Origin of the sequence: Leucobacter celer subsp. astrifaciens, assembly GCF_001273835.1 — a bacterium.
In the GTDB taxonomy this organism is placed as follows: domain Bacteria; phylum Actinomycetota; class Actinomycetes; order Actinomycetales; family Microbacteriaceae; genus Leucobacter; species Leucobacter celer.
The window spans coordinates 1-113,961 of record NZ_JHEI01000138.1; the positions used below are offsets into that span (position 1 = coordinate 1).

The 113,961-nt window shown below is 70.1% G+C and carries 100 protein-coding genes and 1 riboswitch (1 of these 101 only partly in view); of the genes, 50 read left to right on the forward strand and 50 right to left on the reverse strand.

Annotated elements, in window-relative coordinates; genetic code table 11:
• Positions 1–133: 133 nt before the first annotated feature.
• From rplL to AMS65_RS11470, 3 genes are all read right to left on the reverse strand, one after another.
• On the reverse strand, positions 134–517 hold the full coding sequence (gene rplL / locus AMS65_RS11460) for a 50S ribosomal protein L7/L12 (protein WP_053384312.1): 384 nt from the start codon (positions 515–517) through the stop codon (positions 134–136).
• An 81-nt stretch (positions 518–598) separates the two neighbouring features.
• A complete protein-coding gene (rplJ, locus tag AMS65_RS11465; RefSeq protein ID WP_053384313.1) occupies positions 599–1,108 on the reverse strand; it encodes a 50S ribosomal protein L10 in 510 nt (169 codons plus the stop codon).
• Positions 1,109–1,551: 443 nt separating this feature from the next.
• Positions 1,552–2,274, reverse strand: a complete 723-nt coding sequence (locus AMS65_RS11470; protein ID WP_053384314.1) for a response regulator transcription factor — start codon at positions 2,272–2,274, stop codon at positions 1,552–1,554.
• A gap of 559 nt (positions 2,275–2,833) precedes the next feature.
• Here AMS65_RS11470 and AMS65_RS11475 point away from each other — a divergent pair.
• Positions 2,834–3,364, forward strand: a complete 531-nt coding sequence (locus AMS65_RS11475) for a YqaJ viral recombinase family protein (RefSeq protein ID WP_083451671.1) — start codon at positions 2,834–2,836, stop codon at positions 3,362–3,364.
• A gap of 208 nt (positions 3,365–3,572) precedes the next feature.
• On the opposite strand, the gene AMS65_RS11480 is transcribed toward AMS65_RS11475, so the two are convergent.
• From AMS65_RS11480 to AMS65_RS11510, 7 genes are all read right to left on the reverse strand, one after another.
• Positions 3,573–4,208: a PH domain-containing protein gene (locus AMS65_RS11480; protein WP_075200968.1), complete on the reverse strand. Its 636-nt coding sequence runs from the start codon at positions 4,206–4,208 to the stop codon at positions 3,573–3,575.
• Positions 4,209–4,212: 4 nt separating this feature from the next.
• On the reverse strand, positions 4,213–5,904 hold the full coding sequence (locus tag AMS65_RS11485) for a flotillin family protein (RefSeq protein ID WP_053384316.1): 1,692 nt from the start codon (positions 5,902–5,904) through the stop codon (positions 4,213–4,215).
• Positions 5,905–5,915: 11 nt separating this feature from the next.
• Positions 5,916–6,554, reverse strand: coding sequence for an NfeD family protein (locus AMS65_RS11490; RefSeq protein ID WP_053384317.1), 639 nt, complete (start codon positions 6,552–6,554; stop codon positions 5,916–5,918).
• A 71-nt stretch (positions 6,555–6,625) separates the two neighbouring features.
• Positions 6,626–9,244, reverse strand: coding sequence for an ABC transporter ATP-binding protein/permease (locus AMS65_RS11495; RefSeq protein WP_053384318.1), 2,619 nt, complete (start codon positions 9,242–9,244; stop codon positions 6,626–6,628).
• Positions 9,241–10,356: an ABC transporter permease gene (locus tag AMS65_RS11500; RefSeq protein ID WP_241489424.1), complete on the reverse strand. Its 1,116-nt coding sequence runs from the start codon at positions 10,354–10,356 to the stop codon at positions 9,241–9,243. Before AMS65_RS11500 ends, AMS65_RS11495 begins: the two co-directional genes overlap by 4 nt.
• Before the next feature lie 152 nt (positions 10,357–10,508).
• Positions 10,509–12,089, reverse strand: a complete 1,581-nt coding sequence (locus AMS65_RS11505; RefSeq protein ID WP_053384319.1) for an ABC transporter substrate-binding protein — start codon at positions 12,087–12,089, stop codon at positions 10,509–10,511.
• 185 nt (positions 12,090–12,274) lie between these two features.
• Entirely contained in the window at positions 12,275–13,474 is a 1,200-nt protein-coding gene (locus tag AMS65_RS11510) for an amidohydrolase family protein (RefSeq protein ID WP_053384320.1), read from the reverse strand.
• A 233-nt stretch (positions 13,475–13,707) separates the two neighbouring features.
• Here AMS65_RS11510 and AMS65_RS11515 point away from each other — a divergent pair, with 233 nt between their 5' ends.
• Both AMS65_RS11515 and AMS65_RS19100 read left to right on the forward strand, forming a co-directional pair.
• A complete protein-coding gene (locus AMS65_RS11515) occupies positions 13,708–14,073 on the forward strand; it encodes a DUF2568 domain-containing protein (protein WP_053384321.1) in 366 nt (121 codons plus the stop codon).
• 120 nt (positions 14,074–14,193) lie between these two features.
• Entirely contained in the window at positions 14,194–15,126 is a 933-nt protein-coding gene (locus AMS65_RS19100; RefSeq protein WP_053384322.1) for an AraC family transcriptional regulator, read from the forward strand.
• Positions 15,127–15,205: 79 nt separating this feature from the next.
• Here the strand turns inward: AMS65_RS19100 and AMS65_RS11525 are convergent, their stop codons facing one another.
• A complete protein-coding gene (locus AMS65_RS11525; RefSeq protein WP_053384323.1) occupies positions 15,206–16,441 on the reverse strand; it encodes an MFS transporter in 1,236 nt (411 codons plus the stop codon).
• Positions 16,442–16,640: 199 nt separating this feature from the next.
• Complete coding sequence (locus tag AMS65_RS11530) at positions 16,641–17,603, reverse strand: DMT family transporter (protein ID WP_053384324.1); 963 nt, start codon at positions 17,601–17,603, stop codon at positions 16,641–16,643.
• Positions 17,604–17,685: 82 nt separating this feature from the next.
• Here AMS65_RS11530 and AMS65_RS11535 point away from each other — a divergent pair, with 82 nt between their 5' ends.
• Positions 17,686–18,600 (forward strand): LysR family transcriptional regulator, encoded by a 915-nt coding sequence (locus AMS65_RS11535; RefSeq protein WP_053384325.1) that lies wholly within the window; start codon positions 17,686–17,688, stop codon positions 18,598–18,600.
• 231 nt (positions 18,601–18,831) lie between these two features.
• Here the strand turns inward: AMS65_RS11535 and AMS65_RS11540 are convergent, their stop codons facing one another.
• Both AMS65_RS11540 and nagB read right to left on the reverse strand, forming a co-directional pair.
• Positions 18,832–20,046, reverse strand: coding sequence for an NADP-dependent isocitrate dehydrogenase (locus tag AMS65_RS11540; RefSeq protein WP_053384326.1), 1,215 nt, complete (start codon positions 20,044–20,046; stop codon positions 18,832–18,834).
• 260 nt (positions 20,047–20,306) lie between these two features.
• The gene (gene nagB, locus AMS65_RS11545; protein WP_053384327.1) at positions 20,307–21,092 is read right to left on the reverse strand and encodes a glucosamine-6-phosphate deaminase; all 786 of its coding nucleotides are present in this window, start codon (positions 21,090–21,092) and stop codon (positions 20,307–20,309) included.
• 260 nt (positions 21,093–21,352) lie between these two features.
• Between nagB and AMS65_RS11550 the strand changes: the two genes are divergently transcribed.
• The 12 genes from AMS65_RS11550 to AMS65_RS11605 all read left to right on the forward strand — a co-directional run bounded on the left by AMS65_RS11550 (position 21,353) and on the right by AMS65_RS11605 (position 33,861).
• Positions 21,353–22,420, forward strand: coding sequence for an ABC transporter ATP-binding protein (locus AMS65_RS11550; protein ID WP_053384328.1), 1,068 nt, complete (start codon positions 21,353–21,355; stop codon positions 22,418–22,420).
• 286 nt (positions 22,421–22,706) lie between these two features.
• The gene (locus AMS65_RS11555; protein ID WP_193787025.1) at positions 22,707–23,888 is read left to right on the forward strand and encodes an ROK family transcriptional regulator; all 1,182 of its coding nucleotides are present in this window, start codon (positions 22,707–22,709) and stop codon (positions 23,886–23,888) included.
• Between the two features lie 101 nt (positions 23,889–23,989).
• Positions 23,990–25,330 carry an extracellular solute-binding protein gene (locus AMS65_RS11560; protein ID WP_053384329.1) on the forward strand — a complete coding sequence of 447 codons (1,341 nt, stop codon included), beginning with the start codon at positions 23,990–23,992 and terminating at the stop codon, positions 25,328–25,330.
• A 133-nt stretch (positions 25,331–25,463) separates the two neighbouring features.
• Positions 25,464–26,408 carry a carbohydrate ABC transporter permease gene (locus tag AMS65_RS11565; RefSeq protein ID WP_053384435.1) on the forward strand — a complete coding sequence of 315 codons (945 nt, stop codon included), beginning with the start codon at positions 25,464–25,466 and terminating at the stop codon, positions 26,406–26,408.
• Positions 26,405–27,304, forward strand: a complete 900-nt coding sequence (locus tag AMS65_RS11570) for a carbohydrate ABC transporter permease (protein ID WP_053384330.1) — start codon at positions 26,405–26,407, stop codon at positions 27,302–27,304. The genes AMS65_RS11565 and AMS65_RS11570 overlap by 4 nt, the downstream gene beginning before the upstream one ends.
• Positions 27,301–28,812 (forward strand): glycoside hydrolase family 3 protein, encoded by a 1,512-nt coding sequence (locus tag AMS65_RS11575; RefSeq protein ID WP_053384331.1) that lies wholly within the window; start codon positions 27,301–27,303, stop codon positions 28,810–28,812. The genes AMS65_RS11570 and AMS65_RS11575 overlap by 4 nt, the downstream gene beginning before the upstream one ends.
• Complete coding sequence (locus AMS65_RS11580; protein ID WP_241489426.1) at positions 28,809–29,780, forward strand: ROK family protein; 972 nt, start codon at positions 28,809–28,811, stop codon at positions 29,778–29,780. Before AMS65_RS11575 ends, AMS65_RS11580 begins: the two co-directional genes overlap by 4 nt.
• 285 nt (positions 29,781–30,065) lie before the next feature.
• On the forward strand, positions 30,066–30,518 hold the full coding sequence (locus AMS65_RS11585; RefSeq protein WP_053384332.1) for a GNAT family N-acetyltransferase: 453 nt from the start codon (positions 30,066–30,068) through the stop codon (positions 30,516–30,518).
• Between the two features lie 2 nt (positions 30,519–30,520).
• On the forward strand, positions 30,521–31,444 hold the full coding sequence (gene rarD / locus AMS65_RS11590; protein ID WP_053384333.1) for an EamA family transporter RarD: 924 nt from the start codon (positions 30,521–30,523) through the stop codon (positions 31,442–31,444).
• 9 nt (positions 31,445–31,453) lie between these two features.
• Positions 31,454–31,768 (forward strand): metal-sensitive transcriptional regulator, encoded by a 315-nt coding sequence (locus AMS65_RS11595; RefSeq protein WP_053384334.1) that lies wholly within the window; start codon positions 31,454–31,456, stop codon positions 31,766–31,768.
• A 34-nt stretch (positions 31,769–31,802) separates the two neighbouring features.
• Complete coding sequence (gene ppk2 / locus AMS65_RS11600; protein WP_053384335.1) at positions 31,803–32,771, forward strand: polyphosphate kinase 2; 969 nt, start codon at positions 31,803–31,805, stop codon at positions 32,769–32,771.
• 28 nt (positions 32,772–32,799) lie between these two features.
• A complete protein-coding gene (locus AMS65_RS11605) occupies positions 32,800–33,861 on the forward strand; it encodes an LCP family protein (protein WP_053384336.1) in 1,062 nt (353 codons plus the stop codon).
• Between the two features lie 140 nt (positions 33,862–34,001).
• Here the strand turns inward: AMS65_RS11605 and AMS65_RS19450 are convergent, their stop codons facing one another.
• The 5 genes from AMS65_RS19450 to AMS65_RS11620 form a co-directional block, all read right to left on the reverse strand.
• The gene (locus AMS65_RS19450; RefSeq protein WP_157502237.1) at positions 34,002–34,619 is read right to left on the reverse strand and encodes a hypothetical protein; all 618 of its coding nucleotides are present in this window, start codon (positions 34,617–34,619) and stop codon (positions 34,002–34,004) included.
• Positions 34,616–35,014: a hypothetical protein gene (locus tag AMS65_RS19455; protein WP_157502239.1), complete on the reverse strand. Its 399-nt coding sequence runs from the start codon at positions 35,012–35,014 to the stop codon at positions 34,616–34,618. Before AMS65_RS19455 ends, AMS65_RS19450 begins: the two co-directional genes overlap by 4 nt.
• Before the next feature lie 318 nt (positions 35,015–35,332).
• Positions 35,333–35,785 (reverse strand): adenylyltransferase/cytidyltransferase family protein, encoded by a 453-nt coding sequence (locus AMS65_RS11610; protein ID WP_053384337.1) that lies wholly within the window; start codon positions 35,783–35,785, stop codon positions 35,333–35,335.
• Positions 35,786–36,099: 314 nt separating this feature from the next.
• Positions 36,100–37,575: a sugar transferase gene (locus AMS65_RS11615; protein WP_053384338.1), complete on the reverse strand. Its 1,476-nt coding sequence runs from the start codon at positions 37,573–37,575 to the stop codon at positions 36,100–36,102.
• 181 nt (positions 37,576–37,756) lie between these two features.
• On the reverse strand, positions 37,757–40,336 hold the full coding sequence (locus AMS65_RS11620; RefSeq protein ID WP_053384339.1) for a helix-turn-helix domain-containing protein: 2,580 nt from the start codon (positions 40,334–40,336) through the stop codon (positions 37,757–37,759).
• A 315-nt stretch (positions 40,337–40,651) separates the two neighbouring features.
• On the opposite strand from AMS65_RS11620, the gene hemQ reads away from it, so the two are divergent.
• The gene (hemQ, locus tag AMS65_RS11625; protein WP_053384340.1) at positions 40,652–41,398 is read left to right on the forward strand and encodes a hydrogen peroxide-dependent heme synthase; all 747 of its coding nucleotides are present in this window, start codon (positions 40,652–40,654) and stop codon (positions 41,396–41,398) included.
• A 144-nt stretch (positions 41,399–41,542) separates the two neighbouring features.
• Here the strand turns inward: hemQ and ccsB are convergent, their stop codons facing one another.
• Together ccsB and AMS65_RS11635 are read right to left on the reverse strand one after the other, a co-directional pair.
• Entirely contained in the window at positions 41,543–42,520 is a 978-nt protein-coding gene (gene ccsB / locus AMS65_RS11630; RefSeq protein WP_053384436.1) for a c-type cytochrome biogenesis protein CcsB, read from the reverse strand.
• 152 nt (positions 42,521–42,672) lie between these two features.
• Positions 42,673–43,068 carry a hypothetical protein gene (locus tag AMS65_RS11635; RefSeq protein ID WP_053384341.1) on the reverse strand — a complete coding sequence of 132 codons (396 nt, stop codon included), beginning with the start codon at positions 43,066–43,068 and terminating at the stop codon, positions 42,673–42,675.
• 293 nt (positions 43,069–43,361) lie between these two features.
• Between AMS65_RS11635 and AMS65_RS11640 the strand changes: the two genes are divergently transcribed.
• From AMS65_RS11640 to AMS65_RS11655, 4 genes are all read left to right on the forward strand, one after another.
• On the forward strand, positions 43,362–44,909 hold the full coding sequence (locus AMS65_RS11640; RefSeq protein ID WP_241489427.1) for an HNH endonuclease signature motif containing protein: 1,548 nt from the start codon (positions 43,362–43,364) through the stop codon (positions 44,907–44,909).
• A gap of 315 nt (positions 44,910–45,224) precedes the next feature.
• A complete protein-coding gene (locus AMS65_RS11645) occupies positions 45,225–46,427 on the forward strand; it encodes a cation:proton antiporter (protein ID WP_053384343.1) in 1,203 nt (400 codons plus the stop codon).
• A 125-nt stretch (positions 46,428–46,552) separates the two neighbouring features.
• Positions 46,553–47,506: an oxygenase MpaB family protein gene (locus tag AMS65_RS11650; protein ID WP_083451656.1), complete on the forward strand. Its 954-nt coding sequence runs from the start codon at positions 46,553–46,555 to the stop codon at positions 47,504–47,506.
• Positions 47,507–47,580: 74 nt separating this feature from the next.
• Positions 47,581–49,446: a glycerophosphoryl diester phosphodiesterase membrane domain-containing protein gene (locus AMS65_RS11655; RefSeq protein WP_053384344.1), complete on the forward strand. Its 1,866-nt coding sequence runs from the start codon at positions 47,581–47,583 to the stop codon at positions 49,444–49,446.
• A 40-nt stretch (positions 49,447–49,486) separates the two neighbouring features.
• Here AMS65_RS11655 and AMS65_RS11660 read toward each other — a convergent pair whose 3' ends face one another.
• The 4 genes from AMS65_RS11660 to AMS65_RS11675 form a co-directional block, all read right to left on the reverse strand.
• On the reverse strand, positions 49,487–50,431 hold the full coding sequence (locus AMS65_RS11660; protein WP_053384345.1) for a ribokinase: 945 nt from the start codon (positions 50,429–50,431) through the stop codon (positions 49,487–49,489).
• Positions 50,432–50,440: 9 nt separating this feature from the next.
• Positions 50,441–51,415 (reverse strand): nucleoside hydrolase, encoded by a 975-nt coding sequence (locus tag AMS65_RS11665; protein WP_053384346.1) that lies wholly within the window; start codon positions 51,413–51,415, stop codon positions 50,441–50,443.
• 159 nt (positions 51,416–51,574) lie between these two features.
• Positions 51,575–52,567: an SRPBCC family protein gene (locus tag AMS65_RS11670; protein WP_053384347.1), complete on the reverse strand. Its 993-nt coding sequence runs from the start codon at positions 52,565–52,567 to the stop codon at positions 51,575–51,577.
• 12 nt (positions 52,568–52,579) lie between these two features.
• Positions 52,580–52,927, reverse strand: coding sequence for an ArsR/SmtB family transcription factor (locus tag AMS65_RS11675; RefSeq protein WP_053384348.1), 348 nt, complete (start codon positions 52,925–52,927; stop codon positions 52,580–52,582).
• 192 nt (positions 52,928–53,119) lie between these two features.
• Between AMS65_RS11675 and nagA the strand changes: the two genes are divergently transcribed.
• Complete coding sequence (gene nagA / locus AMS65_RS11680) at positions 53,120–54,274, forward strand: N-acetylglucosamine-6-phosphate deacetylase (protein WP_053384349.1); 1,155 nt, start codon at positions 53,120–53,122, stop codon at positions 54,272–54,274.
• 43 nt (positions 54,275–54,317) lie between these two features.
• On the opposite strand, the gene AMS65_RS11685 is transcribed toward nagA, so the two are convergent.
• A complete protein-coding gene (locus tag AMS65_RS11685) occupies positions 54,318–54,998 on the reverse strand; it encodes a DedA family protein (protein ID WP_053384350.1) in 681 nt (226 codons plus the stop codon).
• A gap of 304 nt (positions 54,999–55,302) precedes the next feature.
• Between AMS65_RS11685 and AMS65_RS11690 the strand changes: the two genes are divergently transcribed.
• Positions 55,303–57,987, forward strand: coding sequence for a hypothetical protein (locus tag AMS65_RS11690; RefSeq protein ID WP_157502241.1), 2,685 nt, complete (start codon positions 55,303–55,305; stop codon positions 57,985–57,987).
• Between the two features lie 125 nt (positions 57,988–58,112).
• Here the strand turns inward: AMS65_RS11690 and AMS65_RS11695 are convergent, their stop codons facing one another.
• Positions 58,113–59,006, reverse strand: coding sequence for a bifunctional methylenetetrahydrofolate dehydrogenase/methenyltetrahydrofolate cyclohydrolase (locus tag AMS65_RS11695; RefSeq protein WP_053384352.1), 894 nt, complete (start codon positions 59,004–59,006; stop codon positions 58,113–58,115).
• 173 nt (positions 59,007–59,179) lie between these two features.
• Complete coding sequence (gene glyA / locus AMS65_RS11700; RefSeq protein ID WP_053384353.1) at positions 59,180–60,463, reverse strand: serine hydroxymethyltransferase; 1,284 nt, start codon at positions 60,461–60,463, stop codon at positions 59,180–59,182.
• Positions 60,464–60,512: 49 nt separating this feature from the next.
• Positions 60,513–60,597, reverse strand: a riboswitch (ZMP/ZTP riboswitch).
• 144 nt (positions 60,598–60,741) lie between these two features.
• Between glyA and purU the strand changes: the two genes are divergently transcribed.
• Positions 60,742–61,623, forward strand: coding sequence for a formyltetrahydrofolate deformylase (gene purU, locus AMS65_RS11705; protein WP_394324728.1), 882 nt, complete (start codon positions 60,742–60,744; stop codon positions 61,621–61,623).
• Positions 61,624–61,801: 178 nt separating this feature from the next.
• Here the strand turns inward: purU and AMS65_RS11710 are convergent, their stop codons facing one another.
• On the reverse strand, positions 61,802–62,530 hold the full coding sequence (locus AMS65_RS11710) for a TetR/AcrR family transcriptional regulator (RefSeq protein WP_053384354.1): 729 nt from the start codon (positions 62,528–62,530) through the stop codon (positions 61,802–61,804).
• 174 nt (positions 62,531–62,704) lie between these two features.
• On the opposite strand from AMS65_RS11710, the gene AMS65_RS11715 reads away from it, so the two are divergent.
• Both AMS65_RS11715 and AMS65_RS11720 read left to right on the forward strand, forming a co-directional pair.
• A complete protein-coding gene (locus tag AMS65_RS11715; RefSeq protein WP_053384355.1) occupies positions 62,705–64,330 on the forward strand; it encodes an amidohydrolase in 1,626 nt (541 codons plus the stop codon).
• Between the two features lie 45 nt (positions 64,331–64,375).
• Positions 64,376–65,791: an APC family permease gene (locus AMS65_RS11720; protein WP_053384356.1), complete on the forward strand. Its 1,416-nt coding sequence runs from the start codon at positions 64,376–64,378 to the stop codon at positions 65,789–65,791.
• A gap of 165 nt (positions 65,792–65,956) precedes the next feature.
• Here the strand turns inward: AMS65_RS11720 and AMS65_RS11725 are convergent, their stop codons facing one another.
• Entirely contained in the window at positions 65,957–66,904 is a 948-nt protein-coding gene (locus tag AMS65_RS11725; protein ID WP_053384357.1) for a biotin--[acetyl-CoA-carboxylase] ligase, read from the reverse strand.
• A 126-nt stretch (positions 66,905–67,030) separates the two neighbouring features.
• Between AMS65_RS11725 and AMS65_RS11730 the strand changes: the two genes are divergently transcribed.
• The 3 genes from AMS65_RS11730 (at position 67,031) to AMS65_RS11740 (ending at position 70,013) form a co-directional block, all read left to right on the forward strand.
• Complete coding sequence (locus AMS65_RS11730; RefSeq protein ID WP_053384358.1) at positions 67,031–68,641, forward strand: acyl-CoA carboxylase subunit beta; 1,611 nt, start codon at positions 67,031–67,033, stop codon at positions 68,639–68,641.
• An 83-nt stretch (positions 68,642–68,724) separates the two neighbouring features.
• A complete protein-coding gene (locus AMS65_RS11735; RefSeq protein ID WP_083451658.1) occupies positions 68,725–69,006 on the forward strand; it encodes a hypothetical protein in 282 nt (93 codons plus the stop codon).
• Between the two features lie 326 nt (positions 69,007–69,332).
• Positions 69,333–70,013 (forward strand): NUDIX hydrolase, encoded by a 681-nt coding sequence (locus tag AMS65_RS11740; RefSeq protein ID WP_053384440.1) that lies wholly within the window; start codon positions 69,333–69,335, stop codon positions 70,011–70,013.
• Between the two features lie 138 nt (positions 70,014–70,151).
• On the opposite strand, the gene AMS65_RS11745 is transcribed toward AMS65_RS11740, so the two are convergent.
• Complete coding sequence (locus tag AMS65_RS11745) at positions 70,152–70,799, reverse strand: class II aldolase/adducin family protein (protein ID WP_241489428.1); 648 nt, start codon at positions 70,797–70,799, stop codon at positions 70,152–70,154.
• A gap of 100 nt (positions 70,800–70,899) precedes the next feature.
• Positions 70,900–72,540: a deoxyguanosinetriphosphate triphosphohydrolase family protein gene (locus AMS65_RS11750; protein WP_053384359.1), complete on the reverse strand. Its 1,641-nt coding sequence runs from the start codon at positions 72,538–72,540 to the stop codon at positions 70,900–70,902.
• A gap of 80 nt (positions 72,541–72,620) precedes the next feature.
• Here AMS65_RS11750 and AMS65_RS11755 point away from each other — a divergent pair, with 80 nt between their 5' ends.
• The 3 genes from AMS65_RS11755 (at position 72,621) to AMS65_RS11765 (ending at position 75,325) form a co-directional block, all read left to right on the forward strand.
• The gene (locus tag AMS65_RS11755) at positions 72,621–73,232 is read left to right on the forward strand and encodes a hypothetical protein (protein ID WP_241489429.1); all 612 of its coding nucleotides are present in this window, start codon (positions 72,621–72,623) and stop codon (positions 73,230–73,232) included.
• A 115-nt stretch (positions 73,233–73,347) separates the two neighbouring features.
• Positions 73,348–74,331 (forward strand): diacylglycerol/lipid kinase family protein, encoded by a 984-nt coding sequence (locus AMS65_RS11760; protein ID WP_053384360.1) that lies wholly within the window; start codon positions 73,348–73,350, stop codon positions 74,329–74,331.
• Positions 74,332–74,608: 277 nt separating this feature from the next.
• Positions 74,609–75,325, forward strand: coding sequence for a YceI family protein (locus AMS65_RS11765; protein ID WP_053384361.1), 717 nt, complete (start codon positions 74,609–74,611; stop codon positions 75,323–75,325).
• A gap of 38 nt (positions 75,326–75,363) precedes the next feature.
• Here AMS65_RS11765 and AMS65_RS11770 read toward each other — a convergent pair whose 3' ends face one another.
• Positions 75,364–76,368, reverse strand: a complete 1,005-nt coding sequence (locus AMS65_RS11770; protein WP_053384362.1) for an SDR family NAD(P)-dependent oxidoreductase — start codon at positions 76,366–76,368, stop codon at positions 75,364–75,366.
• A 153-nt stretch (positions 76,369–76,521) separates the two neighbouring features.
• On the opposite strand from AMS65_RS11770, the gene AMS65_RS11775 reads away from it, so the two are divergent.
• A complete protein-coding gene (locus AMS65_RS11775) occupies positions 76,522–77,115 on the forward strand; it encodes a TetR/AcrR family transcriptional regulator (protein WP_053384363.1) in 594 nt (197 codons plus the stop codon).
• Here AMS65_RS11775 and AMS65_RS11780 read toward each other — a convergent pair.
• A complete protein-coding gene (locus AMS65_RS11780) occupies positions 77,051–78,328 on the reverse strand; it encodes an MFS transporter (RefSeq protein WP_162231766.1) in 1,278 nt (425 codons plus the stop codon). The genes AMS65_RS11775 and AMS65_RS11780 overlap by 65 nt on opposite strands.
• Before the next feature lie 91 nt (positions 78,329–78,419).
• Between AMS65_RS11780 and AMS65_RS11785 the strand changes: the two genes are divergently transcribed.
• Positions 78,420–78,797, forward strand: a complete 378-nt coding sequence (locus tag AMS65_RS11785; protein ID WP_053384365.1) for a MerR family transcriptional regulator — start codon at positions 78,420–78,422, stop codon at positions 78,795–78,797.
• On the opposite strand, the gene AMS65_RS11790 is transcribed toward AMS65_RS11785, so the two are convergent.
• Complete coding sequence (locus tag AMS65_RS11790) at positions 78,794–79,993, reverse strand: RimK family alpha-L-glutamate ligase (protein ID WP_053384366.1); 1,200 nt, start codon at positions 79,991–79,993, stop codon at positions 78,794–78,796. The genes AMS65_RS11785 and AMS65_RS11790 overlap by 4 nt on opposite strands.
• 25 nt (positions 79,994–80,018) lie before the next feature.
• Here AMS65_RS11790 and AMS65_RS11795 point away from each other — a divergent pair, with 25 nt between their 5' ends.
• Positions 80,019–80,498, forward strand: a complete 480-nt coding sequence (locus AMS65_RS11795) for an ATP-dependent zinc protease family protein (protein WP_075200969.1) — start codon at positions 80,019–80,021, stop codon at positions 80,496–80,498.
• A 67-nt stretch (positions 80,499–80,565) separates the two neighbouring features.
• Positions 80,566–81,663 (forward strand): N-formylglutamate amidohydrolase, encoded by a 1,098-nt coding sequence (locus AMS65_RS11800; protein WP_053384443.1) that lies wholly within the window; start codon positions 80,566–80,568, stop codon positions 81,661–81,663.
• A gap of 42 nt (positions 81,664–81,705) precedes the next feature.
• Here AMS65_RS11800 and AMS65_RS11805 read toward each other — a convergent pair whose 3' ends face one another.
• Positions 81,706–83,049, reverse strand: coding sequence for an anaerobic C4-dicarboxylate transporter (locus tag AMS65_RS11805; protein ID WP_053384368.1), 1,344 nt, complete (start codon positions 83,047–83,049; stop codon positions 81,706–81,708).
• 146 nt (positions 83,050–83,195) lie between these two features.
• Here AMS65_RS11805 and AMS65_RS11810 point away from each other — a divergent pair, with 146 nt between their 5' ends.
• The 5 genes from AMS65_RS11810 to AMS65_RS11830 all read left to right on the forward strand — a co-directional run bounded on the left by AMS65_RS11810 (position 83,196) and on the right by AMS65_RS11830 (position 89,627).
• Positions 83,196–83,579: an ArsR/SmtB family transcription factor gene (locus AMS65_RS11810; RefSeq protein WP_053384369.1), complete on the forward strand. Its 384-nt coding sequence runs from the start codon at positions 83,196–83,198 to the stop codon at positions 83,577–83,579.
• A complete protein-coding gene (locus AMS65_RS11815) occupies positions 83,576–85,228 on the forward strand; it encodes a SulP family inorganic anion transporter (protein ID WP_053384370.1) in 1,653 nt (550 codons plus the stop codon). Before AMS65_RS11810 ends, AMS65_RS11815 begins: the two co-directional genes overlap by 4 nt.
• A gap of 268 nt (positions 85,229–85,496) precedes the next feature.
• A complete protein-coding gene (locus AMS65_RS11820) occupies positions 85,497–86,825 on the forward strand; it encodes a heparan-alpha-glucosaminide N-acetyltransferase domain-containing protein (protein ID WP_053384371.1) in 1,329 nt (442 codons plus the stop codon).
• Between the two features lie 88 nt (positions 86,826–86,913).
• On the forward strand, positions 86,914–88,155 hold the full coding sequence (locus AMS65_RS11825) for a MalY/PatB family protein (protein ID WP_083451661.1): 1,242 nt from the start codon (positions 86,914–86,916) through the stop codon (positions 88,153–88,155).
• Entirely contained in the window at positions 88,152–89,627 is a 1,476-nt protein-coding gene (locus AMS65_RS11830) for an O-acetylhomoserine aminocarboxypropyltransferase/cysteine synthase family protein (RefSeq protein ID WP_053384372.1), read from the forward strand. The genes AMS65_RS11825 and AMS65_RS11830 overlap by 4 nt, the downstream gene beginning before the upstream one ends.
• 212 nt (positions 89,628–89,839) lie before the next feature.
• On the opposite strand, the gene panB is transcribed toward AMS65_RS11830, so the two are convergent.
• The 7 genes from panB to AMS65_RS11865 all read right to left on the reverse strand — a co-directional run bounded on the left by panB (position 89,840) and on the right by AMS65_RS11865 (position 95,201).
• Complete coding sequence (gene panB / locus AMS65_RS11835) at positions 89,840–90,685, reverse strand: 3-methyl-2-oxobutanoate hydroxymethyltransferase (protein WP_053384373.1); 846 nt, start codon at positions 90,683–90,685, stop codon at positions 89,840–89,842.
• Between the two features lie 11 nt (positions 90,686–90,696).
• Positions 90,697–91,596, reverse strand: a complete 900-nt coding sequence (panC, locus tag AMS65_RS11840) for a pantoate--beta-alanine ligase (RefSeq protein ID WP_053384374.1) — start codon at positions 91,594–91,596, stop codon at positions 90,697–90,699.
• Positions 91,593–92,465 (reverse strand): DUF2520 domain-containing protein, encoded by an 873-nt coding sequence (locus tag AMS65_RS11845; protein WP_053384375.1) that lies wholly within the window; start codon positions 92,463–92,465, stop codon positions 91,593–91,595. The genes panC and AMS65_RS11845 overlap by 4 nt, the downstream gene beginning before the upstream one ends.
• 5 nt (positions 92,466–92,470) lie before the next feature.
• Positions 92,471–93,592 carry a UDP-N-acetylmuramate dehydrogenase gene (locus AMS65_RS11850; protein ID WP_241489433.1) on the reverse strand — a complete coding sequence of 374 codons (1,122 nt, stop codon included), beginning with the start codon at positions 93,590–93,592 and terminating at the stop codon, positions 92,471–92,473.
• Between the two features lie 62 nt (positions 93,593–93,654).
• Entirely contained in the window at positions 93,655–94,080 is a 426-nt protein-coding gene (locus AMS65_RS11855; protein ID WP_053384376.1) for a MaoC/PaaZ C-terminal domain-containing protein, read from the reverse strand.
• Between the two features lie 3 nt (positions 94,081–94,083).
• The gene (locus AMS65_RS11860) at positions 94,084–94,527 is read right to left on the reverse strand and encodes an FAS1-like dehydratase domain-containing protein (RefSeq protein ID WP_053384377.1); all 444 of its coding nucleotides are present in this window, start codon (positions 94,525–94,527) and stop codon (positions 94,084–94,086) included.
• Between the two features lie 83 nt (positions 94,528–94,610).
• Positions 94,611–95,201, reverse strand: coding sequence for a TetR/AcrR family transcriptional regulator (locus AMS65_RS11865; RefSeq protein WP_053384378.1), 591 nt, complete (start codon positions 95,199–95,201; stop codon positions 94,611–94,613).
• A gap of 109 nt (positions 95,202–95,310) precedes the next feature.
• On the opposite strand from AMS65_RS11865, the gene AMS65_RS11870 reads away from it, so the two are divergent.
• Positions 95,311–96,171 (forward strand): SDR family NAD(P)-dependent oxidoreductase, encoded by an 861-nt coding sequence (locus AMS65_RS11870; protein ID WP_053384379.1) that lies wholly within the window; start codon positions 95,311–95,313, stop codon positions 96,169–96,171.
• Between the two features lie 156 nt (positions 96,172–96,327).
• On the opposite strand, the gene AMS65_RS11875 is transcribed toward AMS65_RS11870, so the two are convergent.
• Positions 96,328–96,987, reverse strand: coding sequence for a DUF937 domain-containing protein (locus tag AMS65_RS11875; protein WP_075200970.1), 660 nt, complete (start codon positions 96,985–96,987; stop codon positions 96,328–96,330).
• Between the two features lie 190 nt (positions 96,988–97,177).
• Here AMS65_RS11875 and AMS65_RS11880 point away from each other — a divergent pair, with 190 nt between their 5' ends.
• Positions 97,178–98,944, forward strand: a complete 1,767-nt coding sequence (locus AMS65_RS11880) for an acetyl/propionyl/methylcrotonyl-CoA carboxylase subunit alpha (protein WP_053384380.1) — start codon at positions 97,178–97,180, stop codon at positions 98,942–98,944.
• Between the two features lie 92 nt (positions 98,945–99,036).
• On the opposite strand, the gene AMS65_RS11885 is transcribed toward AMS65_RS11880, so the two are convergent.
• Complete coding sequence (locus AMS65_RS11885; RefSeq protein ID WP_053384381.1) at positions 99,037–100,317, reverse strand: GNAT family N-acetyltransferase; 1,281 nt, start codon at positions 100,315–100,317, stop codon at positions 99,037–99,039.
• Between the two features lie 136 nt (positions 100,318–100,453).
• Between AMS65_RS11885 and AMS65_RS11890 the strand changes: the two genes are divergently transcribed.
• The gene (locus AMS65_RS11890; RefSeq protein WP_053384382.1) at positions 100,454–101,821 is read left to right on the forward strand and encodes an MFS transporter; all 1,368 of its coding nucleotides are present in this window, start codon (positions 100,454–100,456) and stop codon (positions 101,819–101,821) included.
• Positions 101,822–102,010: 189 nt separating this feature from the next.
• Here the strand turns inward: AMS65_RS11890 and AMS65_RS11895 are convergent, their stop codons facing one another.
• The 3 genes from AMS65_RS11895 to AMS65_RS11905 form a co-directional block, all read right to left on the reverse strand.
• Entirely contained in the window at positions 102,011–102,706 is a 696-nt protein-coding gene (locus tag AMS65_RS11895) for a TrmH family RNA methyltransferase (protein WP_053384383.1), read from the reverse strand.
• A gap of 109 nt (positions 102,707–102,815) precedes the next feature.
• Positions 102,816–103,886, reverse strand: coding sequence for a methionine ABC transporter ATP-binding protein (locus AMS65_RS19105; protein WP_083451663.1), 1,071 nt, complete (start codon positions 103,884–103,886; stop codon positions 102,816–102,818).
• Complete coding sequence (locus AMS65_RS11905) at positions 103,873–104,769, reverse strand: MetQ/NlpA family ABC transporter substrate-binding protein (RefSeq protein ID WP_083451664.1); 897 nt, start codon at positions 104,767–104,769, stop codon at positions 103,873–103,875. The genes AMS65_RS19105 and AMS65_RS11905 overlap by 14 nt, the downstream gene beginning before the upstream one ends.
• A gap of 186 nt (positions 104,770–104,955) precedes the next feature.
• On the opposite strand from AMS65_RS11905, the gene AMS65_RS11910 reads away from it, so the two are divergent.
• Positions 104,956–105,630, forward strand: coding sequence for a methionine ABC transporter permease (locus AMS65_RS11910; protein WP_053384448.1), 675 nt, complete (start codon positions 104,956–104,958; stop codon positions 105,628–105,630).
• 111 nt (positions 105,631–105,741) lie between these two features.
• On the opposite strand, the gene AMS65_RS11915 is transcribed toward AMS65_RS11910, so the two are convergent.
• Together AMS65_RS11915 and AMS65_RS11920 are read right to left on the reverse strand one after the other, a co-directional pair.
• Positions 105,742–107,139 (reverse strand): LLM class flavin-dependent oxidoreductase, encoded by a 1,398-nt coding sequence (locus tag AMS65_RS11915; protein WP_053384384.1) that lies wholly within the window; start codon positions 107,137–107,139, stop codon positions 105,742–105,744.
• A gap of 55 nt (positions 107,140–107,194) precedes the next feature.
• Entirely contained in the window at positions 107,195–108,379 is a 1,185-nt protein-coding gene (locus AMS65_RS11920; RefSeq protein ID WP_053384385.1) for an SfnB family sulfur acquisition oxidoreductase, read from the reverse strand.
• A 304-nt stretch (positions 108,380–108,683) separates the two neighbouring features.
• Between AMS65_RS11920 and aspS the strand changes: the two genes are divergently transcribed.
• From aspS to AMS65_RS11945, 5 genes are all read left to right on the forward strand, one after another.
• Positions 108,684–110,027, forward strand: a complete 1,344-nt coding sequence (gene aspS / locus AMS65_RS11925) for an aspartate--tRNA(Asn) ligase (protein ID WP_241489431.1) — start codon at positions 108,684–108,686, stop codon at positions 110,025–110,027.
• A 310-nt stretch (positions 110,028–110,337) separates the two neighbouring features.
• Positions 110,338–111,024, forward strand: a complete 687-nt coding sequence (locus tag AMS65_RS11930) for a hypothetical protein (protein ID WP_075200971.1) — start codon at positions 110,338–110,340, stop codon at positions 111,022–111,024.
• Between the two features lie 144 nt (positions 111,025–111,168).
• A complete protein-coding gene (locus AMS65_RS11935) occupies positions 111,169–111,804 on the forward strand; it encodes a S24/S26 family peptidase (protein WP_053384387.1) in 636 nt (211 codons plus the stop codon).
• Positions 111,801–112,574, forward strand: coding sequence for a hypothetical protein (locus AMS65_RS11940; RefSeq protein ID WP_053384388.1), 774 nt, complete (start codon positions 111,801–111,803; stop codon positions 112,572–112,574). Before AMS65_RS11935 ends, AMS65_RS11940 begins: the two co-directional genes overlap by 4 nt.
• Positions 112,571–113,961: the 5' portion of a choice-of-anchor G family protein gene (locus AMS65_RS11945; RefSeq protein ID WP_053384389.1), read on the forward strand. It continues 526 nt past the right edge of the window; the window shows 1,391 of its 1,917 coding nt (coding positions 1–1,391); its start codon is at positions 112,571–112,573; its stop codon lies off the right edge, out of view. Before AMS65_RS11940 ends, AMS65_RS11945 begins: the two co-directional genes overlap by 4 nt.

Sequence of the window (113,961 nt, forward strand, 5' to 3'; positions counted from 1 at the left end):
TTTAATGAACCGGCGACCCACGAGAACTACACTAGATCCGCCTGCGGCAGCGTAGAATGGTTAAAAGAGACAGCCCGAAAACGAAAAAAGGCGGGACCCCCCGAAGGTAAACCCGCCTCTTCAGCGAAGAACCTTAGACGAGCTTGACGCCCGCGCCGGCCTCCTCGAGCTTGGTCTTGGCCTCCTCGGCGGCCTCCTTCTTCGCACCCTCGAGCACGTTCTTGGGAGCCTCCTCGACGAGAGCCTTCGCCTCGCCCAGGCCCAGGCCGGTCAGCTCGCGCACGACCTTGATGACCTGGATCTTCTTGTCGCCGGCCGACTCGAGGACGACGTCGAACTCGTCCTTCTCCTCGACGGCCTCAGCGGCGCCACCGGCGGCCGGGGCAGCAGCGACGGCCACGGGAGCGGCAGCCGAAACGTCGAAGGTCTCCTCGAAGGCCTTCACGAACTCGGAGAGCTCGATGAGGGTGAGCTCCTTGAACTGCTCGAGCAGCTCTTCGGTCGAAAGCTTAGCCATTGTGTTTCTCCTTGATGTCTGCCCGCGCGCATGCGCACGACAGGCGGGTCTTATTGATACCGAACCGGCGAGAGCCGATCCTTACGCGTCCTGCTTCTCCTGCAGCGCGCCGAAGCCGCGTGCGGCCTTGGCGGGCAGAGCGTTGAACAGCTGCGCAGCGCCGACCAGAGCGGCCTGCATGGCGCCTGCGGCCTTGGCCAGCAGCACCTCGCGGCTCTCCAGATCGGCAAGCTTGCCTACCTCAGCAGCGGTCAGGGCGTTGCCATCGAAGTAGCCCGCCTTCACCACCAGAAGAGGGTTTGCCTTGGCGAAGTCACGCAGAGCCTTGGCGACCGCGACGGTGTCACCGTGCACGAAGGCGAGTGCCGAAGGACCGGCGAGCTCGTCATCGAAAGCAGTGATCCCGGCGTTGTTGGCCGCAATCTTGGTCAGCGTGTTCTTCGACACGGCGTACGTCGCGTGCTCGCGGATGCTGTTGCGGAGATCCCGCAGCTGAGCAACCGTGAGACCGCGGTACTCAGTCAGCAGAACGGCAGTCGACTCTTCAAACTTCTGCTGAAGATCGGCAACCGTAGCGTCCTTCGTAGCCATGGCGCTCCCTAGCTTGTCGTACCCGCGCGGCGGATGCCGCTCGGGGGCCGCGCCGCTCGAAACTCTCTCGAAACGAGAAAAAGCTCCGGCGCGCACGCACGGAGCTTCAGTGAGTTCGAGATCGGGATCCACCCCTCAAGGAGTTCTGCACCTGCGCTGGTCTCTGCTTTCGCAGACGTTCCGGGATCCTCGCGGATCCGTACCGGCGGTCTTTGGCCGAGGGAAACTCTACCACACTTTCGCGCGGCACGTCCCCGGCGAGCGGGAAGTGGATCGGCACGCCTTGCGATCCGGCGACTGCGGCTTCGCCGCGGTCGCTGCCAGACCCAGCCACGCAAGGCTTAGCCGATCCACTCCCCACTCGCCTCATACTGAAAGTCCCGCGCGAGCTCTCATAGAGGATTTCCTGAGAGGGAACGGGGGCAGGTCTCTCGAAGAAGCTTCTAGTTGGCGGGCTTGAGCATGTAGCCCGCGCCGCGCACGGTGTGGAGCATGGGTTCGCGGCCGCTGTCGATCTTCTTGCGCAGGTACGAGATGTAGAGCTCGACCACCGTGGACTTGCCGCTGAAGTCGTACGCCCAGACGCGATCGAGGATCTGCGCCTTCGACAGCACCCGGTTCGGGTTGCGCATGAGATAGCGCAGCAGCTCGAACTCGGTATTGGTCACCGTGATCGGCTCGCCGCCGCGCTCCACGTCGTAGCTGTCCTCGTTGAGGGTGAGATCGCCCACCCGCAGCACCGGGTCGGGCTGCTGCGCGAGCGTCAGCTGCGAACGGCGCACCAGTCCACGGAGGCGCGCGATCAGCTCCTCGAGGCTGAAGGGCTTGACCACGTAGTCGTCACCACCGGCGGTGAGTCCGTTGACCCGATCCTCGACGGAATCGAGCGCCGTGAGGAACAGCACCGGGAACATCTCCCCCGCGCTGCGCAGCCGCGCCAGCAGCTGCATGCCGTCGAAATCGGGAAGCATGATGTCGAGCACCGCGACATCGGGTTCGAACGACTTGATCTTGTCGAGCGCCTCCTGGCCGGTCGACGCGGTGTCGACCTCCCACCCCTCGTACCGGAGTGCCATTGCGACCAACTGCGTGATCGACTCCTCGTCATCGACCACCAGTGCGCGGATCTTGCCGCCGTCTACGCGCTTCAAAGCCTGCGAATCCATAACCGGATGCTCCTTCTCCGGGCTCAGTCCGTGCACGAGAAGTCAACCGTGCCCGGGCCCCCCTAGCCCATTGGGTCCTCTCCGCAAGATCGTTCCTGCGGAAACGATGCGGATTTCTCTCGCCGCCGAGCCTATCGCCTCGTTTCGGTGCGCCCCACCGCAGTTTTCACCTATCTCAGAGCCCATCCTGTGAACCAAACCGGAGCACCCACACACTATTCATGGCAGATCCGCGGAACCATGCGGTTCACACATCCTCACTCGCTCGAATCACACCGGGAATCTCTTCATCGACTCCCAGGAAACTCACTGTTCGATTCCTTTGAGAAGGATCCGCCACCCGTCGGACACCATGCAGATTTCCGCTCCATCCAGGACATTTCTCATCAGGTGTCGCCTCAATCCAGCGTGCGCGAAACCCCGACGGCGACGCGCGGGACCTCCGTCGACGACGCGCGCGCCGCAGTCGTCGAGGCGCCCGTGAGCATGGGAGACTGATGGGGTGTCCGACCCGATCCCGAGCTATCTGAGCCGCGTGGTGACCGACGGTACCGACCGCATGGCGTGGATGCGCGCCCGCGCGCGCGGGATCACCGCCACCGACGTCGCCAAGCTCTCGACATCGCGCTCCATCGAATCCGCTGCTCACGAGAAGCTGCACGGCAGCCGCTTCACGGGCAACGCGTACACGGAGCACGGCAAGGCGCGCGAGCCCGAGATCGCGGCGTGGGTGATGCGGGAGCACGGGATCGCCCCCAGCCAGGCGCTCTTCCACGCCGAGTCCGATCTGCGGCACCTCGCCACCCCCGACGGCCTCGCCCAGCGCACCGGCGGCACGATAGAACTCGCCGAGATCAAGACCACCAACAAAGAGTGGCGCTCGATCCCCCGCAACTATCTGCGGCAGGTCTGGTGGCAGCAGTACGTGCTCGGTGCCGAGCGCACGCTCATGGTGTGGGAGCGGCACGAGAACTTCGTGCCGGTCGGGGAGCCCGAGTACCGCTGGGTGGATCGCGACGAGAACGAGATCGAGCGTCTCGTGAAGCTCGCGAGCCAGCTCATCGACGTGCTCATCGCCCGCACCAGCTGAGGTACTCACCAGCCGAAGCCCGTGGGCGCCGAGGCACCCGGATGAGCGGCGACTCGCACGCTCCGCCTGCGCTCGGCAGCAGACGCTCCGAGAACCCGCGTCTCTCGGCCGTCTGCTGTCAAACCGAGCCTGGCAGTGGAACGCGGCAGGGCAACTTCGGCTGTGAGACCGGCCCACGGTCACGACCTCTGACGAAGCCGCAATCCGGCTAGAAGAAGCCGCGTTCCGGCTCGGGGTCCCGCCCATCGTTCAGCCCGCCCGGGTCGGGCGGCGCGCCCTGCGCTGCCCCGGGCATCGCCCCCGAGAGGTGCTGCTGCACCCGCGTCGCGTGCTCGTAGTTGCGCTCCATGAGCTCGTGCAGCGCGTCGGCCACCACCGCCACGCCGGGCACGTCTTCGAGACGCAGGCTCTCGGCGCCGTGCAGCACGTCGATGTCTCCGGCGCCCCGCAGGCGCTGCAGCACGCTGCGCCTGGTCTTCACCTCGCGCACCCTGCCGAGCGCGACCTCCGAGCGCTGATGCACGAACAGTCCGCGGCGCACGATCACGCGGCGCGTGGTGACCGTGGTGCGGTGCGCCAGCCAGGCGAGCACCGGCAGCACTCCGAGCACCAGGCCCACCAGCGCGGCGGCCACGCCCGCGAGCAGGTTCATCCAGAACTCCGGCAGGGCGCCCACCCAGTATCCGGCCACGGCGGCCAGAGCGATCAGCACGCACACCGGCAGCACGAGCCTTCGCCCGTGCCGCCGGAATCGGAGCACCACCGCCTCAGGCTGCGTGTAGCTCGCCGGCGCGGGACCGAGGATCGAGTCGACCTCGGCTGTCACCGATCGGGGTTTGGACATGCCCCTATTCTGCCTGGTTCGGCCGCGACGACTCGCCGATGCCGTTCAGTCCCTCGGCAGCCCGCGATGCGGCGCGCTGTGCGGCTTCGCTCGCCGCGTTCGCGGCGGTTCCCGCAGCATCCGCCGCATCGCTCGCCGCGCGCGAGGCGGTCTCGGCCAGATCCTGAGCGGCGCCGGAGGCCTCTTCCGCGGAGTACCGCGCCGCCTCGGCACGACTCTCCGCACCGCGGCTCTCCACCCCACGACTCTCAGCATCGCGGCTCTCCGCACCGCGGACCCGGCTCTGCGCGCTGGACGCCGCGCGCCCCGCGGCCGCACCCGTCACGCCACCGGTCACGGCGCCGTTCAGCATGCCGACCAGGTCGACGCCCACCGTGTCCTTGGCCATCTCGAGCAGGCCCTTGATGTTGCCCATCGCCTCGCCCGCGACCTTCGAGGTACCGTCGGCCGACACGACCGTCATGTTGTCGATCGCGCCGATCGCCTGCGCGTACTCGCTCGCGATCTCGGGCAGCAGGTGGATGAGCTCCTGCGCGAGCACCGCCTGCGACTGGGTTTCGAGCGCGCGGGCACGGGCGTCGATCGCGGTCGCCTCGGCGCGGCCCTTCGCCTCGAGGGCGGCGGCCTCGGCGCGACCCTCGGCCTCGAGCGCCTCGGACGCGGCGATACGAGCGGCGCGGTTCGCGACGCCCTCGCGCTCGACCGCCTTCGCACGGCCCTCCGCGGCCGATACCGCAGCAGCGGCCTCGGCCTTGGCGAGCGCCTCGACCCGGTAGGCCTCGGCTTCGGCGACCGCGCGCACATCGGCGTTGAGCTTCTCGGTGCGCAGCGCGACTTCCTTCTGCGCGGTGATCTGCTGCTGCTCGACGATCGCCTGCTGCTGGATCGCCTGCTCGAGCGGTTCGGCGGCCGTGGCCTGCGCGGTGGCCTTGTCGGTCTCCACCTGCACGGCGGCCTGACGCAGCTTCAGCTCGCGATTGCGGTCGACGAGCACCTGCTCGGCGGCGATCTTCGCCTCCTGCGAGGCCTGGTAGGCGTTGGTCTCGGCGATGTCGGCCTGCTGGCGCACCTTCGCCGCCTCCGGGCGGCCGATGTTCGCGATGTAGTCTGCGCCGTCGCGGATCTCCTGGATCTGCAGCGTATCGACCACGAGGCCCTGCTTGGTGAGCGCCTCTTCGGCCGCCTCGAGCACGCTCTGCGCGACGACGGCACGATCCCGGATGATCTGCAGCACCGTCAGGCCGCCGATGATGGAGCGCAGCGAGCCCGACAGCACCTCCTGCGTCGACTCGTCGATCTCGTCGGAGTTCGAGAGGAATCGCTGGGCGGCCGCGCGGATCATCTCCTGGGTGCCGCCGACCTTGACCACGGCGACCGCCTGCGCCTGGATCGTGATGCCGTCGGTGGTCTGCGCCTCGGTGGTGATGGTGAGTCGGCGCGAACGGAGCGAGATGGTGAACGACTTCTGCACGAAGGGCAACACGAAGACGCCGCCTCCCGTGACGACCTTCTGGCCCGAGAGGTCGCGCGACCTCTGACCCGAGGCGTCGACCACCTCTTTGCCCTTGCCACCCGTGACGATGATCGCCTCGTCGGGCTTGGCGATGCGGTAGCGCTTGATGATGACGAGCGCGACGAGCACCAGCGCGATGACCGCGCCGAAGATCCCGACGATCGCCGGACTTGCGAACAACATTCAGTCTCCGTTCATTCGGATGTTGGGTCGTGGTCGGATCGCTCCGCGGGATCCGATGGTTCTGACGGCTGCTGCGGCTCCGGGGCTGCAGCGGGCGCGATCGGTTCAGCGGGCTCGAGCGGTTCGACGCGCACCGAGGTCGAGGTGACGATCTGGATCACGCGCACCGCGGTGCCGCGCGGAATGGGCTCCGCGGCGGTCGCGGAGAGCGAGATGCGCTCGCCGTGGCGGGTGAGCGCGACCTCGCCGAGACCGCCCTGCGGGATCGCGAGAACCACCGACCCCTGAGAACCCACGAGGTCGTCACCGCTGACGGCCGTGGTCGACTCCGCGTTGCGGATGAGCCGCGAGAGCCACCACGCGGCGGCCCCGCCCACGACTCCCGCGAGCGCGCCCACGATCGCCGCGACCGGCGTCGACATCCCAGCGCCCACGCTCGCGAACGAGGTGAAGCCGAAGATCGCGGTGAACGCGGCGATCGTGGTGAGGCTGAGCGGCCCGTCGCCGAAGTCGAACGCGTCGAAGATGCCGTCGAGCAGCAGCGAGATGAGCAGCAGCACCCCGCCGACGATGCCGATGATCAGGAAGATCCCGCCGGCGAAGAGCGAACCGTCGAGCAGACGCTCGATCCAGGTGAAGATGCCGTCCATCGGTTTCCCCCTCTCGGTTCGATCGTGTACTGCTGAGGGTATCAAGCACGCCCGACGCGCACGCAACCGTTCTATAGCCGGGGCACCGCTCCGAGCAGCTCGCGTCCGTAGTTCGTGCGCGGAGCGGTGAAGAAGGCGGGGCCGCCGGCCTCGACCACGCCGCCTTCTCGCATCACGAGTACGGCGTCGCACACCTCGTGCACCACCGCGAGATCGTGCGACACGAACACGAGCGTCACCCCCGGATCCCGCCGCAGCCCCTGCAGCAGTTCGATGACGCTGGCCTGCACCGAGACGTCGAGCGCGCTCGTCGGCTCGTCCGCCACGATCACGCGCGGCTCCACCGCGAGCGCCCGCGCGAGCGCGATCCGCTGCCGCTGCCCGCCCGACAGCTGGTGGGGATACGCGCGGGCGAGGGCGGGATCGAGCCGCACCAGTTCGAGCAGCTCGGCGATCCGCGCGCGCACCCGATCCCGCGGCACGATGCGATGCACCCGCAGCAGCTCTCCGAGCGTCTGCTCGACGGTCATGCGGGGATCGAGCGAGGAGTAGGGATCCTGCGGCACGAGCTGGATCGCGCGCGCCTGCGCCGGCGAGCGGCGGGCCGGAAGCGGCGAGCCGTCGAGCCGGATCTCGCCCGCGGCGGCCCGCACCTGTCCCACGACGGCACGGGCGAGTGTGGTCTTGCCCGACCCCGACTCCCCCACGATGCCGAGGGAACCGCCGCGCGCCACCGCGAACGACACCCCCGTCACCGCCGTGAAGCCGCCGTAGCGCACCTCGGCCTCGCGCACCTCGAGCACGGGCGGCTCGGGATCCGGCACCGCTGCGGATCGCGCGTCCGCAGCGGCGAGTGAGCGCGAATGGTCCGCCGGAGCCCCCAGGTCGAACCATTCGCGCTCACTCGGCGCGCTGGGTGCCGCAGCAGAAGCAGAAGCAGAATCCGGAGCAGAATCGGGATCCGGAGCAGGATCCGGCAGCCTCGGAACAGCCTCCAGCAGGGAGCGGGTGTAGGCGTCGCGCGGATCCCGGATCACCTGCTGGGTCCGCCCCGATTCCACCTCGCGCCCCTCGCGCATCACCAGCACCCGATCGCACATCGAGGCGACCACCGCGAGGTCGTGGCTCACGAACACGAGCGTGAGCCCGCGCTTGCGCCGCAACCCGTCGAGCAGTCGGAGCACCTGGCGCTGCACGGTCACGTCGAGCGCCGTGGTGGGCTCGTCGCACAGCAGCACAGCGGGATCCCCGGCGAGCGCCATCGCGATCACCACCCGCTGCCGCTGCCCGCCCGACAGCTGATGGGGGTACGACCGCGCGATGCGCTCGGGATCGGGCAGTTCGACCTGCTCCAGCAGCTCCCGCACCCGTGCACTCGCGCGACCGCGCGATCCGGATCCCGCGGCGCCTCCCGCCTCGACGGCCTCGCGCAGCTGCACCCCCACGCGCGTGAGCGGGTCGAGCGCCGTGAGCGGGTCCTGGAACACCATGCCGACCGACCCGCCGACCGCGATCGCGCCGTCGACCACGCGGGTGCCCACTGGCATCATGCCGAGCAGAGCTCGCAGGGTGAGGCTCTTGCCGGAGCCCGACTCCCCCACGATGCCGAGCGCCGCGCCCGGCGCCACCTCGAAGCCGAGGCCGTCGACGAGCGGGGCCCCCGAGCCCGCGCCCCCACCCGGACGACCACCGTCAGCGGCACCCGCATCCACGCGCAGCCCGCGCACCCGCACCTCGCCGCGCGCGAGTCCGTCCCGATCCCGGCGCCCCGAAGCGGGAGTCGCGAATTGCCGCATCGAGCGCGGCGATGCGGCAATTCGCGACTCCCGCTTCGCGGATGATGGGCCCCGGATCGCGGATCCTCGTGCGGCATTCCCCACCCGCAGCGCGTCGCCGACGCCGTCGCCCAGCAGCGAGAGCGCGATCCCGGTCAGCACCACCGCGAACCCCGGGAACGCCGCCAGCCACCACTGCGTCGTGACGAACTGCTGCGCGTCGGCGATCATGGTGCCCCAGTCGGGCGTGGGCGGCTGGATACCGAGCCCCAGATACCCGAGCGTGACGATCGCCACCATGATGAGCACGATCTCGGTGGCGAGCAGCACGACCGCCTGCGGCAGCACGTTGGGCAGCAGGTGCCGCAGCAGCACCCGCGCGTGCGACAGCCCGCCGCCGCGCGCCGCCTGCACCCAGCCGGCCTCGCGCAGCGAGGCGGTCATCGCCCGCAGCACCCGCGCGTATCCGACCCAGCCGACCAGCGCGAAGGCGAGGATGATGCCGGTCTCGCCGGCGCCGACCGCGAACACGATGGCGATCACGATCACGTAGAAGGGGAACGCGATGACGGTGTCGGTGATGCGCGACGCCGCCCGGTCGACCACGCCGCCGAAGTAGCCCGAGACGAGGCCGACGGTCACGCCGATCACGAACGGGGCGAGGGAGGCGAGGATCGCGATGCGCAGATCGGTCCGCGCCGCGAAGAGCAGGCGCGAGAGCACGTCGCGTCCCAGCTGGTCGGTGCCGAGCCAGTGCTCGGGAGACGGCGGCAGCAGGCCGCCCGTGAGGTTCTGCGCGCTCGGCGAGTACGGCGCGAGCACGGGGGCGAGGATCGCGGCCGCGAGGATCAGGGAGAACAGGATCGCTCCGCCGACGAAGGCGGGCGAACGGAGGGCGCGGCGCCAGAAGCTCATCGGGCGCTCCCGCCGCCGGCCCGCCGCGCCTGCCGATCGCGCGCCGTCGCGGGCGCGGGTGGTGTCGACTCCGCGCCGCTCCGCAGGGCCGGCGAGCCGAGCGCGGAGTCCGGGGAGAGCGGCCGACGGGGATCCGAGGCCACGGGCTCGTCCCCCACCCGCAGCCGCGGGTCGAGCGCCGCCGCCAGCACCCCGGCCAGCGTCGTGACGATCACCACGAGCACGGCGCAGTACAGCGCCACGCCCTGCACCACCGGGAAGTCGCGGCTGCCGATCGACTGGAAGAGCAGCGTGCCCAGACCTCCGATCCCGAACACCTTCTCGACCACCAGCGTTCCGCCGATGAGATAGGCGGTGTTCACGCTCAGCAGCGTGAGCGCCGGCAGCGCCGCTCCCCGCACCACGTGCCGCCACAGGATGCGCCGCTCGGGGATGCGCGCGGCGCGCAGGGTCGTCACGAAGTCGGCCGACAGCACCTCGATCAGCTGGGCGCGCAGCGAGCGGATCAGCGGCGGCGCCATGCCGAGCGCCACGGCCAGCGAGGGCAGGAAGAGACTGCGCAGCGGCTCGCCCGGACCCGATCCCACGCCCCCGACCGGGAACCAGCGCAGCTGCACCGCGAACACGATGATGAGCAGCAGACCGATCCAGAACAGCGGCATGCCCATGCCGACGGTGGGCAGGATCCGCACGACGTGGTCAGCCCAGCCGTCCTTGCGCAGCGCCGCGGCGAGCGCGAGCGGCACCGCGATGCACACCGCGAGCAGCACGGCGAACACGACGATGCCGAGGCTCACCGGGGCCTTGGCCAGGATCAGCTCGCGCGTCGACTGGCCCGTGACGAGCGAATCGCCCGTGTCGAGGCGGGTGACGAGCTGCACGAGGAAGTCGGTGAACTGCCGCCACAGCGGCTGATCGAGCCCGAGCTGCTTGCGGAGCGCCGCGATGGATTCGGGGGTGGCGCGCTCGCCGAGGATCATGGCCGCCGGATCGCCCGGCACCATGCGCAGCAGGAAGAACACGGCGATCACCACGCCGAGCATCACGGGGACCACGCGGGCGAGGATCCGCCCCGTGGCCCTCGCCGCTCGCCGCACCGCTCTACCCGTCACGAGTTCACCCTACTTGCGCCCCTCAAGGACGGGGAGAGACGGGGAGCGGGCGACCGAATCGTGTCGCCTTTGCAGCTGAGCGATATGCGATTCATGCATATCGCGAAGATGCAACGAGCGATGGGATTCGGTCGCCCGCTTCCCGTCGAGGACTACTCCGCCGCCAACCAGGTGTCCTGGAAGCGCACGCTCGAGTTCGGCAGCACCGTGAAGCCGTGCACGCGGTCGGTGGTGGCCTTGAGGTTCGCCGGGAAGAACAGCGGGATGTAGGGCACCTCGTCGGCGAGGATCTGCTGGATCTCGTGGTAGACGGCCTCGCGGTCGTCGCCGTTCGGGGTGGTGCGACCCTGGTGCATCAGCTCGGTGACGCGGTCGTCGGTGAAGTGCGTCCAGTACGACTTGCTGAAGCCTTCCGGGTCGGCCTGGAAGGTGATGAAGCCGTTGGGGTCCGGAGCATCTGACTGCCCGCTGTTGAGCATGAAGTCGAAGTCGTAGGCGAAGAAGCGCTCGCGGAACACGGCGATGTCGAGGGACTCGATCTCCACCTCGATGTCGATCTGCGCGAGGGACTCCTGGAGGATCTGGGCGATCTGCGCGCGCTGGGCGTTGCCGCTCGCGACGAGCAGGGTAACCGCGAACCCGTCGGGGTGCTCCGACTGCGCGAGCTCGGCCTTCGCGGCCTCGACGTCGAAGTCGAGCGCCTCGACCTCGTCGTTCGCCGAGTAGGTGATGCTCGGCGGGAGCAGCGCGTTCGCGACCTCAGCGGTGTCGAACGTGGTGGCCGCGGCGATCCCCTCGCGATCGAGTGCGTGCGCGATGGCGCGGCGCACGTGGCGATCGGCGAACTGCTCTCGCTGCGTGTTGAAGAACACCTGCTCGGTCGACCATCCCTCGGTCCGCGACAGCACGGTGCTCGCGTCCGCGTCGACCTCGGCGGCGTTGGCCGCGGGGACGGTGTCGATCGCATCGAGCTGACCGGCGGCGAGCTGCTGCCGCAGCTGGGTGTCGTCGGCGACGAACTTGTAGACGAGGCCGTCGAGGTAGGGCTTACCCTCCTGCCAGTAGTGCTCGTTCTTCACGAAGGAGATGTCGCCGTTCGGGTCCCACTCGTCGACGACGAAGGGCCCGGTGCCGACGGGGTTCTGGAAGAACTCCTCCTCGTCGACGCCCCCGAAGTCGGCGGGGAAGATGCCGTTCGAGAAGCCGGACAGCTCGGAGAGGAAGGGGGTGTACGGCGCGTCGAGGGTGATCGTGACCTCTCGCTCGCCCGTCGCCTCGAGGCTCGCGATGGGCGCGGTGAGCGGCAGCGGGCCGCCGACCTCGATGTGACGGTTGAGGGAGAACACCACGTCGTCGGGGGCCACCTCGGTGCCGTCGGAGAACTGCAGCCCCTCGCGCAGTGTGAAGGTGTAGACGAGGCCGTCGTCGCTCTCGTCGTGCTCGGCGAGCCAGGGCCCGATCTCGCCGTTCTCGTCGAAGGCGACGAGCGGTTCGAAGATCTTGTCGATCGCGAAGGCGTTGTTGGCGGTGATCTGCTGATTGAGGTCGAGGTTGTTCACCGCCGCGACGCGGCCGAAGGCGAGGGTGCCTCCGACGACCGGTTCGCCGGAGGTGGCGCCCGGATCCGCGTCGTCCCCGCTCCCGCCCGCGCAGGCGCTGAGGACGAGGGCTGCGGAGAGCGCGGCGGCGGCGAGGGCGAGGCGGCGCGGCCTCGATGCGATCGACTTTCTCACGGTGTTCTTCCTTGCGTCGCGGGTGTCTCGGCGCGTGGCACCCCGCACGCCAAGTGGTCTACCTCTCTACGGTAACTGCACCTCGATCACTGGACCACTTTGCTGCGCCGCCGTGGAACCACGACGGCGGCGTCCCCGCCGGGGGACCCCGGAGCATGGCCCGGTGGGCACGCCGCCCGTCGAGATCAGCGCACGGGATCGATCCAACGCCCGCCGAGGAGCACCGCGAGGACGGATTCCGGATCGCTCAGCGCACCCGGCTCCCGGGGGTCGCGCCGCAGGATCACGGCGTCGGCGAGCGCGCCCTCCGCGATCGCGCCGGCGGGCGATTCTCCGGGGTCCTCCGAGCCCGCGACTCGCGCGAGCAGCTCTGCGCCCGTGCGCGTCGCGGCGAGCAGCGCCTCCTGCGGCGTGAGGCCGGCCTCGACCAGCGCGTCGAACTCGAGCCGGCCCGTGCCGTGCTGCTCCGCGGTGCCGTAGTCCGTGCCGAGCGCGATCGCGAGCCCCGCGTCACGGGCGCGCTGCACCGCGAGCGGGTGCACTGCCACAGCCTCTTCCACGCGAGCCCGGAAGGCCGCGGGCAGCGATCCCGCATCGATCATGCGCCGCACGAGCCGGTAGATGCGCAGCGTCGGCACGAGCGTCATGCCCCGCACTGCGGCGCTGCGCGCCTGCGCATCGGTGAGGAAGATCCCGTGCTCCAGGCTCAGCGCTCCGGCCTCGATCGCGTGGTCGACGGCCCTGCCGCCCCAGGCGTGCACCATCACCCCGGCGCCGACCCGCTCGGCCCGCCGCACGGCGTCGCGCTGCTCGGCCGCCGAGAACAGGGGGTCCAGCCCCGTCCCGGCCGGCGCCGCCACCCCGGCGGTCGCGACCAGCTTCACCCACCGGGCCCCCGCCTCGAGCACCCGCTCCACCGCGCGGTCCAGGCCGCCGGCCGCGTCGGCCGCCGACCGGTCGATCAGACGCACCGCGAGCTGGGCGCGGGGGCGCTCCGCGGGCGGGATCGCCGCGAACTGCTCGGCGTCGAGCCCGCCCGCATCGCGCACGCTCGTGAAGCCGGAGGCCAGCGTGCGGCGCAGCGCGGCCGCGACGAGCCCCCGGGTGCGATCCGCGCCGAGACGCGCGCGGTCCTCGGCCTCGAAGGCCTGCCAGCCCGCGTGCAGGTGCGCGTCGACGAGCCCGGGGATCATCCAGAGACCCGAACCGTCCAGCTCGCCGGCGCGATCCCCGGCGCGAGCGCCGCGGCGATCCCCGCCGCGATCACCGCCGCCGAGCGCGAAGCGCCCGTCCGCCCAGCTCACCCGAGCGGGCGATCCGAAGTCGCCGCGCGCGTCGAGGATCCGGATCCCGCGCGCCGCCGTCGGGTGCTGCTCACCGGTCATACCCACACCCTATGCCCGACCGACTCCGAGGCGATCCTCCGGGACGGTCCTTCCCGAGGAAGCGCCGCCGACGTCGAACGCGGAGTCCCGAATGGCTGCCTCACGCCGAGCGAGGCAGCCATTCGGGACTCCGCATTGCGTCATCAGCGAGGCGAGGGACGGGCACGGGCATGGGCATGGGCATGGGCGGGACGGAGGGACGGGGCCCTCGGCAGTGCCGGTAGAATGATCCGGTGACCAGCTCCTCCGAGAACCAGCCCACCCGCGCCGCCACGATCCTGCAGTTGGCGCGCAGCGTCTTCCACCTCGTCTCCGTCATCGCGGTGACCGTGTGGGGCTTCGTCTCGTGGCCGCTGCCGTTCCCGGGTGTGCTGACGGGCCTCGGTCTCCTCGTGCTCTCGGTGCTGCTCTGGGCGCTGTTCCTCTCGCCGCGCCCGGTGCTGCGCGTCGACCGCTTCGCGCAGACCCTCTTCGAGCTGCTGCTGCTCGCCGCTGCGGTGGCCGCGCTGCTCGCACTCGGCGTGTTCTGGCTGTGGCCCGTGCTGCTCGGGATCGGCGGCGCGGTGGCCGGCTACCTCGCTCTGGCCCGCGCCCGCTGAATTCTCGCGCGAGACCTGCCCCGTCGCGTCGAGACAGTCCGTCACTCGTGAAGCGGCAGCGGGGCGGCTGCAGACCATTTCGCCCGGAATAGCCCGCCCGCTCGGCGCGTTCTTCTTCCCATGAGTCCGACCACCCTCCCGACCCGCGCGGAATCGCCGCTCACCGCAGAGCCCGCGGCGCGCGATGGCCTCGACGGACGCGACGCCGCGATCGACCGGGTGCTCGCCGGCTTCGACGCCCGGGTGCACCGCCAGCACCGCGTGACGTTGCGCAGCTGCGACGTCGTCGCGATCCCCCGCAGCAGCATCGCGCTCGTCTACGTGATCGACGGGGCGCTCCGAGTCGACGGACCCGGCGGCGCCTCGGAGGAGCTCGTCGCGGGGGACGCGCGGATGATCACCGACCGCCGGGCGCACTCCCTGCGGGCGGCGCAGCACGCGTTCGCGCTCGTGAGTTCGCTCGACCTCACCGAGAGCGCCGCCCACCTGCTGGAACTGCTGCCGGGCGCCATCACCGTTCGCGAGCTGTCCGGAAGCGATCCGGCCGTCGCCGCGCTCGCCGCTCAGCTCGGCCCGGAACTGGACGGCGACGACGCTCCGTGCTCGAGCCGGGCCGGCGACGCGGTTGTCTGCCGGATGATGGCGAACACGGTCCTCGTATCCGTGATCCGCGCCTGGGTCGTGCGCGGGTGCGCGCCCGACGGCTGGCCGTCGCGCACGAACGACCGCTTCCTGGACCGCGTCGTCGAGGCGATCCACGCCGATCCCGGACGGGACTGGACGCTGGAGGATCTCGCGCGGACGGGCGCGATGTCCCGCTCCGTCTTCGCCGCGCGCTTCCGATCCGCGACGGGGATCTCGCCTGCGAACTACGTCACGGACGTGCGGATCCGATCCGCACAGGATCTGCTGGCCCGGGGCTGGGGTGTCTCGGAGGTGTCGCGGGCGATCGGATACGGATCCGACGAGGGGTTCAGCCGCGCCTTCCGGCGACGGATCGGGGTCACCCCCTCCGCTTGGCGCTCCTGCGCGATCCGAGGGGCCGAGGCCTAGGTCTAGTCGGGTCGGGTCGGCTCCGCCTCAGCCGCCCCGCATCAGCCGAGGCCCCGGCCCCGGCCGCGAAGCGACCCCCTCAAGCCCCTCGTCGACCGGAGGCGAGCCGGTCCGAGAGCCCGAACTGAGCGGCCCCCAGCAGCAGGAGTCCGGCGCCGACCGCGTACACCGGCGCGATCCCGATTATGTCGACCAGAGCGCCGCCCATCGCGGCCGCGATCATGATCCCGGCCTGGAAACCGACGACGATCAGGCTGCCCCCGGCTTCCAGCTGATCCGGCATCCGGTTGCCGACCCACGTATTCGCGATGAGCAGCCAGGAGGCGAAGAAGAAGCCCCAGATGAAGACTGCCGCGCCGGTCGCCCATACCGACCCGGAGACGGCGATGACGAGCATCAGCAGTCCCGCGATGACGGTCGGAGTGAGCACGGCCAGCACTCGATAACCGCGATCCACGACCACTCCGATGACGACGTTTCCGATCAAACCGCCCACTCCGAAGAGCGCCAGAAGGATCACGATCGTATCGGCGCCGACGGCGACCCCGCCCTCGCTCACACGTTCGAGCGCCACTCGGACGTAGGTATAGGCGAGGAAGTGCCCGGTGACGACGCAGATGTTGGCGAGCACGCCGATCCCGATTCCGGGGCGACGGATCGCGCCGACGAGCGTCGACAGCCGCGCAGAGCGTGCTGCGGGAACCGCCGGCAGCAGAGTCCTCAGCGGGACGACGAGGGCCGCGCTCAGCACCGCCGCAACTCCGAACACTCCGCGCCAATCGATCAGCTCGCTCAGCATCACTCCGAGCGGCACTCCCGCGACGGTGGCGAGCGACACCCCCGCGGAGTTGAACATCACCGCGCGACCCAGTCGCTCCGGACCCGCGATGCGAGCCGCCACCGTGATCGACATCGCCCAGAAACCCGAGATCGCGACCCCCAGCAGGAAACGCGCGAGCATCACCAGAGGCAGGCTCGGTGCGATGGCGACCAGGGCGTTCGAGACCGCCGCCAGGATCGCCATCCACACCAGCAGGGATCGGCGGTCGAGCCGCGGGAGCAGCAGCCCGACGGTCGGCGCTGCGAGCAGGCCCGCGAACGCGGTGACGGACACCATCTGGCCGGCCTGACCAGTCGTCACGCCGAGTCCCTCGGCGATGCCGGTGAGCATTCCGCTCGGCAGGAACTCGGCCGTCACCAGGAAGAAGCTCATGAGCATCATGGTGACGAGCGCGCTGTAGCGCATCCGATGCCGGCGCGCGGGGCCCTGCTCGGGATCGGTCGGAATCGTGGGTACCGGGGCGGTTGCGGTCATGATTCCATGATTCGCCGGTGCCGGCTCGTTCGCCCGACGCCGCGTCCGGTGCATCCGACGGATCGTCCGCACGCGTGCGGACGATCCGGAGTCGTGGCCCCATCGCGGCGCTGGACGATCTCTATGCCGCCAGCGGCATATGCCCCTCAGTGATGGACAACCGCCCGGGCCTCACCCGCGCGCGTCACACACGCGCGCGTCACACCCGCGCGCGATCGCGATCCCGCATCTCGGCGGCGGATCCCGCACCCGTCCCCCGCTTCACGAACGTCGCGACGGCCACCCCGGCGAGGCACACCGCACCGCCGACGAGCGAGAGGATCGCGGGCGATTCGGCGAGCAGCAGCCACGACATCAGCACCACGAGCGGCGGCACCACGTAGGTCGAGGCGGCGAGACGTCCCGCGCTCATCCGCGACAGCGCGTATCCCCAGGTCACGAACGCGATCGCGGTGGGGAAGACGCCGAGGTAGACGACGCCGAGCACGGACGATGCGGGAGCGCTTCCGACGGCCGCGATCAGCTCGGGCGCGAAGGGCGCGCACACGACCGCCCCGACGAGACAGCCCAGCCAGGTGACCGTCAGCGCATCGATCTTGATGAGCAGGCGCTTCTGCACGATCACGCTGCCCGCGTACAGCAGCGCGGCGAGCAGGGCCAGCAGCACTCCGATCGCGTCCCCCTGCCCCGTCCAGGTGGCCGACGCGATGGCGACGACGCCCAGCAGCGCCACCGACATCCCGACCATCAGCCGGGCCGGGAACCCCTCGCCGAGCAGGAGACCGGCGAACAGGCCCACCAGCAGCGGGGACACGTTCACGAGCAGCGCCGTGGTTCCCGCGTCCAGACGCAGCTCCGCCGCATTCAGCGCGAGGTTGTAGCCGCCGAACCACGCGGCGCCCCACAGCACCAGGATCCCGAGTGTTCGCCCGCCGGGCAGCCGCGGTGCGGCACCCGCCCGCACCGCCCGGAAGGCCACGAACACGGTCAGCGCGATGGCGCCCACGAGCAACCGCCCCAGCGCGAGCGCCCCGGGCGCGAAGTCTTCGCCCACGGCGCGGATCACGACGAAGGCCGACGCCCACAGCACCACCGTGATGGCCACCATGAGCACCGGAACCGTGCGCGCGGTGAGTGAGGAGGAGGGTGAGAGGTTCGTCATGCCTCCATGCTGCACCCGATCGAATCGTTAGCACCAGTTCACAAGTCTTCCCCATGATTAAGCTCAGCTGTATTATCGAGGCATGCTGGATCTGCATCGCCTCCGTGTCTTCCGCTCCGTGGTCGCGAGCGGGTCCGTGCAGGCCGCGGCCGCCAACCTCGGATACACCCCCTCGGCGGTCAGCCAGCACATCACGGCCCTGCAGAAGGAGGTCGGCCTGACGCTGCTCGAGCGCGCGGGCCGGGGACTGCGCCCCACCGCGGCGGGTTTCGCTCTCGCGGCGGAGGCCGACGGCGTGCTGGCCAGGATCGGCGAGGCCGAGACCCTCGTATCGGATCTGCGTACCGGCCGCACCGGCCGCCTGTCGATCGCCTATTTCGCCTCGGTCGGCAGCGTCTGGCTGCCATCGGTCGTGCACCGGCTCTCCGAGGAGTTCCCCGGCGTGCGCCTGGACCTCCGGCTGAGCGACAACGCGCCGGACCGCCCCGACGATCGCGCCGACATCCACCTCATCGTCGCGCGCCACGACTTCGTGACCGGACGGGGCTTCACGACGCACCACCTGCTCGACGACCCCTACATCGTCGCGCTTCCCGAAACGCACCCGCTCGCCGCGAGCGGCACCGTCGAGCTCTCCGACCTCAAGCACGAGCGCTGGATCGACAACGACTTCGCCGCGGGGTGGTGCCGCCAGAATCTGCTCGACTCCTGCGCCGCGGCGGGGTTCCGGCCGGCGTTCCACGTCGAGACCCACGACTATCACGCCGCGCTGGCGTTCGTCGCGGCCGGCATCGGGATCACCGTGCTGCCGACGCTCGGGGCGACGGATCCGCCGGCCGGCGTGGCCCTGCGCCACCTGGCGAACCCCACCCCGGTGCGCTCGATCCACGCGGTGGTGCGCGACGCGGTCGCGATCACCCCGCCCGCGCGTGCGGCATTGGAGCTCCTCCGCGCCGAAGCCGCCCTCGGCGCCCCCGAAACCGCCCTGGCCGGTTGAGCGCAGCGCAGTCGCCGGAGGAAACGCGGCAGCATCGAGGTCGCCCTTGCCGCTGATTGAGCGGAGCGGAGTCGAAATCAAGGCCTGCTGTCCGGGTTTCGACTCGCTCCGCTCGCTCAACCGGCGGTCGGGGCGAGCGACGCGCGTATATGCCCACGCACGCAGCAGGGCGGCGGTGCCGAAGCACCGCCGCCCTGGATCCTGCGTATCGCGCGCAGGATGGCGAAGAGGCTAGGCCAAACGCTGCTGCAGGTTCTCGTCGATCGTCGCGAGGAACTCCTCGGTGGTCTGGTAGGCCTGATCCGGGCCGACCAGCAGCGCGAGGTCCTTGGTCATCTTGCCCGACTCGACGGACTTGATGACGACGTCCTCGAGCGTGAGCGCGAACTCGATCAGGTCCTGGTTGCCGTCGAGCTTGCCGCGATGGGCGAGACCGCGGGTCCACGCGAAGATCGAGGCGATCGGATTGGTGGAGGTGGGCTTGCCCTGCTGGTGCTGGCGGTAGTGACGAGTCACGGTGCCGTGGGCGGCCTCGGCCTCGACGACCTTGCCGTCGGGCGTCGCGAGCACGGAGGTCATGAGGCCCAGCGATCCGAAGCCCTGCGCGACGGTGTCCGACTGCACGTCGCCGTCGTAGTTCTTGCAGGCCCAGACGTAGCCGCCCTCCCACTTCATGGCCGAGGCGACCATGTCGTCGATGAGGCGGTGCTCGTAGGTGAGCCCCGCGGCCTCGAACTGCTCCTTGAACTCGGTGTCGTAGATCTCCTGGAACAGATCCTTGAAGCGGCCGTCGTAGGCCTTGAGGATCGTGTTCTTGGTGGAGAGGTACACCGGGTAGTTGCGGGAGAGGCCGTAGTTGAGCGAGGCGCGCGCGAAGTCGCGGATCGAGGCGTCGAGGTTGTACTGCACCTGGGCGATGCCGTCGCCCGGCGACTGGAAGACCTCGAACTTCTGGGGCTCCGAGCCGTCGTTCGGGGTGAACTCGACCGTGAGGGTGCCCTCGCCCTGGAAGCGGAAGTCGGTGGCGCGGTACTGGTCGCCGAAGGCGTGGCGGCCGATGATGATCGGCTTGTTCCAGCCGGGCACGAGGCGGGGGATGTTCGAGATGATGATCGGCTCGCGGAAGATCACGCCGCCGAGGATGTTGCGGATCGTGCCGTTGGGGCTGCGCCACATCTTCTTGAGGCCGAACTCCTCGACGCGGGCCTCGTCGGGGGTGATGGTCGCGCACTTGACGCCGACGCCGTGCTTCTTGATGGCGTTGGCGGCGTCGATGGTCACCTGATCGTCGGTGGCGTCGCGGTGCTCGATGCCGAGATCGTAGTACTCGAGCGTGACGTCGAGGTACGGGTGGATGAGACGGTCCTTGATGAACTGCCAGATGATGCGAGTCATCTCGTCGCCGTCGAGTTCGACGACCGTACCTTCAACCTTGATCTTCGCCAACGCTTCTCCCAGTGTCGTGATGTGTGAGCTCGGGGGCGCGCAGCACGGTAGACGCCGCGCGCTGCTTCCGCGGGATCGAGGCCGTAACGCCGTTCCCGATGCAGGGCTCGATAGAGCCGCCAAACAGTCTAGCCGAGAATTCCAAGTCTCTCGACATCGAGATAAATCAGACCCTCGCTGCCGTTCTGGGCGCTCGAGCCCACCCGCTCTCTCCGTAGCCTCGGCTCGAGGCGATCCCGAGGCGCGTCCGGGCCGAGGCCCTAGGCCGAGACCTTGACCTTGGGCCGGTGCTCCTGCACGTACTCGTAGTACGCCGTGAGGCTCAAGCGGGAGGCGGCTGCGCGATCGATCACCACGGTCGCGCGTCGGTGCAGCTGCAGCGCGCTCGCGGGGCACATGCTGGCGAGCGGTCCCTCGACCATCGCGGCGACGGCCTCGGCCTTCTCCTCGCCCTGCGCCACGAGCAGCAGCTCGCGCGCGTCGAGGATCGTGCCGAGCCCCTGCGTGACGCAGTGGATCGGCACCTCGTCCTCGGAGGCGAAGAAGCGCGCGTTGTCCGCCCGGGTGCGGGGCGCGAGCGTCTTGATCCGGGTGCGGGACGCGAACGACGAGGTCGGCTCGTTGAAGCCGATGTGGCCGTTGGCGCCGATGCCCAGCAGCTGCAGGTCCACACCGCCGGCGTCGGCGATGCGCCGCTCGTAGTCCACGCAGGCGGCCTCGAGATCGGGGGCGACGCCATCGGGCACGTGCACGCGCTCGGGATCGAGGCCGAGCGGCTCGGTGACGGTGCGCCGGATCACGGAGCGGTAGCTCTCGGGGTGGCGCGGATCGAGGCCCACGTACTCGTCGAGGGCGAAGGCGCTGACGCCGGTGAGATCGAGGCCGCCGCCGCGAACGCGCTCGGCCAGCGCGGCATAGGTTCCGAGCGGCGAGGATCCCGTCGCGACGCCCAGCACCGCGCCCCGCCGGGAGCGCACGACATCGGCGATCGTCTCGGCGGCGTGCTCGGCGACGGCAGCCGCGTCGGGAACGATGACGACGTCCACGGGACCTCCAGGGTGACGGTGCTGCGCGGAAAGCGCGAGAGTGCGGTGCAGACCGGCTCCAGATAAGCAGCCCGTCGAGCGGCTGTCAACCCGAGCCACCCGAGGCGCCGCGGCGATCCCGCGCTGCTCCTCTACCGGGTCTCGACCCGAGTCCGACCCGGATGTTAGGCTGAGCACGCCCAACGACGGGCATCGGCGGCCGAGCAGGCCGCCGGCTCTACAACGGATCGTCCGGCACGTACCTGCCGGTGGAGGAAATCATGGCAACTGTCACGTTCGAAAACGTCTCCCGCGTCTATCCGGGGACGGAGCGCCCCTCGGTCGACCAGCTCGACCTGGAGATCGGCGACGGAGAATTCCTGGTACTCGTCGGCCCTTCGGGCTGCGGCAAGTCCACGACGCTGCGCATGCTCGCGGGCCTCGAGGAGATCGACGGGGGCCGCGTGCTCATCGGCGATCGCGATGTCACCGATATGCCGCCGAAGGATCGCGACATCGCGATGGTGTTCCAGAACTACGCCCTCTACCCGCACATGACCGTGGCGGAGAACATGGGCTTCGCGCTGAAGATCGCGGGCGCCTCCAAGGAGGAGCGCTCGGCACGGGTGCTCGAAGCCGCGAAGATGCTGGATCTCGAGCAGTACCTCGACCGCAAGCCCAAGGCGCTCTCCGGCGGGCAGCGCCAGCGCGTCGCGATGGGCCGCGCGATCGTGCGTCAGCCGCAGGTCTTCCTGATGGACGAGCCGCTGTCGAACCTGGACGCGAAGCTGCGCGTGCAGACCCGCACCCAGATCGCATCGCTGCAGCGCAGGCTCGGCGTCACCACCGTCTACGTGACCCACGATCAGACCGAGGCGCTCACCATGGGCGACCGCATCGCGGTGCTCAAGGACGGCGTGCTGCAGCAGGTGGGCAGCCCGCGCGATCTCTACGAGACGCCCAACAACGAGTTCGTCGCGGGCTTCATCGGATCGCCCGCGATGAATCTGCTCTCCTCGCCGGTGTCGGAGGCCGGCGTCGCATTCGGCTCCGCGACGGTGCCGGCGCCGGTGCGGGTGCAGTCGCCCACCGTGACGGTGGGCGTGCGCCCCGAGGACCTGGTGCTCGTCGGCGCGGGGGATCCCGGGCTCTCCGTGGTGGTCGACCTCGTGGAGGAGCTCGGCGCCGACGGCTACCTCTACGGGCACACCGTCGAAGGCGACCGCGTCGACATCGTGGCTCGGGTCGACGGCCGCGTGCACCCCGGCCCCGGAGACACCGTCACCCTGGCCCCGGTTCCCGAGCGCCTGCACCTGTTCGACGCCGAGAACGGCGCCCGCCTGGTCTGACCCGGCGCTTCCGCGCTGCAGGGCGCGGCCCTGCTCTGCGCAGCGCTGCTCTGCGCAGCGCTGCTCGAGGCCGGTCCCCGTTCCCGGGGGCCGGCCTCTGCGGCGCAACGATCCGCGCGCCAGTAGACGTCGCCTCGCGGGCCGGGAAGCAGCAACTACTGACGCGCTTCACCCGATCCGGCGGCCCGCGGGCGCACCATCCCCGTGGATCACAGTTCGGTCACGACAGGCCGATCCCGCACATCCGGACTTGCGAATATTTAGTTCGTTAGCTTTACTAACTCACATGATGGTCGCAACGCCGCGTCCCGAGGAACCCTCCGGACCGCTCTCCCACGCCCCCGCAGCGTTCGCCTCCCGCGCGCCGCGCCGCGCCCTCAAGGCGACCCCGGGCGACGCGAAGCTGCACAACCGCACGCTCGTGCTGCAGACCCTCTACGTCTCCGGCCCCATGAGCCGCGCCGACCTGGCCCGGGCGACCGGACTCACCAAGGTGACCGTCTCGGTGCTCGTCGCCGAGCTCATCTCCGAGCACCTGCTGCGCGAGCTCGGCCAGCAGGAGGCGCAGCGCCCCGGCAAGCCCGCGATCCTCGTGGATCTGGCCCGCGACGCGTTCTCCGTCGTCGCCCTCGACCTCAGCGACCACCTCCTCGTGCGCGGCGCTCTCCTGGATCTCGACGGCCGCATCGTCACCCGCGTCGAGATGCCGCGCGACGGCGCGATGGGCGAGGCCGTCTGCGAACTCGCGATCGGACTGGTGCACGAGCTGCAGTCGCGCGCCGAGGTGCCGATCCTCGGGATCGGGATCGGCACCCCCGGTGTCGTCGACGACACCGGGACCGTGCGCACGGCGCCCAACCTCGGCTGGGAGGACCTGCCGCTGCGCAGCATCTTCGAGGAGCGCACCGGGATCCGCACCGTGGTCGAGAACGACGCCAACGTCGCCGCGCTCGCCGAGTACAGCTTCGGCGATTCGACCGACAACTTCATCCTGATCGCGATCGGTCACGGTGTCGGCTCGGGTCTCATCGTCTCGGGACACCCGGTGCCGGGCTACCGCTTCGCCTCCGGTGAGATCGGCCAGGTGATGGTGGGAACCGACCTCGGCCTCGAGGCCCCCTACTCCCGCGAGCACGTGCTCGAGCACTGGCTGTCGGTGCCCTCGCTGACGCGCGAGCTCGAGTCCCGCCCGCAGGAGCGGGAGCAGGTGCTGCGCGAGGCGGGCCAGCGTCTCGGCATCGCGCTCGCCCCGGTGGTCGGCGTGCTCAACCTGGCCGAGGTGGTGCTGGCGGGCCCCGTCGACCTGATCGACGGCACGCTGGCCGAGGCCACGCTCGAGATCCTCCGCAGGCGCACCATGCCCGACTCCCACGACGACCTCGTGCTGCGCACGAGCCAGCAGGGCGAGGACCTCATTCTGCGCGGCGCCACCGCGATCGTGCTGAAGGATCGCCTCGGCGTCACCTGAGCACCCCCCAGAACTCCACACCGGACCGCGTTCGGCACCCGCCGGAACGCACACCCCGCATCGCGCGACACCCGCGCGACACGCATCGAAAGGAAGACACCATGAAGAGGAAGTTCACTGGCCTCGCCGCCGCGGCCGTGGCCTCGGCACTGCTGTTCACCGGCTGCGGCCAGAGCGCGCCGACCGGCGGAGGCTCGGGCGACGGCGCTTCGAACGGGGACGCATCGATCACGCTCTGGCTGATCGGCGGCGATACGCCCGACGCGCTGCGCGACTACCTGACGGCCGAGTTCGCCGAGCAGACCGGGGCCACCCTCAAGATCGAGGAGCAGACCTGGGGCGACATCATCACCAACCTCACCACCAAGCTCCCCGACCCGAAGAACACCCCCGACGTGACGGAGATCGGCAACACCCAGTCTCCGACCTTCACCAACGCGGGCGCGTTCCTCGACATCAGCGACCTGTACGACGAGCTCGGCGGCGACCAGCTGCTGCAGTCCTTCGTCGAGGTCGGCGCGGTCGATGACAAGAACTACACCCTCCCCTACTACTTCGGCTCGCGCTACGTCTTCGCCCGCAGCGACGTCTTCGCCGAGGCGGGCGTCGATCAGCCCGAGACCCTCGACGAGTTCAACGCCGCTGTGAAGACGATCGCCGAGCAGAACCCGCGCGACATCGAGAACTTCTCCGGCTTCTGGCTGGGCGGGCAGGACTGGCGCAACGGCATCTCCTGGATCTTCGCGAACGGCGGCGACATCGCCCAATACCGCGACGGCCAGTGGGTGGCCACCCTCGACTCCCCCGAATCGCTCAAGGGTCTCGAGCAGCTGCAGGATCTGTACCGCAACGCCTCGAAGGCGCCGAACGACGCCAAGGACGAGTCGATCTGGACCTACGTCAACGACTCCGACACCCGTGACGAGGCCGAGACCTCCCTGGGAGCAGCGAGCATCCTCGCGCCGGGCTGGGCCCACTGGTCGATCGGAGACCTGGTCGAGGGCGACGACGGCGAGCAGGTGCGCGAGTGGAACGACGACAAGTTCGCGGCCTACCCGCTGCCGGGCAACGACGGCAACCCCGCCCCGGTCTTCGCCGGGGGCTCGAACATCGGCATCTCGGCTCAGACGCAGAACCCCGAGCTCGCGAAGGATCTGATGCGGATCATCTTCTCCGAGGAGTACCAGACCCTTCTGGGCGAGAACGGACTCGGCCCCGCCAACTCCGAGTACACCTCATCGCTCGGCGACGACCAGTTCGCCACGGCGCTGATCGATTCGGCCTCCAACTCGAAGCTCACCCCGGCCGCGCCGGGCTGGGCCGCGATCGAGGCGAAGAACATCATGGAGGAGTTCTTCGCGCAGATCCGCGACGCCGATGATCTCGAGCAGCTGGCGAAGGACACCAACGCCCAGCTCGACGCCCTGCTCAACCAGCAGTAGCCCCGCGGGCGTAGAGTCGCGGGATCCGGGTCGAACCCCCGGACCGGGTCCCGCGACTCCGCGCCGAACAGCCCCAGAACCCCGAGAAAGGCCCGCGATGAGCACCGCCCCCGCAGCGCCCACGGCGCCGCCGATGCAGACGGAGCCCGCCTCCGCCGCACCGACCGAGCAGCCGCGACCGCCGCGGCGCCGCAAGCTGCGCATCACCCCGTACGCGCTGCTGCTGCCCGCGACGCTCATCGTGCTGCTGGCGCTCGGGTACCCGATCGTCTGGCAGCTGATCACCTCGATGCAGCACTTCGGACTCGCACAGCAGTTCGGCCAGCCGCCCGAGTGGATCTGGTTCGAGAACTACATCGAGCTCTTCGGATCCACCACCACCTGGCTCGTGGTCGCCCGCTCCGTGGTCTTCTGCCTCGTGACCGCCGCGGTGACGATGATCGTGGGGGTCGGCTTCGCGCTGCTCATGCAGGCGGTCCCGACGGTGATCCGCGTCATCCTGCAGATCTCGCTGCTGCTGGCGTGGGCCACCCCGGTCGTCGCCGCGATGACCATCTGGAACTGGATGTTCGACTGGAACCGCGGCCTGGTGAACTGGACGCTCACCGGCCTCGGTCTCCCCTTCAACGGCTTCAACTGGCTGCAGAACCCGCTGACCTTCTTCTTCGTCGCCCTCATCATCGTGGTCTGGATGAGCGTGCCCTTCGTGGCGTTCTCGGTCTACGCGGGGCTGACCCAGGTACCCGGAGAGGTGCTCGAAGCGGCGCAGATGGACGGCGCCGGCCCGTGGCAGCGCTTCCGGCTGATCATCCTGCCGATCGTCAAACCGGTGCTCGGCATCGTGATGCTGCTGCAGATCATCTGGGATCTGCGGGTCTTCACCCAGATCAGGCTGCTGCAGGATCGCGGTTCGATCGCCAGCCAGACCGATGTGCTCGGCACCTACATCTACCAGCTCGGCGTCGGCTCGAGCAACTTCGCGATGGCGAGCGCGATGTCCATCTTCGTGCTGCTGCTCACGATCGCGCTGAGCTGGGCCTACGTCCGCAACCTGCTGAAGGAGGATGAGCAGCGATGAGCCGTTCCGACACCGCGAGCATGACCGCTCCTCTGAAGCTGGTGCGCCAGCGCGGCCGCGTGCGCCCCAAGCGCGTCACCCGTGCGCTGCTCGGCGTGCTCGGCCTGGTGTTCGCCCTGATCTGGGTGTTCCCGGTCTACTGGATGGTGAACTCCTCCCTGCTGCCGAACGTGGTGCTGGAGCGGCGCACGCCCACGCTGCTGCCCTTCGGCGGATCCTTCAAGAACTTCGAGGCGGTGTTCTCCGACGGCAGCTTCCTGCGAGCGCTCGGAATGAGCCTCACCATCGCCGTCATCACCGTGTTCGTCTGCATCGTGTTCGCCTTCTTCGCCGCGCTCGCGCTCAGCCGCTTCCGCTTCAAGGGCCGCCGCAGCTTCGTGCTCGCGGTGCTCTTCATCCAGATGCTCCCCGCCGAGGGCATGTTCATCGCGCAGTACAAGCTCATGGGATCGCTCGGGCTGCTCAACACCGTCATCGGCGTGAGCATCGTCTACATCGCGGCCGTCGTGCCGTTCACGATCTGGATGCTGCGCGGCTTCGTCGCCGGCGTGCCCGCCGATCTGGAGGAGGCCGCGATGGTCGACGGGCTCAGCCGTACGCAGGCGTTCATGCGCATCACGTTCCCCCTGCTCGCGCCCGGCCTCATCGCGAGCGGCGTCTACGCGTTCCTCCAGGCCTGGAACGAGTTCACCGTCGCTCTGGTGCTGCTCGATGCAGACGGCCAGACGCTGCCGCTCTGGCTGCGCGGCTTCATCCAGCAGTCGGCGAACCGCGCGATCGACTGGGGACAGGTGATGGCGGCGTCGACGCTCGTCGCGATCCCCGTGATCATCTTCTTCGTGTTCGTGCAGGGCCGCATGACGAGCGGCATGGTCAGCGGAGCGGTGAAGGGATGAGCGAGCGCTCCCTCGCCCGCGACGTGCGCGCGACCCTCATGCCCGGTTTCACCGGGTACACCGCTCCCGCGTGGCTGCTCGAAGCCCTGGGCGACGGGCTCCTCGCGGTCTGCGTCTACGGCGGCAACGTGCGGGATCGCGCGCAGCTCGCGGCGCTCGGAGCCGAGCTGCGCGCCGCGGCGCCCCGCGCGCTCGTGGCGATCGACGAGGAGGGGGGCGAGGTCACCCGGCTGCACTACCTCGAGGGCGCCCCGTACCCCGGCGCCGCCGTGCTGGGCCGCATCGACGACCTTATATATACGGAGGAGATCGGCCACCGCGTGGGGCGCGACATCCTCGCCAGCGGTTTCAACCTCGCGCTCGCCCCCGACGCCGACGTCAACAGCGACCCGCGCAACCCGGTCATCGGCACGCGGAGCTTCGGCGCGGATCCCGGGCTCGCCGCGCGGCACGTCGCCGCGTGGGTGCGCGGCCTGCAGCGCGCGGGAGCCATCGCCTGCCCCAAGCACTTCCCGGGACACGGGGCGACCGCGCAGGATTCGCACCTCGCGCTCCCCGTCGTCGACGCCTCCCCCGATCTCATCGCACGCCGAGATCTCCCGCCCTTCCGCGCGGCCGTCGAGGCCGGTGCGCGCGCGGTGATGAGCTCGCACATCCTGCTGCCGCAGGTCGATCCGACGGGCCCGGCCACCTTCAGCAGCCGGATCCTGCAGGGCATGCTGCGGGAGGAGCTCGGGTTCAGGGGCGCCATCATCAGCGATGCGCTCGACATGCAGGGCGCGAGCGGCGGGATCGGGATCCCCGAGGCCGCGGTGCGGGCGCTGACGGCCGGCTGCGATCTGCTGTGCATCGGCACCGACACCACCCCCGAGCAGCTGCGCGGGATCGAGGATCACCTGCTCGCGGCGGTGCGCGAGGGCCGGCTCTCCGAGGATCGGCTGCGCGAGGCCGCGGATCGCGTGCGCGCGCTCGCGGCCGCCGATCCCGCGCCCACCGCCACGACCGATCACGATGCGGCGCCGCTTCCCACCGCTGACGAGGTGGCGCGCATCGCCGCCAGCTTCGCGGGCGTCGACGCGGCGCGCGCCTGGCTGCGCGAGCACCCCGGGGCGTGCGTGATCCGGGTCGAGACCGAGGCCAATATGGCCGTGGGCGTCGCCCCGTGGGGACCCTTCGCAGCGGCGGAGCACCCCCTGCCCGACCAGCGGACCATCGCGGAGGCGTTCGCGCGACGGTTGCACCGCACCGTCGACGACGACAGCACCATGCCCTGGCACGTCGCACCCGCTCGCGGCGCCATCGTCATCGGCAGGGATCTGCACCGTCACGAGTTCGCGCGCGACGGCATCGACGCGCTGCGCGAAGCGGGGCAGGCGGTACTGGCCGTCGAGACGGGCTGGCCCGGCGCCGATCCCGTTGCCGCCCGCTACGCCGATCTCGTCTGCTACGGCTCCTCGGCGCTCGCCGGGGCCGCGCTGCTCGGTCTGATCGAGGAGGGCTCCCGATGAGCGCTCCGCTCCACGTCGGAATGGATATCGGCGGTTCCAAGACCGAGGCCGTCGCGCTCGACGACGCGGGCACCGTCGTGGCGAGCACTCGCCTGCCATCGGAACAGGGCGCCGAGGGCGTGCTGCGCACGGCCGAGCAGGCCGTCGTGGAACTGGCGCGCCGCACCGGCCGCAGAGTGGACGAGTTCGTGTCGGTGGGCGTGGGCATTCCGGGCCAGGTCGACCGGGATCGCGGCGAGGTGCGATACGCCTACAACCTCGGTATCGAACTCCTGCCGCTCACCGAGCGGCTGAGCGAGCGCACCGGCCTTCCGGTGGGCATCGACAACGACGTCACGGCCGCGGCGATCGGGGCCGCGCACCTCATGGGGCTCTCGGGAACCGTCGCGTACCTCAACCTCGGCACGGGACTCGCAGCCGGATACGTGGTCGACGGCCGCCCGCTGCGCGGTGCGCACGGGGTCGCCGGCGAGATCGGGCACCTCCCCGTCGACCCGCTCGCGCGCCCCTGCCCCTGCGGACAGCGCGGTTGTCTGGAGACCGTGGCCAGCGGATCGGCCCTCAAGGCCTACTGGCCGGCCGGCGGCGACCACCCGGGACGCATACTGCTCGCGGCCGCCGACGCGGGAGACGAGGCCGCCCGCACCGCTCTCGACAATCTCGTGCGCGGCGCCTCGGCCAGTGTGCGCATGCTCGTGCTCACCCTCGACCCGGACACCGTGGTGATCGGCGGCGGGCTGCGCCTGCTCGGTGCGCGCCTCTTCGACGGGCTGCGCGACACCCTCGAGAACTGGTCTGCGGAATCGCCCTTCCTCGCCCGCCTCGAGCTGAGCGGCCGCGTGCAGGTGCTTCCGGAGGATTCGAGCGCAGCCGCGGTCGGTGCCGCCCTGGCGGGCGCCGGTGACGGACCCGCGGCTCCCCGACCCGTGCCGAGCGGAATCGATCGGGCACGGGTCCCGCTGAGGTAGGTGCCGCAGCCTGCCGCGGGGACGGGATCCGGGGGAGATCCGGGACGGCAGGCTGCGCACCGGTTTCGGGAATGAACTCAGCGTAAAGAGGCCGGATCCCGCTGCGACCCGTTTTACGTAACCACTACGCACGCTCCGGCGCACCTCGCGCGCGACCGCGGTTCCTCCTCCGCGGTGCCGTTCCGGGTCCCTTCCGAGTACGGCTCGGACTCCTCGGTGTCGCTTATCAGGATCTCCCGCAAGACGTCTCTTTGCCCGCCCGGGTTCTCACGCTAGCCTGGTGACATGAGCGCTCTGAGACTCGAAGAACTTTCCGCCGCGACCATCGTCGCCGTGAACACTCTCGGCCTGAAGCCCGGCCAGGAGCAGTTCATCACCCCGGTCTCGTACGCCGCCGCAGCCGCCGTCATCCGGCCGCACACCGCCTGGCAGCGCGTGGTGCTCGACGAGGACCGCGTGGTCGGCTTCATCCACGGCAACTTCGATCCCGAGGCCCCGCAGGAGGAGTTCCGTGCGGCGCTGTGGCGCATCAACGTCGACGCCGACGCCCAGGGCAAGGGCGTCGGCACCTTCGCGGTCAACGCCCTCATCGAGGAGGCCCGCCAGCGCGGCCTCGACCGCCTCACCGTGCTCTGGGAACGCGGCGAGGACGGGCCGGAGGAGTTCTTCCTGTACATCGGATTCAAGCCGATCGGCGAGACGCCCTACGGTGAGGTCATCGGCGCGATCGACCTCTGAGATTGGCCCGGCCGCTCAGCCCCGGGGCGAGCGGCCTCCTCGCCTCCGTCGGGTCATCGCTCGCCTTCGGGGGCGTCTATTTCATCACGCCCCTGCTGGCGCCCGCCTCGGCGGAGTCGATCTGGGGCATCCGCAATCTCGTCACGATCCCGATCATCGCCCTCGCGCTGATCGGGCTGCGGCAGTGGTACGTCGTGCCCGAGATCGCGAGGCGCATCCGGCGCCGGCCGCTTCTGCTGCTCGGGATCTTCGTCTGCGGGCTGCTGATCGCCGCGCAGCTGTGGGTGTTCAGCTGGGCTCCGCTGCACGGCCGCGGACTGCAGGTCGCACTCGGCTACTTCATGCTGCCGCTCGTGCTCGTGGTGCTCGGCCGCTTCCTCTACCGGGACCGCCTGGTGTGGTGGCAGTGGCTGGCCGCGGGGATCACCGCCGCCGGAGTGATCTTCGAGCTGGTGCGCGTCGGGGGCGTCTCGTGGGAGACGCTGCTCGTCGCGCTCGGGTACCCCGCCTACTTCGTGCTGCGGCGCTCGCTCGGCACCGGCCACCTCGGCGGCATGTTCTGGGAGTTCCTCGTGCTCGCCCCGGTCGCCGCCGTGCTGTTCGCGCTCGAGCTCGGACGAGGGTCGTCGCTCGCCGCGAACCCCTCGCTGTGGTGGCTGGGCCCGCTGTTCGCGCTGTGCTCCGGCTTCGCGCTCGTGCTCTACCTGGCCGCGTCGAGGCTGCTCACGATGAGCCTGTTCGGGCTGTTGAGCTATCTGGAGCCCGCCCTGCTGATGGTCGCATCAATGCTCAACGGCGAGCGGATCGGCTCGGATGAGCTCGTCATCTACAGCGCCATCTGGCTGGCGGTGCTGGTGCTGGTGGCCGGCGGCGTCGCCCTGCTGCTGCGGGATCGCCGATCCGGAACTCCCCGAGATCCCGTGTAAGGTGCTGCCATGAGCGAAGCGATGAGCGAGGCCTGCGAGCCGCGGACGCACGGCTACATCGAGCACAAGGACGAGCTCCTGAAGCGGCTGCGCCGCGCCGAGGGCCAGGTGCGCGGTGTGCACCGCATGGTCGAGAACGACGTCTACTGCATCGACATCCTCACCCAGGTCTCCGCCGCGACGAAGGCGCTGGAGCGGGTGGCGCTCGCGCTGCTCGACGACCACCTGCGGCACTGCGTCGCCTCGGCAGCGGCCGACGGCGGCGAGGTCGCCGCCGAGAAACTGCACGAGGCCTCCGCCGCGATCGCCCGCCTCGTACGCTGAGCCCACCCCGCAGAACTCCGAACGAAGGAATCGCATGGCCAGTTCCGCAGACGACACCGGCACCGCCGATACCGCCGAATTCGAGCTGGCCGGCCCGGGCCAGATCGATGTCACGCCCGAGATCGACGAGATCGCCGAGCTGCGCCGCAAAGGCAGGAAGCTGCCGAAGGACGACGATCCCGACGCGCCCTGGCGACAGGGGCATCCGTACGACACCAAGATCTCGCGCACGGCCTACGAACGCGACAAGCGCAGGCTGCAGATCGAGCTGCTCAAGCTGCAGGCCTGGGTCAAGGAGACCGGCCAGAAGATCGTGATCCTCTTCGAGGGACGCGATGCCGCCGGCAAGGGCGGCGCGATCAAGCGCTTCACCGAGCACATGAATCCGCGCGGCGCCCGCGTGGTGGCGCTCGAGATCCCCACCGAGCGCGAACGCTCCCAGTGGTACTTCCAGCGCTACGCGGCGCACCTGCCCAGCGCCGGCGAGATCGTGCTCTTCGACCGCTCCTGGTACAACCGGGCCGGCGTGGAGCGCGTCATGGGCTACTGCACGCCCCAGCAGTACCTGGAGTTCACCCGCTCGGCTCCCGAGTTCGAACGCATGCTGGTCAACTCCGGCGTGCACCTCATCAAGTTCTGGTTCTCCGTCGGCAAGGCCGAGCAGCACTCCCGCTTCGTCGCCCGATCCCACGACGAGGTGAAGCAGTGGAAGCTCTCGCCCACGGATCTCGCCTCGCTCGACAAGTGGAACGCCTACACCGACGCGAAGGAGGCCATGTTCTTCTATACGGACACGCCTCACGCCCCCTGGACCGTCGTGAAGTCGAACGACAAAAAGCGCGCCCGGCTCGAGGCGATGCGATGGGTGCTGTCGCGCTTCGACTATCCCGACAAGGACCGGAAGCTGGTCGGCACGCCCGACGCGAAGATCATCGGATCGCCCGCCACCGTCTACGACGAGGGGGAGACGCCGACGGGCAGCTTTCCCGTCGTCGGCGGATGAGCCCGTGGAACGCGCCTAGGAGCCCGTCATGAACGATCATCGCACCTCGACGCAGCAGCTCACCGCTGCGCCCCCGAAGCGCAAGCGCAGAGGACTCCGCAACACGCTGATCGTGCTCGGATCCCTCATCGTGCTGCTCGGCATCGCCGCGGGCATCGGCTACGCGATCCTCGCGAACTCCTTCAACGAGATCCAGCGGGTCAGCGTCGAGCAGGATCCGTCGCTGCAGCGCCCCGACCCGGTGGCACCGCAGCCGGGCGTCGGCGCCCCCGTCAACATCCTGCTGCTCGGCTCCGACTCGCGCGAGGCGACCGACACCTCGCTCGACGCCGCCGACATGACCGGCTATCGCAGCGACTCCATCATGGTCGTGCAGGTCTCTCCCGACGGCGGGAGCGTCACGGTGATGTCGATCATGCGCGACAACTGGGTGGAGGTGCAGGGGCACGGGGAGGCGAAGATCAACGCCGCCATGTCGTACGGCGGCCTTCCGCTGGCGGTGAACACCGTCGAGAACTTCATCGGCGCCCGCATCGACCACGTGGCCCTGGTCGACTTCGAGTCGTTCAAGGGCCTCACCGACGCCGTCGGCGGAGTCACCATCACCAACGACCATGCGTTCACCTCGACCCACGGCGGCTTCACCTTCGAGCAGGGCGAGATCACGCTCAGCGGCGACGAGGCGCTCGGCTTCGTGCGCGAGAGGTACGCGTTCGTCGACGGCGACTACCAGCGCGCCCGCAACCAGCAGACCTACATGAAGGGGCTCGCGAAGACGATCCTCAGCCGGGAGACCCTGAGCGACCCCGGCAAGGTGGTCAACACCTTCGAGGCGCTGAAGCCCTACCTGATCCTCGACGATCGGTTCGACCTCGGATCGGTCACGAGCCTCGGCCTCGGCATGCGCAACATGCGCAGCGACAACATCCTCTTCTTCACGAGCCCGACCCTCGGCACGGGCACGTCGGCCGACGGTCAGTCCATCGTCATCCCGAACTGGGAGGAGATGGCAAGGGTGCAGGAGGCGTTCCGCGCCGGGACCCTGCACGAGTATGCGGCCACGCTCTCACCCGGCTCGGAGGTGCCCTGACGTCTCTGACGAGAGAACCGATCCGGTCCACCAACTATCTGGTAGACCGGTCTACTCCTGATCCTCTCGATGCTCGCCGAGGAGATTCATACGGACAGCGAGGAAGGAGAGGCGACCCTGCTGCTCGTATCGGTGCTGAATCAGTTCAACACTTGTCCGATACGCCGTGGAGTATATGAAGAAGAGTATGTCGTCGCGCCGTCGTAGCGAGGGGACATGGCGCCTACCACTCCGTTGTTGGAGGGGAGAAAGGCTGAATCCACCCACGACGGACACTTCAAGGCTCGATTCGGATTGATGCAGTATGTGGTGAGAACACCCGGAGCGTTGTTCAATTTCACCTTGAAATAGCTTGATACGTGTTTGAACTCGACCACCGTCTTGACGGGAATTTCCTCCACCACGATCCATTTGCCATTGTTCTTCCTCACCTTGTCCGCATAGGCGGTGTACTCTGCTTTCGTCTGAGGACGGCCCTTCCAGATCTCGCCATAGGGGGACTTCGTCGGGTGCTTGACCGTGCTGTACTTCTTGATTCCGTGCCGGGTCTTGATCTTGGCCCATCCGAAGCCTTTCCCGGATGTTTTGCTATAGGTCCCTTTGCGGAGGAGAATCTTGGTTTTGTTCGCGTTCTTCCAGCTCGCAACGACCGCGGACTTCGGGGCGGCCTCCTCTGCTGCCGACACGGGCAGGAAAACAAAGAGCAGTGCCATCAATGCCGCGAAGGTCGTCAAGCCGAGCTTTGAGCCACTGGTCAATTGACGTTCTCCGGAGAGGAAAAGATCAGAGTCGGATGGAGCGACATCAGATCTCCCGTTACGTCACACCAATGCACGGGCTGTCCACCGAGTCCGAGGCTGGCCTCCCAAGCGAGACCGAGAATGATACCCGCTCCTGGGGGCGGCTCGAAGTCATGAGTAACGACCTCCTGCGCATACTCTTCAGCTGTGGTTGCGTCATCGGAGAAGATTTCATATAGGTCTTGTTGGCGGTAGATTCTGCCGAAGAGCATGTCGGGCGCGCCCCATCGGTAGACGATCAGGGCAGTGTCGGGTGCACTGAGAGCAGCGCGAACAACGGTGTACCTGCCATGCTCAGCGCCTTCTTCAACAATCGCTTCAATGAACCGTCGAAGCAAGGTCCCTTCATTCATAGGATTAGCATACATTTACCACTCTCTATTTTTATATTTCATCTAAGAACGGCAATGAACTCCATGTCCCAGTTGCAATAGTCTCGAGGAGACAGCGCAAGGCCCTCTTCGGAAGTGGCAATAGCAGCCTCTTGGGAGCAGGGGCCTCGCGCACCCGATGGCTCTCGGGCGTCAGCGAATGAAGCGGTGCGACGGTTTCGAGTGACGCCGAGGCGGTCGCGCAACGGGCCAGGCTTTTGGGCCTGGTGATTGCGTGGGCGCCGAAGCGAGATAGAGTCGGGCGATGACAGCGGACCCCTCGCTCCGCTCTCCGATCGCTTAGACCACGGCCTGCGCGCTCCGCCGCTGAGCCGCGGGATCGAGCAGTTCGAGCGCGCGCCGCAGCGCGGTGCTCGAGGTGTGCGCGGTGTAGGGGAAGTAGACGATCTCCACGCCGACACGGGCGAAGCGGCGCTCGAGCAGCCGCCCCCTCTCGGTGCCCCGCCAGTCGTCGCCCTTGAAGAAGTGCGTGAAGCGCACCTCCTCCCACACCTCGAGCTTGTCGGGCACTCGCTCGATATGGACCTCGTCGACGAAATCGATGTGGCGCACGATCTCCGCGCGCTCGGCGGTCGGGATCACCGTCTCGCTTCCCTTCACCGCCCGCAGCATCTCGTCGCTCACCACCCCCGCGATGAGGTAGTCGCACTCCTGCCGGGCGTGACGCAGCAGGTTGAGGTGCCCGACGTGGAACAGGTCGAAGGCCCCCGCCGCGTAGCCGATGCGCCTCATGCCTCTCCCCTTCGTCGACGGTGACCGCGAAACGATGCTCGTGTCGTCAGCGTAGGTTCGTCGGGCGGGCGGTCGCATCGGCGGGAACTACGTAACCTCCGCGAAGCCGATCCGGAACCGCGTCCGCACCGGGGCTTGGGCCCGTACCCCCCGACCCGCCCGCAGTTTCAGGGGAGTTCGGCGAATCAGAGGATACGGGGGCCTGTGGACGGCTCAGGGGTCGCCGCACGTTTACGCGCAGCGGGCCTCGGCCGCCGGATTCATCGGGTCGTGCCGCCGTGAACTGCGGTGCTTCGGCTTCGGCTGGGACACGGCTAGTACGCTCCTTCGCGCTGCACCATGACACGGGCGGTTCGCCACATGATCTGCAGATCGCTCATGAGCGACCAGTTCTCGACGTAGCTGAGATCGAGTCGCACGCTCTCGTCCCAGGAGAGATCGCTGCGCCCGCTCACCTGCCACGGACCGGTGATCCCGGGCTTCACGTAGAGCCTGCGCACGATCCTGCCGTCGTACGCGGTCACCTCGTCCGGCAACGGGGGCCGCGGGCCGACGACGCTCATCTCGCCGCGCAGCACGTTCCAGAACTGCGGCAACTCGTCGATCGAGAGCTTGCGCAGCACCGCTCCCACCCGGGTGACCCGGGGATCCTGTCGCATCTTGAACAGCAGTCCCGCGCCCTCGTTCTGCTGCTGCAGTTCGGTGAGCCGCTGCTCCGCGTCGACGACCATCGTGCGGAACTTATACATCGTGAACAGCCGACCGTCGCGCCCCACCCGCTGCTGCGCGAAGAAGACGGGGCCGGGAGAATCCAGTTTGATGACCAGCGCGAGGAGGGGTGTGATCACCCCGATGAATGCCAGCGCCAGCGCCGCGACGCTGATGTCCAGCCCGCGCTTCAGGAGGTAGTACCCGCCCTCGTACGACGGGATGCGGATCTGCAGCATCGGCAGCCCCTCCACCGGGCGGAACGAGATGCGGGGCCCGACCACGTCGGTGAGCTGGTTCGAGAGCACCAGATTCGCCGCGGTGCCCTCGAGCTGCCAGCTGAGTTCGCGAACGAACGACGAGTCGTTCTCCGGCCGGCTGGCGACGACGATCGTGTCGGCCCCGATCCGCGAAGCGATGTCGGCCACTCGCTCGACCGACCCGCGCACCGGATACCGCCGATCGCCGACGACGACCGGGGTGCGATCGGTTCCGAACAGCGCCACACCGACCACGTGGAACCCGTACTCCCGCGCCTGCAGAGTGCGGATCACGTACTCGACATCGGCGCGGTCTCCCGCCACCAGGGTGCGGGAGGCGTAGTGGCCGGAGGCCCGGCGGTCGCACAACCACCGGCGCCAGCGCCAGCGCGAGACCAGCAGACCGACGAGTCCGATCGGAAGCGCCGCGAAGATGAGCACGCGGTCGCCGCTCCAGTCGAGCACCAGCACCCAGATCGCGATCGCGCCGAACGCCAGCCCCGTGGCGTTGGCCACGCGCTGGTACTCGGCGGTGCCGGATCCGAGGCACTGCATATCCCGGCTGCGCATGCCCGACAGCAGCAGGTACCACAGCACCGCCAGCATCGCACCGGCCAGGAGAGTGGTGCTTCCCACCCCGGTGACGATCTGCTGCAGCAGCGCAGCGGCGCCCACCGCGACGAGGATCACCGTCGTGTCCGAGAGCCTCAGGCACCAGCGGAATCGCCGCTCCCAGCGGCGCCGGCGTTCGAGCGTCGGAGTGCATCGCGGCGACACCGCGATCGGTCCCGTGAACGTGTCGGACCCAACCTCCACCAGCATGCCAACTCCCCTGAGCAGTCGTACCTCATCTGTGCTTTTGTCGTCATGCTAGGAAGCGCGGGCGAGCGCCCGGGCAAGGATACGCAAGCGCTACGCAGGGCATTGGAGCACCATTGAGAAACGAAAGCGCACCCGTCGTTCGACGGGTGCGCCCGGCTGCTCCGCTACGTATTCGGCGGAGTCACCTCACTCCGTGCTCGCGCCGGAACCACTGGCGGAGCTCATCGCGCCCGCTCACGTGCAGCTTGGTGAAGACGTGGCGCAGGTGGGTGTCGACGGTGCGCACGGAGAGGTGGAACTGCTCGGCGATCCATCGGCTCGAGTAGCCGAGGGCCGCGAACAGCGCGATCTCGCGTTCCCGCGCCGACAGGGCCTCTGTCAACGGCAGCGGCATCCAGATGCCGAACTCGGTCAGCGTGCGCGCGGGGGGCGTGTCCCACGCCGGCTTCCCGTCGAACAGCTCCTCGCAGTGGGCGAGCAGCACTGCCGAGATGGGAGGCTCGACACCATCGGCGAGCGTCTGGATGCGCGCCCGATAGCTCATCGCCTCGTCTGGGGCCTCGATCGCCAGGAGGTGCAGCGCTTGCAGTTCGACGGCATCGAGGCGCTCGGCCCTCGCCCAGGACGCGAGCTGCATGCTGAGGGCGGCCACACCGCGCTCGGCGTTCCACTGCCGGGCCCGCACGGTCATCAGACGGACGTAACCGGTGAGCGCCTGCGAGATGCCGAACTGCCGGGTCTCGGCCGATCGGATCGCGCGCCGGCTGGCCTCCTTCTCCCCCAGTGCGGCGAGCCCCAGCCCGAGTGTCGCGCTCGCAAGACCGCTGAGGCCGTAGCGATCGTAGTCCGACAGCCGAGCTCTGAGCCGCTCCGCCCGTTGCACGGCGAGACGCCATTTGCCGTCGGCGAGGCCGATCAGCACGGCGCAGGCCTCGACGAGGCCCGAGTAGTGGATATCCGAGAACGACGCCTCGGCGAACTCCTCGTAGGTGTGACGGGCCTCCTCGATGGAGCCGCACGCCCAGGAGCCGATGAAGCTGCAGAAGCGGAGCAGTCCCGTGCTGTCGAGTCGCTGATCGCCGATCGAGGCGAATGAGGCGGCGTGGTCCGCGAGGCGGATCGCCGATTCGAACCTCCCCTGCTGGCCCAGGATCAACGACGACACGGCGCGGGCTCGCGTGCGCTCCCACTCGATCGGCATGCTGTCGAGCTCATCGGGGTCGGGCGCCTGCTCCATCGCCTCGCGCAGGCGGCCGGTCCTCGCGAGCAGCAGCACCCGGGCGCTGCGGATCGACTCGCGCACGGCCCCTTCGGCCTCGGCGAACTCGCGGTCGAGCTCGTCGAGGATCGCCGAAGCCGCTGCGGCATCCTCCTGGTCCAGGGTGCAGTGGTCCACCAGGGCGAGCTGCAGCCGCACCCGCTCCTGCACCGGCGCGGTGGCCGACCTGCGGAGCCGCCCGATGCCCTCGCGCACGTGCCCCAGAGCCTCGTCGAGCCGCGGGCGATCCCCCATCAGCCGCGCGATCTGCACGGCCTGCAGCGACGCCTTCGCCAGCTGCGAGGTGGAGGCATCGGGGTGGGAGGCGACGGCCAGCGCGATACGCAGTCGGAGCCGCGGATCGCAGTCGTTCCGCAGGTTGTCGAGCGCCTCGGAGAGCCAGGCGATCGGGAGGTTCCGGTGCGCGTCGAGCCCCATCTCCACCATGCGGAACAGCATCCGCGGTGCACGGTAGGGGGTCTCCGCGTCCAGTTCCCGCTGCAGCGCGTTGAACATCTGGTCGCTCACCTCGACGACTCGCGCCGGGGACATCTGCTCGCGCACGGCAGCGGTCAGCATCTGGTGCCTGAGGCTGAGCGTGAACCTGCCGCTCGGGGCTGCCCCCACGGCCAGGATGCCGCGATCCTGCAGTGTCGCGACGTGCTCGGGATCCAGCATCTCGATGAATGCGTTCTCGAACATCGGCTCCACATGCGCGACCAGTTCGAGCGTGCGCAGTTCCTCGGGCGAGCACGTGTCGCGCAGGATCTCGCCGAACTCGGACGGCACCGTCTCCGCTCCCGCCAGTTCGTAGATCACACCGCGGTGCCTGCCGATCAGCCCCTGCCGGTCGAGCGCGAGCGCGAGCAGCATGATCGACAGGGAGTTGCCCTCGGTGACCCGGTACCAGCGCCTGAGCGTCTGGAGTTCGATGTGCTCGGCCCCGAGCAGGCGCTCGAGGAACCTGCGGCTCTCCTCGACCGTCAACGGCGGCACGGTGATCTTGTGCACCCTCGGGTCGCGTGCGACGTGGGCGGCCGCGCCGGTCAATCGGCGTGCAGTGCCGACGATCCGGCTGCGACGGGAGCGCACCAGCTTGTCGAGCATCAGCGTCGCCGCCGGCGAGTACTGGTCGAGGCCCTGCGCGACGAGCAGCGGTGTGCCGTGTGCGGACTCCCGCTCGATGGCCTCCATGAGACGCGTGCCGAGCGCGGCCGGTTCATCGAGCGAGAAGCCGCTGCCGTCGTCTGGCGAACGGTGCTCGGCGACGACTCCCGGGAAGCGGGATCCGAAGTGAGCCGCGACACCGGTGATCGGGTTCGAGGGCGGTATCAGCGAGATCATCGCCACCCGCTCGCCCAGCCGCTCCGACAGCGCGGTCGCGGCCTCCTGCACGAGACGGTTCTTCCCGGCGCCGGCTTCGCCGATGAGCAGCGAGACGCTGCCCGGGGCGATGAGCGTCTCGAGTACCGCCTCCAGCCGTTCGGGAGTGCTGCTGTCCATGGCCGGGACGGCCGCCGAATCCGGAGACGCCGTCGTTGCGCCGCACTCTTCCATATGTAACTTGAATAACTCCATCACTGACTCCCTCAGGGACGTCAGCCAGCTCCCCTACTGCCTGAAAGTCCATTCAGAGTAGGTCTCGAACCCCGTCGTCGGCGGCAACGATACGCGATTCGCACTTACGCAAGTCTGCGCTTCAAATCGCGACACGTCAATACGGATCACTGGATTCGCATATGCGCATGATATGCGCGAGGAGTGCCGAGATGCTCGACACGCCTTGCGCGAGCGGGTGAGACGGAGCACCATGAGAGCATGAGCACTCTCGATCCCGCCGATGCCCGACTCGAGTCCGCACAGCTCGATACCGACACGGAGACCGCAGCCGCCACGGAGGCGTTCACGCTGTTCGCGGTCTTCCGCCTCAGCTCATCGCATCCCCTGGTCATCGACGGCCCGGATGTGCCGGGATCGGTGCGGGAGCTCGAGGACGTGACCGAGTTGATCGACAACGAGGGCGTCACCCTGCGCGGCTGGTACGACGTGAGCGGCATGCGATCCGACGCCGACCTGATGGTCTGGCTGCACGGCTCCGCGGCGGAGGATCTGCAGTGGGCCCTGCGCGAGCTGCGCCGATCCAGCCTGCTGAAGCCCCTGATCCGCACCTGGAGCGCCATGGGCGTGCACCGCGACGCCGAGTTCAACCGCAGCCACGTGCCGGGCTTCATGCGGGGCGAGTCCGCCAGGCAGTGGCTGGCCGTCTACCCGTTCGTGCGGTCCACCGACTGGTACCTCATCGACCCGGCCGAGCGGAGCCGCATGCTCGCGGAGCACGGTCGGGCGGGCGCGGCCCACACCGGAGTCGTGGCCAACACCGTGGCCGCGTTCGCGCTCGGCGACTACGAGTGGCTGCTGCCCATGGAAGCCGACGAGCTCACCGAGCTGGTCGACATGATGCGGGATCTGCGCGCGGTCGACGCCCGCCGTTACGTCAGCGCCGAGACCCCGTTCTACACCGGTCGTCTCATCGAACCGGCCGAGATCGTCGAGGTGCTGCAGTAGCCGCCGGGCTGCGGCGGCCGGACTGAGCGGCGGCGGGGCCGCGGGAGCCGCTGGGCTGCAGTGGCGGCTGCGAGGCGGCAGGAGCCGCTGCCGCTGCGAGCGCGGCGTTCCACGTGGAACGAAGACCGCCGCCCGCGGCGGCGATCACAGCCCGGAGTACGCGTGCAGGCCCTTGAAGAAGACGTTGACGATGGTGAAGTTGAAGATGACCGCGGCGTACGCGATGACGTTGAGCCAGGCCGAACGGGTACCGCGCCAGCCGCGCGTCGCGCGCGCGTGGATGAAGCCGGCGTAGAGCACCCAGATCACGAAGGTCCAGACCTCCTTGGTGTCCCAGCCCCAGTAGCGGCTCCACGCGCGCTCCGCCCAGATCGATCCCGCGATCAGGGTGAACGTCCAGAACACGAAGCCGATGATAGCCAGTCGGTAGGCGAGATCCTCCAGTCGCACCGCGCGCGGGAAGCTCGCCAGGAAGTCCATCCCGCCCGGCTCGCCCGCCGCGATCCTCACCTCGCGCCTCGTCTGCATCAGCTGCAGCACCGAGAGGCCGAACGACAGCGTGAGGAATCCGACCGCGAGCACCGCGACGAGGATGTGGATGACCAGCCAGTACGAGTCGAGCGCGGGCTGCAGCGGCACGATCTCGACGTAGAAGTTGATCTTGGTGAGGCCCAGGAACAGCACCGAGAGACCGGTGATCAGCGCACCCAGGAAACGCAGGTCGACGAAGAACTGCACGAGCAGGAAGATCAGCACGATCGCGCAGGTGGCGGTGAGCGCGAACTCGTACATGTTGGCCCAGGGCACGCGCTCGGCGCCGATGCCGCGCAGTACGGTGGCCGCGAGGTGCATCGCGAAGGCCAGCACGGTGAGCGAGAATCCGATGCGCAGGGCTCGGGATCGCGGCTGCTTCGCACCCGCACGATCCGACGTCCCCGTCGCCGCGCGCAGCAGCGTCGCGGTGCCGCCCGATGCGTCGCCGCCGGTGGCAGCCGCCGCGCTCGCGGCATCCGCCCCGGCGCGGACGCCGCCTTCCGACCGCTGCTTCGCGACGGACGCGTCACCGCTGCGGTTCGCGAGATCCACCACGTAGAAGACGAACGCGATCGCGTACACGATCATCGCCGAGTAGAGGGCGATCGTCGAGAAATATTCCAGCTCGCTCACAGTTGCTCAGAGTATCCCTGCAGCCTGAGAAGTCTCCCGGCCGCGCGTGCGTCCGGTATGCGTCCGGCGCGGCGCGTGTGCCGGCGTTCGCCCGCGCGCGGCGCCGGCTACTCCCGCTCGGAGACCTCGACCGTGAAGACGAGCGGCTGGATCCCGCCCTGCTCGTTGGTCATGGTGACCAGGGTACTGCCGGGTGCGAGCGCCGTCACACCCGGATTGAACTCGGCTCCTCCGTCGCTGCGGCCCTGCACGAACTCGGCGACGGAGGGATCAGCCACCTCTCCCGAGTAGCTGTCGACCGCCAGACTGTCGGTGTCGATGTTGAGCACCTGGCCCGCGACCAGTTCGACGGTCGCGCCCTGCAGGTCGTTGACGCGCATCGTCACCGGCGCGACGATGTCCCCGCCGATGGGCTCATCGGCGGCCTGACCCCCGCACCCCGCAAGAGCCAGCACCAGTGCGACGACGGCCGCTCCCGCGGCGGTTCGAGCTGCGATCCCCATGCGCCCAGTCTGGCAGCGAAGGTGCCGAATCCCAAGCGTCTCCTTCCGCGCCCCCTCTCCCTTCTCCTCGCCCTGCTCGCCCGGTCTTGCTCTGCCGCTCAGGCCCTGCTGCGTCCTCGGATCTCTGTCCTCCCCCAAACGGCGTCCCTCCGGCCCCTCCCCTTCCCTCCCCTTCCGCCCGTCGCCGCTTCGCTGGCTCGCTTCTCCGGTCGCGCGACCCGCAACGCCTCGCCCACAAGCACTCGAAATCAGCAGAACTCGTGGAGTTATCCCTAGGTTTTTTCCCTGCTCACATGGGAAAATTGAGCATGTCCTTCTTCTCCGATATCACCGCCGGGGTCGCGGCCATCCGCGCCCTCACCGGCGAGGTATCGGATGCCGCGCTGCTGCCAGAAGCGGCGGCTCGCCTGGATGACGCCGGCGCCATGCAACTGCTCGAACTGGCATCCGCCGTAGGGCAGATGGCCGAGCGGCTGCGGGTCGCCGCCGCAGGAGTCGTCGCCGTCCGCTCGTCTCGCGCGGCGGGGCACGCCGGGCTCGCGCAGTCGCAGGGGCATCGGAACGCCGTCTCCTTGGTGCAGCGAGTCTCCGGTATGAGCCGGGGCGAGGCCGCGAAACAGGTGCGGGTCGGAGAATCGCTCTACGACACCGCGGCTGCAGACGCACGCACCTCGAGTGCACGCGGCGGCGAGGGACCGATGCCTGCCGCGGGAAACGCAGCGGGCGCGGGAGATCCGGGCGCGGCTCCGACCGCGGCAGGCCCCTGTCATGCACCTCTCGGGTTCGCCCTGCTCGATGGAACGATCACCGCCGCACAGCACGACGCGATCCTGCACGGCCTCGGGCAACCGCCGCAGCGCGACTGTCCGAGAGAGACCTCGGAGTTCGCGGCGGCCTGGTCCGTGGCGGCCGAACAACTGATCGAGGAGACGCCCCGGCGCACGGTCGAGGAGCTGGGGAAGGCCGCGCGATTCCTCCGCGACCAGCTCGACCCCGAGGGAGCCGAAGAACGCCACCTGGCGCGATACGAAGCGCGGTCGCTCCGCATGTGGACCGACGCAGACGGCCGTCTCCGCGCGAGCGTCGCCTTCGACGATCTCTCGGGCGCGTGGGTGCGGTCGGCGTTCGACGCCGCGCTGCGGCCTCGCCGCGGCGGCCCCCGATTCGTGGATCCCGCCGCGCAGGCGAAAGCGGCCGCGCTCACCGCGGATCCGCGCTCGAACGAGCAGCTCGCCTTCGACCTCCTGGTCGATCTGCTGCGAGCGGGCAGTCTCGCCGAAGCCGAGACGGTCTACGGGACCAGACAGGCCGGAGTGCGCCTGGTGCAGGTGGTGCAGCACGCCGACAACGACGGGACGCCCGCGCCCGCAGGGCCCGCATACACCGAGGATGGAGTGCAGGCGCTCCCGGCCTGGGTGGCGCAGCAGCAGGCCTGCACCGTCGGCACCGTGTCGGCATCGGTGGATCGCGGCGGCAACCCGCTCGATCTGGGCCGCACCGTCCGGCTGTTCACCCCGGCGCAGCGCATGGCGCTCGCGATCAGAGACGGCGGGTGCCGATGGAGAGCATGCGATCGCCCCGCGTCGTACTGCGAAGCCCATCACATCGATTCGTGGGCGGGCCAGGGCGGTCGCACCGACATCGACAGAGGAATTCTGCTGTGCGCGTTCCACCACATGCAGCTCCACAACGGCGGGTGGCGCATCACCCGCGTCGGGGTCGGCGACTTCGTCCTCCACGATCCCGGCGGTGGCAGCATCGCCCTGCCACCGCGCATCGAGCTCAAATATGCCTGGGCCGGCATAGACCCTCCGCCACGAAGATTCACGCTCGCCGCTTGAGGTGAGCATTGCGTCCGGTTGAGAGGAGCAGTGCGTCCGGCTGCGGACGTGGTGCGTCCGGTCAGCTCGGCAAAGCGCGTCACCACCCCCGAGGTCGCAGAACCTCACCGCAGCCTCTCACCCCCTGGCCCGTGCCTTCACCCGCTCATCGCTCCCAGGCGTCTCTCCCCCGCCACAGCTGCGCATCACCGCATCGTCTTCCTCCATGCCCGGGCAGAGGGCCCTCGTGCATATCTCCGCACCGGCGCAACACGGCACGGCTAGCATGGTGCAACGCGGATCCTGCGCCGTTCCCGTCCCGAGAGGAACCCGACCGTGACCGAAGCCGAGCTCACCGTTCTGCTGGTACCCCTCGTGGCCGTCGTGGCCCCGCTGCTCGCGGCGCTCGTGCGCCGAGCACTCGTGATCCCGCTCGTCGTCTTCGAGATCGCGCTCGGCATGCTCATCGGCCCCGCGGGGCTCGGCTGGGTGCAGGACGGCGCGGTGCTCGACGCACTGTCGCAGTTCGGCCTGGCGGCCCTGTTCTTCATGGCGGGCAACGAGATCGATCCGGGCTCGCTGCGCGGAGCGCCGGGCCGGCGAGCACTCGGGTGGTGGGGGATCTCGGCGGTGCTCGCGCTCGCGGCGGGCCTGCTGCTGGGCGACGACCCCGCAGCGTCGATCATCATCGCGGTCGCCCTCACGGGCACCGCACTCGGCACGATCATGCCGATGCTGCGCGACGCGGGCCTCACCCGCACGCCGCTCGGCCGCACCATCGGCAGAGCCGGGGCGATCGGCGAGTTCGCGCCCCTCGTGGCGATCTCGGTCTTCCTCAGCGGCAAGCAGCCGCTCGCCGGCACGATCGTACTGCTGCTGTTCATCGCCATCGCGGCCGCGGCGTTCTGGCTCGCGAATCACGGCCCGCACCACTGGCTGCGGCGCATGGTCACGCTGACGCTGCACACGAGCGGCCAGTTCGCGGTGCGATTCGTACTGCTGCTGCTCGCGGCGCTCGTCTCGCTCGCGGTGGCGCTGGGCGTCGACTTCCTGCTCGGGGCCTTCACCGCCGGCATGCTCGCCCGCGTGGTGCTGCGGGGCGGGGACCCCGAGGAGATGCGAATCATCGAGGCCAAGCTCGACTCGGTGTCCTTCGGACTGCTCGTGCCGATCTTCTTCGTCGCGACCGGCGTCGGCTTCCCCCTGGCGGCGCTGATCGAGAACCCGGCGTCACTCGCGCTGGTGCCGGTGTTCACCGGAGTGATGCTGCTGGTGCGGGGGATCCCCGGCTGGTGCTCGGCGGGCCCCGGATCATCGCTCGGCGACCGCCGCACGGTCGCACTGTTCACCGCCACCACGCTGCCGCTCGTCATCGCCGTGACGGGGATCGGCACCGATGCGGGTGTGCTCGACGAGACGACCGCCGCCGCGATGATCGGGGCGGCGATGCTCACGGTGCTGCTGTTCCCCATGCTCGCACTGGTGGGGCGGCGGACTCAGCCGGCTCGGGACGAGCCGCTGGCCGAGGCCCACGAGTAGTCGATGTTGCGGGTGGAGACCCGACGCCGGATAACCCAACTTGCCGAACCGCAACCAGTATTGGACATCATCCATATTTCCTGGCAGGATCAGGAGCAACAGGGCGGCGGGGAACGGGGAAACGCATGAGCACCACCGAGATCGAAGACGGCACCGCGGCTCCGGATGTCGCCGCCGTACCTCGCCCGACCGGCTGCCCCGTGGCGCGCAGCGGATCCGGAGCGCCGTCTGTCGCGAGCGCCACCGACCCGGCACGCGCCGACGACGGCTACTTCGGCCCAGACAGCGTGAGCTGGCGGCTGTTCGCCGACCCGAGTTCCAAGCTCGGCGGCGTCGCCGCGATCCTGCTGCAGTCGCTCAACCCGATGATGATGCGGGTCTTCGACGGTACCAGCGGCTACGCCACGGACATCGAGGGTCGCGGCGAGCGCACCGGCCGCTACATCGACACCACGATCTACGGCGACCGGGCTCACGCCGACGCCGCGGGCACCGCCGTGCAGCGCCTGCATGCGGCCAGCATCTGGACCGACCCGCGTACGGGCGAGGAACTGCGCGCCGACACCGAGGAGTGGCTCGCCTGGACGCACAACAGCATCGTCTACGGGGTGCTGCGCGCTGCGGATGCATTCGGTCCGCTGCTCACGGTGGCCGAGCAGGACCGCTTTGTCGTCGAGCAGCACGAGGCCGCCCGCATCGTCGGCATCACCGACCGCGCACTGCTGCCGGCCACCCGCGCCGAGCTCGACCGCTACGTCGACGACAACAAGGACTGGATGGCGCTCACCCTGCCGGCGGCCGAGATCTCCCGCAATCTGCGCAAGCCCGCGCTCCTCGGCAATCCGCTCAAGGTGTGGGCGGGTGTCACCATCCAGGACGGGATCATCTCGCTGCTGCCGGACTGGGCGCTGCTGCTGTTCGGGATCGACGGCCGCCCCATGAATCTGCGCGCGGCGGCCCGCGTCACCCGCCGTTTCGTGGAGCAGGCGCGCTCAGGGCGCAGTTCGGAGGACCTGATCGCCGAGGTCGCCGAGCGCGTGCAGACCCACCCCTACCGCCGGGTCCGGCGCGCACGCTGAGCGCGACATCGCGGCCTTCCGACGCCGAGGAGCCGCGACGTCGCAGTACCGGAGGCCGACCGTACACTGTGACCATGCCGACTGACACCGCAGCCGCGTCGAAGCCCGGCGTCTGGAGCGAGTACCGATTGCTGCTGGCGCGCGGCTGGGGCCTCGTCCGGGCCGGCGGGGCGCGGCTCGCCGCGCTGATCCTCATCACGCACCTCGTGGTCCTCGGCGTCGCGCTGCCCGTGCTCGGGTGGCTGTTCCGCGAGGCGCTGCGGGCGAACGGCATGTCCGGGCTCGATCTCGGGCAGTTGCGGGCGGGCGGGGGCATCCCGCTGACGATCGCGCTGATCCTCGTGATCGTCGCGCTGGCGTTCTGGCTGATCTCACTGCAGTTCGCGGCGTTCGTCACGCTGCTGCACCGGCCCGGGATCTCCGGGCGCGAGCTGCTCGGCGAGTTCGGCCGGGTCACCCGCAAGCTGCTGCGCCCCTCGTCGTTCCCCCTGGTGCTCTACCTCTTCCTGCTGCTGCCGCTCACGGGCTTCGGCTTCACCTCGGCGTTCACCCGCGGCATCGCGATCCCGTCCTTCATCTCGGGCGAGCTGCTCAAGAGCGCATCGAGCGGAGTCGCCCTGGTCGCGCTCCTTCTGCTGCTCGCCCTGCTCAACATCCGTCTCGCGCTCACGGTGCCGGTCTTCGTGCTCACCTCCGGCGGCAGGTCCGCGCGGGCGAGCTGGCGACTCACACGAGGCCTGCGCGCCGCCGTGCCGCTTGTGCTCGCGATCGCCACGGCGATGGTGCTCGGGGCGATCGCCGCGGTCGCCGTGATCGCCGCCGCCATCATTCCGACCGCGCTCACCGATCTGCTCGCTCCCGACGCCTCGCCGTTCGTGGCCGCGTACTCGCTGGGCGCCGCGCAGGTCGTCGGCCTGCTGCTGAGCGGGTCGGTCACGGCGTTCATCGCGGCGGTGCTCATCGTGCGCGTACGGCGCGGCGAGGATCGGCTGCCCGCCGGGGTCGAGCTGCTTCCGGGCGAGGGATCCGCGCTCGACGCCGCCGCCGCGCGGCATCCTCGGCCGCGCGGCTCACGTCGCCCCGCGGCGATCGTCACGGCGGCAGCGGTGGTCGTGGCGCTCGGCTTCGGAACCGCGGGCATCGGCACGCTGCAGCGCCTCTCCGACGCACCCGAGACCCTGGTGCTCGCGCACCGCGGCTTCTCTGACGGCGGTGTCGAGAACACGCTGAGCGGGCTCGAGGCGGCGGCGAGCGCGGGGGCCGACCTCGTCGAGATGGACGTGATGCAGACGGCGGACGGGGGTTTCGTCGCGATGCACGATGCGACGCTCGAGCGCTTGGCCGGTCGCCCCGACGCGGTGAAGAACCTGACGGTCGCCGAACTCACCGCGGTCACCGTGCGAGACCTCAAGGGGCACGAGGATCGCATCCCCGCCTTCGCCGACTACGTGAGCCGCGCGGGCGAGCTCGGCATGCCTCTGCTCATCGAGATCAAGCTGGGCGGGGCCGACACCCCCGACCACGTCGAGCGGCTCATCGCCGAGCTCGAGCGGCTCGACGCGCTCGAGAGCAACATCTACCACTCGCTCGACGCCGCCAGCGTGGCGCGCCTCAAGCAACTGCGCCCCGACCTCACCGTCGGCTACACGATGGCGTTCGCGGGAGCCGGGGTGCCCGATACCCCCGCGGACTTCATCGTGGTCGAGGAGTGGACCGCCACCGACCGGATGCAGGACGCCACCTGGAACGCCGGCCTCGGATTCCTGGTCTGGACCGTCAACGACGACGCCGGCATGCACGAGCACCTGCGACGCAACTCCGACGGCATCATCACCGATCGGCCCGATCGGGCGCTCGGCATCCGAGATGAGATGCAGCAGGAGACCGGGCTCTCCGGGGTGCTCATCGACGCGCTGACCCGCTTCGTCACCGTCGTGTAGCACTGAGCACCTCCGGCTCGCTCGATCAGCGGGCCGACGCCTACGCCGGGCCTGCCGCGATGAAGGCCTCGACCTCGGCGCGATCCGCGTACGAGGTCTGGGCCCCGATGCGCTGCACCGACACGGCCGACACGGCGGTCGCGAACCGCACGGCATCGACCAGCCCGGCGCCGCGCGACAGCTCGCAGGCCACCGCTCCGACGAACGCGTCACCGGCGCCGGTCGTGTCGGTCACCCGCACCCGGTGGGCGGCCACGTGCGTCGGCGTCGCGGCGCCCCCGTCGGCCACGATCGCACCCTCCGCCCCCAGGGTGATCACGACGGATCGGGCTCCCGCCGCACGCAGGCTCGTGGCGAGCCGCGCGTAGTCCTCGGTCGAGAATCCGTCGGGATCCTGCACGTCGTCGCCCAGCGCCGCGAGCGCCTCGTGCTCGTTCACGACGAGCGGATCGCAGAGCCGCAGCGTCTCGGGCGCGATCCGGGTGGCCGGTGCCGCGTTGAGCACCACTCTCGTGCCGCCCGCCGCCGCGCGGGCGGCGACGTGGAGCACCGTCCGCTCCGGGATCTCGAGGCTCAGCACGAGCACACCCGCCCCGCTCCAGGCGTCGGCGTGCCGCTCGGCGAGCTCGACGTCGAGCTCCCGGTTGGCGCCGGGCGAGACCACGATCGAGTTCTCGCCGTCGGGGGTGAGGAGGATGATGGCGGTGCCGGTGGGCCGGTCGACCTCGATCAGGCTGCTCGTATCGACCCCCGCGTCGGAGAGGCGACCCCGGAGGAAGGCGCCGTTGGAGTCGTCCCCGACGCAGGCGAGGAAGCCCGTGTCGGCGCCGCACCGCGCAGCGGCCGCGGCCTGGTTCGCCCCCTTGCCCCCGGGCAGCAGCCGCAGATCCCCGCCCAGCAGGGTCTCGCCGCCTGCGGGTCGCCGGGGCACCTCCACCACGAGGTCGGCGTTCGCGCTGCCGACCACCACCACCTCACGGCTCACGGCGCCCCCTCACCGCGCCGATCGCTCGCGCGTCCCGTGCGCGGCGATGAGGTCGACCGCCTCGTCCGCGATACGCGCGTCGACGTCGAGCAGCACGGTGCAGTGCGCGCCCTCCTGCGGAGGAAACCCCCGGTAGACGCCGCGCAGGTCCGCGACGGTCTGGCCGCGACCGGGGCCGTCCGTCGTATCCACCTCCACGTTCACCACGGGTGCCAGTCGCACGTCGAGCGCGCCGACCGCGGCGGCAACCGCGAGGGTGTCGTGCATGCAGCACTGCCACTCCCCGAACACCTCATCGCGGTAGAACTCGCCGTAGCTCTGCATGATGCGTGCGAGGTAGCGGCCGGCCTCGCCGCCGCCGGCCAGGCGATCTCGGTGCTCTGGGGTGAGGATCACGTCCATGGTGACGTCGAGCCCGGCCATGACGATGGGCCACGGCGCTCGGAACACGGCGGCGGCCGACTCGGGATCCTTGTGGATGTTCGCCTCGGCCACGGGCGTGACGTTGCCCGGGCGGCGCGCGGAACCGCCCATGACGGCGACCCCGGCGACGAGGCTCGGCAGCTCGGGATCGAGCACGAGCGCGGTCGCGATGTTGGTGAGCGGCCCGACCGGCACGAGCCACACCTCACCCGGATGGGACCGCACCAGGTCGACGATCTGCTGCGCCGCGGTCGTGCGGGCCGCCGCTCGCACGGGAACGTCATCGCCCGCGCCGCCCTGCCCGTCCGCCCCGTGCACGTGGGTGGCGAACTCGACGTCGCCCCCGAGCAGCGGACCGGCGGCGCCCTGCGCCACCGGCACATCGCCCCGGTCCACGAGGTCGAGCACCCGTAGCGTGTTGCGCGTCGCCAGCGCCACGTCGACGTTGCCCCACACCGCGCCCACACCGAGCAGCTCGATCCCGGGATGCAACGCGGCGTACATGATCGCCATCGCGTCGTCCACGCCCGTGTCGCAGTCGAGGATCATCTTCGTCGCCATGATCCCCATTCTGCTGCACCGGACGCCCCGGGAGTGAGCGCAAAGGGTTCGGGATCCGCGATCCGCGAACCATCTGCGCTCACCCGTCGTCGCGGAGTGCGCAGATGGTTCGCGCATGGAAGCGCTCCTCGGCGGAGGGGCGCCGCGAGCGGCGAACGCCTACGCCGCGAGCACCTCGGCCTCGAGCCGCGCGTAGCCCGTCTCCATGCCGTCGACCATGCCGGTCGCGAGCACCATCTCGCGAATCTCGGCATCGGGATAGGTGATCAGGTAGGCCAGCAGCGTGCCGCCCTCGACGGGGGTGAGCGTCATCTCGTTGAGCGTCTCGGCGCTCCCCGCCCCGTCCGGATCCTGCGGCGAGACCATGCGCTCGGTCGTCACGAGGCGGTGCGGAGGCGCGGCCTCGACGACGACCCCGGCGAAGCCGAAGCGGTCTCCGGTCTCGTCGTTCTGCCACTCGGTGCGCAGCGACTGCCCGGGCTCGGCGCCGAACTCGCACACGGGCATGCTCCACCCGTCGGGCCCCAGCTGCCAGCGGCGCAGCAGCTCGGGATCCGTGTGGGCGCGCCACACCTGATCGACGGTGCCGCGGATCACCCGCGACACCCTGGCCCGCGTCTCCCCGATCAGCTGCAGCTCGGTTCCGCGCCCGGCGGCGAACGACTCGAGATCCTCGAGCACCGCGTCGATCTGGCCCATGGCGGCGCTCATGCCCTCCATCATGCCCATCGCCTGCAGCTGCTCGAGTTCCTCGAGCGTGTTGAAGTGGGTCGTGGTAGTGAGTCGCGAACCGAGCGCGGTCTCGGTGAATTCGAAGACCATGCGCATGTCGGGCAGTTCGGTGTTGGGCGTCCCGTCGTCGTGCGCGAAGCCGTCGGCCACCTCGAAGCTGCGCCCCTCGTCGACGGCCACCCACTTCCAGTACCCGCAGCTGCGGTCGCCCTCGGGTCCGGTCATGTAGTAGTTGCTGAGGCCGCCGGGGAAGACGTCGTGGCGCAGGAAGGTGGCGGGGTACTCCGGCGGCCCCCAGAAGCGCTCGATCTGGCGGGGGTCGGTGTAAGCGTCCCAGAGCCGGCGCACGGGAACGGTGAAGTCGGCGGTCACCCGCAGCGTGAGCGCTTCGGGGTCGGTGGTGATGTCGGTGACGGGCATGATGCGTCCTTTTCAGTAGTCGTCTTCGCTGGCGAACATGGCGTCGAGTCGATCGACGCGGCCGCGCCAGATCTGCTCGAAGTAGCCCAGCAGCTGCTGGGCGCGTCGGATGGTGTCTGGGTTGCCTCGGATGATCCGCTCCCTTCCGCGCGGGATCCGCGCTACCAGATCGGCGGCCTCGAGCACGGCGACGTGCTTCTGCACGGCCGCGAACGACATGTCGTAGTCGGCCGCGAGCTCGGAGATCGAGGCCTCCGCGGTGAGCGTGCGACGCACGATGTCGCGTCGCGTCGCATCGGCCAGGGCGCGGAAGATCCGATTCACCTGCTCGTCTGAGAGTTCGAGTTTTTGTGAAACCATTTGGTTGTACGTTACGCGGCGGGCGCTGCCCTGTCAACCCCTTCGGCACGCCTCGTTCGCATCTCCCCCGCGCCGGCCCGAACGGGTGCGCACGCGACGGGATCCGGTAACCTGACCCCAGCGCCGGATGGGCCACACGGGTCAGAGGTGAGAGGAAGCAGAGACGATGGATCGCGACGAACGGCGGGCACGATGACCGCCACGCTCATCCACTCCGTCGAGCTCGTGTCCGACGGTCGCCGATCCTCGGACGCCTGGGTGCTGTTCGACGGCGGCACCGTGCGCGAGATCGGTACCGGCGGGAGCTGGCGACGGACGGCGGATCCCGGCGGCACCGAAGTGCTCGACGGCACCGGCCTGATCCTCACCCCCGGATTCATCGACCTGCACATGCACGGCGGCGGAGGCCGCTCGAACGAGGACGGCGCCGCCGCGATCCGCGCCTCACTCGCCGCGCACCGGGCGCACGGCACCACCCGCGCGGTGCTGTCGTTCGTGAGCGACCGTCCCGCGGCCCTGCTCCCCCGCCTCGCAGAGGTCGCCGAGCTGGTCGGCACAGATCCGTCGGTGCTCGGCAGCCACCTCGAGGGGCCGTTCCTCTCCGAGCAGTATCGCGGCGCGCACGATCCCGCGCTGCTGACGCACCCGGCCGCGCACGACCTCGACGCGCTGCTCGAGGCCGCGCAGGGCACGCTGCGGCAGGTCACACTGGCACCCGAGCTGCCCGGCTCGGCCGCGGCGATCCCGCGCCTCGTCGACGCGGGCACGGCCGTGGCGGTGGGACACACGAGCGCCGACTACGAGACCGCGCGCGACGCGTTCGCCGCGGGAGCCAGCATCCTCACGCACACCTTCAACGCCATGCCGCCGCTGCACCACCGCGAGCCGGGACCCATCGGCGCCGCCTTCGCCGTCCCGCACGTGACCCTCGAACTCATCAACGACGGGCTGCACGTGCACCCCGCGCTCGCGAGGCTGCTGTTCACGCAGGCTCCGGGGCGGGTCGCCCTCATCACCGACGCGATGGCCGCGGCATGCTCGCACGACGGAGACTACGTGCTCGGTTCGCTCGCGGTGACCGTGCGCGACGGGGTGGCGCGGCTGCGGGCAGCGGGCACGATCGCCGGCTCCACACTCACCCTCGACGCGGCGCTGCGGCAGTCGGTCGCGGCGTGCGGAGTCGAGCTGGCCGACGCCGTGCTCGCGCTCACCGCGACGCCGGCCGCGGCGATCGGACGAAGCGGGGATCTCGGCAGCCTGCGCCCCGGCTTCGCCGCCGACGCCGTGCTGCTCGATCGCGACCTGACCGTGCGGCGGGTATGGCTCGCCGGTCGCTCGTCCGGCTGAACAACCCCGATCCTGCGCGGCGCAGCGTCGCCCCGCGATCCGTCTAGGACGCTTCGGGGTCGATCGCCTCTGGATCCCGGCCCGCCCGCCTACGACGCGCGTTGCGCACGAGCCGCGCGATCACGAACCACAACAGGAGCAGCAGGACCACGACCACGATGAGATCGGAGAGCAGGCCGCTCCACTGCTCGAGTATCGGCTTGATGGCCGGCCCGAAGACGAAACCGAGTCCGATCCAGATGCCGTTCCAGACTCCGGAACCGAGAAGCGTATACAGGCTGAACTTCACGAGAGACATGCGCTCGATGCCAGCCGGAATCGAGATGAAGGATCGCACGAGCGGCACGCAGCGGCCGACGAGCACCGCAGTGCCTCCCCAGCGAGTGAAGAAGGCCTCCGCCCGGTCGAAGTCGTCGTGGTCCATGAGCGGGATCTTGCCCACCACCCACCGTGTGCGTTCTCGCCCGAACACAGCGCCGATCGCGTACCATACCCAAGCACCGACGAGCGCACCGAGCGTCGCCATGAACCAGGCCAGCCAGAAGTTCAACCGCCCGTCATAGGCGAGAAATCCGGCCCCTGGCAGGAGCGCCTCCGACGGGATTGGTGGGATGAACGTCTCGAGGAACACCGCGATGCCCACTCCGAACTCACCGATCGTCTCCATCAGGGTGAGGATCCAGCCGACGAGGCCTTCGTACTCTGCGCCGGGGTGAGTCTCCATCCGAAGCACACTAGCATCCGGACCACTTGCGAAACGGTGAAGTCCCCGGGCAGCCGCCGGCCCCTCGGGCGCAGGGGCGGTCGGCCGGTGCGATATGTCCCACTGTTGCGCATCAAATGAGATCCGAGGCCCATGATGTAGTGTTCATTGAAAGTCCTGGCGATGAAGTCAGTCCGTTCGCACTGAGCCGCCCGAGTCCAGAGTTGAGCCACGTCCCACCGCATATGCACTCTCCACATGCCCCCAGCAGCGCCCCGAGCGCTTCGGATGCTGGCACGCGCAAGAAAACCATGCGCTGAGGATCGTGGCAGTGCTCATTCTGGACCGGACCGACCTGCTCGCGCAGATCACCGAGAGCGTCGAACGCTCACGGGTGACCCTGCTGTGCGCCCCGGCCGGGTACGGCAAGACGACCGCCATCACTCGGTGGTCGAGTGGACGCGACGAGCGGTCCCTCTGGATCGGCTGTGCCGCGGCGAACGCGGAGACGCTGTGGAAGTACGTCGCCCAGCGCCTCTCCAAGACGCTCGACGCCGAGATCCCGACTCCGGACTTCCCGCTCAGCTCCGTGCGCGAGCTCATCACCGCGATCGACCGGCCCCTCACCCTGGTGTTCGACGACTACCACCACGTCACCACTCCCCAGAACGATCAGCTGATCGCCGAACTCGCCGAGGGCAACCCGCTGATCACCCTCATCGTTCTCGCCCGGCGCGTGCGCGTGCTCAACGGCCCGCTCGTGACCAGCCGCACTCCGGTGCGCGTCTTCGATGCCCACGATCTCGCCTTCAGCCCGGAGGAGGCCCGCGAACTCGCCTCGATGTACCGGCTCCGCGACGACGGCCGCTTGCGCTCAGCGCTGCGCGACGCCGCCGGCTGGCCGCTCGCCACGCGCGCGGCGCTGGGGCCGGCGCATGCGCTCGACGGAGCGGAGGTGGAGCCGGGATCCGCCACCGCCGACCGTATCGAGAGCATCGACCCGCGCGTCGAGCTGAGCCGCTTCGCGCTGAACCACCTCGAGATCGTCAGCGACACCGGTCGCCGTATCCTGCTGGCCGCCTCGCTGCTCGATGGGATCTCCTTCCGCCTGCTCGAGCAGTTCACCGGGGTGGTCGGCCCACGACTCCGGGAGACCGTGCACCAGCTCCTGGAACTCGGTGTGCTCACCTCCGCGAGCGACGGATCCGGCACCGAGTTCCACTGCCACCCCGCGGTACGGCCCACGTTCGCCCTGCGCTCCGAGCGATCGCTCTCGCCCGAGGAGCGGGCCGGGCTGCTGCGCGGCCGCGCTGCGGAACTCGACCACGTCGCCCCCTTCTCGGCGTTCAAGCTCTACTGCGCCGTCGCGGATCACGACCGGGCCGAATCGCTGCTCATCCGCAGCTTCGTGATCCTGACCGACGAGGCCGAGGAGATCCTCCCGTACCTGCGCGGCCTCCCCGAGACGGTGCTGGCCGCCCACCCCGCGTACGTCTCGGCGAGGCTGTTCCTCGAAACCGGGGACCCGAGCGTGCCGTCGAGCACCCTCGCCCGCCTGTTCGAGCTGATGCGAATCGGCGTGCAGGCGCGTCTCGCCGCCGCGGACGGCGACGCAGCGAACCTTCCGATCGAGCAGCACCTGGCCACCATCGCCCAGCACATGGCGCTCTCCCGGCTGGCGGGCGACCTCGATGCGGCATACGACAGCGCCCGCGCCCTCGAGGATCGCATCGCGTCGACGACCTCGCTGGAGGTCTCCGAGACGGTCAAGCTCACCGAGACCGCGAACACCGCACCGGCACCGGGGGCGGCGCCGATCTACTACCGGGAGATCGCGCTCACCGCCCTGGGCGTCGGCGACCTCGAGGGGGCCCGCCGCAACTGGGACCGACTGCTCGCGCACGCGGACGCGGCGCTCGAGAAGCCTCTCGACGACCACCTGCGGGACGCGGCGCGCACCGTCAGCGGAAAGCTCTCCGGCCAGCGCTGGCGGCTTGCGGCGCTGAACGGCCTGGCGTTCACCGCGATGATGGACGGCCGTATGGCGCTGTGCGCGGAACTGCTCTCCGAGTGCGACGCGTTCAGCGAGGCGACCGGCGCTACCGCGCCCGCCTCCACCTGGGTGGTCGGCGAGATCGCCCGCGCGCACCTCGCCTACGAGCTCAACGACGACTCGCTCCTCAGGCGCGCGCTCGAGCGCTTGACCCCGCTGCGGGATCGCATCGAGGCATGGCCGATGCTGCTGATCGGCGAGGCCGAGGTGGTGAGAGCCCAGCGCGGCGTCGAGTGGGCGATGGTGCAGGTCCAGGCGATGTTCGATCGTGACGGGCGGAACCCGCGGCACGAGACGCGGATGTGGCGCCAGTGCGTCGGGAGCTACCGGGCGATGCTCAGCACCGCGCGCGGAGATCTCGCCGGCGCCGCCGAACTGCTCGCCGCGCTCGACCCCGATGCGGCGAGCACCGGGCTCGAACGCGCGCGCCTCGCCCACTTCGCGCTCGATGACATGCAGGCGCTGCTCCTGGTGCAGCAGATCAGCGGCACCATCACCGTGCGGCAGCAGACGGACCGCGCCCTCATCACGGCTGTCGCCGCGTGGGGCTGCGGGCGAACCCGGGAAGCGGTCGACGCGTTCGCCGCGGCCGCCGAGCTCATGCGGGAGCACCGGCTGACCTCGCTGCTGCGGGGCCTGCCGCACGAAAGCCTCCGCGCCCTCGCCGAGGCGGCGCGCGATGCGGGCGTCTGCGATCTCCTCCCGGAGCTCGAGGCCGTACCGACGGCTGCGCGCTGCCGCCGGTACGAGCGGCTCACCGAAATGGAGCTGCGCACGCTCGAGGCGGTCGCCGTGCACAGGTCCATCGGCAGCACCGCCGAGGCGCTCTTCGTCACCTCCGCGACCGTGAAGAAGCACCTCAACGCCGTCTACCGCAAACTGCAGTCGCGGGGCAGAGAAGAGGCGATCCTCCAGGCGACCCGCATGGGCCTCCTCTCCGCCGCACCGGCCGAGTGACCGCCAAACGCTACGCGTTTGCCGACCGCTCGAAAACTCCGGCAGTAGCCGGAGGCCGAGTGCTCACGAACGCTTCGCGTCCGTTTCGCGCTCGAAAAATCCGCCTGTGGGCGGAGGCCGAGTGCTCACGAACGCTTCGCGTCCGTTTCGCGCTCGGCCATCTCAACCACGTTCTTGAGCAGCAGGGCGCGCGTCATCGGCCCGACCCCGCCCGGGTTCGGCGAGATCCAACCCGCGACCTCGGCCACCGCCGGATCCACGTCCCCCACGACCCGGCTCTTGCCGGTCTCGGGATCCGTCTTGCGCGAGACGCCCACGTCGAGCACGATCGCGCCCGGCTGCACGTCCTCGGCCCTGACGATGCCCTCGACGCCGGCCGCGGCCACGATCACATCGGCGCGCCGCAGTTCGGCGCTCAGGTCCCGCGTACCCGTGTGGGTGAGGATCACGGTCGCGTTGTACTCACGGCGCGTGAGCAGCGGACCGATGGGGCGCCCCACGGTCACACCGCGACCCACGACCACCACGCGCTTGCCGGCCCACGAGAGGCCGTTGCGCTCCACCAGCTCGATCACACCGCGCGGCGTGCACGGCAGCGGGCTGGTGATCTCGGAGTTGGCGTTGAGCACGAGGCGTCCGAGGTTGGTGGGGTGCAGCCCGTCGGCGTCCTTGTCCGGATCGATGCGCTCGAGGATGCGATCAGTGTCGATGTGCTTCGGCAGCGGCAGCTGCACGATGTACCCGGTGCACTCGGGGTCGGCGTTGAGCTCGTCGAGCACCGCCTCGAGCTCCTCCTGCGACACCGTCTCGGGCAGCTCCCGCTTGATCGACGCGATCCCCACCTCGGCGCAGTCGCGGTGCTTGCCCGCGACGTACCACTGCGATCCGGGATCCTCGCCCACCAGCACGGTCGCGAGGCCCGGCACGACACCGCGCTCGGCCAGGGCCGCGACCCGCTGCGCGAGTTCCTGCTTGATCGCCGCAGCAGCGGCCTTTCCGTCGAGTTTCTGTGCAGTCATCTCTAGCTCCTTCACACGTCATCCTGCGGGAGCGCAGGGAGTCGCAGGATCCCACTCGAGTAGAGAGCGAGATCCTGCGACTCCCCGGCCCAGTAGGGCCGCCGCGAAATGCGAGAAACGCTGACGCGTTTCTCCTCCAGCATTATCACGCGCACAGGATGACGACGGGTGATTTACCAGGTCTCGAGGCCGGGGTAGAGCGGGAACGCCTCGGCGAGGGCGGTGGCCCGCGCCTTGAGCGCCTCGACGTCGCCGGCCTGCTGCAGCGTCAGCGCGATGATGTCGGCCACCTCGGCGAATTCCGCGTCGCCGAAGCCGCGGGTCGCGAGCGCGGGCGTGCCGATGCGCAGGCCGCTGGTGATCATCGGGGGCCGCGGGTCGAAGGGCACCGCATTGCGGTTGACCGTGATGTTGACCGCGTGCAGCGCGTCCTCGGCCTGCTGGCCGTCGAGCTCGCTGTGGCGCAGGTCGGCGAGCACCAGGTGCACGTCGGTGCCGCCCGTGAGCACGTCGACGCCCGCGGCCTTCGACGCCTCGGTGGTGAGCGCCTCGGCCACGAGCTTCGCGCCCGAGAGGGTGCGCGTCTGGCGATCCTTGAACTCGTCGGTGGCCGCGAGCTTGAAGGCGGTGGCCTTCGCCGCGATCACGTGCATGAGGGGGCCGCCCTGCTGCCCGGGGAACACGTTGGAGTTGAGCTTCTTGTAGAGCTCGAGATCGTTCGTGAGGATGAAGCCGGAGCGGGGGCCGCCGATGGTCTTGTGCACGGTCGACGAGACCACGTGGGCGTGGGGTACCGGGTTCGGGTAGAGACCCGCGGCGACGAGCCCGGCGAAGTGCGCCATGTCGACCCACAGGGTCGCGCCGACCTCGTCGGCGATCTCGCGGAACTTCGCGAAGTCGAGCGTGCGCGGGTACGCCGACCAGCCCGCGATGATCACCTTGGGCTTGTGCTCGAGCGCCTGCTGCCGCACCACGTCCATGTCGACGAGGAAGGTCTCGGGATCGACGCCGTAGGAGGCGACCTTGTAGAGCTTGCCCGAGAAGTTGAGCTTCATGCCGTGGGTGAGGTGGCCGCCGTGGGCCAGCTCGAGGCCGAGGATCGTGTCGCCCGGCTCGGCGATGGCGCTCAGCACGGCGGCGTTGGCGCTCGCGCCGGAGTGGGGCTGCACGTTCGCGTACTTCGCGCCGAAGAGGCTCTTCGCGCGCTCACGCGCGAGATCCTCGGCGATATCGACGAACTCGCAGCCGCCGTAGTAGCGGCGGCCGGGGTAGCCCTCGGCGTACTTGTTCGTGAGCACCGATCCCTGCGCCTCGAGCACCGCGCGGGGCACGAAGTTCTCGCTGGCGATCATCTCGAGGGTGCCGCGCTGGCGGCCGAGCTCGTTCTTGAGCACCTCGGCGATCTCGGGGTCGACGGTCTCGAGCGGCTCGTTGAAGAATGCGGACTGGGTGGACATGCTTGTGCTCCTAAAGTTCCTTCATCCGCGCGCACGCGGAACATCCAGAAAATACGACCCAGGCGAGCGGCCAATTCGTTTGAGGTGTCGTTCCCCGATGGTGTCCCATCTGCACGCCAGTCACGACGAGACGAGTTTACCAACTCGAAGCCGATGAGGGGAATGGCGGGTGTAATACGGGGTACTCATGAGCACGGCGCGTGGCGAATCCCACGAGGGGCAGAGCCCGCAGGGCCCCACAGCGGCCCGTAGACCCCGATCGACTACCCTTGTACTCCGTGAACACGATCGCGAACGAAACCCCCGCAACCCAGTGGGTGCTCACCCTCTCCTGCATCGACGGACCCGGGATCGTGCACGCGATCAGCGGCGCGATCGTCGCGGCCGGCGGCAACATCGCCGAGAGCCAGCAGTTCGCGAGCCACGACACGGGCCGCTTCTTCATGCGCCTGCAGGTGGAGGCCGTCGCCCAGCCCGACACCTTCGAGGGGCGCTTCGAGCAGGCCCTCGCCCCCGTCACCGAGCGCTACCACATGACCTGGCGCCTCGACACGGTGGGCCGACCGGTGCGCACGCTGATCCTCGCCTCCACGGCGACGCACTGCGTCAACGACCTGCTCTACCGTCGCCGCGGCGGCCAGCTGCCCATCGAGGTGCCGCTGATCCTCTCCAACCACGAGACCGTGCGCGACATCGCCGAGTTCTACGACGTTCCCTTCGAGTACCGCGCCATCGCGGGCGCCGACGAGAAGGCCGCATTCGAGGCCCGCGTGCTCGAGGCCGTCGATCAGCTCGACATCGAGCTCGTCGTGCTGGCCCGCTACATGCAGATCCTCTCCCCCGGTCTCTGCGAGGCGCTCGAGGGCAAGGCGATCAACATCCACCACTCCTTCCTGCCGGGATTCAAGGGTGCCAACCCCTACAAGCAGGCGCACCAGCGGGGCGTGAAGCTCATCGGCGCGACGGCTCACTTCGTCACGACCGACCTCGACGAGGGCCCGATCATCGAGCAGGACACGATCCGCGTCGATCACTCCTACTCCGTGCGCGAGCTGACCCAGCTCGGCCAGGACGTCGAGGCGCGCGTGCTGCGTCACGCGGTGCGCTCCTTCGCCGAGAACCGCATACTGGCCGACGGGGATCGCACCATCATCTTCTAGGCCCCGCTCGGAGCGCGGGCGCGCGCCGCAACTGGTCGACGAGAGTAGAGTTTCGGCACTGATCCGCGCGATTCTCAGCCGAAATCCTACTCTCGGGGGCCCGTGGCGGGGAGAGGCTGGGGCGGCGCCAGAGAGTTCGGGATCGGCGCCGCACCGACAGCGCCGATCGACTCCCCGATCACTCCCGCGGCAGCGCCGCGAACTCCACCCGCAGTCCCGCGACCATCGCCGTGAGCCCGAGACGGTAGGCCGCGTCCGCCGGCCGCTCCGCCGCGGCGGCGGCAGCAGCAGACGCAGCGGCGGCGGCGAGCGCGCGCTCCCGCGCCGCATAGGCGCCGGAGAAGGCCGGAACGTCGGTTCGAGGGCCCGGATCCAGCATCTCGGGATCCGCCGCCGCATCGAGCGCGGATCCCAGCAGGAACGACTCGATCGCCACGATGACCGAGAGCACCCGATCCTCCGGCCAGCCCGCGCGCACGAGCGCTGAGGTGACGGCGTCGTACATGAAGCTCGTGCGCGATTCCGCTGTGAGCGGGGTCGTCGCGAGCAGCGCGATGGTGGGCGGATGCGCCGCGAAGGCCGCGCGGTAGGAGTCGGCCCAGCGTTCGAGCGCCCGGTCCCACGGCAGTTCGTCGAAGCACGCCACGTCGATCCGATCGCTGATGAGCTCGCGCACGCCCGCGATGAGGTCGGCCCGGCTCGCGACGTGGTTGTAGAGCGAGGAGGGGCGCACACCGAGCTCCTGCGCGATGGCGCGCACTCCCGCCCCAGATTCGCCGTGCTCATCGATGAGACGCAGACCCGTCTCCAGGATCAGCTGCCGCGAGAGCACCCGGCGGCGCGGCCGGCCGACGCCTCGTCGCGGCGCGCCGCTCTCACCCGGCGTCTTCTCCCCGTTCTCGCGCACTTCGCCTCCTCGAGAATCATACGCATCCGTGACGATCCGCAGACATCCGCTCGCGCTCAGCCGATTTTCGTATTATTCTCAAGCCGACCACAAACGAACTCTGTTCGTTAATCGTGAGCGTACCGGGCCTCGCCGAGCGAAGTCCAGCACCGAGAACAGCAAGGATGCAGTCCTATGGGCACTACCGTCTTCACCGGAGGCACGATCCTGATCGATGCCGCATCAGGGCACGGCCCCCTCACGAGCACGGCGATCGCCTTCCGCGATGGACGGGTCGTCGCCCTCGGCGCCGACGCCGAGGCACTCGCAGCGCAGGACCCGACCGCCGAGACGATCGATCTCGCGGGCGGCACGCTCGCCCCGGCTCCGGGCGACGGCCACGCGCATCCGCTGCTCGGCGGTGTCGAGGCCGTCGGCCCCGCCGTGCGCGAAGCCGAGGACCTGCAGGGAATCCTCGACGCCGTCGCCGCGTGGAAGGCCGCCCACCCCGACGCGGCCTGGATCGTGGGCGGCAGCTACGACGCGACCTTCGCCGAGGGCGGGCTCTTCGACGCGCGCTGGCTCGACGAAGTCACCGGGGACACTCCGACCATTCTGCGCGCGTGGGACTACCACACCGCCTGGGTCAACTCGGCGGCGCTCGCTGCCGGGGGCATCACGGCGGCGACGCCGGATCCGCCCCTCGGACGTATCGTGCGCCGCGCCGACGGCTCACCGCTCGGTACCCTGCAGGAAGCGGCCGCCAACGACTTCCTCGCCGGCACCGTGCCGCCGTTCTCGCTCGAGCAGCGGGTCGGGGCGATCGAGCAGGCCACGAAGCGCTACGCCGCTCAGGGCACCACCTGGGTACAGGACGCCTGGGTGGAGCCGGGCGATATCGAGGTCTACCGCACCGCCCTGGCGCAGAGCCGCCTGCACACGCGGGTCAACCTCGCGCAGCGCGCGGATCCCGCCCGCTGGCGCGAGCAGGTAGCCGAGTTCACCGCGGCCCGGGCCGCGGTGCGGGATCTCGGGGCGGACCGTCTCAGCGCCGAGACCGTCAAGTTCTTCGTCGACGGCGTGATCGAGAGCCACACCGCCGCCCTCATCGCACCCTATGCCGATCGCCCGGACGAGCACGGTCTGCCGAACTGGACCCCCGCGGAGCTCACCGAGGCGGCCACCGCGTTCGAGGCGGCGGGCTTCCAGCTGCACCTGCACGCGATCGGCGACGCCGCCAACCGCTTCGCGCTCGATGCGCTCGAGGCCGCCGCCGAGGCCAACGGTCCTCGCGAGCGCCACCACGTCATCGCCCACGTCGCCCTGCTCGATCCGGCCGATGTCGCCCGCTTCGCCGCCCTCGGCGTCATCGCCAACTTCGAGCCCTACTGGGCGCAGTGCGACGCGGTGATGCGCGATCTCACGATCCCCCACCTCGGCCATCCGCGCGACGAGTGGCAGTACCTCATCGGTTCCGTGCACCGATCCGGCGCCACCGTCTCCTTCGGCAGCGACTGGCCCGTCACGACACTCGATTGGCGACCCGCACTCTCCACCGCCATCACCCGGCACAGCCACACCGAGCCGACGGCGCCCGCCTGGCTGCCCGACGAGCGCCTCGACGCCGCCACCGCGTACGCCGCCTACACCCGCGGCATCGCCCGCCAGGCGCTCGCCCCCGACCGCGGCACCCTCGACATCGGCCAGACCGCAGACGCCGTCTGGTTGTCGGCCGATCCGCTGCGCATCGCCCCCGAGGCGATCGCCGAGCTCGAGGTGCTCGGCACCTGGCTGGCCGGCGACGCCACCTTCCGCGCGTAGCGCGCAATCCCCCTCCACAGCCTCACTCGATCCGAAGGAGATATCGTGAGCGATTCCACCCAACCCCACCTCAAGAGGGCGCTGGGCCTCACCGGCCTGACCCTCTTCGGGGTGACCTACATGACGGTGATCACGGTCTTCACGACCTACGGCATCGTCAACCAGGTGACCGACGGCCACCTGCCGGCGGCCTACGTCGTCGCCGTCGTCGCGATGCTCTTCACGGCCGCGAGCTACGGCGCGATGGTGCGGCGCTACCCGGTCGCCGGGTCCGCCTACACCTACACGCAGCAGTCGTTCGGCGGGGCGGCCGGCTTCATCACCGGTTGGGTGATGCTGCTCGACTACCTGTTCATCCCGATGATCAACTTCATGCTCATCGGCATCTACCTCAACACCCAGTTCCCCGCGATCCCGGTGTGGGCGTTCACGCTGGTGGCACTGCTCCTCGTGCTGCTCTTCAACATCCTGGGCATCACGCTCGTCAACAAGGTCAACTTCGCGATCATCGCACTGTCGGTGCTGCTCGTGGTCATCTTCATGGTGCTGGCCTTCAAATACGCCTTCGGCGGCGACACCTCGGTGAGTCTCATCGAGCCGTTCACCTTCGGCGAGGGCGGCATCGGCGCGGTCGCTTCGGGCGCCGCGATCCTCGCCCTCTCGTTCCTCGGCTTCGACGCCGTCTCCACCCTCTCGGAGGAGGCGAAGCGCCCGCGCAAGGACATCCCCCGCGCCATCGTGCTCTCCACCCTGGTCGGCGGCCTCTTCTTCATCCTCGTCTCCTGGGCCGGCTCGCTCGCGTTCCAGCCCGACTGGTCCTCGCTCAGCGACGCCGAGATCGAGGCGGCCGGCGTCACCGTCATGAACAACATCGGCGGCGAGGCGTTCACCGCGTTCTTCGTGGCCGTCTACGTGGTCGGCGCCTTCGGGTCAGGCATGACCGGCCAGGTCTCGGTGTCCCGCATCCTCTACGCGATGGGCCGTGACGGCATGCTCCCCAAACCGCTGTCGCGCCTGCACGCCCGCTTCGGCACTCCCATCGTCGCCGCCTGCGTGGTGTCGGTCTTCGCGCTCTCGGCGCTGTTCCTCTCGCTCGATGTCGTGGCGTACATGATCAGCTTCGGCGCCCTCGCCGCGTTCGCGATGGTGAACCTGTCGGTGATCCGCACCTACCTCTTCCCGAAGGGCGGGCGCAGGCAACCGCTCACCGCGCGGGAGATCCTCGCCCACGGCGTCGCGCCGCTCATCGGCTTCGCGCTCACCATCTGGCTGTGGACCTCGCTCGAGCCGACCACGTGGCTCGTGGGCGCGATCTGGATCGCCATCGGCGTGGTCATCATCGCGATCGTGACGCGCGGCTTCAAGCGCCCCGTCCCGAAAATGGACTTCTCGGAGGGGGATCCCACCACCGAGCAGATCGACCAGCTCGCCGAGGAGTACCCGCTGGATCCTCGGTCGTAGCTCGCACCGTTCGCACCGTCGGCGCCGGATCCTGATCCGGTGCCCGATCCAGTGCACGATCCGGAGTCCCGGATGGCTGCTTCCCTCCCGGGGAGCCGACCATCCGGGACTCCGCGATTTCGGGCGCGGGCACGGATCCGGGATCCGTGATCCGGGTCCCGGATCTCACCGCAGGTGCTCGACGTCTCCCGCCGAGACCGTGAGCGTGCCGCCCGTGGGCAGATCCACGACGAGGGATCCGTCATCGGCCAGCTCGCGCGCGCGCCCGTCCACGATCTCGCCGCCGGGCAGGTGCACCCGCACCTCGGTGCCGAGCGTCAGCGAGTGCCGCGCCACCCGGGCGCGCGCGGCGCCGGGATGGGTCGCCGCCAGCTCGATCAGCCGCAGCAGCTCGGCGGCGTAGCTCGCGAGCACCTGGTCGGCGAGATCCTGTCCGGCCGGGTCCGCGAGCGTGGGCGCGGCTTCGACATCGGTCGCGGGATCCATCGCGGGATCGATCGCAGGATCCGTCGCCGGATCCGCGCGGAGCGCGGCCCCCAGGTCGGCGCCGGCGGAGAGCAGCGAGGCGGCCCGGCCCGTCGGCAGCTCCTCCTCCGGGATGAGCAGGTTGATGCCGGTGCCCACGATCACCGTGCCGGGGTCGATCATCTCGCAGAGGATCCCGCACAGCTTCAGACCCGGTGGGCCGGCGATCGCGTCCTCCTCGTCGCGCACGTGCACGTCGTTCGGCCACTTCACGCCGACGCGCTTCCCCTCGCCGAAATACGGCTGCAGGGCGGTCGCGATCGCGGATCCCGTCAGCAGCGGCAGCCAGCCCACCCCGAGGCCGGTCCGCCCGAAGTCCCGCACCAGCAGCGACGCGGCGATCGCCGTGTCGGGCGGCGTCACCCAGCCGCGATCGAGCCTGCCGCGGCCGGCGGTCTGGTTCGCGGTGGCGAGCAGGCTGCCGGCCGGCAGAGCGGACCCCGCGGGTGACGAGGCGGATGCGGATGCGGATCCCGGCGCGGCGCTCCCGGCGGCCCGAACCAGCTCGCGCAGCTCGGCGTTGGTCGACGGCGAGCTCTCGCGCCAGATCACCGTCGGCAGCAGCTCGCGCGTTCGCGTCAGTTCCATGCCATCAAGCTACTGCACGCCGCGCCTGCCCGCGGCAGCGCATAGTAGGGATTCCACCAAGGTTTTTCGATTCCGTTGGAGAGGTTCGGGAGCGTACGGCATGCACCCCGCGCTAGGCTGGCATGCGTGACTGGAGAGAACGCCACCGCATCAGCGGCAGAGAAGCTCGCGACCACGGCCGGCCGCATCGCCGACCACCGCCGCAAGTACCAGGAGGCCGTGGGCGACCGCGACGCCGCCGCCGCCGCCAAGCAGCACCCGCGCGGCAAGATGACCGCCCGGGAGCGCATCGCCGCCCTGGTCGATCCCGGCTCCTTCGTCGAGTTCGACAAGTACGTGCGGCACCGCACCCAGGCCTTCGGCATGGAGAACAGCCGCCCGTTCGGCGACTCCGTGGTCACCGGCGCCGGCACCATCCACGGCAGGCAGGTGGTCGTCTTCTCGCAGGACTTCACCACCTTCGGCGGCTCGCTCGGCGAGGTCGCCGGCGAGAAGATCGTGAAGGCCATGGAGTTCGCGCTGAAGACGGGTGCGCCGATCCTCGGCATCCTCGATTCGGGCGGGGCGCGCATCCAGGAGGGTGTGGTCGCGCTCAGCAAGTACGCCAACATCTTCCGGCTCAACACGGCCTGCTCGGGCGTGATCCCGCAGATCTCCATCGTCATGGGCCCGTCCGCCGGCGGCGCGGTCTACTCCCCCGCGCTCACCGACTTCGTGATCATGGTCGACAAGACCAGCCACATGTTCGTCACCGGCCCCGACGTGATCAAGACGGTGACGGGCGAGGAGGTCGGCTTCGAGGAGCTCGGCGGCGCCCTGACGCACAACAAGACGAGCGGCGTCTCGCACTACCTCGCGAGCGATGAGCTCGACGCGCTCGACTACGCGCGGGCGCTCATCAGCTACCTGCCCGACAACAACCTCGCAGAGGCCCCGGTCTACGACACCGACACGGCGCTCGAGATCACCGACGCCGATCGCAGGCTCAACACGGTCATCCCGGACAGCCCCAACCAGCCCTACGACATGAAGGCGATCATCGAGGCGATCCTCGACAGCGGCGACTTCCTCGAGGTGCAGCCGCTGTTCGCACCCAACATCCTCATCGGCTTCGGCCGCGTCGAGGGCCGCACGGTCGGGATCGTGGCCAACCAGCCCAACCAGATGGCGGGCACGCTCAACATCGACGCGAGCGAGAAGGCCGCGCGCTTCGTGCGCTTCTGCGACGCGTTCTCCATCCCGATCGTCACCCTCGTCGACGTGCCGGGCTACCTGCCGGGCACCGACCAGGAGTTCCAGGGGGTCATCCGCCGCGGCGCCAAGCTGCTCTACGCCTACGCCGAGGCCACGGTTCCGCTCGTCACGATCATCACCCGCAAGGCCTACGGCGGCGCGTACATCGTGATGGGTTCGAAGCAGATGGGCGCCGACTTCAACATCGCGTGGCCCACCGCCGAGATCGCGGTCATGGGCGGCGCAGGCGCCGTCAACATCCTCTACCGCAAGGAACTGGCCGCGGCCGCCGAGCGCGGCGAGGATGTCGAGGCGCTGCGCGCCGAGCTGACCGCGAAGTACACGGCCGACGTGTCGAGCCCGTTCCTCGCCGCCGAGCGCGGCGAGCTCGACAACGTGCTCGAGCCCGCCGGCACCCGCCTCGCCGTCATCAAGGCCCTGCGCGGCCTGCGCGGCAAGCGCGACGAGCTGCCCGCCAAGAAGCACGGCAACATCCCGCTCTGATCTGCAGAGGCCGTTCATCCGGCAGGTTCGATGAACGGTCCTCGCGGATCGAGAACACCGCAAGCATCGAGAACGAAGGCCTGATGAGCGAGAACGACGCACAGCTGCCGCCCGACGCCTCCGAGCGCGACGCCGCCAGGCGCGGGCAGCTGGGGGAGCACGACGACACGCTGCACGGCGAGGACATCCGTTTCACGACTCGGCAGGTGAGCGACGAGGAGCGCGCGGCGGTGATCGCGGTGCTGACGCAGGTGCGCGAGGAGGAGACCCGCCGGGCGAAGCGGGTGGAGCGCCGCGATCGCGAACCGTGGGCCCGTTCCCAGCGCGTGCCGGAGGGCATCAGCGACCTGCTCATCGAGGGCTAGTCCGGTCCTTCCTTCGGCCCGTCCCTTCCGCCCCTCCCGTCTCCGGACGCTTCCCCGCCCCCGTGCTGTCCTTCGCGCGTCAGTAGTCGAGGCCTCCGGGGCTCGATGACCGCATCTACTGACGCGCGAAGCGGCTGCGGACCGGTTCGGGTCACTGCGCGAGGGGTCGGCGGCGGCCGGTGCGGGGCGCGAGGCGCGATCGGCGGAGCGGAGCGGGATCAGCGGAGCGGTGCGGGCACGGCACGGGATCGGTGGCATGGCGCGGGATCGGCGGAACGGCGATGGCCGGCAACGGCTGGCACGATCGGCGGGATAGGCTGAAAAGCATGCGAGGATCCGACGCCGAGCGCGAGCTGCGCGAGCTGATGCGCCGCGGTGTGACGCTCGACTTCCGTCCGCAGGGCGCGCTCGCCGAGCTGCCGCTCCGACGATCGGCGGTGCTGATCCTGTTCGGCGCCCTCGACCGGGTGCCGGCCCGCTCCCCCTTTCCAGCCGTCGCCCCCGAGCTCGATGTGCTGCTCACGCGTCGCGCCGATCGTATGCGGCATCACGCCGGGCAGATCGCCTTCCCCGGAGGCGGCGCGGAACCCGGCGACAGCGACTCGGCGATGACGGCGCTGCGCGAGGCCTCCGAGGAGACCGGGCTCGACCCCGCGGGCGTCGAGGTGCTGGGCGCGCTGCCCGACGTGCACATCCCGGTGAGCAACAACCTGGTGACGCCCGTGGTGGGCTGGTGGCGGCTGCCGAGCCCCGTGGCAGCGGATCACGCGGAGTCCGTCGAGGTCTACCGGGTGCCCGTGGCGGAGCTGCTGGATCCCGCGGCTCGCGGCACCTCGGTGCTGCGGCGGGAGGGCCTCACCCACCGCGGCGCCGCCTTCCGTCTCGCTCCGCAGCTCGGCGGGCACATCGTGTGGGGCTTCACGGGGATCCTGCTCGCCACGCTCTTCGACGAGCTCGGCTGGAGCCGCCCGTGGGACGCGGAGCAGACCTTCGCCGTGCGGCCGTAGGCATCGGCTCGCAAGGACGCGCGGCATGGATCCTGCGACTCGCAAGCTCGCGCAGGATGACGAAATGAGCCGCACCCTCCGCGCAGGATGACGAAATGAGCCGCACCCTCCGCGCAGGATGACGGGGTGGAGCGACCGCTAGGCGTGGCGGGCGTCGTCCTGCGGGAAGACGGTGTCGGTGTCACCGAGCTGCAGCGCGAGCACCGTGGCCTGCGCCGCGTCCTCCAGGTTGAGCGCACGACGATACGCCATGCCGATCGAGTCGGCCACCACGGAGCAGCCGTGGTGCTGCATGATCACGCAGTCGTGCTCGCGCAGCTGCTCGGCCGCGGTGTCGGCGAGTTCGTCGGTGCCGTTGTGGTAGAACGGCGTGACGCCGATGGACCCCAGGTAGTAGGCGTGGTCGAGGGTGAGCAGCCGGATCGGCCGCCCGACGCTCGCGAGCACCACGGCGGTGCGGGGGTGCAGGTGCAGCACGCACTCGGCGTCCGGGCGTGCGCGGTAGGCCCGGTGGTGCAGCTTCCACTCGCTCGAGGGTGCGGTCGTGCCCTCCGCCGGAGACCCGGTCTCGTCGTCGGCGAGGCTCAGCACCGCGAAGTCGTCGGGTGTGAGACGGTCGAGCCAGGTGCCGCTGCCCGTGACCACGAAGGTGTCGTCCGAGATACGCGCCGAGAGGTTGCCCGCGCTCGCGAGCACCAGGCCGCGGTCGACGGCGTCGCGCCCGACCTCGATCAGCTCCCGCACCAGACGATCCCGATCCCGCGTCTCTGCTCTCTGCACACTCACGTCTCCACGTTACCGCCCCCGGGCGACGCCAGTGGTCGCCGCCGGGCCGGAGCGACAGCCGCCGGCGTCATCGGCGCGGAGAACACGACGGGGAGCGGGCTCAGACCGCGCCCGTGAGCGCGCGATGCGTCGACACCGCCTGCTGGTCGCTCAGCGAGGCCACATAGTCGAGGATCGCCCGGGCTCGGCCCTGCCGGCGCAGGCCGGCATCGCTCGCGTCTCCGATCAGCAGCTCGGGCCGCTCCCGGCGCAGCGCGAAGCTCGCGCTGGTCGCCTCGTCGACCCATTCCAGCAGCCGTCGCGGCGCCCGTCCGGAATCCACCGGGTCGCTCAGCCACTCGTCGAAGCCGAGGACCAGCTGCTCCACCACCCGCGCCTGGCCCCGCTGCGTCTGGCCCAGGTCGGGTCGTTCCAGCACGAAGTGGGCGTGCACGAACTTCAGCACCATCACCTCGTGCCAGGCCTGCCGGTCCAGCCGGACGTGTCCGCCCCGCACGTTCGGGTGCTCCTCGACCACGATCGAGGTGCGCAGATGCTCGATCCACCGCCGGGTGAAGCTCGACACCGCGCGCTCGCTGTCGATGCCGCCGTCGTAGGGGGCCGCGAGCAGCGCCTCCCCCACCTCGGCGCTCACGCGCCGCACCGCCGCCGCGAACGCGTCGCGGTCGGCGATCCACGCGTCCTTCCGATGCAGCCGCCGCCACAGCAGCTCGAGAGAGCGCCCCGGGGCCCGCCAGGACGCGACGAGCTCGCCGATCTCCTCGGCCGCGAACGTCTCCGAGTGCTCGAGCCAGGCCCGCAGCTCGCCCGACACGGCCGCCTGCTGCAGCACTCCCGCCCGGGTGAAGTCGTCGAGGTCGTGCACCGCGTACGCGATGTCGTCGGCGAGATCCATGACGGCGCACTCCACCGTCTGCAGGCCGGAGCCGATGCTCGGGAAGGCGGCGAGCGCCTGCTCCATATCGGTCGCCTCGAGCGCGTAGGCCGAGAACTTCTCGGCGCCCTCGACCGCGTCGGTGCCGACGCCGCGCGGGCGATCCTGAGCCGCCAGCTGCTCCGCGGTCACGCCGATCCACGCCGAGCGCGTCCAGGGGTACTTGAGGGTGGCCGCGCGGGTGGCCGCGGTGAGGTTGAGGCCGGGGAAGTCGCGGCCCAGGGTGTCGAGCTGGGTGAGGATGCGGAAGCTCTGGGCGTTGCCCTCGAAGCCCTCGGCAAGGCCGAGCCGTTCGCGCGCCACCCGATCCAGCACCCGCTCGCCGAGATGCCCGAACGGCGGGTGCCCGAGGTCGTGCGCGTGGGCCGCAGACTGCGCGACGATCGTGTCGCACCCCCCGAGCCGGGCCACGACGGCGCCGGTCCGGTCGTCCTCGCCCCGCTCCCCCCGCAGGAACGCGGCGTGCCTCGCCTCGTGGCCCGCGAGCTGCGCGGCGATGACCCGCGCCACGGCGCTCACCTTGAGCGAGTGGGTGAGGCGGTTGTGCATCACCGGCCCCACGCCGGACTGCGGCACGACCTGGGTCACGTCCGAGAGCCGGGCGAAGTAGGAGGAGAAGCGGATGCGCTCGAGATCGATGCGGTACTCCTGCGGGCTGCGGGTGCCGGCCGCCCGGCCCAGGGAGTCGTCGATCGCGGCCGAGCGGTGCTGAGAGGAGACGTGCTCGACGTACCGGCGCGCCTCGCGCGGATCGCTCCCCTGCGCCTCGCGCGCTTCCCCCTGGTCCTCCTGCGCCTGTGCGGTCATGCGCCTATTCAACCATCCGGCGTCCCGGCGGCCCGCTCATCGCGGTGTGTAGTGTGAGAAACGGGCGAAGGAGGCCACGCATGAGCGACACGGAGCAGGGCGGCGCCGGGCAGAGCGGCGCCGGCGGGAGCAGCACCGGCCAGGGCGGCAACCGCACCCGCGCGGAGAGCGTCCCGGCCATCGAGCGCGCGACCGGTCGCGACTGGAGCGGATGGATCGATCTCTTCGAGGCGCAGCGAGCCGGATCGCTCGCGCACGGGGAGATCGCGCGCATCGCCCGCGCCGCGATGCCGGACGAACTGCAGAATCCGGACTGGTGGGCGCAGGCCACGGCCATCGCCTACGAGCAGCACGCCGGGCTGCGCGTGCCGGGCCAGTCGTCCGCGGGCGACTTCCGCGTCAGCGCCAGCCGCACGCTGCCGCTCGACCGCGACGCGGCGATCGAAACCTGGGTGGCGGCCCACGCACAGCGCGCCGAGCACCTCGGGCACGCACCGGGAGCGCCGCGCCCCTCGCGCACCGAGAAGCGCAGCTTCTGGCGATTCTCCCTCGACGGGGCGGGCAGGGTCGAGATCTCGGCGACCCCCAAGGGCGACAGGACCACGCTCGCCGTGAGCCACGACGGGCTCGCCGACGGCGAGCGCATCGAGGAGTGGCGCGCGCACTGGAAGGCGCTGCTGGCCGAGCTCTGAGCCCGGGTGCGGCACTGCGCACGCCCTCGCTTCGCACGCCCTCGTTGTGCACCTCGCACTGCCGAAAGACAGACTCGGTTTGTACGCTGAGTCTGAACCGACCGGAGGAGCGAGTATGAGCGGGAAGATCGGGATCGTCTGGAACCCCTCGAAGGTGGAGGAGCGGGATCTGCGCAGGGCCGTGGACGGAGCGCTCGGAAGAGTCTTCACCGCGGCGCAGGATCGCCCCGAGTGCCTGTGGTTCGAGACGAGCGAGGACGACCCGGGGCAGGGCGCCGCCGGTGAGGCGCTCGCCCAGGGCTGCGAGGTGGTGGTCGCGGCCGGCGGCGACGGCACGGTTCGCGCCGTGGCCGAGCGGCTGGGCGGTTCGGGATCGCCGGAGGCGGAGCTCGGGGTCGTGCCGCTCGGCACCGGCAACCTGCTGGCCCGCAACCTCGGCGTGCCGCTGGGCAACCCCCGTGCGGCCTTCGAGCGGGTGCTGACGAGCGAGGGATCGCCGCTCGATCTCGGCGAGGTGCGGTTGCGCGCGGCGGGGGACAGAACAGACGGCGACGACACCGCCGAGCAGCGGCACGGCTTCGTGGTGATGGTCGGCTTCGGCATCGACGCGCAGATGATCGCGGAGACGGACGACGACCTCAAGGCGAAGACCGGCTGGCTGGCCTACGTCGAGTCGCTCGGACGCGCCGCATCGGGCACCGAGGTCGTCGAGTTCTCGCTGCAGCTGGATGAGCACGAACCGCGCACCGAAGCCGCGCACACGCTGCTCGTGGCGAACTGCGGCAGCATCCAGGGCGGGATCACCCTGCTGCCCGACGCTGCGCCCGACGACGGGGAGCTCGACCTGCTCGTGCTGCGCGCCGACGACGCCGGAGCCTGGCTCGACACCATGAAGAACATGGTCTGGGACAACGGCCTCAAACGACTCATCACGCGGGCGGGCGCGGCCGAGAGCTCGGGGTCCACCGCGCACCTGCGCGCCCGCACCGTGAGGGCGGAGCTGCCCGCGCCGCTCGCGTTCGAGGTCGACGGCGACGATGTGGGCGAGGTCGCGGCGTTCGAGGTGCGGATCCTGCCCGCCGCGCTGCTGGTGCGCTGATCCCACCTCGGGTTTCGACTCGCTTCGCTCGCTCAACCGGCGATGGCGCCGCCCGCCGGTTGAGCGAGGAGCGCAGCGACGAGCGCAGCGACGAGCGCCATGCTGAGCGAGCGTAGCGAATCGAAGTGTCGAAACCCCGAGCCCAGTAGCCGACCCGCCCAGCCTCTTCACCCGCGCTTCCAAGCTTCTTCAATGGGGCGGCTGCCATCGTGGAACGACACCGACACCGACACCGACACCGACACCGAACACCACCGCGCCGCGTCAGGAGACCATCGTGCAGAAGTCCCAGAAGATCCTCATCGGCGCCGGCGCCGGCGTGCTCGCCCTCGCGGCCATCGCGGCCTTCGCCGGCCCGGCCATCTACCGCGACTTCATCGCGCCGCCCGCGGCCTCGGCTCCCACGCTGAGCAGCGACGAGAACATCCTCCCGGAGGAGACCACGGGCGAGCAGCTCGATCCCGCGGCGCTCATCGGATCCTGGAACGTGACCGAGGGGTCGGAGGCCGGCTACCGCGTCGACGAGGTGCTGAACGGCACCGACGTCACGGTCACCGGGCGCACCGACCGGGTCGAGGGTGTGCTCACCATCGGCGCCGAGGGGCTCACTCTCGAGGCCGCCGAGCTGACGGTCGACGTCGCCTCGATCTCCACCGACAGCAACCAGCGCGACGCCTACTTCCGCGATCAGGCACTGCGCACCGGCGAGTTCCCCACAGCCACCTTCGTGCTCACCGAACCCGTGTCGCTCGAGGAGGCCCCCGACGCCGGTGCCGTGGTCGAGGCGGAGGTCACCGGCGATCTGACCCTCGCGGGCGCCACCCAGTCCGTCACCGCGACGGTCCAGGTGCGCTCGGACGGCAGCACCGCCGAGATCGCCGGCACGATCCCCATCACGTTCGCCGATTTCGGGGTCGAGGCGCCGAGCCTCGGCTTCGTCTCGGTCGAGCCGACGGGCTTCGTCGAGTTCCAGCTCACCGCCGCACGGCAGTAGCCGCCCGGCCGCCCCGCGACGCTGAGCCGACGGCGCTCCTACTGCACCGACCAGCCGCCGTCGGAGGGCAGGATCGCGCCGTTGATGTTCACCCCGTCGTCGCTCAGCAGGAAGGCGATCGACGCGGCGAGGTGCTCGGGTGCGGCAACCGTCGGGATCGCGGACTGGAACGGGCGCAGCCGCGCGCTGCCCTCTTCCGAGACGTTCGGCGGGAACGGGATCCCGGTCGCGACGCCACCCGGGGCGACGGCGTTGACCCGTAGGCCCTGCTGCGCGTACATGAAGGCCGCGCTGCGGGTGAGGCCGATCACGCCGTGCTTCGAGACCGTGTAGGCGTTGCCCGAGGCGTTGCCGCGCAGGCCCGCCTCCGAGGAGACGTTCACGATCGAACCGCGACCGGACGCGAGCATCACCGGTACGACGGCGCGCGTGAGCTTGAAGACGCCGGTGAGGTTGATGCCGATCACGCGGTCCCAGATCTGGTCGCTCGTCTCGTGGATGGGCGAGAAATCGTCGTTCACACCGGCGACGTTCGCGAGACCGTCGATGCGCTCGCCGGCCGCCGCGATGATCCGGTCGATGCCCCCCTGCGTCGTGATGTCGGCTGCAACGGCCACGACGCGGCCCTCCGGAGCGGAGGCCGCGAACTCGGCGAGCCGATCCTCGGAGATGTCGACCGCGATCACCCGGCCGCCCTCGCGCACGATGCGGGAGGCGGTGGCTCGTCCGATTCCGCCGGCCGCGCCGGTCACGATCACGGTCTGCCCCTCGAAGCGGCCGGGCGCGATGCGCTCCTGCCAACCGGTCGGAGCGTCATCCTCGGGGATCTCCCCGTCGTTCACCGCGCGCACCAGATCGTCGACGACCGACTGCGGCATGCGCCCCTGGCTCATCTCGACGAGCTGCTGCAGCGGGAGCGACCGCACCGGGTCGAGCGAGTTCGCATCGGTGCCCGACTGGGCCAGCAGGTCGCGGATCAGTTCCCCGCCCCGCGGATGGTCGAGCCAGTCCCCGATGGAGCTGTTGGCGGTGAGCTTGGACATACGGGCCTCCTGGGTGCGGTGCGCGGCAATGCGGTATTCCGAGAGCCGCGCGTGCTGCACAGCCTCGACACCGCTCAGCGTATCCGACAATTGTCGGATAAACCACACCTCGGCGCGTTTTCGCAGCCGACGCGGCCTGGCAGAATCGTGGGTATGGATCCGAGAGCCGCGCACACCCGTGCACAGCTGCATCGCGCGGTGCTCGAGCTGGCGGCCGAGCGCGAACTCGACGACATCTCGATCACGCAGCTCGTCACCCGGGCCGGCGTCAACCGCAGCAGCTTCTACCAGCACTTCTCCGGCAGAGAAGAGCTGCTCGCCAGCGCGCTGGAGACCGCGGAGGAGGAGGCCGGACGGGTGCGGGTCGCGGTGCATATCCCGGGCTCGGGGCAGGTGCCGCCCGCGCTCGTGCGCTTTCTCACGCACTTCGCCGAGCACGCCGCGGTCTACCGGCGAGCGCTCGGCCCCGAGGGATCGTCCCTCGTCGCCGCGCGCGTGCGGGCGCGCACCGTCGAGCTGGTGCGCGAGGGCATCGAACTCACGCGCGTGCGCCGCAGCGGTCTGCCGCTCGACATCGAGGCGGCCGGGACGGCGGGAGCACTGCTCGGCGTGATCGAGGCGTGGCTGCGCCGCGACCCGCTCCCCGGGCCGGAGACCGCCGCCGAGTGGATGTGGCGCATCCTCATCGGCGCGGGCACCCCGGAAGACGGCTCGGACGAGGCCCAGGGGCCGCCGAACGGCAGCTAGCCGTACTGACCCGGATCGTTGTTGACGCAGGAGAAGCCTCCGGTGTCGAGTTGGGCTGGGCGGAAGTCTGCCCGGCGGAGGTGAACGATGGCGGCGGTTCACTGTGTCGGAGGAGGCGGAGGATCAGGAGTGGAATGACCGCGAGGACGGCCGTGGCTGCGGCGATGAAGGGAAGCACCCGCAATCCGCTGTGCAGGGACACGATGCTTCCCAGTCCGGCACCGAGGCCGACGCCGAGATTGAGGACGGTGACGAGAATGCTTCCCGCGAGGGGCCGGAAGCGCTTGGATGCTACGCGCATCACGTTGGCCTGCAACACGACGGGAAGGATCCCGATCATCACTCCCCACAGGACGGCAAGAAGGATGTACGCCGCCGCCGCATGAGCGACGCCGGTCGCGGCGAGGGTGACCGCGAGCGCTACGGCCGTCACCGGTAGTGCGCGTGCGGGCCAGCGGTCGCTGATCCGTCCGGCAACCAGCACTCCCACGACACCGCCGATACCACTGGCCAGCAGCACGCCGGGCACATCACCGGCAGAGATCCCTGCGACGACTCCGCTGACGGGGACGACGAAGGTGAACAGGGCGTAGAAGCCGACGAGCGCGAAGAACCCTCCGCCGGCGACCCACACCACGGGTATCGCGGATCGATCCCATGTTCCCCGCTCTGGCTCGGCCGCTGCATCTCGGCTTGCGGGAACGACCAGCGACACCAGAAGCACGCACAGCGCGCACGCAGCAGCCAACGCGAAGAAGGTCGCCCGCCAACCGACCGCGTGCGCCAACGCCACCCCGGCGGGCAAACTGACGAGATTCGCCAGTGTCGGGCCGGCCAGCACGATCGACAACGCCCTCCCCACCCGCTCGGGAGGCACGAGCGTCGCCGCGTACGCGACGGCCACTGCCCAGAACACGCCGTGAGCCGTCGCGCCGACCACACGCGAGACCAGGGCGAGTGCGTATGTCGGTCCCAGCGCAGTCATGATATTCGCTGCGACCATGATTCCGAGAGTGACCAGGATCAGGGGTTTGCGTTGCCAGCTCATCGTCATGCGCACGAGTGGAATACTCGTCACCGCGATCGTCAACGCCCAGAATGTCACGAGCAGACCCGCTGTCGAGTTCGTCACCGACAAAGACGCGCCGAGTTGGTCGAGAACACCCGTCGGCATCATCTCCGTGCTCACCGTCGTGAAGGTCGCCGCGCTCAACACCAGCAGGGGCCAGACGGAGTTTCTTGATTTCCTCACGCCCCGAACCTAAACTTTAACGTCAATGTCAATGTCAAGGCCGGAGCGCAACATGAAGATCGGAGAACTCGCGAAACGAGCCGGAACGTCAACGCGAATGCTTCGCTACTACGAGACCCAGGGGCTCCTCACCGCGAAGCGATCGGCGAACGGATACCGCTCATACGCCGAAACCGACGTCGAACGAGCGCGCACGATCGTCAGCCTGATCCAGTCGGGCTTGCCGTCCAAGCTCATCCAGGTCGTGCTCACTGCGCAAGATCAGCCCGAAAGCTGGGGTGATACTTGCGATCTCGAGTTCGCCAAGCTCCTGCGCGCAGAACTCGACACGATCGACACGAAGATCTCCTGCCTCACGCGCAGCCGAGCTGCCGTCGAGACCTACCTCGAACGCTCCGCCGTCGACAACGTCATGGTCGGCAACAGCTAGCCGTCGGCGAGATCCGCCGCAGAGGCGGGCAGCTTGCGCACCCGGGCCCTGCGGCGCTTGCGCTCCGGGATCATCGACCGCATCTCTTCGAGCTTGCCGAAGCACAGCAGGCGATCCTCCGGCTCCAGCACGACGTGCTTGCGGGGGTTCGGGATCACCTGCACGCCGCGGTGCAGTGTCAGCACGGTGATGTCGCGATCCCACAGGCCTAGATCGCCGAGCGCCTTGCCCACCTGCTCCGATCCCGCGTGCATCGTGAGCTCGGCCACGCCGTAGCCGGTCGAGACGCTGAGGCGCTGCCGCACGTCGATCTCGGGGAAGTTCACCTGATTCGCGATGTAGTCGATGATCGCTCCGGCCACGTCGAGGCCCGTGGCGGTCTCGATGCCCTGCAGCCCCGGCGACGAGTTGACCTCCATGACGAGCGGTCCCTCATCGCCCTCGAGCATGTCGACGCCCGCCACGCGCAGGCCCATGATCTGCGCCGCCCGTACCGCGGTCTGCTCGTAGGCGGGATCGAGCTGCACCGCCTCGACGGTGCCGCCGCGGTGCACGTTCGAGCGGAACTCGTCGCCGCTCGCGATCCGGCGCATCGCCGCGACCACACGGTCCCCCACCACCAGCGCGCGGATGTCGCGACCGCGGCTCTCCGCGACGAAGCGCTGGATCAGCACGTTCTGCCTCGTGGAGTGCAGCGTCTCGATGATCGCCTCGGCCACCTTCACCTGCGGGGCGAGGATCACGCCGATGCCCTGCGTGCCCTCGAGCAGCTTGATCACCACCGGGGCGCCGCCCACGCTCTCGATCGCGGCGCGCACGTCGGCGCGGTTGCGCACGAAGGCCGTCGCGGGCATGTCGATGCTGTGGCGGGAGAGGATCTGGATCGCGCGCAGCTTGTCGCGGGCGTTCGAGATGCCGTTCGCGGTGTTGGGCGTGTAGACGTCCATCTGCTCGAACTGGCGCACCACCGCCGTGCCGAAGTAGGTGATGGAACTGCCGATGCGAGGCAGGATCGCGTCGTAGTCGCTCAGCTGCTTGCCGCGGTAGAGCAGATCGGGCTCCTCGGGCGACGCGAGGTCGATTGCGAAGCGCAGCGTGTTGAGCACCCGAGCCCGGTGCCCCCGGTCGGCAGCTGCGGCCTGGAGCCGCTGCGTGGAGTACGCGTGCGGAGCGCGCGAGAGAATCGCGAGTTTCACCGTGGTTTCCTGCCAAGATAGATGCGTGAGCGGACCCCACTATTCAAGCACCCCGACGGGGTGGCGTGAATGGGTGTCGCTGACGGGAATCGGCGTGCCGTGGATCAAGGCCAAGATCGACACGGGCGCGCAGACCTCGGCGCTGCACGCCACCGATATCACCGAGTTCGAGCGCGACGGCGCGCCGTGGGTGAGGTTCGCCGTGCAGCCCTGGCAGGTCACCGACGACGACGCCGTCGAGGTCGAGCTGCCGGTGCACGACCGGCGCACGGTGCGCAGCTCGTCGGGGCACGCGCAGGAGCGCCCCGTGGTGCTCGTGGAGATCGGGATCGCGGGCCGCACGATCGAGGCGGAGGTGACGCTGACCGACCGCGAGGAGATGGTGTTCCGCATGCTCATCGGGCGCGAGGCGCTGCGCCAGGGCTTCGTCGTCGACTCCGCCGCGTCGTTCCTGGGCGGCAAGCCCCCGCGGGAGACCCGCCGCCGCAACCGCGGCCGCGCGTAGCCGCTTCCCGCCCCGAGCCGGCCCTGCGGGCCTGCCGCATGCGCCCCGAGCGGGTTACGCTGTGGTCATGAGCGGCAGCGACCTCGATCTCATCCCTGCGGGAACGGTCTTCACCCCCGAGCAGATCACCCACTACGCCGACGCGGACACGCGCTCGCTCGAGCAGGCGGTGCTCGACGCCGACGTGCTCGTCAGCGCGCCCCACGCCGGCGCGGCGATCCCGGCGGAGGTGGCCGGGTTCCTCTCCCCCGCGCTGACCCGGCGCCTGCAGTACGACTTCAGCGATGTCTCCACGGCCGCGGTCGTCGTGCGGTGGGCCGAGATCGACCCGCGCATCGTCGCCGTGGTCAATCCGCATCCGCGCCTCATCCGCGATCCGAACCGCGCGAAGCCCGCGGATGTGCGCGCCGATCTCGCCGCCGCGATCGAGCGCGTGCGCGCCGCCGGGGCCTGGCAACCGGTCGACCTGTCCGGCGTCGACGCGATCCGACCGGTCACCTTCTCGTTCTTCCCGATCCTCGAGGTGCCCGACTCCGAGGAGGAGATGCTGCGCCTCGTCGACGCGTTCGCGCGGACCGCCGAGCAGGGGCTCGGCGTCTACGAGCGCACCCGCGACGAACTCACCGAGCTGTTCCTCGCGAACGGATTGCAGCGCGGCGGCAGCTTCACCCGGCTCTCGTTCCACGACACCATGAACACGACTACCACGCGCGACGGGGCGGTGAACGTGCCCCGCGCCGAGCGCGACCGTCTCCCCGCCGTCGTGGCGCTCTCGAATCGCGGGGACGACCGCGGGGAGACGCGCGATCCCGACGATCCGCCGACCATGGACGGTGCCGCCGTGCGCCGGCTCGCCGAGGCGCACCGATCCGGCTTCGAGGTGGTCGAGGACGATGCCGTGCTGCTCAACCAGCCGTATCTCGGCAGCCAGGAGATCCTCGCCGCCGGTGCGCAGTTCCGGGACCTGAGCCGCGAGGCCGACGCCGCCGGGCTGCGCCTCGGCGCGGTGCAGGCCGAGTTCCTGCGCGAGTACCTGCTCGGGGCCGAGGCGACCGCTCGGCTCCACGAACCCGGAACCGACTGGGTGGACGAGGACCGCGAGCGGGTGGACGCGCTCGCCCACGCCTGCAAGCGCGCCTGGGACGCGTTCCGCGACGGCGCGTAGCGATCGCTGCGCCTCCCCGCAGCGCAGCGACGCCGATCCCGATCAGCCGCCCCAGAGCACCCCGAAGAGCGCGCCCACCGCGATCGTCGAGGCCGCCAGCACGAGCGTCGGCACGAAGAAGGAGTGGTCGACGAGCTTGGAGCCGAGCTTCGTGCTGCCCGAGGTGTCGAAGTTCGCGGCCGCGATCTGCGAGCCGTTGGTGGGCAGCAGATAGATCCCGGCGAAGGCGCCCGCCCACATGCCCGAGAGCAGTCCGAGCGGGATCCCCGCCGCGAGCCCGATCGGCACGATCGTGCGTGTCGCGGTGGACTGGCTGGTGGTGAGCACGCACACCAGGAACACGCCGAGCGCGAAGATCCACGGCACCGCCGTGACGAGACCGCCGACGCCGTCGGCGATGAGCTCGGTGTGCGCGGCGAGGAACGTGTCGGTGAGCCAGGCGAGACCGAAGAGCGCGATAGCCGAGACCATACCGGCGCGGAACACCGTCATCGTGGGGATCTCGGCGACCTTCGGCCGCGACACGAGCAGGATCACGGTTCCGGTCACGAACATCACGATCTCGATGATCGGTGTCATCGACACGGGATCGCCCGCGGCGTCGAGAGGACGGATGCCCTTGAACAGCCCGAAGGCGACGATCAGGGCGACGCCGAACAGGAACACGAGCGCCGCGTTGCGGCCGGCAGACGTGACCGTGACCTGCGCCTTCACCTCCTGCGCATCGGCGTGGGGAGCCGGGATCTCGCCCGCGGCGATCTTCGCCTGGATCTCGGGGTCGTCGACGATGTCCTTGCCCAACCGGTTCACCACGAAACTCGAGATCACGATCCCGACGACCGCCGCGGGAATGGTCACCTTGAGGATGTCGATGAGCTCGAAGTTCCACGGCGCGGTGTCGGTGAGGGTGACCATCGCCGCCATGGCGGCGGAGACCGGGCTGCACGCGAGCGCGACGCCCGTCGCCACGACCGACAGCGACAGCGGCCGCGAGGGGCGGATGCCGTTGCGGTAGGAGAGGTCCTGGATGACGGGCAGCAGCGGGTAGAGGATGTTCGAGGTGCCCGCGCCGACTGAGAACAGGAACGACACAAGGGGCGCGACGAGGGTGATCTGCTTCGGGTTGCGGGCGATGAGCTTGGCCGCGATCGACACCATCCAGTCGATGCCGCCCGCCGCCTGCATCATCGACGACGCGAGCACGACCGACAGCACGATCAGCAGCGCGTCGACCGGCGGTGATCCCGGCGGCAGCCGGAATACGAACACGAGGATCGCCACACCCGTGCCGCCCCACAGGCCGAGTGCGACACCGCTCGAGCGGGTGCCCATCACGATGCAGCCGAGCACGACCAGCAGCTGCGTCACGAACAGAACGGTCTCCATGTCGCCCCCATCTCCGAACCCCGTGGTCCCTGAGCCATAGCGTATAGCCGGGCGGCGGGCGGGGCCAGAGGTATCTCACGCGGTATGATGGATTCATCATTTCGCGATTTCGATGGATCGCGCGGACCCGACCGGAAGGAGCACCGATGCCGCTCGGAGACGCGCAGCGCCCCCTCTACGAGATCAAGGCCAACCTCTTCAAGGGGCTCGCGCACCCCATCCGCATCCGCATCCTCGAGATCCTGAGCTCGAGCCCCGAGACCTCCGTCTCGGAGATGATCGCGGAGACCGGCCTCGAGGCCTCGCATCTCTCGCAGCACCTCGCAGTGCTGCGGCGCTACCGCCTCGTGCGCTCCGAGCGCCGCGCGAGCGTCGTGTACTACCGCATCGCGTTCCCCGAGGTCGCCGAACTGCTCCACGTCGCCAGACGACTGCTGCTCGGGCTGCTCGCCGACGATCAGACCCACGGCGCCGCGGCGGCTGCGCTGCCGGCCATCGCCGGCCCGGGGAGCACGGAACGAGCCTCATGACACCCTCGCCGTTCGCCCGGTTCCGCGGTCTGCTGCCCTCGAGCGAGGACTACAGCGGCCTCCGCTCGAGCTGGCGAGCCGACCTCGTCGCGGGCCTCACCGTCGGCATCGTCGCGCTGCCGCTCGCACTGGCCTTCGGCGTGAGCTCGGGTGCCGGGGCCGAGGCCGGGCTCATCACCGCGATCGTCGCGGGCCTCGTCGCCGCCGTCTTCGGCGGATCGAACGTGCAGGTCTCGGGCCCCACCGGAGCCATGGTGGTGGTGCTCGCCCCGATCGTCGCCGCGCACGGGATCGGTGCGGTGGCGCTGGTCAGCGTCATGGCCGGGGCGATCGTGCTGGCGGCCGGCCTGCTGCGGCTCGGCCGTGCGGTGAGCTACATTCCCTGGCCGGTGATCGAGGGATTCACCGCGGGGATCGGCGTCATCATCTTCCTGCAGCAGGTGCCCGCAGCTGTGGGCGCGACCGGTGGCGAGCATTCCAGCAACGCGGTCGTGGCCGCGTGGCAGGCGATCTCGCAGGCCGACTGGCCGCAGGCGCTCCTCCCGCTCGCGGCGGTGGCGGCGGTAGCCGTCATCATGCTGCTGGGCCGCTTCGCACCGGCGCTGCCCGCCTCGTTCATCGCGATCCTCGTGGTGTCCCTGCTCGCGGCGCTCGCACGGCTGCCGCTGCCCACCATCGGCGAGCTGCCGCACTCGCTGCCGGCGCCCGCGCTGCCCGCGCTCGACCCGGCGCTGATCGCGAGCCTCGCGGGCCCGGCCCTCGCCGTCGCCGCCCTCGCCGCGATCGAGTCGCTGCTGTCGGCTCGCGTCGCGGCGACGCTCGCCGACACCGGTCACGTGAACGCCGACCGGGAGCTCTTCGGCCAGGGACTGGCATCCATCGCGGCGGGTCTCTTCGGCGGTATGCCCGCCACCGGGGCCATCGCCCGCACCGCCGTGAACGTGCGCAGCGGCGCGAAGACCCGGGCCGCCGCGGCCGTCCACGCGATCGTGCTGCTGCTCGTCGTGCTCGTCGCCGCCGACGTGGTGTCCGCGATCCCGCTCGCAGCCCTCGCCGGCGTGCTGATGATGACCGCGGCCCGCATGGTCTCGCTCGCCACGATGCGCCGCGTGCTGCGCTCCGGCCGATCCAGCGCGGCGGTGTTCGTCGTCACGCTGTTCGTCACGGTCGCCTTCGATCTCATCGTGGCGGTCGGGATCGGCCTCGCCGTCGCCGCCTTCTTCGCGCTGCGAGCGCTCAGTCGCATGAGCGGGGCTCACCGCGATCCCCTGCCCGGCCCCTCGCAGCCCGGCGACGAGCGCATCGCGCTCTTCCACGTCGAGGGCTCGCTGTTCTTCGGGGCCGCCGATCGACTCGTCGAGGAGATCGCGAGCGAGCCCGACGTCGAGGTGGTGATCCTGCGCCTCTCCGGACTCCAGCTCGTCGACGCCACCGGAGCCAACGCGCTCGCCGAACTGGTGCTGACGCTCGAGCGACGCGGGGCGACCGTGCTGATCAAGGGCGTCCGGCCGGAGCATCGGGAACTGCTGGAACAGCTCGGGGTCATCGCGTCGCTGCGGCACCCGAATCACCTCTTCGCCGAGCTCGAAGCCGCCCTGGCCCACGCGCGGTCGCATGTGCGCCGCTCGGCCGAGGATCGCGCCGGCTGATCCCCTCCCCCGGCCCGCACCGCCGCACCGCCGCCCCGCCCCGCACCCCCTGCGCACCCTGCGCACCCTGCGCACCCTGCACCCTCCTTCGCGCGTCAGTAGATGTCACCAACCGCGCGGGGAAACAGCATCTACTGACGCGCGAATAAGGGGCGGGGCGGGCGGGGCCGACAGATGCGGGGATGCGCCGGACGAAGGCACCCCGGTACCACGCGCGCGGCACCCTCGGCCGATGCGCGGCGACGCGGCGCCGGAGAGGCTGGTAGGCATGGACACGACCGCTTCGATCCCCCTCCCCCGCACACCGGCCGCTCCGCGGGCGGCGCAGTCGCACGCTTCCCTCGCGACGCGCACCCGCGTGCGCTACCTCGGTGTCGACCTCGCACGATTCCTCGCCATCGTGGGCATGATGGCCACGCACCTCGTCGCGGTGAACGCGATGAACCCGACGGCCTCCGAGTTCGAGCAGGGCGCCGCGCAGCTCGCCCAGACGCTCACCTCGGGCATCGCGGCACCGCTCTTCGCCGTGCTCGGCGGCCTGAGCGCGGTCTTCGCGACGCGGCGCCTGCTGCGCGCCGGACGGGTCGGGGCGGCGATCGCGGCCGTGACGATCCGCGGCGCGATCCTCATCCTCATCGGCCTGCTGCTCGGCCTGGTCGTCAGCCCGGTCGTGGTGGTGCTGGCGTACTACGGCGTCGCGATGATCCTCATCGCTCCCCTCGTCGCCGCACCGAGCTGGGTGCTCGCGACGCTCGCGCTCGCGTTCGGGATCGCCGGCGGCCCGCTGAACGCGCTGGCCCGCGGGGCGCTCGGCGTGGTGAACGAGGGCGGATCCGTCAGCTTCGAGCTGCTCGCCGCCGACCCGTCGGGTGCGCTCCGCGCACTGCTGCTGACGGGCGAGTACCCCGCCATCACCTGGTGCGTCTACCTGCTCGTCGGCATGCTCGTGGCGCGGCTCCTCGTGTCGGCCACCGCGAGAGGGGCCCTCGGGCGCGCAGCGGGAACCGTCGCCGCAGCCGGTGCCGCCGTCGCGGTCGCCGCGCAGCTGGCCTCGAGCTGGGCACTCGCACACCTCGCAGATCTCGGCTTCACCCCCGTGCCCGGCATCGATCCCGAGATGTTCCGCAGTCTGCTGACCTCGCCGACCTTCGGCGCGCCGTTCTCGTCCGATCTGTGGGCGCAGCTCGTAGCGACGCCGCACTCGGGATCTCCCATGGATCTGCTGCGCACGATCGGCATCGCGTGCGCCGTCATCGGGATCCTCGTGCTGCTGTGCGACGGGCGCGGCGACGGTCGCAGCGATGTTCGCAGTGAGGGCGGTGCGCGCAGCGCGCTCGAGGTGCTGCGCTGCGCGGGGGCGGCTCCGCTCACGGTCTACACCCTGCACATCGTCGTCACCGGGCTGCTGCTCGCGCCGGTGATGGAGGATCCCGCAGTGCTCGAGAACGGCTTTCCCTGGTGGGCGGCGGGCACCGGGGCGTTCGCCCTGCAGCTCGCGGGAGTGCTCGCGATCGGGGCGATCCTCGCGGCCCTCGGACGGCGGGGCCCGCTCGAGGCGCTCACCTCCGGGGCGGTGCGCATCGCAGTGCGCGGCTGACGGAGCACCGACACGGCGGCGGGGCGAAGTGTGACGCCGCTTTACCGGTCGGCTCGCGCGGGATCGGCGCCCGGGAGAGCATGGGGGCATGACCGACCGCGAGGACTGTACCGATCCGGGTGGCGTGCCCTTCGCCGAGCTCGATCCCGCGCTGCTGCGCGCGCAGCGCACGAGCCTCAAGTGGACGCGCTACCCGGCCGACGTGCTGCCGCTCTTCGTGGCCGAGATGGACTTCACCGTGGCACCGGTCGTGCAGCAGGCGCTGATCGACCGCGTGCTGGCCTCCGACACGGGGTACCTCGACGGCCCCGGCCCGCTCGCCCCGGCCTTCGCCGACTTCGCGCGGGATCGCTGGGGCTGGGAGGTGCCGCACGACCGGGTGCACCTCGCCACCGACGTCGCGACGGGAATCGTCGAGGCGCTCAGGCTCTTCAGACCCGAGGGCGGGCGGATCGCGCTGCCCACCCCCGCCTACCCGAGCTTCTTCGAGATGCTCGACGAAGTGCCGTTCGAGGTCGTCGAGATCCCGCTCGTGAGCACGGGAACCGCTCCTGCCGAAGGATCCGAGAGCCCTGAAGTGCGCCTCGACCTCGCCACCATCGAGCGGCTCTTCGCGAGCGATCCCGGCATCGACGCCTTCCTGCTGTGCAGCCCGCACAACCCGCACGGGCTCATCCACTCGGCAGAAGAGCTCGCCGAGCTGGCGCGCCTCGCCGCGCAGTACGACGTGTTCGTGGTCTCCGACGAGATCCACGCCCCGCTCACCCACGTCGGGCAGACCTTCACCCCCTTCGCGCCGCTCGCCGCCGCAGCCGGCGCCCTCTCGGTCACCACGACCTCCGCGAGCAAGGGCTGGAACCTCGCCGGCACGAAGTGCTCGGTGATCGTGGCGGCCGACGAGCGCGCGAACGAGACCCTGCGCCGCCTGCCGCCCGAGGTGGCGTGCCGCTCGAGCATTCTCGGACTGCACGCCAGCGTCGCGGCCTTCGTCGACGGACGCGACTGGCTCGACCGCGCCATCGCGCAGTTCGAGGCCAACGACCGTCTGCTCGCCCAGCTGGTCCGGGATCGCCTGCCCGGTGTGCGCCGCACCCGCCCGCGGGCCGGCTACCTGGCCTGGCTCGACTTCCGCGACGCCGGGCTCGGCGACGACCCCAGCCGCCGCATCCTGTTCGATGCCCGCGTCGCGCTGAACAACGGCGCGTCGTTCGGCGAGGGCGGATCCGGGCACGCGCGTCTCAACCTCGCCTGCGCCCCGGACACCATCCGCGAGGCCGTCGACCGGATCGCCCGCATACTTCCCGCCACAGCACCGAAGAAGGCCATATGAGCACCGCATCCCAGGTCGAACCGCCCGTCTACGACTGGGAGGGGTTCGGATTCGACACCCGCCAGGTGCACGCCGGCGAATACCCCGACAAGAACCACGGCCTCCGGGTGCCGCCGATCGCCCTCTCGGCGGGGTACCTGTTCGAGGACTTCGACGACCAGGTGAGCCGCTTCGACGGCAGCATCCACTGGCGCGCCGAGGAGCATCCGGGGCACGAGGATCCCGAGGGCTTCTCCCCCAGCGAACATCGGGCTGGTGAGCCCGGAGCAGTTCACCGCCAAGGCTTCGCCTTGTCGCCGAGTGAACATGCTCCCATCTACTCCCGCCAGGGCAACCCGTCGAACTGGGTCGCCGAGGAGCGTCTCGCCTCCCTCGAGGGCGGTGTGGTGTCGGTGGCGGTGTCGAGCGGCCAGGCGGCCATCTCGGCCGCGCTGTTCGCGCTCGCCCAGCAGGGGGATCACATCGTCTCGACCGGCTCGATCTACGGCGGGACGCGTATCCTCTTCGGCCGCAGCTTCAAGCGCTTCGGCATCGAGTTCGACTACGTGTGGGACGCCGAGGACGACGACGCGTGGGAGCGCGCGATCCGCCCGAACACGAAGGCGATCTACACCGAGACGATCCCGAACCCCCGCAACGACATCACGGATCTGCGCCGCATCGCGGAGGTCGCGGCGCGCTACAACCTGCCCGTCGTGGTGGACAACACGGTCGGCACGCCCGCGCTGATCCGGCCGTTCGAGCACGGCGCGAACATCGTGGTGCACTCGACCACCAAGTTCCTCACGGGGCACGGTTCGGCCGTGGGCGGTGCGATCGTCGACGGCGGCACCTTCGACTGGGAGGCCGCCGAGCGCGCCGGCCGATCCTACCCGCTCATCACGCAGTCCTCGCGGCCGGGCGTCGCCTCGATGCTCGATCGCTTCGGCGCCGGAGCCTACGCGCGCGCCGTGCGCGAGTCCGTCGTCAACGACATCGGCCCCACGCTCTCCCCGCTGCACGGCTTCCTGCTGCACCAGGGCATGGAGACGCTCTCGCTGCGCATGGAGCGCCACGTCGCCACGTCGCTGAGCATCGCGGCCTGGCTCGAGGAGCAGCCCGAGGTCGAATCCGTGGACTACGCCGGGCTTCCCTCGAACCCCCTGCACGGGCTCGCCGTGCGCGACTACGGCGCCGACGCGGACGGCCGCGGGCTCACCGGGTCGGTGTTCGGCGCGACCGTGCGCGGCGGCGTCGACGGGGCGCGCGCCTTCGTCAACGGGCTGCGCGTGTTCTCGCGCATGACCGGCATCGGCGACACCCGCTCGATGGTGCTCCACCCGCTCACGTCGACGCACGGCACCTTCGCACCCGAGATCAACGAGCGGCTCGGGATCACGCCCGGCCTGCTGCGCCTCTCGATCGGCCTCGAGTCGGCCGACGACCTGATCCGGGATCTGCGCAGCGCGCTGGATCGGGTGGCCGCGCTCTGACGGGACACCCCGCCGGTTGAGCGGAGCGCCCTCGATCGATTTCGGCCGAAACCCGACTTCGCGCGTCAGTAGTTGTCACCAAACCGAGCAACCTACTGGACGCGCGAAGAGGGGTTCGAGGGAGGGGAGGCGGTGCTCCGAAGCTGTTGGGAAAGCGCCGAGGATCCTCGGTGTCGACGCGCCGGCGCTCGCTCAGCCCGTGGAGGGCAGGCTCAACGGCCGAGCGCCCCGCGCGCCGCCTCGACCGCCTCCGGGCTCGCGGCGTACTGGTGCTCGGCGGCGGGGAACGCACCCTCGCGCACCTCGCCGGCGTAGGCGGTGATGGCGGCGACCGTGTCCTCGCCGATCGCCGCGTAGCGCTTCACGAACTTGGCGGCGCGGCCCTCGGTGATGCCGAGCAGGTCGTGCAGCACGAGCACCTGGCCGTCGGCGGATCCCGCGCCGATACCGATGATCGGGATCCGCAGAACCTCCTTCAGCAGATTGGTGATCTCAGCGGGAACGGCCTCGACGACCACGCAGAACGCGCCCGCATCCTGCACTCCGATCGCCTCCTCGACGACGCGCACCGCGCTCTCGGTCGTGCGCCCCTGCGCGCGCAGGCCGCCCAGCGCGGTCGCGGTCTGCGGCGTGAGCCCGACGTGCCCGACCACCGGAACGCCCGCGGCCACGATGGCCCTGATGCGGTCCAGGCGATCCTCGTTGCCGCCCTCGAGCTTGACGGCGTCGGCGCCCGCCTCCTTCGCGAAGCGCACCGCCGTCTCGACGGCCTGGGCGTTCGAGACCTCGGTCGAGCCGAACGGCACGTCGCACACCAGGAACGCGGACTCGGTGCCGCGGCGCACCGCCTTCGCGAGCACGAGCATCTCATCGGTGGTCACCGAGACCGTCGAACTGTGCCCCAGCACCACCTGAGCGCCGGAGTCGCCGACGAGCACCATGTCCACCCCCGCTCGGTCGGCGGCGCGGGCTCCCGGGTAGTCGTAGGCGGTCACCATCACGATGGGCTCGCCGGCGGCGCGCTTCTCATGCAGCATCGGGATCGTCATCCGTGGCATGTCATTCCTCCTCATCGGGACGCCTGCGGATCGCCCTCCGCGATCCGCAGCACTGCGTTGTCGATCAGCCGCACCTCACCCGCTCGCACGGCGATGGCGAGCAGGGCGGAGGCCTCGATGCGATCCAGCGCCTCGAGGGTCTCCGGGTGCACGACGGCGACGTACTCCACCTCGAGACCGGCCTCGTGCAGCATCTCCTCCGCACGCGCCCGCAGCAGTCCGGCGTCGCGCTCGCCGGCTGCGGTCGACTCGGCGGCGGCCTCGAGAGCGCGCGGGATCGCGAGCGCACGCTGCCGCTCCCGGGCGCCGAGGTGCACGTTGCGGCTGGAGCGGGCCAGGCCGTCGGGATCGCGCGACGTGGGGCAGGCCACGATGCGAGTCGGGATACCGAGGTCGGCGACCATGCGGGTCACCACGAGCAGCTGCTGGGCATCCTTCCGGCCGAAGTAGGCGGAGTCCGGGAGCGCCGCGAGCAGCAGCTTCGAGACGACCGTGGCGACGCCGTCGAAGTGGGAGGCCCCGCGGGCTGCGCCCTCGAGAGTCTCGGTGAGCGGACCCGTCACTCGCACGCTGGTGGCGAATCCCTGCGGGTACATCTCGGCGGCCTCGGGCGCGAAGATCAGGTCGACCCCCGCCTCGGCGGCGAGCGCGGCGTCGCGCTTCTCCTGCCGCGGATAGGCGGCGAGGTCGGCGGCCTCGTTGAACTGCGTCGGGTTGACGAAGATGGAGAGCACGACCGTGTCGTTCTCAGCGCGGGCCGCGCGCACGAGCGAGAGGTGCCCCTCGTGCAGCGCGCCCATCGTCGGCACCATGCCGACGCGGCTCGGCGCCGATCCGGCACCCGCGGAGCCCGCGCCCCGGGCCGCGGCCAGCGCCTCGCGCAGTTCGGCGATCGTGCGCACGATCCTCATGACCCGCTCCTCTCGGACTCGCCCGTCGAGCGGAGCACAGCGGAGTCGGAACTCATCCCGTTCTTCGGCTCCCGCCCGTATTTCGGATCGGGCGTGGGGATCTGATCCGCGGCATCGGTGAGGGCCGAAGTCCGGGTTTCGACTCGCTTCGCTCGCTCGACCGGCGAGGGGTCGCCCGCGGCGAGCTCGCGCGCGGCATCCGCGAGCGCGTCGAACAGCTCGAGGCGCTGGGGCAGTCGATCCGCCACCGCGTCCCGCTGAGCCGCCACCGTGGCCTCATCGCCTCGCGCGATGGGTCCGGTCAGCGCGGCGGCGGCGCCGAGCTCGGCCCAGTTGCGCAGAGCGGCCTGCGCGAGCGGCACCAGAGCCTCGCGCGGCACCCCGGCGCTCTCGGCCAGCCGCTCGGCGAAGCCCTCGAGCACCACGAGGTAGTTCGAGGCCGCCGAGGCCGCCGCGTGATAGGCGGCCCGATCCTCGTCCGCCACTCGGAAGGACTGCATGCCCAGCAGCCGGGCCAGCTCGAGCGCGGCCTCCAGAGCCCGCTCGCTCGAACCGTCGATCGCGGCGTGAGCCCCCGCGAACGCGCCTCCGGCTCCGGTCACCGTGAGCAGCGGGTGCAGGCTGAATGCCTCGTGCGGGTGCAGCACCCCGAGGCCGGTCGCGCCCGAGAGATGGCCCACCAGGCGGCCGGGCTCGACGACGGCCGCGGCCTCGGCGATCGCCGCGTCGGGCACCGCGAGCAGCACGACGTCGGCATCCGATCCGGAGACTCCACGGCCGCCCAGGGGCAGCAGGTCCGCCCCCGCCGCGCGCAGAGCCTCCGTGAGGGCCGTGCCCATGCGGCCCCGGCCGACGATCTGAATGCGCATGCGCGCTACAGCTCCATCCCGTACAGGTTGGGCTCGGGCGCCAGGATGACGCCGAACTCCTGCTGCACCCGCTGCACCACGAGGCGCGCGAGCTCGGCCACGTCGGCCGCCGACGCGCCGCCGCGGTTGGTGATGGCGAGCGTGTGCTTCGACGAGATCGCCGCTCCCGAGCCCGGGAGGCGGAACCCTCGCACGACCCCCGCGTTCTCGATGAGCCATGCGGCGGAGAGCTTCACCATGCGCTCGGGCTCGGCCTGCGGCACCCGCAGCGGCACCCCCGCCGCGAGCTCCTCGAAGCTGGTCAAGGCCGGGGCCGATTCGTCCTTGCCGAGAGGGAACCGCGGCGCGTGCGCGGGCAGCTGCCGTGAGAAGTGCTCGGAGACGATGGGGTTCGTGAAGAAGGATCCCGCGCTCCAGCTGTCGTGATCCTCGGGATCGAGCACCATGCCCTTCGAAGCGCGCAGCCGCAGCACCGAGTCGCGCAGCTGCCGCAGGGGCACACGATCGCCGATCTCGACGCCGAGCGCGCCGGCGAGCTGCGCGTAGCGGACCGGTGCCGAGAGCGGGCCGCCGCCGGCGGCCGGGTCCGCATCGCCGGCGCGTGCGTCGCCGAGCAGCAGGTCGATCGACAGCACGACCCCCTCGAGACCGCGCTTGATCGCCGAGTCGCGGTAGCCCAGCTGCAGCTCCTCGGCCGTCATGCGACGCACCTCGCCGCTCTCCCGATCGAGGAACTCGATCGAGTGCAGCACGTCCGACAGCTCCTGACCGTATGCGCCGATATTCTGCACCGGCGCCGCCCCCGCGAGACCGGGGATGCCCGAGAGCGCCTCGATGCCCGACCAGCCGCGATCCACGCAGGTGGCCACCAGGTGGTCCCAGTCGTGCCCGGCCTGCACCCGCAGATGCACACCGCCGGGGTTCTCCCCCTCGTCGATGCGGGCGATCCCGGTGGTGCGCACGAGCAGCACGGCGCCCGGATACCCCTCGTCGCTGACGACGGTGTTGGAGCCGCCCCCGAGGAGCAGCCAGGGATCGCCGTCGTCCCAGAGCTCGGTCGCGTAGCGCACGAGATCCTCGGAGCTGTGGGCGACCAGGATGCGCTCGGCGGGGCCGCCGACCCGCATGGTCGTCAGCTCGGAGAGCGGGGTTCCGTCGCCGATCGGCTCGGGAACGATGTCGGGAAGCGTCACTCGAACGCCACCGAGAGCTGCGACTTGCCCAGCACGGTCGCGCCGTCGAAGACGACCTTGAGGTCGATGCGGGCGGTGCGCAGCGACTCGTCGAGCGCGCCGACGGTCGCCGTGACCGTGACCGCCGCGCCGTCGGCCGGGTCGACCGGCACGGGGCGGGTGAAGCGCGACTGGAAATCGATGACGCGGCCCGCCGTGCCGAGCCAGTCGGTGGCAACGGATCCTGCGACGCCCATCGTGAGCATGCCGTGGGCGAGCACGCCGGGCAGCCCGACCGAGACGGCGACGTCGTCGCGGTAGTGGATGGGGTTGAAGTCGCCCGAGGCGCCCGCGTAGCGCACGAGGCGATCACGGGTGAGCAGCAGTTCGCGCTCGGCGACGACCTGACCGAGCGACAGCTCTGCGAAGACCGGGGTGCTCATGGGTTACTCCTCTCCCCGGACGACGAGTGTCGAGATGGCGGTGACGACGTGCTCACCCGCGGCATCGACGATCTCGCTCGAGGCCGTCACCATGGAGTGGCCGCCGAGCTGCTTCACCGCGGCGATGGTGAGCGTCGCGGTGAGCTCGTCTCCCGCGACGATCGGGCGCGTGTACGTGAAGCGCTGGTCGCCGTGCACGACGCGCGAGAAATCGACCCCGGCCTCGTCGTCCGCGAGCAGCTGGGCCAGCGTCGCCTCCTGCACCACGACCGCGAAGGTCGGGGGCGCGACGACATCGGCGTAGCCGGCCGCACGAGCGGCCTCCGCGTCGAGATGGAGCGGAGAGGCGCTCAGCACCGCGCGGGCGAACTCGCGCACCTTCTCACGGCCGACGAGGTACGGGGCGGTCGGCGGGTACACCCGCCCTTGGATCTCTGGATTCACCACGCCGCAAGTCTACCGCGGGCGCCATTCCCCGACTTCGCGAGCCGTCGCGCACGGAAACGGAAGGCACTCGGCCGTCGCGCGGTCTAGTCCCGCCGCATGCCGTCGAGCGCCGTCGCGACGAGCCGCTCGACGTAGGCATCGTCCAGAGGCCCGCTGCGCAGCAGCCACCGGTTCAGCACGGGTCCCCAGATCAGGTCGACGGCGATCTCGAGGTCGAGCTCTCCGGCGATCTGGCCGGCTTCCTGGGCGCTGCGCAGCCGCCGCATCTTCGCCTCGCGGAGCGGCCGGTCGAGACGCTCGTGGTAGGCCTCGGCGAGTTCGGCGTCGTGCGCGATCTCGGTGGCGAGTGCCCGCATCGGTTCGGACAGCCTCGGATCGTTCAGCTCCGCCACGGTCGCGCGCAGCACGAGCGCCAGATCCGCGCGGAGGTCGCCCGTGTCCGGCAGCGCGGGGAGGCCGTCGGCTCCCTCGCTGAGCTGCAGGAACGCGTCGAAGAGCACCGCCGCCTTCGACGGCCACCACCGGTAGATGGTCTGCTTGCCCACGCCGGCGCGCGCCGCGATGCCCTCGATGCTCAGCCGCTGGTACGGCATCTCCTGGAGGAGTTCGAAGGTCGCGTCGAGCACCGCGCGACGCGACTTCTCGTTGCGTCGGGCCGGATCCGGATTCGCCATACCCCCAGAGTAGCAACAAGACGAGACGTTGCGTATTGCGACTTGAGGAGCCTCGTGCTACGTTTCGATGAGGCGAGACGACCCGTCTCGTCTCACGAAAGGAGCGATCATGCGACAGTCACCCGTAGAGTCCCGGGTCTGGTTCATCACGGGCGCCAGCCGCGGGATCGGCCGCGCGCTCGCCACCGCGGCCCTCGACCGCGGCGATCGCGTCGTCGCCGCCGCCCGCACCGCGAACGCGGACGCATTCGATGCCCGGCACGGCGACCGCCTGCTCGCGCTGAGCCTCGATGTCACCGACCGCGACGCTGTCATCCGAGCGGTAGCCACCGCCGCTGAGCACTTCGGCCGCCTCGATGTCGTGGTCAACAACGCCGGGAACATGTCCATGGGCATGATCGAGGAGTTCACCGAGGATCAGGCGCGAGCGCAGTTCGAGGTGAACCTGTTCGGCGCGCTGTGGGTCAGCCAGGCGGTGATGCCGCACCTCCGTCGGCAGGGTTCCGGTCGCATCCTGCAGATCTCGAGCATCGCGGCGCTCGGCGCCTTCCCGAGCACGGGGCTGTACAGCGCGAGCAAGTTCGCGCTGGAGGGGCTGAGCGAAGCGCTGGCGGCCGAAGCCGCGGGGTTCGGGATCGCGGTCACCATCGTGCAGCCCGGCGGCTACTGGACCGATCTCTACTCGAACATGGCCACCACGACACCCAATCCCGCATACGCTCCGTTGCGCGCCGAGATGGAGAAGCAGTGGGCCGAGGGATCGATCGACAGCGATCCGCGACTCGCGGCCGAAGCGATTCTCACCCTCGTCGAGGCCGAGAACCCGCCGCTCCGACTGCTGCTCGGCAGCATGGTCTACGACCTCGCCCACGAACTCTCCCGGCAGAGGACCGAGACCTGGGCCGCCTGGGAAGAGGTCAGCCGCGCGGCCGAGCACGCGATCCCGCAGCCCGGCTCCACCGCCGGTTGAGCGGAGACCGACGTCGGCAGTCCGGCGATCCTCGATTTCGATACTTCGACTCGTCGCTGCGCTCCTCGCTCAGCACGGCGCTCGCTCCGCTCGCTCAATCGGCGGACACCACAGCCGCCGGTTGAGCGGAGCGGAGCGGAGTCGAAACCCCGACCGCTACTTCTTGCCGCCGAGCAGCCCGCCCAGCAGGTCACCGAGCCCGCCGCCCGAGGAAGAGCCGGAGGATCCGGATCCACCGCCCAGAAGGCCGCCCAGCAGATCGCCGAGATCCCCGCCCGAGGAGCCGGAGCTGGAGCCGGCGCCCGCCGATCCCGACCCGCCTCCGCCGAGCAGTCCGCCCAGCAGATCGCCCAGCACACCCCCGAGGCCGCCGCCCGCGGAGCTCGTCGAGGCCGTCGTGCTCGCTGCCGAGCCGCCCAGCTTGCCCGCGAGGAACTGCATGACGAGCGGAGCCAGCAGCGGCAGCAGCTGCGGAATCAGGTCGGAGATCACCGAGCTGCCCGAGTTCGCGCCCAGCGCCTTCGCCACGTCGTCCTTCTGATCGCCCAGCACGTGCTTCACGATCTTCTTGCCGTCCTCGGCGTCGATCGCCTCGAGCGAGAGCTTCTTCGCCGACGGCTCGTGCTGCTGCACGGCGCGGGCGAGGCTGTCCGCACCGTCCGAGGCGCTCGCGTTGACCGCCATCCCGCCGATCAGACCGGGCAGCGCCTGCCGCACCGCGGCCTCGACCGTGCTCTCATCGACCCCGAACTTCGCCGCCAGATCCCCGATGGGCACCTGCTGTAGCAGCGTTTCGACTTCAGACTTGCCTGCCATGTGATTCCCTCCGTCGGGATTGCGGTTACATTGCCGGCGCCCGGTCGGATCGTCGGCTTCTCCGAGAGTAACGCGCCCGGCGCGCTCGCGAACCCCTCCCGCAGGTTTTATGCCCGTCGGCAACGAATCGTGGAAAGGTTTGTGGCCTATATCCAAGGCTCTCCCCCCTCCCTGGAATAGGCTGTAATCCATGTCGCGCATCCGTAAAGTGCTCATCGCCAACCGTGGCGAGATCGCCGTCCGTATCATCCGCGCCGCCGCAGACAGCGGCATCGCCTCCGTGGCCGTCTACGCCGACCAGGATCGGGACGCCATGCACGCGCAGCTCGCCGACGAGGCGTACGCGTTGAACGGCACCACCAGCGCCGATACCTACCTGGTGATCGACAAGATCCTCGGCGTCGCCCGCCGCTCGGGCGCCGACGCGGTGCACCCCGGCTACGGTTTCCTCGCCGAGAACGCCGACTTCGCCCGGGCCGTCATCGCCTCGGGACTCACCTGGATCGGGCCGGGCCCCGAAGCCATCGAGCGCCTGGGCGACAAGGTCTCGGCCCGCCACGTCGCCGAGAAGGTCGGAGCCCCGCTCGCCGCGGGAACGAGCGATCCGGTCGCGGGCGCCGACGACGTGCTCGCCTTCGCCGACGAGGTCGGCCTGCCCATCGCCATCAAGGCGGCGTTCGGCGGCGGCGGCCGCGGCCTGAAGGTGGCCTACGAGCGCGACGAGGTGGCCGAGCTCTTCGAGTCGGCCACGCGCGAGGCCGTCGCGGCGTTCGGCCGCGGCGAGTGCTTCGTCGAGAAGTACCTCGAGAAGCCGCGCCACGTCGAGACCCAGTGCCTCGCCGACCAGCACGGCAACGTCGTCGTGGTGTCGACGCGCGACTGCTCGCTGCAGCGCCGCCACCAGAAGCTCGTCGAGGAGGCGCCGGCGCCGTTCCTCACCGATGAGCAGAACGAGAAGCTCTACGCGGCGTCGAAGGCGATCCTCAAGGAGGTCGGCTACGTGGGAGCCGGCACCTGCGAGTTCCTCGTCGCCAAGGACGGCACGGTGTCGTTCCTCGAGGTGAACACCCGCCTGCAGGTCGAGCACCCGGTCTCCGAGGAGATCACGGGCATCGACCTGGTGCGCGAGCAGTTCCGGATCGCCGAGGGCGGCGTGATCGACTACGCGGATCCGGTGCCGCACGGCCACTCCTTCGAGTTCCGCCTGAACGGCGAGGATCCCGGCAACGGCTTCCTCCCGGCCCCCGGCCCGGTGGCGCTGTTCAAGCCCGCGGCCGGCCCCGGTGTGCGCGTCGACACCGGCGTCTCGACCGGCGACGTGGTCTCGGGGGCGTTCGATTCGATGCTCGGCAAGCTCATCGTCACGGGGGCGACTCGTGAAGAGGCGCTTCAGCGCGCCCGCCGCGCCCTCGACGAGTTCGAGATCCAGGGCCTGCCCACCGTGCTGCCGTTCCACCGCAAGATCGTTCGGGATCCCGCCTTCACCGCGCCCGATGGGCGCTTCGGGGTGTACACGCTCTGGATCGAGAGCGAGTTCGAGAACGACATCGAGCCCTGGGAGGGAGAGCTGTCGGCGATCGCGCAGGATCCGAAGCGCCGCACCGTCGCGGTGGAGGTCTCCGGGCGCCGCATCGAGGTGACCCTGCCCGCAACACTGCTGCCGCTCGTCGACCAGGAGGTGACCCGCGGTCCCGCCCCCAGGCGCGCGAAGGGCGCGGGTGTCGCTACGGCCACCGGCGACGCCGTGGCCGCCCCCATGCAGGCGACCGTCGTGAAGGTGGCCGTCGAGGAGGGCCAGCAGGTCTCCGAGGGCGACCTGGTGGTGGTACTCGAGGCGATGAAGATGGAGCAGTCGATCTACGCGCACCGCGACGGCTCGGTGTCGGGCATCGATGCGCCGATCGGGCAGACCGTGCCGAACGGCCACCTGCTGCTCAGCATCGTCGACCCCGCCTGAGGCGCGGCGACTCGTCGACCCCGCCTGCGGGCGCCGGGTCCCTCGGCCCTGCCCGTGGGAGGGACCGAGGGGCCCGGCGCGAGGCCCCCGCGTCAGAACACCCAGTCGGCGCCCGCCGCGACGGGCCAGGACCACGCCGTCGCGGCCCGCGCCAGCGCCTCGGGCCGGCGCACCGTGACGAGCCCCGCCTGCGCGAGCGCCGCGAGCGAGACGGCCCCGAGGTGCGCGGCACCGAGCTCCCGGATGTCGAGCACGAGGTCGGCCTCGGCCTCGCTGCGCGACACCTCGACCGCGCCGTGCGCCTCCGCCCGCACCCGCCACCGTCCCGCGTTCTGCGGCAGCAGGGCGTCCGTCACCTCGAGCACCGCGTCGACGGGTGCGGCGTAGCGACGGTCCGAGAGCGCTCGGGGAAGATCGAGGATCCTGATCCACTGCAGATCGTTCGTCACCGGCATCGCTCCCCGGGCATCGACGAGAAGCGACAGGATCGGATCGTCGACCGGCAGCGGGCCGGTCTCGACGCGGGCCATGAGGTCGAGGTCGAGCAGCACCGACCACAGGCGGTGCGCCGCAGCGGCGTCGAGCGCCACGGCGTCGCGCAGCTGCACCGTCCCGTCCGCGGTGTTCCGGTTCCAGAGGGACTTCCGCCGGAAGCGGGCGTAGCCGCGCGGTGCGCCGGAGGCGTCGCGCACGATGAGCACCCGCTGCGTCTCCTGCCCCCGATGCAGCTCGGGCGGATCCTGATCCGCGGCGCGCCGCAGCTCCGGCGTCTCCCAGCTCGCCCACCCCGGCCGCCCGATCCCCTCGGGCACGCGCGCATACTCGCGGTGCAGCGCCGCGATCTCGTCTCCGTGGCGGGCGGCGTCCCACTCCGCGAGCTCGACGCGGAGCTCGTCGGCGCCGGGCACGGGACGCAGCCCCGCCCCGCGCGGAATCGTCAGCGAGACCTGCGACGCCGCCATGCCGTATCCGAACCGGCCGTAGATCGCGGCCTCGGCCGCGTTGAGTCCTGAGAAGGCCTCCCCGCGCTCGAGGCAGTCGGCGAAGTGGTGCGCGATCATCTCGCGCAGGATCCCGCGCCGGCGATGCCCCGGATGCACCGCCACCCAGGTGAGCCAGCCGCAGGGCGCTTCGGCCCCCGGCACGGGAAACTCCCGCAGCGCGTAGGCGCCGTACATCGCGGCGAACTCCCCGCTCAGCGCCGCGTCGTGCTCCACCGCCCAGGTGCGGCCCCAGGGAATGGGATGCTCCACGGCGAGCAGATCCTCGAGCGGGATCTCCGTGGGGAACGCCCAAGAGTCGAGTCGCAGCACCTGCTCCAGGTGGCCGCGGTCTTCGAGGCGGGTGAAGCGGTAACCGTCGGGGAGCGTCATGCTCTCCAGTATCCCGGATCCGAAAAGTTACAACTGTGTCACAATCATCGAACAGACACACAGGTGTGGCGTATCGCACCGCGTAAAATACGTTGAGTCTCTGAATGATTCGATATTTGGACAAGGAAGTCACATAATGACACAACTGGTCGCCGCCAGCTCCACCCGAGAGCGCCGGAAGGTCGTCGCAGCATCGGTGATCGGCACCACTATCGAGTGGTACGACTTCTTCATCTACGCGTTCGCCGCCAACCTCGTGCTGGCCAAGCTCTTCTTCGAGCCGGCGGGTGAGAGCATGATGCAGATCCTCTCGCTGCTCACCATCGGCCTCTCCTTCCTCTTCCGCCCGCTCGGCGCCTTCCTCGCCGGCCACTTCGGCGACAAGCTCGGCCGCCAGCCGATGCTCGTCATCACGCTGCTGCTCATGGGCGTCGCGACCGTCGGCATCGGGCTGCTGCCCACGTACGACGCGATCGGTCTCGCCGCACCCGTCATCCTGATCCTGCTCCGCATCCTGCAGGGCCTCTCGGCCGGCGGCGAGTGGGGCGGCGCGGTGCTGATGTCGGTCGAGCACGCGCCGAAGGGCAAGCGCGGCCTCTACGGCATCTTCCCCCAGCTCGGCGTGCCCTTCGGCATGCTGCTCGCCTCGGCCATGCTCGCGATCATGCGCGTCGTCGCACCGGGCGACGCCTTCGAGGAGTGGGGCTGGCGCGTGCCGTTCCTGTTCTCGGTCGTGCTGATCGTCGTGGGCTTCATCATCCGCAAGACGGTCGACGAGTCGCCGGTCTTCAGCGAGATCAAGCAGACCCGCCAGCAGGAGTCGGCGCCCATCGTGCAGGTGTTCAAGATGCACCTGCCGCTCGTCATCCTGAGCGCGCTGCTCTTCGCCGGCAACAACGCCGTGGGCTACATGCTCACCGGCGGCTACGTGCAGGGTCTCGCGTCGCGCCCCGAGGACCAGGGCGGCCTGGGCTACGACCCGGTGCAGGTGCAGCTCGCGGTGCTGACCGCGGCCATCGTGTGGGCGATCTTCACCTTCCTCTCGGGCCCGCTCTCCGACCGCTACGGGCGCAAGCCGATCATGAACCTCGGCTGGATCGTGCAGGCGCTGGGCGTCATCCCGCTCTTCCAGTTCGTGTTCAACGGCGGCGTCGGCGGCGTGCTCCTCGGTACCTGCCTGCTCGCAGTGGGCCTCGGCCTCACCTACGGCCCGGCCGCGGTGTGGTTCGCCGAGAGCTTCCCGGCATCCGTGCGCTACTCGGGCATCTCGATCAGCTACGCGCTGGGCGGCGTCATCGGCGGAGCGTTCGCGCCCACCATCGCGCAGCTCCTGCTGCAGTCGTTCGGCACGACCTGGGCGATCGTCGTCTACCTGCTCGTCATGACGTCGCTCGGGCTGTTCGCGAGCCTGACGCTGAAGGATCGCTCCAACATCCCGCTCGATCTCGAGTTCGAGCGCAGCGGGCAGTGGAAGAGCTGGACCCCCGCCAAGACCGAGGCGTAGCGCTTCCGCTCCCTCAGCCTCGCTCTGAATCTCAGCCTCGAACGGGGTCGTCCGCGCAACGCGGGCGGCCCCGTTCGCCGTTTCAGCGAGACAGCCCGTTCACGTTTCGCCCCGGCACCGGACCAAATGGGAGTCGCGTTCTGTCGCTTCGTTCTGAACGTTGCGGCAGAACGCGACTCCCGCTTTCGTCTAGACGGCAGCGCCGGGCCGCAGCGGCGAGTGCTGCTGCACCCAGCTGTACATCGCCACCGCCGCCGCCGCGCTCGCGTTGATCGAGCGGGTCGACCCGTACTGCGTGATCTCCACGACGGCCTCTGCCGCGGCGATCGCCTCCTGGGTGAGCCCCGGCCCCTCCTGCCCGAACAGCATCACGCAGCGCTCGGGCCACTCGAAGGTCTCCATGGGCACGCAGCCCGGCACGTTGTCGATCGCGATGATCGGGATCCCCTCGGCCGCGGCCCAGGCCGCGAGCGCGTCGACCCCCTCCCGGTGCACGACGTGCTGGTAGCGGTCGGTGACCATGGCCCCGCGCTTGTTCCACCGGCGCCGGCCCACGATGTGCACCGTGTCGGCGGCGAACGCGTTGGCGCTGCGCACGATCGACCCGATGTTCATGTCGTGCTGCCAGTTCTCGATGGCCACGTGGAACGGGTGGCGGTGCTCGTCGAGGTCGGCCACGATGGCCTCCATGCGCCAGTACCGGTAGCGGTCGACCACGTTGCGGGTGTCGCCGTGCTCGAGCAGCTCGGGGTCGTAGTGATCCTCGCTCGGCCACGCATCGCGCCCACCGGGCCACGGGCCCACCCCCGCCGTCGTGCGCTCGGGGTGCTGGGGCGCTGGGGCGGCGGGTGCGGCGGCCGATTCGGGATCGCGGGTCTGAGTCACCCGCCTATTCTCGCAGTCCGGCAGCGGCCCGGGATCCTCCATCGACACGCTCACACGGTGGACGGCGACAGGCTCAGGGCGAGGAACCGGCGCAGAAGGCGGCGCGGCGTCAGGCCGGGAGCGGCTCGAGCCTGAACGGAGCACGATCGGTGATCGCGGGCTCGGCGTCGGTCTCGAACACGAGATATCCCTGCGAGTGGCCCTGCACCGTGCGGATGTCGCTCTTCAGTACGCGGATGTCCGGCGCGAGCCGGGAGACCTCAGCGATCCCGATGGGCGCGTCGCCGTCGAAGCGGATGACGTAGCGGTGCCGTGCCAGTCGGGGCATCTCGGCGACTGCGGCCTCGATGTCACCGAGGCGATCGCGGCGCGCGGCGCGCACCAGCTCGGCTGTGACGGGATGCGCCGGGTCGCTGAAGATGCGCCAGGTGGGCCCCTGCTCGACCACTCGGCCGCCGTCGACGATCGCCACCGAATCGGCGATCTCCTCGACCACCGACATCTCGTGCGTGATGAGCACGACCGTCACCCCGCGGTCGCGGTTGATGCGCCGGATCAGCCCGAGAATGGAGCGGGTCGTCTCGGGGTCGAGCGCCGAGGTGGCCTCGTCCGACAGCAGGATCTCGGGGTCGTGCACCAGAGCGCGGGCGATGGCCACGCGCTGCTTCTGCCCGCCCGACAGTCCCGCCGGGTAGGCGTGCGCCTGATCCACGAGCCTGACGAGGGCGATCAGCTCGGCGACCCGACGGTCGATCTCGTCCTCGGACGTCCCCGCGAGACGCAGCGGCAGCGCAACGTTCTGCCACACGGTCTTCGACGTCATCAGGCTGAAGTGCTGAAAGATCATGCCGGTCTTGCGGCGCTGCTCCGCGAGCTCGGCACCACGGGCGCCGGTGACCGGGACGCCGTCGATCAGCACCTCGCCCGAGTCCGGCTCGGCGAGCAGGTTGATGGTGCGCAGCAGCGTCGACTTGCCGGCGCCACTGCGCCCGATCACTCCGAAGATCGAGCCGCCCGGGATATCGAGGTCGACGCCGTCGAGCGCGTGGAACTCCCCCTTGCCGCGGCCACGGGTGAAGGTCTTGCGCAGGCCGCGCAGGGAGATGGATCCGCGGGCGGGCGCGACCAGTTCCTGTCCGATCGCGCCGCCCGCATCGTCCTCGTTCTCAGAACGCGACATCGATGGAGCCCTCGTACTCGGCGAGGATGAACTCCCGCACCGCCTCCGAGTTGAGGGCTTCGTTCAGCGCCACGATGCGGGGATCCTCGACGAGTTCCGGACGTGTCACGAGGTACTCGGAGTAGAGCTCATTACCCTTGTCGGTGAAGATCGCGCTGAGCGGATCAATACCCACGTCGAGTGCGTAGTTGGCGAACACGAAGGCGACGTCGACCTGGTCGATCGAGCGGGCCAGCTGCGCCCCCTCGAGCTCGGTGATCTTCAGCTCGCGCGGGTTCTCGACGATGTCGTTGATGGTCGAGCTGGGATCACCCGGGTTCGCGAGCACGATGAGCCCCTCCTGCTCGAGCAGTGTGAGGGCGCGGCCCGCGTTGACCGGGTCGTTCGGGATCGCGATGCTGGCACCGTCGGCGACCTCGTCGAGGCTGTCGAACTCGTCGGAGAAGGCGCCGAAGGGCTCGATGTGCACGGGGACCGTGGGCACCAGGTCGGTGCCGTTCTCGGCGTTGTAGTTGTCGAGGAACGGGAGGTACTGGTAGTAGTTGGCGTCGAGCTGGCCGGACGCCAACTGAGCGTTGGGCTGGATGAAGTCCTGGAACACCACGATCTCGAGCTCGATGCCCTGCTCCGCGAGGATCGGCTTCACGACCTCGAGCACCTCGGCGTGGGGCACGGGCGTGGCACCCACGACGAGCCTCTGCGTCGCCTCGGCACCGCCTCTCGGGATGAGGAGCGCGGCAAGGATCGCGGCGGCCGCGATGACGGCGAGGATGACCGCGATGAGGACACCGCGCTTCTTCGACTTGCCGCGGCGGGCTGCGGCGTCCGCGGCCAGCGACTGGGCGTCGTCGCCCGTGCCGGCGGGCTCTGTGGTGCTGCTCATGAGTTCTCCTCTGGATCATGCGGTGGAATCGTGCGTCGAGATCGCGCCGTCGCCCGCTCGGTGCCGCTCGGAGCGGAGCGGTGCACTGCATGAATGGTAGGGGCGACGCACGCCCTCGCATTGTTTCGCGGTAATGATGAGAAATATTCGCGGGCGTTATGTCCGCGGGTGGCGATGATGGTCAGCATGGACCGCTATCTGCCCAACGTGCACTGGCCCGAGATCGCCGAGGCTCTCGGCGAGACCGTGGTGATGCTCGTCGTCGCACTCGCCTGCACGGTGGTGCTCGCGCTGCCGCTCGGGATCCTCATGTACCTGAGCGGCAAGGGGCACATCCGCAGCAACCCGCTCGTGCACGGTGTGCTCTCCGCGGTCGTCAACATCATCCGCTCGGTGCCGTTCATCATCGTGATGATCGCCGTGCTGCCGCTCACCGCACTGCTGGTGGGCACCACGCTCGGCGTCGCGGGCGCGATCCCGCCGATGGTGATCGCCGCGACCCCGTTCCTGGCCCGGCTCGTCGAGATCGCGCTGCGAGAGGTCGACCACAGTCTCATCGAGTGCGGGCAGTCGATGGCGGCGAGCACCCGGCAGATCGTGCAGTACATCCTGCTGCCGGAGGCGCGCCCAGCGCTGCTCGCGGGCATCACGGTCACCGCGATCGCGCTCATCGACTACACGGCCATGTCGGGCGTCCTCGGCGGCGGCGGACTCGGCGATCTCGCGATCCGCTACGGCTATCAGCGGTTCCAGACCGACGTCATGATCGTCACCGTCGTCATCCAGATCATCCTGGTGCAGGGGATCCAGCTGCTCGGCGACTGGGCGGTGCACCGCTTCAGCCGCGCCCGCCGCGCGTAGCGGCCGGTGCCGGGCGGAGTGACGACCGCCGGTTGAGCGACCGACGACGGGGGAGTCGGAACTGCGATTTCGACTCCGCTGCGCTCCGCTCAATCGGCGGGCGTGGCGGCACTACGCGCCGTCGATGCGCACCTGCGATGCCGGATGATCCGCGCCCGGCCGCGCGTCCGAGCCGCCCAGCTTCTCGCGCAGCGTGCCCGACTCGTATCCGCGCTTGAAGCGGCCGCGCGTCTGCAGCTCGGGCACGAGATGCTCGACGATGCCGCGCAGCGTCTCGGGCTGCGAGACCGCGGCGAGGTTGAATCCCGACACCCCGGTCTCCTCGACGATCTCCTCGATCGTGTCGGCGACGGTCCCGGCCGAGCCGACGATCACGGGGCCGTCGCCGCCGATCCTGGCGTAGTCGGCGATCTCGCGCGGTGTCCACACCCGATCGGGGTCGGCGTCGGTGAATGCGGCGAGCGCCGACTGGATCGCGTTGCTGCTGTGCCCGGCGAGCGGGGCATCGGGGTCGAGCTTCGCGAAGTCGATGCCGGTCCAGCCGGACATGAGCGTGAGCGCTCCCTCGGGCGAGGCCACCTCGAGGTACTCCTCGAAGAGCTGTCGCGCGTGGGCGTCGGTGTCCGACACGATGACGGTGAGCTGGTTGAGCACGGGCGGCGTCTGCGCACGGCCTGCCTCTGCGGCGGCCTCACGCACGGCCCGCACCTGCTTCTTCAGCACGGTGCGGGTCGGTGCTGCGACGAAGACGTGCTCGGCGTGCCTCGCGGCGAAGCTCACGCCCCGGGATGAGGCCCCCGCCTGGTAGATCACGGGGGTGCGCTGCGGCGACGGCTCGGAGAGGTGGAAGCCGGGCACGGTGAAGAACTCGCCGCGATGCCCGATGGAGTGCACGCGCTCGGGATCCGCGAAGACGCCCGTCGCGGCGTCGGCGACGATGGCGTCGTCATCCCAGCTGCGCTGCCACAGCTTGTAGCAGACCTCCAGGTATTCCTCGGCGATGTCGTAGCGGCGGTCGTGCGATACCTGGCCTTCGAGGCCGAGGTTGCGCGCACCGGAGCCGAGGTAGGAGGTGACCACGTTCCATCCGACCCGGCCCCCCGTGAGGTGGTCGAGCGTCGACATGCGCCGCGCGAACGGGAAGGGGTGCTCGAACGAGGTCGAGGCCGTGACCCCGAATCCGATGTGCTCGGTCACCGAGGCGAGCGCGGGCACCAGCTGCAACGGGTCGTTGACGGGAACCTGCACGCCTCCGGCGAGGGCCGCCTCCGGCCCTCCGCCGTAGACGTCGTAGGTGCCGAGCACGTCGGCGAAGAAGATCGCGTCGAGCAGGCCTGCCTCGGCGGTGCGGGCGATGTCGAGCCAGTAGGGCAGCTCGGTGTATCGCCGGCTCTGGTCGGCGGGGTGCCGCCACAGGCCCGGCGACAGGTGGCCAACCGTGTTCATGGTGAACAGGTTGAGGTGGATGCGCTGCTCGGCGCTCGGTTCAGCGCGCTGCTCGGTGCTCATGCTGTTCGGTGCCGCCTTCGAGGATCGGGATCGCGGGGTGGGACGCCGTCCGGCGTCACAGCCAGGAGTGACGAGCGGGCAGGGTCCCGTTGAGCACGTAGTCGCCGATGGCGTAGTTCTTCCAGCGCACGGGGTCGTGCAGCGTGTGCACGCGGGCGTTGCGCCAGAAGCGGTCGAGGCGCTTCTCCCCCAGCGTCGAACGGGTTCCTCCGAGCTCGAGCAGGCGGGTCGACGCCTCGAGGGAGACCTCGGTGGTGAGCACCTTCGCACGGGCCACCGCGATGGAGGCGGCCGCCACGTTGTGCTCGTCGGGGGCGGGCTTGGCCGCGTCGATCGCGCGGGCCGCCTCGCGGGTCAGCGCCTCGGCCGCGCGGATGTCGATGTCGAGGCGGCCGATGATGTTCAGGGACAGCGGATCCTTCGTCGCGGACTCGACACCGGCGTCGATCCACGGCCTCGACGCCCGGGTCGCCGCGAGGGTTTCGCGGAACGCGCCGCGAGCGATGCCGAGGTCGATCGCGGCGGTGGTGATCTGCGCGAGAGGGCCGGCCAGCGTGGGGTTGTCGTATTCCTTGTACATGGGGAACACCCGGCTCGCGGGAAGGCGCAGATCCTCGAGCACCACCGATCCGCTCGCCGTGGCGCGCTGGCCGAAGCTCGACCAGTCGTTGACGACGGTGAGGCCGGGCGCGTTCTTCTCGGCGAAGACGAGCAGCTCGAGGCCGTCCTCGTCGACGGCGAGCACGGGGATCCAATCGGCGTAGATCGACCCGGTGGAGTAGAACTTTCGGCCGTTCACGACGACCTCGTCCCCGTCGCGCACGAGCTTGGTCTGCAGATCGCCCACGTTCTTGCCGCCGAGCTCGCTGAAGGCGTTGGCGAAGCGGCTGCCCCGCAGCACGAGGCCGAAGAAGAACTCCTGCTGCTCGGCGGTGCCGCTCAGCCTGACATCCTCGACGAGGCAGAAGTGGTTCTGCGGGATCTGCGCGAGCGAGCTGTCGGCCTCGCCCACGATGGCGATGACCTCGGCCACCGTCTCGAGCGAGACGTCGGCGCCGCCGTGGCTCTTCGGCACGGTGATGGCCCACAGGCCTCGCTGCGAGAAGTCCTCGACGATATCCTGCGGGATCACCCGGTCGGCGTCGATCGAAGCGGCGCGCTCGAGCACCGAGTCCCTGAACTCTGCGGCCTGCGCGAGCGCTTCCTCATCGGAACGGATCACGTGAGCGGGTGACGACATGCCGGTCTCTCTTTCGCGGGGCCTGGCGGCTCGATCAGCGGATCCCCGGGGCGGCGGATCACGCTGCCTCAGTCTAGGTTTCCGGAATTCACCCGCCAGAGCAGTACGGGGTTTATTACACAATGTGTCCCGCCTCCCTCGTGAGCCGATCGAGCGGGGCGCAGCGGGGCGCACCGGGGTCGGAATCACCGCCTGCGGGCGCCTGAGGTTTCGACTTCCGCTCCGTCGTCGCCCCGCTCGGCCGGGGGCGTGCTGAGACTCCGCCCGTTCCTCGTGATCCTCACACGCCCAGTAGACTAGGCGGGTGACTGAGCGTGTATTGATCAAGGATCTGGCCGCCCGCGAGGACGGCACCGTGCGTGTTTCCGGCTGGGTCGAGAAGGTGCGCGACCAGCGCTACGTGCAATTCGTGGTGCTGCGCGACGAGTCGGGTGCGGTGCAGCTCGTCAACGGCGGCGTGCTGCGCGAGCCCGATCCCGAGAACCCGCGCTCCGACATCCTCGTGCCGCGCACGCAGACGATCTCCGAGCTCACCCACGGCACCTTCATCACGGTCACGGGCGAGCTGCAGCACAACGAGCGCGTGAAGCTCGGCGGCGTCGAGATCCAGATCGAGACGATCGAGGTCGTCACCAAGGCCCTGCCCGACAACCCGATCGCGGCCGACAGCGGCATCGATGTGCGCCTCGACTGGCGCTTCCTCGACCTGCGCCGCCCCGAGCAGAACCTCATCTTCCGCATCCAGACCACCTTCCTGCACGCGCTGCGGCAGGTCTGGGTCGACCGCGGCTTCATCGAGATCCAGACCCCGAAGCTCATGGCGTCGGCGTCCGAGTCGCGCGCCGAGCTCTTCGAGGTCGAGTACTTCGAGGGCCAGGCGTTCCTCGCGCAGAGCCCGCAGTTCTTCAAGCAGATGGCGCAGGCGGCCGGCTTCGGCGGCATCTTCGAGGTGGGTCCGGCGTTCCGCGCCGATCCCTCGTTCACCTCGCGCCACGCGACCGAGTTCACCTCGATCGACACCGAGATCAGCTGGATCGACTCCCACGAGGACGTCATGGAGCTGCACGAGGAGCTCGTCGTCGCGGGCCTCTCCGCGGTCAAGGACAAGCACGGCGAGGAGATCCAGAAGCTCTTCGGCATCGAGCTCGAGGTGCCGTCCCGCCCGTTCCCGCGCATCCCGCTCGCCGAGGCGAAGGAGATCGTGAAGGCCGAGGGCTACGAGGTGCCGCGCGCCGACGCCGACATGGACCCCGAGGGCGAGCGCCGCATCGCCGCCCACGTCAAGCAGAAGTACGGCCACGACTTCGTGTTCCTCACCGACTACGATGCCTCGATCCGCCCGTTCTACCACATGCGTGACGCCGAGAACCCGCAGCTCACCAAGAGCTACGACCTCATCTACCGCGGCACCGAGATCTCCACCGGCGCACAGCGCGAGCACCGCATCGAGGTGCTCGAGGCGCAGGCCGTCGAGAAGGGGATGGACCCGGCGGAGCTGTCGTTCTACCTCGACTTCTTCCGCTACGGCGTGCCCCCGCACGGCGGCTTCGGCATGGGCCTGGGCCGCGTGCTGATGCTCATGCTGCAGCAGTCGTCGATCCGGGAGGTCACGTACCTCTTCCGCGGCCCGAACCGCCTGCTGCCCTGACCGCGGCCGGTTCAGGATCGCGACGGCGCCCCTCCGCTTCGGCGGAGGGGCGCCGTCGGCGTCTGTGCCCTTCTCCGCGGGAAACGGCATCGCGCGGGAGCTGCCGCAATGGGCGATATCGCATTGTGGCCGATCTCTATTCCCTTTCAACCCCGACAACTGCTACTCTCCATCTCACCGGGGAACATTTGGGAAGCGCATAGCGCTCTCTCATCCGGCGCGTACGGGGAAATATGCGCGCAGGATGGTCGCCGTCGACCGCCAAGCCTCTCCATACGCAATATGTGGGACAACAACGGGGAGGTCTGTCGTGGGAACCAATCAATCGTCATCTCGCAGGAACCGCAAGATCGCGGCCATCGCGGCCGGAGCGCTCGTCGTCGGACTGGGAGCCACCTACACGCTCGCCACGTGGACCGACTCCGAGTGGGCCTGGGGCGGCGCCAACGGCGACCCCGGCATCGGCACGGGGACCTTCGAGGTCGTGCAGAACGCCACCTCGCCCTTCGACGATGCGGCAGCCAACTGGGCGGATCACGAGACCGCGCCCGGCGACGAGCTCACCTTCACCGCGGGTGCGCTGGCTCTGTCCCCGGGGGACACTGTCTACGCCCCGGTCGCCCTGCGCACGATCGAGGACTCCGAGGGTGCCACTGTCACGCTGCAGAGCGCGGTGGCCGCAGCCGGGATCACGGTCGACGACGATCTCGGAGCCCTCTGGAACGCGATCACGGTCTCGGTCTATACCGAGCAGGTGAGCGCCCCGGCCACCGACCCCACGAACGCGTGCGACGCAGCGTCGATCGCCGACTGGGGGTCACCGATCGCCGGCATCACATCGCTCGCAACGGCGGCCTCGGCGACGCAGACGCTCGCCGCCGACGAGGATTCGACGCAGCACTACTGCTTCGCGCTCACGCTGCCGACCGGATCGCCCGACACTCTCCAGGGTCGTACGATCGCGCCCGCATGGGAGTTCCGCTCGACTTCGAACTAGCGGATGCGACGAGCGGCGGGCAGGCGAAGCACCGCGCCGGATTGACACCCCGGTACCCCGGCTATCGCCGGCTCGCCCGCTCGGCAGAACTCGCATCTCATCGACGGACAGCCGTCCCCGCTCCTCCTACCCAAGAAGGTGCGCATGGCCAGCAAGATCCTCGGCACCGCCGTCACGGCGCTCATCGTGGCGGCGGCGCTCGGGCTTGCCTGCTGGTTCGCCTTCTCCGCGGCCACCGGGGCGACGCTCGTCACGTTCCGAACGGGCTCGATGAGCCCCACGATGCCGCAGGGCGCCGTCGCGGTCACGCTTCCGGCGCAGGCGGCCGAGCTCCGTGTCGGGGACGTCGCGACCGTGCAGCGCGCGAACGAGCCGATGCCCGTGACGCACCGTGTGGTCGAGATCCGCGAGGTGGAGCCGCAGGCCGGCAACGCCCCGGATCTGCGCGCCGCGATGCCGGGTGAGCGTCCGCCCGACCCGCTCGATCCCGCTGCCCGCGAGATCGTGATGCAGGGCGATGACAACACCACCCCGGACCACCTGCCGTACATCGTCACCGAGGTGCGCCGGACCGTATTCGCCGTGCCTCACGCGGGAACCGCGCTCATGCTGCTGCAGACGCCGATCGGCACGGGGACATTGATCCTGGGAGTGGGAGCCCTCGTCACCTGGGCGTTCTGGCCGCGCCGCGCCGACGCTGATCCGGAGGCAGAAGCGGAAGCAGAAGCAGAAGCGGAACCGGGAACAGAACCGGAACCGGCCGAGGAGGTGCTGCGATGACCGCGCCGACGCACCGGGCCCGCACGTTCACGCTGCTGCTCATCGGCGTGTTCTCGGCCATCGCCTTGCTCGGGCTCACGCTGACGACCGCTCGGGCATCGGCCGTGTTCCAGGAGATCGCCGAGACCGGGCGGCCGGGATATCTGAAGCTCGGCGCGCACTCCGCGACTCCGCTCCAGGCGAAGCTCCGCCCCGGCGAGTCGACGCACTGGCTCATCGAGGCGTCTCTCCTCGACGCGGAGAGGAGCACGCTCGCGGTCGAGCTCGACGCATCGGGGGAACTGCTCGACGTCTCGGAGATGACCGCTCAGATCACGGCGTGCGCGGGCGCGTTCGAGTTCGGAGCCTCCGCAGGCTCCGGCGCCGAGTTCGAAGACGCCGAAGCGGACATCCGCTGCCTCGGTGAACGCACGGCCGTGCTGCCGCCGACCTCGCTGCTGCAGCTCGTTCGGAACGGAGACCGCTTCACCCTCGCCGAGCTGCGACGAGGTGCGCCGCGGCAGCTGCTCGTGCAGCTGTCGATCCCGGCATCGGCCGACGCCGACGCCCTGGCGGATCGGACGGCCCGCATCGGCCTCGGCGTGCACGCCGACGGCGAGGACGTCGCGCGCCCGGCGCAACCGGTCACCCCGCGCGAACCGCGGCTCCCGGTCACCGGAGCCGATGCGCTTGCGCTCGGTGTGCTCGCCGTCGGGCTCATCGGCCTCGGCGGGAGCCTCGCGCTGCGGCGTCGCGCTTGCCCCGCTCCCTCTCGCCGGAGCGCGTCATGAGCACCGGCCGGCGGTACGGGACCCGAGCGGCAGGGCGGCGATCCGGCGCGGAGGTGCGGCGCGGGGCGGCAACGCGGCGCGGGATCGGCGCTCTCGCCGCGGTGGCACTGGTCTCGACCGCGCTCGTCGCGCAGGGCGGGGTGGTGACGAACGCGGCATGGAACGATGCCGAGTGGACTCACGCACCCGCCGTCGGAACGATCGACTGCGCAGACGCCGACGGCGCCTTCGCCACCCGAGGCGAAGGGCGGGCGCTCAGCGGCTCGTTGCTGGGCATCGATCTCGACAGCGCGGCCAAGGTCTCCGGTGTGCGCGTCACCAATGACGGGTCGTCCGCGACGCCGACGCCGGCCACCGCCGCTCCGGCGAACTCTGTCATCGATGCATACGCGGACCCGCTCGATGCATCGGCGCTGAACACCGTGAATCTCGGGCTCTCGGGTCTGCTCCAGCTCCCGCTCGACACCGACACCGGTCTCATCGGGCAGTACGCCCAGGCCCGCACCGATGGCGATGCGGTCGGCGCCAGCGGCTACATCACCAATGCTGGCGGCATCAACACCGACGGGCAGGAAGCCGACTATCCGGACATCGCGACGCTCCGTCTCTCGGACCTGCTGAACTCGCTCGGCTACGACATCGGCACGGCGACTCAGGGAGTGACCGATCTGTCGCTCAGCATCGGAGCGGTGGCGGGGCGCGCAGCGCTCGTCGACACCTGCGAAGCGATCTGGAGCGGCGACACCGCAGCAGCGGTGCACCGCGACTACCTCGCGGCCGGGCTCACGACCACCGTGGAGTCCCCGACCGTCGCGGCCCTCACCGGGGCGGTCGATGCCTCCGTCGCGGATGTGCAGGCGGCGTTGAACGGCGTTCTCGGCCAGGCCGGGCTGCTCACGGGCGTCACGACCTCGCTCGTCAACGCGCTCACCAATGCACTCGGCCTGGTCACGGGGCTCCTGAGCCTGCGCGTCGCGCCGAACGGCACCAGCGTGTCTCTCGCCGCGGTAGATCTCCACCTCGCCCCCCTCAACGACTTCCTCGCAGCTCCGATCCAGGACGATGACGGCATCCTCAGCATCGACCTCGCCGGCGGAACGGTGCAGATCGACACCGCGGCCCTCCTCGGCGCCGCCTACGGCGAGACCGGCCGTACGACGCTGAACGGGCTCTCACCGAACACCGACATCTTCGCGGACCCTGCGATGGTCGAAGCGCTCACGCAGGCGCTCGGAAGCGCGCTCACGGGGTGGATCGTCTCCGTCGACTCGCTCCTCGCCTCGGCCGTCGACCTCGCGACCATCACCGTGAACGTCGAGATCCCCTTCCAGCGCTGCAGCCTGCTCGGGATCGGCAGCATCTGCCTCGGCACCTGGCAGGACGCCGG

What these genes read in the sequence shown, in the direction of transcription:
- rplL (WP_053384312.1), bottom strand. Translation starts at nt 517, where the DNA reads ATGGCTAAGCTTTCGACCGAAGAGCTGCTCGAGCAGTTCAAGGAGCTC.
- rplJ (WP_053384313.1), bottom strand. Translation starts at nt 1,108, where the DNA reads ATGGCTACGAAGGACGCTACGGTTGCCGATCTTCAGCAGAAGTTTGAA.
- AMS65_RS11470 (WP_053384314.1), bottom strand. Translation starts at nt 2,274, where the DNA reads ATGGATTCGCAGGCTTTGAAGCGCGTAGACGGCGGCAAGATCCGCGCA.
- AMS65_RS11475 (WP_083451671.1), top strand. Translation starts at nt 2,834, where the DNA reads ATGGCGTGGATGCGCGCCCGCGCGCGCGGGATCACCGCCACCGACGTC.
- AMS65_RS11480 (WP_075200968.1), bottom strand. Translation starts at nt 4,208, where the DNA reads ATGTCCAAACCCCGATCGGTGACAGCCGAGGTCGACTCGATCCTCGGT.
- AMS65_RS11485 (WP_053384316.1), bottom strand. Translation starts at nt 5,904, where the DNA reads ATGTTGTTCGCAAGTCCGGCGATCGTCGGGATCTTCGGCGCGGTCATC.
- AMS65_RS11490 (WP_053384317.1), bottom strand. Translation starts at nt 6,554, where the DNA reads ATGGACGGCATCTTCACCTGGATCGAGCGTCTGCTCGACGGTTCGCTC.
- AMS65_RS11495 (WP_053384318.1), bottom strand. Translation starts at nt 9,244, where the DNA reads ATGAGCTTCTGGCGCCGCGCCCTCCGTTCGCCCGCCTTCGTCGGCGGA.
- AMS65_RS11510 (WP_053384320.1), bottom strand. Translation starts at nt 13,474, where the DNA reads ATGACCGGTGAGCAGCACCCGACGGCGGCGCGCGGGATCCGGATCCTC.
- AMS65_RS19100 (WP_053384322.1), top strand. Translation starts at nt 14,194, where the DNA reads ATGAGTCCGACCACCCTCCCGACCCGCGCGGAATCGCCGCTCACCGCA.
- AMS65_RS11525 (WP_053384323.1), bottom strand. Translation starts at nt 16,441, where the DNA reads ATGACCGCAACCGCCCCGGTACCCACGATTCCGACCGATCCCGAGCAG.
- AMS65_RS11530 (WP_053384324.1), bottom strand. Translation starts at nt 17,603, where the DNA reads ATGACGAACCTCTCACCCTCCTCCTCACTCACCGCGCGCACGGTTCCG.
- AMS65_RS11535 (WP_053384325.1), top strand. Translation starts at nt 17,686, where the DNA reads ATGCTGGATCTGCATCGCCTCCGTGTCTTCCGCTCCGTGGTCGCGAGC.
- AMS65_RS11550 (WP_053384328.1), top strand. Translation starts at nt 21,353, where the DNA reads ATGGCAACTGTCACGTTCGAAAACGTCTCCCGCGTCTATCCGGGGACG.
- AMS65_RS11555 (WP_193787025.1), top strand. Translation starts at nt 22,707, where the DNA reads ATGATGGTCGCAACGCCGCGTCCCGAGGAACCCTCCGGACCGCTCTCC.
- AMS65_RS11560 (WP_053384329.1), top strand. Translation starts at nt 23,990, where the DNA reads ATGAAGAGGAAGTTCACTGGCCTCGCCGCCGCGGCCGTGGCCTCGGCA.
- AMS65_RS11565 (WP_053384435.1), top strand. Translation starts at nt 25,464, where the DNA reads ATGCAGACGGAGCCCGCCTCCGCCGCACCGACCGAGCAGCCGCGACCG.
- AMS65_RS11570 (WP_053384330.1), top strand. Translation starts at nt 26,405, where the DNA reads ATGAGCCGTTCCGACACCGCGAGCATGACCGCTCCTCTGAAGCTGGTG.
- AMS65_RS11575 (WP_053384331.1), top strand. Translation starts at nt 27,301, where the DNA reads ATGAGCGAGCGCTCCCTCGCCCGCGACGTGCGCGCGACCCTCATGCCC.
- AMS65_RS11580 (WP_241489426.1), top strand. Translation starts at nt 28,809, where the DNA reads ATGAGCGCTCCGCTCCACGTCGGAATGGATATCGGCGGTTCCAAGACC.
- AMS65_RS11585 (WP_053384332.1), top strand. Translation starts at nt 30,066, where the DNA reads ATGAGCGCTCTGAGACTCGAAGAACTTTCCGCCGCGACCATCGTCGCC.
- AMS65_RS11595 (WP_053384334.1), top strand. Translation starts at nt 31,454, where the DNA reads ATGAGCGAAGCGATGAGCGAGGCCTGCGAGCCGCGGACGCACGGCTAC.
- ppk2 (WP_053384335.1), top strand. Translation starts at nt 31,803, where the DNA reads ATGGCCAGTTCCGCAGACGACACCGGCACCGCCGATACCGCCGAATTC.
- AMS65_RS11605 (WP_053384336.1), top strand. Translation starts at nt 32,800, where the DNA reads ATGAACGATCATCGCACCTCGACGCAGCAGCTCACCGCTGCGCCCCCG.
- AMS65_RS19455 (WP_157502239.1), bottom strand. Translation starts at nt 35,014, where the DNA reads ATGAATGAAGGGACCTTGCTTCGACGGTTCATTGAAGCGATTGTTGAA.
- AMS65_RS11610 (WP_053384337.1), bottom strand. Translation starts at nt 35,785, where the DNA reads ATGAGGCGCATCGGCTACGCGGCGGGGGCCTTCGACCTGTTCCACGTC.
- AMS65_RS11615 (WP_053384338.1), bottom strand. Translation starts at nt 37,575, where the DNA reads ATGCTGGTGGAGGTTGGGTCCGACACGTTCACGGGACCGATCGCGGTG.
- AMS65_RS11620 (WP_053384339.1), bottom strand. Translation starts at nt 40,336, where the DNA reads ATGGACAGCAGCACTCCCGAACGGCTGGAGGCGGTACTCGAGACGCTC.
- hemQ (WP_053384340.1), top strand. Translation starts at nt 40,652, where the DNA reads ATGAGCACTCTCGATCCCGCCGATGCCCGACTCGAGTCCGCACAGCTC.
- ccsB (WP_053384436.1), bottom strand. Translation starts at nt 42,520, where the DNA reads ATGATCGTGTACGCGATCGCGTTCGTCTTCTACGTGGTGGATCTCGCG.
- AMS65_RS11635 (WP_053384341.1), bottom strand. Translation starts at nt 43,068, where the DNA reads ATGGGGATCGCAGCTCGAACCGCCGCGGGAGCGGCCGTCGTCGCACTG.
- AMS65_RS11640 (WP_241489427.1), top strand. Translation starts at nt 43,362, where the DNA reads ATGGGAAAATTGAGCATGTCCTTCTTCTCCGATATCACCGCCGGGGTC.
- AMS65_RS11650 (WP_083451656.1), top strand. Translation starts at nt 46,553, where the DNA reads ATGAGCACCACCGAGATCGAAGACGGCACCGCGGCTCCGGATGTCGCC.
- AMS65_RS11655 (WP_053384344.1), top strand. Translation starts at nt 47,581, where the DNA reads ATGCCGACTGACACCGCAGCCGCGTCGAAGCCCGGCGTCTGGAGCGAG.
- AMS65_RS11665 (WP_053384346.1), bottom strand. Translation starts at nt 51,415, where the DNA reads ATGGCGACGAAGATGATCCTCGACTGCGACACGGGCGTGGACGACGCG.
- AMS65_RS11670 (WP_053384347.1), bottom strand. Translation starts at nt 52,567, where the DNA reads ATGCCCGTCACCGACATCACCACCGACCCCGAAGCGCTCACGCTGCGG.
- AMS65_RS11675 (WP_053384348.1), bottom strand. Translation starts at nt 52,927, where the DNA reads ATGGTTTCACAAAAACTCGAACTCTCAGACGAGCAGGTGAATCGGATC.
- nagA (WP_053384349.1), top strand. Translation starts at nt 53,120, where the DNA reads ATGACCGCCACGCTCATCCACTCCGTCGAGCTCGTGTCCGACGGTCGC.
- AMS65_RS11685 (WP_053384350.1), bottom strand. Translation starts at nt 54,998, where the DNA reads ATGGAGACTCACCCCGGCGCAGAGTACGAAGGCCTCGTCGGCTGGATC.
- AMS65_RS11695 (WP_053384352.1), bottom strand. Translation starts at nt 59,006, where the DNA reads ATGACTGCACAGAAACTCGACGGAAAGGCCGCTGCTGCGGCGATCAAG.
- glyA (WP_053384353.1), bottom strand. Translation starts at nt 60,463, where the DNA reads ATGTCCACCCAGTCCGCATTCTTCAACGAGCCGCTCGAGACCGTCGAC.
- AMS65_RS11715 (WP_053384355.1), top strand. Translation starts at nt 62,705, where the DNA reads ATGGGCACTACCGTCTTCACCGGAGGCACGATCCTGATCGATGCCGCA.
- AMS65_RS11725 (WP_053384357.1), bottom strand. Translation starts at nt 66,904, where the DNA reads ATGGAACTGACGCGAACGCGCGAGCTGCTGCCGACGGTGATCTGGCGC.
- AMS65_RS11735 (WP_083451658.1), top strand. Translation starts at nt 68,725, where the DNA reads ATGAGCGAGAACGACGCACAGCTGCCGCCCGACGCCTCCGAGCGCGAC.
- AMS65_RS11740 (WP_053384440.1), top strand. Translation starts at nt 69,333, where the DNA reads ATGCGAGGATCCGACGCCGAGCGCGAGCTGCGCGAGCTGATGCGCCGC.
- AMS65_RS11750 (WP_053384359.1), bottom strand. Translation starts at nt 72,540, where the DNA reads ATGACCGCACAGGCGCAGGAGGACCAGGGGGAAGCGCGCGAGGCGCAG.
- AMS65_RS11755 (WP_241489429.1), top strand. Translation starts at nt 72,621, where the DNA reads ATGAGCGACACGGAGCAGGGCGGCGCCGGGCAGAGCGGCGCCGGCGGG.
- AMS65_RS11760 (WP_053384360.1), top strand. Translation starts at nt 73,348, where the DNA reads ATGAGCGGGAAGATCGGGATCGTCTGGAACCCCTCGAAGGTGGAGGAG.
- AMS65_RS11770 (WP_053384362.1), bottom strand. Translation starts at nt 76,368, where the DNA reads ATGTCCAAGCTCACCGCCAACAGCTCCATCGGGGACTGGCTCGACCAT.
- AMS65_RS11775 (WP_053384363.1), top strand. Translation starts at nt 76,522, where the DNA reads ATGGATCCGAGAGCCGCGCACACCCGTGCACAGCTGCATCGCGCGGTG.
- AMS65_RS11785 (WP_053384365.1), top strand. Translation starts at nt 78,420, where the DNA reads ATGAAGATCGGAGAACTCGCGAAACGAGCCGGAACGTCAACGCGAATG.
- AMS65_RS11800 (WP_053384443.1), top strand. Translation starts at nt 80,566, where the DNA reads ATGAGCGGCAGCGACCTCGATCTCATCCCTGCGGGAACGGTCTTCACC.
- AMS65_RS11805 (WP_053384368.1), bottom strand. Translation starts at nt 83,049, where the DNA reads ATGGAGACCGTTCTGTTCGTGACGCAGCTGCTGGTCGTGCTCGGCTGC.
- AMS65_RS11810 (WP_053384369.1), top strand. Translation starts at nt 83,196, where the DNA reads ATGCCGCTCGGAGACGCGCAGCGCCCCCTCTACGAGATCAAGGCCAAC.
- AMS65_RS11815 (WP_053384370.1), top strand. Translation starts at nt 83,576, where the DNA reads ATGACACCCTCGCCGTTCGCCCGGTTCCGCGGTCTGCTGCCCTCGAGC.
- AMS65_RS11820 (WP_053384371.1), top strand. Translation starts at nt 85,497, where the DNA reads ATGGACACGACCGCTTCGATCCCCCTCCCCCGCACACCGGCCGCTCCG.
- AMS65_RS11825 (WP_083451661.1), top strand. Translation starts at nt 86,914, where the DNA reads ATGACCGACCGCGAGGACTGTACCGATCCGGGTGGCGTGCCCTTCGCC.
- AMS65_RS11830 (WP_053384372.1), top strand. Translation starts at nt 88,152, where the DNA reads ATGAGCACCGCATCCCAGGTCGAACCGCCCGTCTACGACTGGGAGGGG.
- panB (WP_053384373.1), bottom strand. Translation starts at nt 90,685, where the DNA reads ATGCCACGGATGACGATCCCGATGCTGCATGAGAAGCGCGCCGCCGGC.
- panC (WP_053384374.1), bottom strand. Translation starts at nt 91,596, where the DNA reads ATGAGGATCGTGCGCACGATCGCCGAACTGCGCGAGGCGCTGGCCGCG.
- AMS65_RS11845 (WP_053384375.1), bottom strand. Translation starts at nt 92,465, where the DNA reads ATGCGCATTCAGATCGTCGGCCGGGGCCGCATGGGCACGGCCCTCACG.
- AMS65_RS11850 (WP_241489433.1), bottom strand. Translation starts at nt 93,592, where the DNA reads ATGCGGGTCGGCGGCCCCGCCGAGCGCATCCTGGTCGCCCACAGCTCC.
- AMS65_RS11855 (WP_053384376.1), bottom strand. Translation starts at nt 94,080, where the DNA reads ATGAGCACCCCGGTCTTCGCAGAGCTGTCGCTCGGTCAGGTCGTCGCC.
- AMS65_RS11865 (WP_053384378.1), bottom strand. Translation starts at nt 95,201, where the DNA reads ATGGCGAATCCGGATCCGGCCCGACGCAACGAGAAGTCGCGTCGCGCG.
- AMS65_RS11870 (WP_053384379.1), top strand. Translation starts at nt 95,311, where the DNA reads ATGCGACAGTCACCCGTAGAGTCCCGGGTCTGGTTCATCACGGGCGCC.
- AMS65_RS11875 (WP_075200970.1), bottom strand. Translation starts at nt 96,987, where the DNA reads ATGGCAGGCAAGTCTGAAGTCGAAACGCTGCTACAGCAGGTGCCCATC.
- AMS65_RS11880 (WP_053384380.1), top strand. Translation starts at nt 97,178, where the DNA reads ATGTCGCGCATCCGTAAAGTGCTCATCGCCAACCGTGGCGAGATCGCC.
- AMS65_RS11885 (WP_053384381.1), bottom strand. Translation starts at nt 100,317, where the DNA reads ATGACGCTCCCCGACGGTTACCGCTTCACCCGCCTCGAAGACCGCGGC.
- AMS65_RS11890 (WP_053384382.1), top strand. Translation starts at nt 100,454, where the DNA reads ATGACACAACTGGTCGCCGCCAGCTCCACCCGAGAGCGCCGGAAGGTC.
- AMS65_RS19105 (WP_083451663.1), bottom strand. Translation starts at nt 103,886, where the DNA reads ATGTCGCGTTCTGAGAACGAGGACGATGCGGGCGGCGCGATCGGACAG.
- AMS65_RS11905 (WP_083451664.1), bottom strand. Translation starts at nt 104,769, where the DNA reads ATGAGCAGCACCACAGAGCCCGCCGGCACGGGCGACGACGCCCAGTCG.
- AMS65_RS11910 (WP_053384448.1), top strand. Translation starts at nt 104,956, where the DNA reads ATGGACCGCTATCTGCCCAACGTGCACTGGCCCGAGATCGCCGAGGCT.
- AMS65_RS11915 (WP_053384384.1), bottom strand. Translation starts at nt 107,139, where the DNA reads ATGAGCACCGAGCAGCGCGCTGAACCGAGCGCCGAGCAGCGCATCCAC.
- AMS65_RS11920 (WP_053384385.1), bottom strand. Translation starts at nt 108,379, where the DNA reads ATGTCGTCACCCGCTCACGTGATCCGTTCCGATGAGGAAGCGCTCGCG.
- AMS65_RS11935 (WP_053384387.1), top strand. Translation starts at nt 111,169, where the DNA reads ATGGCCAGCAAGATCCTCGGCACCGCCGTCACGGCGCTCATCGTGGCG.
- AMS65_RS11940 (WP_053384388.1), top strand. Translation starts at nt 111,801, where the DNA reads ATGACCGCGCCGACGCACCGGGCCCGCACGTTCACGCTGCTGCTCATC.